Origin of the sequence: Parerythrobacter aestuarii, from assembly GCF_030140925.1 — a bacterium.
In the GTDB taxonomy this organism is placed as follows: domain Bacteria; phylum Pseudomonadota; class Alphaproteobacteria; order Sphingomonadales; family Sphingomonadaceae; genus Parerythrobacter; species Parerythrobacter aestuarii.
Map to the genome: position 1 here is coordinate 54,880 of NZ_JARBWD010000001.1, position 113,796 is coordinate 168,675.

Consider the following 113,796-nt stretch of genomic DNA (forward strand, 5'->3'; position numbering starts at 1 on the left):
CGCCTGAGCCGGCAGCTATCACAGGCACCGCATGGCTGCCCCGATGGCAACGGATCGTAGCATGACCAGCTCCAGGCTGAATCCAGTCCTAACCGATTCGCTTCACACGCGATATCTGCCTTGCTCATATGCTGCAGCGGGGCATGGATACGGAACGGCGCGCCTTCCTCCACTCCGGCCTTGGTGGCGAGATTGGCGGTGGCCGCAAAGCTCTCGATGAATTCCGGCCGGCAATCGGGATAGCCCGAATAGTCGAGCGCATTGACCCCGATGAAAATGTCACGCGCCCCCGAAGCCTCGGCAAAGGCCGTCGTCAGCGACAGGAACACGAGGTTGCGCGCCGGCACATAGGTCACCGGGATATCCGTCCCAACGCCGCCCTTGGGCACGTCGATATCGTCAGTCAGCGCAGAACCGCCCAGCGCGCGCAAGTCGGCTGCAATCTGGACATGGCGGGCGACCCCGAGCTCTTCCGCTATGGTTTGTGCCGCTTCCAGTTCGATCCGATGCCGCTGGCCATAGTCGATCGTCAGCGCGTGCACGGCATAGCCCTGCTCCTGCGCGATAGCGGCGGTGACCATGGAGTCGAGGCCACCGGACAAAAGGATCGCGGCGGCCTTGGGCGAAGCAGACGTCATAGCTTCGGGCTAGCGCATGTACCCTTGCACCCCAAGCCCAAATTCGCCTGGCGTGGTTTCAGGGGCAGGCCCCGACGCGGCGGCCTTCCGCAGTGAAGGAAAAGGGCAAGCCTCCCTCAATCCCCTGCGATTCGAGCTGCACCAGCGTGCTACTCTCGCGCCTGATGCTGGTGCGGCCATAGCCATTGCCTTTGCAGGTGTACTGTACGGTCACCTCGCTTGCCGCATCTTCCACTACGAACCGGTTGCAGCCGGCCTGCTTGTGCCGCAGCTGGATCAGGTCCCGCCCATTCTTCACGCACAGGCGTGTGGAGGGCTGGTCATCGCGATAGCGAATCTCCCACTGCCCGGGCTGGAGCTTGTCCAGCATGGCGAGCGATGGCGATTGCGCCGCAGTCGGCACAGTCAGCGCGATCATAGCAATGCCCATCGCGACCACAGTGGATCGCAGCCGGGCGAGGGAAACTTTCGTCATTCCTGTCCTCCGCCTGGCGACCTTATGTCTGCGCAATAGGCATACATGCTTTGATGGAAAGTGAACAGGAAGGTGCCCTCGCTAGAGCGCAATGGCGAATTGCCGCGAACAGAAGGCGCAATCGACGAGAATATTCCCGCTCTCGTCGCGCATTTCGGCGCGTTCGGCTTCCGGGAATCGACCGAGAACGGATTCGTAATGCTCTACGGAGCAGCGACAACCGCGCGTCAATTGCGCACCTTGCTCTATTCGGACCTCATCTTCCTCATGGAACAGCCGCCATACCAGCGCCTCCATAGTTAGCGCTTCGTCGAGCAGTTCTTCGTGGCGGATGCTGCCCGCCATGACTGCCACATGTTCCCACTCGGGATGGTCAAGCCGGACATGCAAGCGCTCACGCCCTTCCTCGCCATCGGGCAAGTGCTGGACCAGCAGACCCGCCGCAGAGCAGCCTTCGGCCCCGGAACGCACAGCCACCCGTATAAGAGTCGGCACCTGTTCCGACTGCGCGAAGTAGCTCTCGCACGCTTGCGCAAGGTTCTCGCCTTCCAGTGGGACTACGCCCTGGTAGCGCCCGTCCTTGCCCTTCATGTCAAAGGTCACCGCGAGATAGCCTTCCCCGAACAGCGTCGTGAGCCCGGGATTGGCCCCTACATCGGCCAACCGCTCGCGATCGAAATCGACATAGCCGCGCACCGCGCCCGCCTTGTAGTCGCAGACCAGAAGCTTGATGATGCCACCCTTCGTCTGCGCCTGCATGGTCAACTGGCCGTCGTCTTGCTTGAGCAATCCACCGACCAGCGTTGCCACCACCAAGGCTTCAGCCAGCAAGTGCGTGATCGCCGGCGGATAGTCGTGCGCCGACAGGACTTCGTCAAGCACACGATCGAGGCGAACCACGCGCCCACGCGCATGCCGGCCGGGGATGGAAAATGTGAACAGGCGATCCTCGTGGGTTTCGCCGTCATCGATCAGATAGTCGCTCATCGCGGGCAATATGGGCCGAATGCGCCCGAAAGGAAGAGGCAGCGCCGGATCAGAGTTTGCCGAAAGCCCACAGCAGCACCGATTTCTGCCCGTGGATGCGGTTCTCGGCTTCGTCGAACACCACCGATTGCGGCCCTTCGATCACGCTTTCCGTCACTTCCTCGCCAACATGCGCGGGCAGGCAGTGGAGGAAGATTGCATCGGGCTTCGCCAGTGCCATCAGCGCATCATTCACCTGGAACGGTGCCATGGCCGCCAGCTTGTTGTGCGCATGCTCCTGCCCCATCGAGACCCAGGTATCGGTGACGATGACATCGGCCCCGCGGGCAGCCTCGGCAGCGTCTTGCGTAAGGGTCACGGTCGCACCCCCTGCACGCGCCATATCAACAAAGCGCTGCTCGGGCTCATAACCCTGTGGCACTCCGACCCGGACGTTGAACTTCATTAGCCCGGCGGCCTCGAGGATCGAGTGGAGCACATTGTTGCCATCGCCGAGCCATGCGACTTCGAGCCCCGGCAGCGCCTTGCCGTGATCGATCACGGTAAGGAGGTCAGCCACGATCTGGCACGGATGCGAAGCATCGGTGAGACCGTTGATGACCGGCACTGTTGCGTGGCGCGCCATTTCCTCGATCTTGGCATGGTCGTCGGTGCGGATCATGATCGCATCGACCATACGGCTGAGCACGCGCGCTGTGTCGGCGATGCTCTCACCGCGCCCCAGCTGCATCGAACCCGCTTCCATCACCATTGCGCTTCCTCCGAGCTGGCGGATGGCGATGTCGAAGCTGGCGCGGGTGCGGGTCGAGCTCTTTTCGAAGATCATTGCCAGCACATGGTCCTTGAGCGGCACATCGGCATCGGCCTGGCCCTTGGGCCAGCCAGCACGCGCCGTCTTGCGGTCCTGCGCATCGTTGATCATCGCCGCGATGGCATCGCCCCCGGCGTCCGAGAGATCGAGGAAATGCCGGATAGCCATGGTCAGCCCTCCGGCACTTCGTAGTCGGCAGCACCGGCCGAAAGCTTGTCGAAGAATTCGTCGATCTCGGCATCACCGATCACCAGCGGCGGCAGCACGCGCAGCGTATTGTCGCCGGCCGCCACGGTCAGCAGCTGGTGGTTGTCGCGCAGGTGGACGAAGAACGGCCGGCTTTCGACCTTCATCTTGAGACCCAGCATCAGCCCCTTGCCCCGAACCAGTTCGAACAGGTCGGGATAGTTGCCGATGAACTGTTCGAGCCGGGTGCGGATGCGCTCACCCTTCTCGCGCACGCTGGCGAGAAATTCGTCATTGGCGACCGCTTCCATCACTGCGCTGCCTGCCGCCATCGCCAGCGGGTTGCCGCCATAGGTCGAGCCATGGGTGCCGAACACCATGCCGCGCGCGGCCTTCTCCGTCGCCAGGCAGGCACCAAGCGGGAAGCCGCCACCGATGCCCTTGGCGGTGGCAAGGATGTCGGGCTCGATGCCGTATTGCTCATATGCATAGAGCGTACCGGTGCGAGCAACGCCGCACTGCACTTCATCGAGCACCAGCATCAAATCGTGCTCATCGCAGATTGCGCGCAGACCTTGCAGGAATTCGTCCGACGCCGGGCGGATGCCGCCCTCGCCCTGGATCGGTTCGACCAGGAAACCGGCGGTATTCCGGCCGACCATGCTGCGGGCCATCTCGAGGTTGTCGAACTCGCAATATTTGAAACCTTCGAGCAGCGGCAGGAAGCCCTTGTGCATCTTTTCCTGATTGGAGGCGCTGATGGTGGCCATGGTGCGGCCATGAAAGGCGTTCTTGAAAGTGATCAGCTCGGTCCGATTCGCATCGCCGCCTTCGCTCTGGTGATAGGCACGCGCAGTTTTGATGGCGGCCTCGACCGCTTCCGCGCCTGAATTGGTGAAGAACACCGTATCGGCGAAAGTCTTGTCGACCAGCTCCTGCGCCAGCTTCTCGCCCTGCGGGCTGCCATAGAGGTTGGAGACATGCATCAGCGTTGCCGCCTGCCGCTGGATCGCCCCGATCAGCCCTTTGTGGCTATGGCCCAGCAGGTTGACCGCGATACCGCTGGCGAAATCGAGGTAGCGGGTGCCGTCCTCGTCGATCAGGTGGCAGTGCTCGCCGCGCACCGGACGCACGCCGCAACGCGGATAGACGGGCATAAGGGCGGAAATGGTCATCGCTGGGTTCCTCGAAAATTCGGCATCAATGCAATTTCAAACGAGAAATGGCGACCCCATGGGAGCCGCCATTCCGTAGTGTCTATTCGCTCTCGCAGGGAGGGTCAAACCACTCCCGCTAGTGCGCCGGGGTCATTCGCTTACGGGAACGAGATTGACCGCCGAATACTTGCCTCGTCGGTCGACCTCAAGATCGAACTCGTAGCGTTCGCCTTCGTTGAGTTCGCGTAGGCCCGAGCGCTCGACTGCACTGATGTGAACGAATGCATCCGGCTGGCCATCGTCACGCACAAGGAAGCCGAAACCCTTCATAGAATTGAAGAATTTAACCGTCCCGGTGGCCTTGTCGCCGGTCAGTTCGCGCTTCGGCGGGCCCGCATCTCGCGACTGGACCGCGATTACATCGCCAACGATCTGCAGATCCTGCGCGGAGACCTTGCCGCCGCGATCGACCAGGTTGAATTCGAGCTCCTGTCCTTCAGCAAGGCCTTCCAGCCCAGCCCGCTCGACAGCGCTGATGTGAACGAACACATCTTCGCCGCCGCTTTCTTGCTGGATGAAACCGAACCCTTTCTGGCCGTTGAAGAATTTCACGGTCCCCTTACCGGTGCCGACGACCTGTGCGGGCATGCGGTTGAAACCGCCCCCGCCGCCGCCGCCACCGCCGCGAGGGCCACCGCCCCCGCCGCCGCCAAATCCGCCGCGACCACCGCCGCCGCGATTATTGTCGAAACCACCGCCGCGATTGTCATCAAAGCCGCCGCCGAACCGGTCCGGCGGGGGTCCGCCGAAATCGCCGCCGCCCTGGAAGGGATCGAAACCTTCTTCTCCGAACCCGTCCCGCTTGTCGCGACCGCGACCGCGACGCCCTCTATCGTAACCCATAGTCTAGTCAGTACCTTGTATCGCTCGCCCCGTCATACTCGGGACAGGAAAACCGGACGGCGAGGCGTTCCTGTCCATCAAGATGCGAGCCGCCTGGGCCGCTGGCCCGGAAGATCCCACCCTCATCTTTGCACTGCATAGCGAACAAAGCGCCGCTATGCGAATGATTTAACATTGCAGGCAGTATCACAGGGCTTTGTGACAATTCCATAAACAGCCGCCGATCGGTGCAATGCTTGCGTCAGGGCCTATGCTTCGGCAAGGGTGGCGGTCCAGCATGGGGACAAGGATTGCCTGAATGAGCGACTTTCGGAAACTATCGGACACGATGCTCGCCAGCCCACAGATTGCGCCGGCAGACGTGGCTGCGGCGCGCGCGCAGGGCGTAACCATGATCATCAACAACCGCCCGGACGGCGAATCCGACGACCAGCCCAGCGGGGCGGAAATTGAAGCGGCTGCCCGCAATGCCGGCATGGAGTACGTCGCTATTCCCATCACCCAGAGCGGGTTCAGTCAGCCGCAGGTCGATGCGATGGCAGAAGCGCTGGCCAGAGCCGAGGGGCCGGTGTTAGGCTATTGCCGCTCGGGCACGCGCTCTACGTTGCTATGGTCCCTGGCTCAGGCCCGGCAGGGTATGGACCCGGATGATATCGCCGCCGCTGCCGAAGCAGCGGGTTACGATGTCGCCCCCGTGCGGATGATGATCGACATGCTGGCCGCAGAGGCGAAAGGCTGACGCCGCGCTATTCGCCCCAACTATTCGCGGTAGTCGAGCGGCGGATCGCGATCGCCCAACAGCGAGACATATTCATAGTCCTCACCGCGTGAAGCATCGAATTCAGCCTTGGCGGCGGCTCGAAGCTCGGGATCGGTGAACAGTTCGATCGCCATCAGCGTCATGGCCTTGGCGGCCACTTGCGCGCCCTTGGCGCCAATGGAATTGCCACTCGCCGCAACCGCCTGCCAGCTGTGCGCACTTGTTCCCGGGACCCAGGTCGCCGTGCGAACGCCCACCGTCGGCGTCGCCCATGAGACATCGCCAACATCGGTCGAGCCATAGCCAAGCATTGTGTTGTACGGTTGGATTTGCGCTGCTGATTCGAGTGGCAATGCGCCATCGCCCAATGTCTTGCTGATATCCTCCGCCCAGGCGCGTTCTTCTGGCGTGTATTCGACCCCACCGACCTGACGCAGCTTGGCATCCATCACCCGCGCCAGAGTTTCATTGACGAGCAACGGGTTGTTGCCGTGGATGATCTCCCACTCGACTTGTGTCCCTGTACCCAATGCCGCGCCGTGTGCGGTGTCCTCCAGCCGGGCCCACAGCGCCCGCACTTCGTCGGCGCTGGAATGGCGGACATAGTAAAACACTTCGGCAAAGTCGGGGATCACGTTGGGTGCCTTGCCCCCCTCTGTAATCACATAGTGGATGCGCGTGTCCATGCTGGTGTGCTCGCGCATCATATTGACCATCATGTTCATCGCTTCGACCCCGTCGAGCGCGCTGCGACCGCGCTCAGGCGCACCGGCGGCATGCGCAGAGACACCCTTGAAACGGAACTTGGCCGAACGGTTGGCCAGGCTGGTGCGGGCCGCCGCGCTGTTGCGATCGGCGGCGTGCCAGTGGATCGCAACATCGACATCGTCGAACAGCCCTGCCCGGGTCATGTAAACCTTGCCCGATCCGCCTTCCTCGGCAGGCGTGCCATAGAGCCGGATGCGACCGGGCGTCCCGGTCGCCTGCAACCAGTTCTTGATCGCAATCGCCGCTGTCAGCGAACCCGCCGCGAAGAGATTGTGCCCGCAAGCGTGGCCTGCTCCCTTGTCGGCGAGGACATCGCGGTTGGCGGAAGTCGACTGGCTGATACCCGGCAGGGCATCATATTCTGCCAGCACAGCAATAACCGGCCCTTCTGCGCCCCATTCCGCAACGAAGGCCGTGGGAATGCCTGCGACACCTTCCGTCACCGTGAAACCTTCGCTACGCAGTTCGGATTGCAACAAATTGCTGGATCGCAACTCGAGATACCCCAGCTCGGCCCAGTCCCAAATCTGCTTGGCAACCCGTTCGGTCCGGTCCGCCTCGGCGTCGACAACGGCGACGGGGTCAGGTGCATCCTGCGCCATGGTCGGAGCGGCAAGGCCAAGCATCAGCGTTGAAGCAAGCAGGTACGATTTCATCGGGCAGTCTCCTCAGCAGCGCGTTCTGCCGCGCACTGAGCCAAATGAAAAGGCGCGCTCGACACAATCCCAAGAGCGTGGCAATCGCGCCACCCATGAACTTCATTGTCCTGATCGGCTCGCTGGTTGCGATCCTCGCATTGGCTGGGCTTGCGCAGTGGCTGGGCCTCGGTCGAACCCCTCAGCTGGCAAACGAAGCAGATGCCTGCCGTGCGGCCAATGAAGCGGTGGAAGGATTCCAACCGGTTCGGTTCGGCCTCGACCGGAGCGGGCGCGGCGGGCTGCTGGAAGATGCACAAGGCCGCATCCTGCTGTTGAAGCCGCATGGCAATTTCTTCGCCGGTCGCTTGCTCGCGCCGGGCAGTACTGTTCTTGCCCGGGACGAGACGTTGACGATCGATTGCGGCGAGCGACGCTATGGCACCGTTATTCTCCAGCTCGACGATCCGGCCTATTGGGCCGAAGCCATCGATCGGCTACAGGCGGCGGCCTGATGCCCGATTTTTCGCCCACCGAATATGCTGTCCCGGCTTTCGTCCTGCTGGTCCTGATCGAAATGGTCTGGGCGAAGTTTCGCCGGCCCGATGCCTACGAACCGCGCGACACGCTGGTTAGCCTTGCCTTCGGGTTGGGCAGCACCGTTGCAGGCGCATTGCTGGGCGGGTTCGCCCTGTGGGTGTTCCTCGCTGCCTATGAATACCGCGTGTTTGACTTCGGTCCTGAATGGTGGGGCGTCTGGTGGGCCTGGCCGCTTTGCTTCGTGCTCGACGACATGCGCTATTACTGGGTGCATCGCGCCGGGCACCGTATCCGCTGGTTTTGGGCAAGCCATGTGAACCACCATTCGAGCCAGCACTACAATCTCAGCACGGCTCTGCGGCAAAGCTGGACCGGGGCCTTCACGCTGGGCTTTGCCTTTGCCTTGCCGCTGGTCCTGCTGGGCTTCCACCCGGGGATGATCGCCATCTGCTTCGGGTTCAACCTGATCTACCAGTTCTGGATCCACACCGAAGCAATCGACCGCATGCCGCGCTGGTTCGAGGCGGTGATGAACACGCCGAGCCACCACCGTGTCCACCATGCCACCAACCCACGCTACCTCGACCGCAACTACGCCGGGGTTTTTATCGTGTGGGACAAGATGTTTGGCACATTCGAGCCGGAAACGGACGAAGAGAAGATCCGCTACGGCATCGTCAAGCAGCTCGGCAGCTTCAACCTGCTGTGGGCGGTGTTCCATGAATGGATCGGGATTGCCCAGGACATGTGGGACAGCCCATGGAAGCACAAGCTCGGCTACCTCTTGCGCGAACCTGGCTGGACTCACGACGGTAGCCGCGACACTTCGGACACGATCCGGGCCCGGTGGCTGGAGCGGCAGGGTGGCGAAAATCCGGTTGCTGAACAAAACTCGATTGAAGCGAGCGGCAAGCCTGCGTAACGCTTTCCGCAAGAGGAGAGCATAATGAACCAGTACGACTACATCGTTATCGGCGGCGGCAGTGCAGGCAGCGCGGTGGCCGGGCGACTGGCGGTGGACGGCACGCGGCAGGTCTGCCTGGTCGAAGCCGGTGGTCGCAATAACAACATGCTGGTCAAGACACCGGGCTTCATGCCGTTCCTGCTCAAGAACTCCAACTACCGTTACGAGACCGTACCGCAGAAGGGCCTCAACGGTCGCATCGGTTACCAGCCGCGTGGCAAGGGTCTGGGCGGATCGAGCGCCATCAACGCGATGGTCTATATCCGCGGCAATCGCTGGGACTATGATAATTGGGCGGCGATGGGCTGCGACGGCTGGGCCTATGACGATGTCTTGCCCTACTTCAAGAAAGCCGAGGCCAACGAACGCGGTGCCGATGACTACCACGGTGCCGGCGGGCCGCTGTTCGTCTCCGACCAGACCGCTGCCAACGCCACCAGTCAGGCTTTTGTCGACGCCGCCGCGCAGCTGCAGCTGCCCCACAATGCCGACTTCAACGGCGAACGGCAGGAAGGCTTTGGCATCTACCAGGTCACCCAGCGCAAGGGGGAACGCTGGTCCGCAGCGCGCGCCTTTGTCGAGCCGATCCGCAACGCACCCAATTTCGATATCCGCACCAAGACGCAGGTGCAGCGCCTGATTATCGACGGAGGCAGGGTTACCGGCGTCGCGGTGCTGACTGGCGGCTGGGGCGGCAAGCACGAGATCCTGACCGCGCGACGCGGGGTGATACTGTCAGCCGGCGCTTTCAATTCCCCGCAGATCCTCATGCTCTCCGGCATTGGCCCGGCCGAGCACCTTAAGGAGCATGGCATCGGGGTGAAGCTCGACAAGCCCGCCGTCGGCAGCGAGCTGCAGGACCATATCGACTATGTCTCCGGCTGGGAAACGGAGAGCAAGGTACCAATCGGCGATTCGCTCGAAGGTACTACTCGCATGGCCAAGGCCATTATCGAGCACCGGCGCAAGCGGACCGGCATCATGACCACGCCCTATGCCGAGGCCGGGGGCTTCTGGAAGGTCATGCCTGATGCGCCCGCACCCGACGTGCAATGGCACTTCGTGCCGGCGGTGCTGGAAGACCACGGACGCGAGAAAGTGAAGGGCCATGGCTTCTCGCTCCATGCCTGTGTCTTGCGGCCGGAAAGTCGCGGCAGCTTGCGGCTCAATTCGAGCGACCCGGCGGATGCCCCGCGGATCGATCCCAATTTCCTCGATGACGACCGCGATGTGGCCGTGCTGCGCGAAGGCGTGCGGCTGTCGCACCGTATCGTCGACGGCCCTGCCTTGGCTGAGTTCAAGCCGACCGATCGCCATCCGATTGATCTTGCAGACGATGCCCAGCTCGACGAGCTTATCCGCAACCGCGCGGACACAGTCTATCACCCGGTCGGCACTTGCCGGATGGGCGCGGATGACAAGTCAGTTGTCGATACCAAGCTCAAGGCGCGAGGGGTCGAAGGACTGTGGATCGCCGATGCTTCAATCATGCCCAAGATCGTCAGCGGCAACACCAACGCCCCAACCATCATGATCGGCGAACGCTGCGCCGATTTCATCCTCGAGGCCGAACGAACCCAGTAGCGTGATCGCAGAGCACGGTCGCGCAGCGACCGCAAGGCCGGAGGCCAAGCCGACGGATGTGGGCGTCGGCGCTTGAGGCAAAACAGAAAGGGCCGGAGGTAGTACCCCGGCCCTTCTCTTGTTTCAGCGTCCGATCAGAACGTCTTGCGTGCCGTAAAGCCGATCGTGCGCGGCTGGCCGATGCGGTAGCCCAGGCGGGCGCGACCGCCACGTTCGCGGTCGAAGCTCAGCAGCGCGTTCTCGTCCAGCACGTTGTTGGCATAGATCACGAAGCTGTAGCCGTTCTCGAAATCGATCCCGGCGCTGATGTTCACCAGCTGATAGCTGTCGAGCAGCAGGTCGACCGTGGTCGAAGCATTGGCAGGTGCACCACTGAAGGGCAGGCCATGCACGAAAGTGCGCGGATTGCCTTCCTGGTCAGCCGGCTGGGTGTAGCGCGAACCGACATGCGTCACCGAAGCGGCGATATAGGCATCGGCGCTGTCGGAGATCGGCCATTCGTAGCTGCCGCTGGCGGCGAGCTGGAACTTCGGCACCGACGGCAGTCGGTTGCCTTCGCGGATGCCCGTGGCACCAGCCAGAGCACCCGGCAGCGTGGTATCGAACTCAGCCTCGATATAGCTGCCCGACAGGTTGAAATTGAGGCCCGGTGCCGGGTTGAGGCCCAGCTCCGCTTCAATCCCGGCCGAGTGTGCGTCTGGCACGTTGAAGACGATACGCGAAGAGCAACTGCCTGCATCCAGCGTCACCTGCAGGTTGCTGATGTCGTTGTAGAAACCGGCAGCGTTAAACGTGAAGCCATTGCCCTGCGTCTTCACGCCAAGCTCGTAGTTCCACAGCTTCTCGTCGTCATAGTCCTGGAAGCCGCCGAACAGCGCCAGGTCCTGTGCGTTACACAGCGGCACGTTGAGCGGATCGTTGACCCCGCCGAGACGGAAGCCCTGCGAAGCCTGCGCGTTGATGGTGACGTTGGGCGTCACTTCATAGCTGAGCAGGATGCGTGGGGTGAAACCGTCGGACGAGGTTTCGTCGATGACGCCGACATCGCCATTGGCGAACAGGCCGCCGGTGGTTATGGTGCGGGTTTCCTCGAAGTCATAATAGCGACCGCCTGCCGTCAAGGTCAGCGCGTCGGTGATATCGAAGCTCGCTTCACCGAAGATCGCAAACTGCGTGATGTCGTATGGCAGGTCGGAGTTGAACGGCGAATCCGCAGGGAAGCCGTTCGCCACTGCCGCAGACACGCCAGCGCCAAGTACGGCATCGGTGAAGAAGTCATACCCGGGCGTCGGCAGGCGCTGGGCATAGACACGATCGACTTCCGAATAGAACGCACCGATCAGCCACTGCAGGCGGCCTTCGCTGTTCGAAGCCAGCCGGACTTCCTGCGTAATCGTTTCCAGCTCGGTGGTGTCGCGCAGGTTGGATGGCAACAGGACAGCGACATTCGGATAGCCAAGGTCAACCGAGACCGAGCCCGTCAGCGCACTGGCATCGCGGCTGACGAGGATGTCGCGGTTGATGTAGGAGCTGACCGAAGTCAGCGTGACCGGGCCCAGGTCCACTTCAGCGGTGAGGTCGAACAGGAAGGTCTCGTCCTCGAATTCTTCCCGCAGGCGCAGATATTGCTCGCGCTCACCCAGCTGGACCGGATTGGACTTGTCCGGGTTCGCGTAGAGGTTCCAGATTTCCTGGCGGTTGAACCCATTGGCCTTGACCTTCTGGTAGACAATCCGGGGCGTGATGCTGAGCCCTTCGCCGGTGTCCATCTTGATGGCAATGCGGCCACCATAACGCTCGCCACCATTGACGTCTTCGCCGCCGCCCGGACCGAAGGCATCGATAAAGCCGGCGTATTTCGTGTAATAGCCAACCACGCGCGCAGCGAGCTGGTCATTGAGCGGAACGTTGATTGCACCTTTCAGGTGAGCGCCCAGATCATCGCCATCGACGAGGTTCATATTGGCTTCGAACGAGCCTTCGGTAACGCCGATCTCAGGCTGGTTGGTAATGTAGCGGATGGTGCCGCCGACCGAGCCCGAACCGAACAGCGTCCCCTGCGGGCCGCGCAGGGTCTCGACGCGATTGAGGTCGAACAGGTCAAGGTCGGGTGTAAAAAGCGAAAGCGAGATCACGCTTTCGTCGAGATAGACGCCGACCTGTTCCTTCACGCCTGGCTGGTCACGCACGACCTGACCGGCAGAAACGCCGCGCACCGACACCTGGCTCTGCCCCGGCCCGAGGTTCTGCACCGAGAGGCCAGCGACGTTGCGCGAAAGGTCTTCCAGCGTCACTGCACCGGATCTTTGGATGTCTTCCTGAGTCTGCGCGTTGATCGAGAAAGGAATGTCCTGGATCGTCGAATCCCGCTTGGTCGCGGTGACAACGATCACATTGCCCGAACCACCGCTGCTCGATGCGGCGGGCTGTTCGGTGTCCTGTGCGAAAGCGGGGGTCGCGGTGGCGGCAAAGGCGCAGCTGGCCATCAACAGATGCCGCGCGCGCAGCCTACCGCAAAACATGGAAGTGCGCATTATATCTCTCCTGCAAACTGGGTTCTGCTGCCCATGGGAGCGAAGCTGAATCCGGCAGGCGAAGATTACAAGGTTTGTCAGGAGCTTGGGGGAGCGAATTTTTACAACTGTGTCGCTGCCGTCACAGCGCCTTGCCCCAAGAAAAAGGGGCCGGAGCGCTTGGCTCCGGCCCATAGAGTCGATGTTCGCAGGAGGAACAACGGTAGGCGGGGGTGACTGGGAGAGGAATTGTCCCCCCCGCCAATTCGGTTGGATTAGTTGTAAGCGCGCTCTCCATGCTCGCCGATGTCGAGGCCATCGCTTTCGACTTCGGGCGTGACGCGGAGACCGATGGCGACCTTGGTAATGAAGGCGGCGATGGCCGAACCCACGGCTGCCCATACAATCGCCACAACCACGGCCTTGATCTGGATCCAGACCTGGGCGCTCATGACGAACTCAGCTGCATCACCGGGCCCACCAAGAGCTGGCGAGTAAACGATGCCGGTGCCGATCGCGCCGACGATGCCGGCCACGCCGTGGATTCCGAAGACATCCAGAGCGTCGTCATAGCCGAGTTTGGCCTTGAGCTTGGCAACCGCGAGGTAAGCCACGACCGAAGCGACGATGCCGAGCACGATCGCGCCGAACGGGCCGCTGTTGCCAGCCGCCGGGGTCACGGCGACGAGACCGGCAATGATGCCCGATGCGAAGCCGAGGGCCGATCCCTTGTGACCTGCGAGGCGCTCCATCAGCATCCATGCCAGCGCACCGGCCGCAGTAGCGACGAAGGTGTTGATCATGGCGAGGCCGGCGGTGCCGTCGGCTTCAAGCTCGGAGCCGGCGTTGAAGCCGAACCAGCCCACCCACAGCAGGCCTGCGCCCACCAGTGTCAGCGTCAGGCTGTGCGGTGGCATCGGCTCGGTCGGGTAGCCCTTGCGGCCGCCGAGGAAGTAAGCCAGCACCAGCGCCGAAACACCGGCATTGATATGCACCACCGTGCCGCCGGCGAAGTCGAGCGCGCCCCATTCGAAGATCAGGCCGCCGCCCGCCCACACCATGTGCGCGATCGGGAAATAGACGATGGTCAGCCAGATGGCGGTAAACAGCATCGCGGCCGAGAACTTGAGGCGCTCTACAGTTGCGCCCAGAACCAGTGCAGCGGTGATCGCGGCAAAGGTCATCTGGAAGCTGACGAAGACGTATTCGCTGATCACTTCATCGCTGAATGTTGCAGCCGTGCTGTCCGTCGTCACCGAGGAAAGGAAATACGCCCCGGTGCTGAAAAACGGGCTGAGCGCGCCGGTCGTTTCCGGACCGAAGGCGAGCGAGTAGCCCCACATCACCCAGATCAGCATGGCAAGGCAGGCTGCCCCGCCGACCTGCGTCATGGTCGAAAGCATGTTCTTGCTGCGAGTGAGACCGCCATAGAACAGCGCGAGGCCCGGCAGGATCATCAGCAGGACAAGGATTGTTGCCGTCATCATCCAGGCGTTGTTGCCGGGATTGGCGACTGCAGGCGCGGCTTCAGCCGCTTCCTGCGCGAATGCAGCGGTGCTGGCGAGGCCGGTCAAGGCCAGAGCGCCGGCGCTGCGAATAAGCGTGCGGATCATGGTCGTTTCCCCCCGGATCACAATGCGGTCTCGCCCGTCTCACCGGTGCGAATGCGGGTCGCAGTGGCAAGATCGAGCACGAAAATCTTGCCGTCGCCGATGGCATCGGTAGCGGCAGTGGTTTGGATGGTTTCGACGATCTGCGGTGCGAGGTCATCGCTGGCAGCGATCTCCAGCTTCACCTTGGGCAGCATGTTGGTCGAATACTCGGCCCCGCGATAAATCTCGGTCTGGCCCTTCTGGCGGCCGAAGCCCTTGACCTCGGTCACGGTCATGCCGGCGACGCCGATCCCGCCGAGCGCTTCGCGCACCTCGTCGAGCTTGAATGGTTTGATGACGGCGATGATGAACTTCATCGGGTCCCCCTTGCTTGGATCCGGGCCCTTCCCGGACTTCGCAACTGCAGCAAGAGGTGTGCCAGAATCGATTCCCACCGGAATCAGGTACCTGCAGCAAGATTTGCGCAGGATTGTTGCTTAAAATTTAGTCGGTGCCTACTTTTTACTCATTTGGACCGTGGCCCAGACCGGCAAGTGATCCGATGCCTGCGCACTGAGAGAGCTGTGATGGACCCCATGAGACACAACTTTCCATTGTGGGGAAAGCGCAATTCGGTCGAGCCGGGCGATCGGGCGTGAAGCTGGAAAGCTCGGCCCCGGGGAAAGCACCAGCCAACGTCCGTCGAACACGCGCATGGCGCCGCTACGCGCCGTCCACTGGTTGAAATCACCCAGCAGGATTTCGGGCATCGGCGGATGCGCCCCGTTCAGGTGCCCAAGGATCGAACGGATCTGGTCGCTTCGCCTGAGGCCCGACAGGTCGAGATGCGCGCCCACCACACGAAACGCGCCATCGCCATTGGCAAGGTCCACGCTGGCCGCTCCGCGCGGTTCCAGCATCGGCAAATCGAGCGGTTCGCTCGCCAGCACTTGCATGTCGCGGCGGACCAGGATGGCATTGCCGTGCCAGCCGATGCTGCGCGCCCGCTTCGCTACCGGCACGGCCTTCCACGGCGTGTCGTCAAGCGCCGCCCGGGGAAGCACGCTGGCTCTCTGGCCGAAACGCAAGTCGGCCTCCTGCAAGGCGATCACATCGGCATCCAGCTCGCGCAAGACAGAGATGATGCGCCCGGGATCGCGCCGTCGGTCGGTGCCGACAGCCTTGTGGATGTTGTAGCTGGCGACGGTGAGCTGCACGCGCGGCGCGGCCTAGTTGGAGTGCGCGCCCGGCCCACCCGCGATATAGCGATCGGTAGCCCGCGTCGGCAGCCCATCGATGCTGGAGATACGGGTCGAGACCTTGGCTGCCCACGCCTCCGGATCGGCATTGGCGTGATACTTGGTCAGCGTGTTGCGCTCGCTTTCCAGAGTCATCAGCGGCACGCCCCAGCCGCAGCTGGTCTGGACACTATCAACATCGATGACGAAGATCTGCCGCGTGCCCGGAAGCAGGGTGAACTGCGCCGCCAGTGCCTCCCACTCCTCGTCTTGCGGCAACACAGCTCGTCCGCGACCGTAGATGCGCAGGATCAGCGCCGGCTGCTGGAAATTGCAAAACATGATGGTGATACGCCCGTCGGCGGCAAGGTGCGCGTGGGTCTCGTTGCCCGACCCGCCAAGGTCGAGATAAGCGACCACCGTCGGGGTCAGCACCCGGAAGGCGTCATAGCCCTTGGGGCTGAGATTGATCCGCCCGTCTTGCGCTGCAGTCGCAACGAAGAACACGGGCTGCTGCTCGATCATGGCAATATGCTTGCCGTCGAGCCTGTCGAAGAAATCGGCCATGAGTGGATGCTACGCTCGAGCGGCGCGCTTGTCACCGCTCCTTGGTGGCGGAAAACGTCAGCTCAGGGTTCTTCTCAGCCTGATAGTTCACATCCCATGGGCTCTTGGCCATGAAAACCAGATCGCCATCGCGGTCGCGCGCAAGGTTGGATCGGTTGAAGCTCTCGAATTCATTCAGGGCCTTGCCTTCGCCCCTGACCCAGCGCGCCGTTGCGAAAGGAGAAGGTTCGAGGAAAGCGTCGACCTTGTATTCCGCCTCCAGCCGCGAAACGAGCACTTCCAGCTGGAGCTGGCCGACAACACCGATGATCCACTGCGCGCCTATCTCCGGGTAGAAAACCTGGATGACTCCCTCTTCGGAAAGGTCGTCGAGCGCCTTGCGCAACTGCTTGGTCTTGGTCGGATCCTTCAGCACCACGCGGCGCAGGATTTCCGGTGCGAAATTGGGCAGGCCCGTGAAGCGCACCTCGTTCTTCTCGCTCAGCGTATCGCCCACACGCAGCGTGCCGTGGTTGGGGATGCCGATGATATCGCCGGCCTCAGCGGTATCGGCGATCTCGCGATCCTGCGCGAAAAACATGATCGGCGAATGGATCGCGATCGGCTTGCCCAGGCCGCTCGGCGTCAGCTTCATGCCACGTTTGAAGGTGCCCGAAACTTGCCGCATGAAGGCGATGCGGTCGCGGTGGTTGGGATCCATATTGGCCTGCACCTTGAAGATGAAGCCGGTCACTTCGCTGCGATCCGGCGCAATCTCGCCGCCGTCGGCAGGCTGCGGGCGCGGCGGCGGGGCGTATTTGGCGATGGCATCGATCAGCTCGGACACGCCGAAGTTCTTGAGCGCCGAGCCGAAGAACACCGGGGTCAGGTCGCCATTGCGATACGCCTCGAGATCAAACTCGGGATAGCCAGCCTGCGCCAGCTCGGCTTCTTCGGCGAACTCTTCAGGAATTTCGGGATTTTCATCCCGCTTGCCAAGGAACTCCTTCGAACCGCCTTCAGGCCGCGCCACCGAACCACTGGAATAGTCGAGGATCCCCTGGAACTGTCCGCCCATGCCGATGGGCCAGCTTTGCGGACTTACATCGAGCGCCAGTTGGTCCGCAACTTCGTCGAGCAGCTCGAACCCCTCGCGCCCTTCACGGTCGACCTTGTTGACAAAGGTGATAATCGGCACCGAGCGCAGGCGGCAGACTTCGAACAGCTTCAATGTCTGCGGTTCGATCCCCTTGGCCGCATCAATCACCATGATAGCCGAATCGACGGCGGTCAGCGTGCGGTAGGTATCTTCGGAGAAGTCTTCGTGGCCCGGCGTGTCGAGCAGGTTGAAGGTGATCGTTTCACCGTCATATTCCTTCTCGAAGGTCATCACGCTGGAGGTGACCGAAATCCCGCGCTGCTGCTCGATCTTCATCCAGTCGCTGCGCGCGCGCCGTGCTTCGCCACGCGCCTTGACTTGCCCGGCCTGGTGGATCGCTCCACCCTGCAAGAGCAGCTTCTCGGTCAGCGTGGTCTTACCGGCGTCAGGGTGCGAGATGATCGCAAACGTGCGACGGGGGTTGGTGGATTGCGAGCTCATAAGTCGCGCGCCCATAGCGCCGGGGCGGACCCGCGTCCACCAGCCCGGAACCGATTGTTCCTTCAGCCTCGCGGCTCGAACAGAACCGCGCCGTTTTACTTCGATTTAATGCCGCTTCTTGTAGGGGTTGATCGCGTGCTTGATCGGAGGGGGCAGAAGTGGGCTCGGCATTTCTCAAACTACGGCTCATCATGATGTTCGCGCCATTCCTCGCGGGTGTAATGTGGCTAGGCGCGAGCGGTGGTGGTACGCATTACGACAAGACACCCGCCGAAGTGCGCTCCGCACTGCAGTCGGCCCTTGTACCGCTCCACGTATTGGGCGGGCAGGTCACAGGCAGCCGAGTGACCAGGCTCGACGATGAAACAATGGTCACGTCTCTGCTCGACGAGGGCGAGAATGAGCTGATGCGTTTCGTCACCACCGTGAGCGCCGACGGGGAAGGCTCCAGGGTCGAGACAATCGTCGAAGCCCCCAAGGGTGTACATGCCAAGCGCGCTGAAGAGACCATGAAGAAACAGGCGATTGCCGTTTCCCTGCTGGAACTGGTGGCCCAGGAGCATGTTGCCTCCGCCATCGAAGGGCGACCGTTCAACATGCTGGCGCTTAATCCGGCAGCCAACGCCATGGTGAACGCCATGCCGGAGACAACCTCCAGCGTCGACGACAGCAATGCTGCAACCGCTGAGTGGTCACGCCTGCAACAGCAAGGCTATGGCGAAACCCGAGACAACGGCTGGGGCAGCCCGAACGGCGACTATGGTGGCGATTGGGGATCGCAAGACTAGCGACGCAGGCGTTACGCCCTAGCCACGCAACTCTGCTCCCAGCTTGCCAGCCGCCGCCACGATACGGTCGGAGATCGCCTTGATCTCCTCGTCCTTGAACGATTTCTCGCCCGGCTGCAGTATCACTTCGACTGCTACGGACTTCTTGCCATCGGGCACACCCTGCCCTGCAAAAACGTCGAAGATCCGAGCTTCAGTGATGGCCTGTTTGTCTGCACCCTTCACCGCCCGGACGAGATCGCCTGCTACCAACTCGAACGGCACCAGGAAGGCAAAATCGCGCGTGATCGATTGCAGCGCCGGCGGGGCATAAGCCTCGCGGGCGAACCCGGCGTTCTTCCGGGCCGGGATTGCGTCAAGGAAGAGCTCGACCGCCACCACCGGACCATCGATGTCGAAGGCCTTGAGCGTAAGCGGGTGCAGCGCACCGAAGCGCGCCAGCACGTTCTTCGGTCCCAGCCGCAAGGTGCCGGACTGGCCCGGGTGGAACTGGCCTCCCGCCTCACCCATCACCATCAGTTTGTCTACCGGCGCGCCCGCGGCTTTCAGCAGGGACTCGGCCACACCCTTGGCATCATAGGCATCGAAGCGCTGCGACTTGCCAACGGACCACCCTCGCGGTGTCTTTTCGCCAGCCAGCACTACGCCCAGCGTCGGCTTCTCGTCGCTGGCACCATCCCTGCCCCGGAAATAGCGCCGCCCGATCTCGAACAAGCGGCTGCTTGCTGCACCACGATCGGCGTTGTTCTTGGCCGCCATCAGCAGGCCCGGAAGCATCGACGGGCGCATCGCCTTCATGTCTTCGCTGATCGGGTTTTCGAGAACCCATAGCTCTGCGCCGTCAGCGAAATGCTCGGCCTCCGCGGCTGGCAGGAAGGCCCATGTCACAGCTTCATGCAGGCCACTTGCAGCAGCCGCGCGGCGCAGCTTGCGCTCCAGCATTTGCAGCGGCGAAGCCGTCGGGCGCGCAACGCCATCGACCCGCGGCAGCGGCGTGCTGGCGACATTGTCGAGCCCGATATTGCGGACGATCTCTTCCACGAGGTCCGCCTGACCTTCGATATCGTGCCGACGGCGTGGCACTTCCATGACCCAGGTCTTGGCACCCGGACCTATCCGTTCCTGTGTCACCACAAAGCCTAGCGACTGCAGAATATCGAGCTGTTTGCCTTCGTCGACCTCGATCCCGCCCAGCTTTTGGACTTGCAGCGGTTCGAACTCGACGACCAGCTTGCCCTGCGGCGGAGTGCCAGCTCGCACCATCTCGCTAGCGCCCCCGCCAGCAAGCTCCACGATAAGACCCGTGAGAAGGTCGAGCCCGGTCTCGAGGAAATCGGGATCGACCCCGCGCTCGAACCGCGTTCGTGCGTCGGAGGCCAGGCCCAGTTTGCGCCCCGTTACGCCGATCCGTTCGGGATTGAAGTAGGCGATCTCCAGCAGAACGTCGGTGGTGCTCTCGGTAACACCGGAATCCTCGCCGCCCATGATGCCGGCAATATCGTGCACACCGGCATCGTCGGCGATCACCGTCATGGTGTCGTCAAGCGTGTAGGTCTTCTCGTTGAGCGCCAGCACCTGCTCGCCGGTCTTGGCGCGGCGCGCAACGACCGCACCGGTCAGCTTGGCGAGATCGTAGGCATGCGCCGGGCGGCCATAGGCCAACATCAAATAGTTGGTGAGATCGACCAGCAGCGAGATCGGGCGCTGACCTGCGCTGATCAGTCGCTGCTGCAGCCAGTCAGGCGAAGCGCCATTGGTCACGCCCTTCACCACTCGGCCATAGAACGCCGGGCAGCCTTCAGGATCGTCGGTCCGGATTTCGATCGGGCAGGGGTCCATCGCCTCGAAGCTCGGGATCGCAACCGGCTTCAGTGTGCCAAGACCCGCCGCCGCGAGGTCTCGGGCAATGCCGTAGACACCCATGCAATCGGGGCGGTTGGGCGTGATGGCAACGTCGATCACTGGCGAAGAACCATGATAATCGGCAAAGCTGGTGCCGACCGGCGCATCGGCAGGCAGCTCGATGATGCCATCGTGCTCGTCGCCAAGCTCCAGCTCGCGCACCGAGCACATCATGCCGTTCGATTCGACCCCGCGGATCGCGCTCTTGCGCAGTTCCATGCCGTTGGCGGGGACGACCGCCCCGGGCAGGCCCAGTACGCCCTTCATCCCGGCGCGCGCATTGGGCGCACCGCAGACCACCTGCAGCGGATCGCCTTCCCCGGTGTTGACGGTGAGCACCTGCAGCTTGTCGGCATCGGGATGCGGTGCAGCAGTGAGCACTTCGGCAACGCGGAAGCCTGCCAACCGCTCGGCCGGGTCCTCGACATCCTCGACTTCGTGCCCGATGCAGTTGAGTGTGGCGACGATCTCGTCGAGGCTTGCCTCGGTTTCGAGATGGTCCTTGAGCCATGTAATGGAGAATTTCATGCGCATGCTCCCACCCCGGCCGACAGGGTCGGCTGGTCGAACGGGCTGAAGCCATAGTGGCCCAGCCAGCGCGGGTCGCCATCGAAGAAGGCGCGCAGATCGTCCATCCCGTATTTGAGCATGGCGAGCCGGTCGACGCCGAGGCCCCAGGCAAACCCCTGCCATTCATCGGGATCGAGCCCGGCCATTTCGATCACGCGGCGGTTGACCATGCCGGACCCGAGCAATTCCATCCAGGCGTGTCCGTCGGCATTGCCGTCGCCACCGACGACGCGGCGACCACCTTCGCGCGAATAGCCGACATCAACCTCAACCGAAGGTTCGGTGAAAGGGAAGTAGCTGGGGCGCAGGCGCAGCACGATATCCTCACGCTCGAAGAAGGCCTTTAGGAAGGTTTCCAGCGTCCACTTGAGATGGCCCAGGTGGATATCGCGATCGATTACCAGTCCCTCGACCTGATGGAACATCGGCGTGTGGGTGGCGTCGCTGTCGGAGCGATAGACCTTGCCCGGGGCGATGATGCGCAGCGGGGCACCCTGTTCGACCATGGTGCGGATCTGCACCGGCGAGGTATGCGTCCTCAAGAGCATGCGGTTCCCGTCGGCATCGCTGTCGGGGAAATAGAACGTGTCATGCATGGCGCGCGCGGGGTGCGTCTCGGCCATGTTGAGCGCGGTGAAGTTGTGCCAGTCGTCTTCGATCTCCGGACCGGTGGCGACGGCAAAACCAAGGTCGACGAAAATCTCGGCCAGCTCGTCCATGACCTGGCTGACCGGGTGGACCGAACCCATCGGCGCGTCAGGCGCAGGCAGCGTGAGGTCGAGCGTTTCCGTGGCCAGCTTCGCTTCCAGCTCGGCCCGTTCGAACTCGTCCTTGCGCGCCGTGATCGCATCGGCGGCAGCGGCCCGCGCGCCCTGGATCCTCGGCCCTTCGGCCTGCCGTTCCTCAGGGCTCATCTTGCCGAGCGTCTTGAGAAGCGCAGAAATCGTTCCCTGCTTCCCAAGATATTCCACCCGCAGCGCTTCCAGCGCATCGGCATCTGCTGCCGCGGCAATGCGCTCTAGCGCCTCGTTCTTCAGTTCTTCAGCCGTACTCATGGTCTCATCCGCCCCTTCCGGAAGGGGCCTCATTTCTCTTGAAGGGGTGGCCTCTAGCCGAGGGGCGGGCGGTTCCCAACCCCCAATTGCGCATCAGGCCTTTGCCGGTTCGTGCAACACCTGCATGGCTTGGCCTGCGGCCTCCATCCGACCGCGCATCGCCGCCATCAGGATCGGGTGCTCCAGCTTGGCGTAAGCACTCGGGCTCATGGTCATGAAGCGGTGGAAGTCGCGTACAAAATGGGCCTGGTCATGATAGGCGCAATCGAGGCTGTCGATCCAGCTCATGCTGTGATCGAGCATATACCGCGCCAGGCTGCGTAGGAAGCGCTGGCGGCGCAACAGCAGCTTGGGCGGAAATCCGAAGACCTTGCGACACAGCCGCTCCAGCGTGCGCGGCGACATCGCCGCGTGTTCGGCAAACTCGGCCACGCTGTTCACCTCCGGGTCGACCAGCGCCGCATTGACCCTGGCGATCCGCTCCTCGCCGCTGACCTGGCGATCGAGCAGCCGTCGCAGCCCCAGCTGCAAATGCAGCGCTTCGCCCACGACGTCCATGGGTCCGTTGAAAAGGCCAACGCCAATACCCGCAAGATCGGTCAATCCATCATCGACCGTCGCATCGCAGAACCGGTCCCGATATTCGGATGCGTCGGCACGGCAGAACGTGGCCCATCCCAGCGGCAGCAGGCCGACGCCCCAGAACCGGCCCTGCCGGATGCGGAAGCGGGTGCACATGCTGGTCGGGCCAGTCATCACTGTCGAGGGCACCGGTGCCAGCGGATCGGGCCCGATTCCGGCTTCAAGCTCGGAGCCCTGGCGAAAGCGCAAGTTGGCCCACTCAGGATGCAGCCAATCTTCGAGGAACCCGCCGCCAATGTTGCCGACCTCCATATGATAGAGCGTTGTAACGAAGGGGGCCAGGTCCGGTCCGGGCATCACGAAACGGATGCGGATCGCCGGCGCGTCAGCCGAGTTGCTGCGCATGAATGTACCCCCATTGCATCAATCGTTTGCCATGCCTCTTAGCCAAGGTGGAAACCCACGGTCCAGCGCATCATACCGAGGTCAGACCCCAGTCGATGCGGCGTTGACATCGGTCACGCGGACCGGGGTGCCCCATACTTTCTGGCGGTTGGCCATGAAGGCCCGCATGATCGGGTGGTCCTGCGCTGCGTACTCGGTCGGGCTCATGCCCATGAAGTGGTGAAACTCACGCACGAAATGCGGCTGGTCATGATAATGACGATCAATCGTTTCGCTCCACCGGGCTTCATCTTCGACCATGAAGGAAGCGAGACTGCGAACCAGCCGTTGACGCCTGAGCACGACATTGGGACTGAAGCCAAACGATTTGAGGCAAACCCGCTCCAGCGTCCGCACACTCACCCCCGCCCGTTCAGCGAAGTCGGGGATCTGGAGCAGGTAAGGGTCGACCATGGCAACCTGGACGGCCCGGATCCGCTCTTCGTCACGGGGCGGGCGGAACTGCTCGGACAGTCCATCGCAGAGGAGGCGATATTCGCTCCAGTCATCGATGGCAGCTTCTTCCAATGCCGCGGCAATTGGCGCAAAATGCCGGAAGGCGGGGTGCGTCGAGCCGTCGGTTGCGAGATTGACCAGCGTGCTCGCCGGCGCCCGAACAAAACTCGCCCACCCCAGTGGCAACAGTCCGAAACCCCAAAGGCGGGACTTGCCGATGGAAAAACTGATCGGGCGATTGGTCGGGCCGGTAGCAAAGAAACCGCCTTCTCCTAGCGGTTGACCGTCAAGATGGCCCTGTCGTCGTGCACTATGGCTGAGAAATCGAAGGTTGCTCCATTCAGGCAGGAGCAAATCGGTCAGGACATCGTCGCTTGGGAGGTCTACTTCGAGCCGATAGATCGTCGTGATGCAATCCACGAACTGATCGGGCACCGGGAAGAACTTGAGGTCTAGGGCTGGCTGGTCGCTCATGGGCTCTCTTGGCAAGACCCTATCGTGTCGGATTCATACAAGCAACCACGGGGTCGCCCATAGGAAACGGGGCGCCGCGACCGTGTCGCGACGCCCCGCGTCATTTTCAACTTCAAATGACCGTTCAGGCCGGCAGGGCAGCCTTGGCCTGCGCTATGACGGTCTTGAATGCTGCTTCCTCGTTCATGGCCAGGTCGGCCATGACCTTGCGGTCGAGTTCGATGCCGGCGAGCTTCGCGCCGTGCATGAACTGCGAATAGGTCAGGCCTTCTGCGCGAACGGCAGCATTGATGCGCTGGATCCACAGGGCGCGGAAGTTGCGCTTCTTCACCTTGCGGTCGCGATAGGCGTACTGGCCGGCCTTCTCGACGGCCTGACGGGCGATACGAATGGTGTTCTTGCGGCGACCGCGATAGCCCTTGGCCTGGTCCAAAATCCGCTTGTGCTTGGCGCGGGTGGTTACACCGCGTTTGATGCGAGGCATGTCATCTGCTCCTTAAAATCGAACCGGGCTCAGTCGAGGCCGTAGGGGGCCCACTTCTTCACCGTCTTGGTGTCGGCTTCCGACAGGACAGTGGTGCCGCGGTTGGTGCGGATGTACTTCGCATTGTGGCTGATCAGGCGGTGGCGCTTGCCGGCCACACCGTGCTTGATCTTGCCAGTGGCGGTGATCTTGAAGCGTTTCTTCACACCGCTCTTGGTCTTCAGCTTGGGCATTTTCATCTCCTATTGCAGAGACACGTCCGAACCGGCCCTGGCAGCCCTTGTCGCCAGGCAGGCAGATAATCACGTGTCAGTGAAGGGCGCGCACATAGCGCCTCAGGCGCAGAATGCAAGCGATTCGGACCGACGCCGTCGTGCGCCTAGCCCTTGAGCACCGGCCGTCCGGTTTCTGCCAGCCAGCGGGCAAAATCGCCATGCTCGATCGGCTCGAGGCCAGTGATTGGTCGCTTCCAGCAATAGGCCTGCGCAGTGGTCCAGTGACCGCCCTCGGGCTGGACGGCAACTTCGCGGCGATCGTAGTCGATCCCTTCCAGCTCGAACGCGTCGAGCGCTGCGAGATCGACGCCGGCACCGTCGAACATCTGTCCATGCACCAGACCGCCGGCGGCATCGGGCACCATGGCCGGATGCCATCCGCCGCGTTCCTCGATGGCATAGAGATGGCCGGTGGTGACCGCCGGCATGCCCGCTCCAAGCCCGGCCACGAGCTCCACCACGGCACCTTCGGCAAGGTTGGGCTGCAGGACGCCGTAGAAGAACAGTGCCAGGCTCAGCCCATCGCCTCCAGCACGTCTTCCAGCCGCGCGGGATCGCCCAAAGCGATGACGCGGCCGTCGCTGCCAGCATCAAGCGGGTTGCCTTGCCAGTCGCTCATCAGGCCACCTGCACCTTCGACTACAGGGACCAGTGCGGCATAATCGTGCAACTTCAAGCCGGCCTCAATCACCACGTCGACATGGCCGCTCGCAACCAGCCCGTAGTTGTAGCAATCGCCGCCGTAGATGATCTTGCGCTCGGCGACCGACTTGGCGACGCCCATGAAAGCATCGACATCCGCGCCGGAGAATTGGTGCGGGGTCGTAGTGCCGAGAACGGCATGCGCCAGGTCCTTGCAGGCTGCGGCCTGCACCAGCTTGCCGTTGAAAGTCGTGCCTTCGCCAATCCGGCCAACCCAGCGTTCCTGCGCGATCGGCTGGTCAATCACGCCCAGCACCGGCCAGCCGTCCTGCAGCAAAGCAATCAGCGTGCCGAAGATCGGACGACCAGCGATGAAGCTGGTGGTACCGTCGATCGGGTCGAGCACCCATTGCCGACCTGCGCCTTCGTTGCGGGTGCCAAATTCCTCGCCAACGATGCCGTCATCGGCACGCTCGGCCTCGATAATCGCCCGCATCGCCGCCTCGGCAGCCTGGTCAGCTTCGGTCACGAAGCTGCGGTCGGCCTTCTGCTCTAGGTTCCATTGCCCCCGGAACAGAGGGCGGATCGCGGCGCCGGCAGCATCGGCGAGGCGATTGGCGAGAGCAAGGTCGTTCGTGATTGTCATCACGCGCGGCGATGCGCGCCCGGCAGCATCGGGTCAAGCCAAGTTTGCCTAATTGCTACATGCAGCGTAGTCGGCACCGTTGAGGGCAGAAAAACCTATGGGGTTTCAGGAACAACGTCGTCAGTCGCGACTAAAGGGTTCACAATTCGACACGACCAGAGATGGCGCCCGGATTTCGATCAACCGGCAGCCGCGCGAGAGCTTGCGCCCTTGGGTCGCACATGTCTACGGCATGGAGCTGCAGGCTCCAGTATCCTCGGTCATTTCGTGCGGAATCTTCGCAGATTCTGCCATGTTGCGGGTCCTGCTGCATGGTGACTGGCACGCCGATTCGCGTGATGGCTCTTTTCTCTTCAGCGAGGAAGCTCTCTATTTCGGGCCCCAGAGCAAGCGCATGCCGGTGAGCGTGCGCGGCGGCTTTGCCAGTGTCGGCATGGCCTTGCGCCCCGGCTCCAACCGGGTTCTGGGAGGGCCGAGCACACCCGACGTGGTCGATCGGATCATCCCCTACGAGGGGTTGGGCTGGAACCAGCAGGCACTGATGGCACGGTTCGATCCGACTGCCAGCGTGGAAGAATGGATGGTGGAGCTCGAAAACTGCATGGAATTGCTGGTCCGGCAATCCGGTGGAACGGAGCCCGATGCCACGACCGCAGGATTCCACCATCTCGCGCTGAGCGATCCCAACATCACTGTAAGCGATGCTTCCGACCTGCTAGGCGTCGACAAGCGCAAACTGGAACGCGTGGTCAAACGCGACTTTGGCCTGACTCCGAAACAGGTCCTGCGCCGGGCACGGGCACTGGACATGGCCGCTCATCTGCGCGGCGTTGCCGACATTGAAGAGGCGCAGGAGCTGGTGCTGCGCTATTTCGACCAGTCGCACCTGTCGCGCGACTTCACGACCATGTTCGGCATGACCCCGCTGCAATTCGTCCGCACGCCGCAACCGCTGCTCACCATCACGCTGGAATCGCGCCAGGCCCGACGGCTGGAAGAGCTGGAGCGGATTGGCCCAGGCGACCGGAGGCCCTGGCAGTAGTCGGAACCAGCCCGCGCATAAGCGCTTGGGGCCTATTGCCTCTACTGCCGGAGCGTGACAGGCATCGCAACGTGGGTCGCACCACCCCGAATTGCCGGGAAACCAACCGTGTCACGACCGGGTCCATCACCGCAACTGTCGCAGACAGGAGCCACTCCCGACGGGGTGCCGCTTGCGCTCAACCGGGCGCCTGCGGCCGATCTTGAACCGTGGATCGCCCGCGTGATGGTCGCCATGGCCGATGCTCGCGATGACAGCACCCAGACTGGTTATCTGTGCAACGATGCTGCCTATGTTCGCACAGCGATCGGGGCCGACTGGACAGTCGAAACTGCCGACGGAAGGCTGGAGATTCGCGACGAGACTTTCCTTTGCGGCCAGCACAGCAAGGCCTGGAAGTTGCTCTACCGAGGCCCGGTGATCGTCGCAGGCTTCATGCTCAAGCCGGGCGCCATGCGCGCTATTTGGGGAGTCGAGGACGGGACACTCGTCGACCGGATCCGACCGATGGCCCATATCGGCGTGGCCGATAGTGACCTCACCGATATCTATCGCAAAGGCATCGAAGGCGAGGACTGGCTTTGCCAGATCGAGACCTGGCTGCGCGACCAGATCCGCCAGCGCATGGCCCGCCCTCCGGCTCGGCTCTCGCAGAAATTCGAAGAGGCTGCCTTTGCCGACCCCAACATTGCGCCGGGCGAGTTCTGCGGCGCAGAATCTCTGTCGCTGCGCCGGTTGCAACGGGTCTGCAAGCGTGATTTCGGTCTGACGCCGAAACAAGTGCTGAGGCGCGCCCGCGTGCTCGACCTGGCCGCGCGGATGTGCGGGGTCGCCGACGAGGCAGAGGAAACCGAGTTCCTGCTGCGCTATTTCGACCAGTCCCATCAGATCCGCGACTTCTCCGCCTTCTTTGGCAGCAGTCCGCGCCAGTTCATGGACAACCGCCAGCCCTTGCTGACCCTGAGCCTGGAGATCCGGCAGGCACGGCGGCTTGAACTGCTCGACCGGATCGCACCCGATGCCGTGCGCCCGTGGATGCGGCAGCAGCTGGTCCCGGCGGTCAGTCGAACAGCGAGCTGACAGAGCTTTCGTCGGCGATCCGGCGCACCGCCTCGCCGATCAGCGGGGCAATGGTGAGCGTGCGGATCTTCTTGGCGTCGGTCACCGCATCGGTCGCGCCGATGGTGTCGGTGATGACCAGCTCGGTAAGTGCCGAGCCCTCGACCCGCGCCACCGCGCCGCCCGAGAGCACACCGTGGGTAATATAGGCGGCGACCGAACTCGCCCCCTGCTCCAGCAACGCTTCGGCTGCGTTGCAAAGCGTACCGCCGCTATCGACGATATCGTCTATCAGGATGCAGTGGCGGCCCTTCACATCGCCGATGATGTTCATGACTTCGCTTTCGCCCGGGCGATCGCGACGCTTGTCGACGATCGCCAGCGGGGCATTGTCGAGCCGCTTCGCCAGCGCGCGGGCGCGGACCACGCCGCCGACATCGGGGCTGACGACCATCAACTCGCGATCGCCGTAGCGGGCCTGTATATCGGCCGCCATAGTCGGCGCAGCATAGAGGTTGTCGGTAGGGATATCGAAGAAACCCTGGATCTGACCGGCGTGCAGGTCCACCGCCAGCACCCTGTCGGCACCGGCCTCGGTAATCAGGTTGGCGACCAGCTTGGCCGAAATCGGCGTGCGCGGACCGGGTTTGCGGTCCTGTCTCGCATAGCCAAAATAGGGCACCACCGCGGTGATCCGCTTGGCTGAAGCGCGGCGCAGCGCGTCGATACCGATCAGCAGTTCCATAAGGTTGTCATTGGCCGGGAAGCTGGTCGACTGCACCAGGAACACGTCCTCACCGCGAACATTCTCGTGGATTTCGATGAAGATCTCTTCATCGGCAAACCGCCGCACGCTGGCATCACACAGCGGGATCTCGAGATAGGCGGCAATCGCCCGGGCCAGCGGCAGGTTGGAATTGCCGGACATGATTTTCATGAGCGAGGTCCCCATTGGTGCTGCGAATCGCCGGGCGATCCGGATCGCCACCGGATTAGCCGTGCGTCATGGTATTGCAACATGGCGAGGCAGCGCTTTCCCCGCCCCTTGCCAGTCAGATCCGGTGTTCGCCCTTGATCCACCTGACAGTGCCCGAGCTGGCCCGCATGACAACGCTTTCAGTCGTCATCACCCGCTGGCCGCCGACACCGCGCTTGCGCTTGACGCCTTCAAGCAGAGAGCCCGATGTCACGCCGGTGGCAGCAAAGATGCAATCGCCCTTGGCCAGCTCTTCCAGCTTGTAGATGCGGTCGAAATCGGAATCGGGAATGCCCCATTTGCGGGCGCGGGCCTTCTCGTCATCATTGCGGAACACAAGCCGGCCGTTGAACTGGCCGCCCACGCAGCGCAGCGCGGCTGCCGCCAGCACGCCCTCGGGTGCACCGCCCTGGCCCATATACATGTCGATAGTGGTATCTTCGTCGGTCACTGCAATGACCCCGGCAACGTCGCCATCGCCAATCAGCACCACACCGCAGCCGAGGCCACGCAGCTCCGCGATCAGCTCGGCGTGGCGCGGGCGGTCGAGCACGCAGACAATGATGTCCTTGGGTTCGACACCCTTGGCTGCGGCCACAGCCTGGACGTTCTCTGTCGGTGTTTTGGCCAGGTCTATGATCCCGTCGGGATAGCCGGGGCCGATCGCCAGCTTGTCCATATAGGTGTCGGGGGCATTGAGCAGGTTGCCTTCTTCCGCCGCAGCCAGAACCGCCAGCGCGTTGGGGCCGGCCTTGGCAGTGATGGTGGTGCCTTCGAGCGGATCGAGCGCGATGTCGATCTTGGGTCCCTTGCCCGGCGCACCGCCCACCTTCTCGCCGATATAGAGCATCGGCGCTTCATCGCGTTCGCCTTCGCCGATCACCACTGTGCCGTCCATGTAGAGCTCGTCGAAAGCCTGGCGCATGGCTTCGACTGCGGCGGCATCGGCGGCTTTCTCATCACCGCGACCGATCAGCTCGGAGGCGGCGATGGCAGCAGCCTCTGTCACGCGGACCATTTCCAGCACCAGCACCCGGTCGAGGACAGAGCTGGCGGCGGTGGTCTTGGTGGTGTTCATGGCGAATTCAGTCCCTCTCGTAAGATGTGCGGGCCGCCTAGACCGGGAGTATGGCAATGTCGATACAGCGCGTGGGCGTTACCACATGTTGCGCCATGCTGCTGATGGGACAGGCGGCCCCGCCTGCGAATGGACCGCTCGATCCGAAACCTCCGGAACCCGGCACCGCTGAAACAGCCTTTGCCGATGCAGAAAAGGTCTATGGCCCGCCGCCGCCGGAACCCGAAGTTGCCGCCGACTGCGACGATCCCAGCGGTGACGAGATTGTCGTTTGTGCAGCGCTGGAGGAACAAGAACAGTTCCGGGTCCCCTCAAGCCTAGACGAGGGAAAGGAAGACCACCTGGCCTGGACGGGCGATCCACCCGATGTTGCCGGCCCTGGCATTTTCAAGGGTAAGGCAACGGTCAGCGGATGCATCAAGGGTGTGACCTGCCCACCGCCCCCCGCCTACATCTTCGACATCACTGCCCTTCCCGAAGCACCGCCCGGTTCCGATGCCGACAAGATTGCCAAGGGCGAGATGCCCGAGCCCTGAGCAGCTCAGCTGCGCAGGATCGGCATCACCAGCGGTTCGGCGGTCAGGCTCTCGGACCCTTCGAGCATGGTGATAGCTTCGCGCACATTGCGCACTGGCCCCATATGCGTGACCATTGCCACCAGCACGCCGTCATCGCCATCGGGCCCCGAACCGTTGACACCTTCCTGGATAAGGCTCTGGATCGAGACCCCGGCATCGCGCATGGCAGCGGCAATCTCGGCAAGTACGCCGGGCCGATCGGCAACCATGAAACGAATGTAAGAGCGGCTTTCCCGCGCACCGGAATCCGCCTTGGGCATGGGCACGAGATCATGTGCGGGGACCGAGAATGGCGCGCCACTGTCGCCCCGGGCCAGCTCGATCAGGTCCGCCACGACAGCACTGGCCGTCGGACCATCGCCTGCACCAGCCCCCTGGAACAGCAGGCGGCCAACGAAATTGCCTTCCGCGACCACCGCATTGGTCGGGCCATTGATCGGAGCCAGCGGATGGTCCTTCGCGACAAGGCAAGGGCGCACGCGCTGCAGCAGCCTGGATGTGCTACCAGCAGCCTCGACATCGGCCACGCCGATCAGGCGGATGACATAACCGAGGGCATCGGCTTGCGCGATATCGACTGCCCGCACCCGCCGGATGCCTTCGACTTCGACGCTGGCGAAATCGATTTCCGCCCCAAAGGCAAGTGCGGCGAGGATCGCCAGCTTGTGGGCGGCATCGACCCCGTCGATGTCAAACGCCGGGTCGGCTTCGGCAAAACCCAGTCGTTGCGCCTCGGCGAGCGTTTCGCCGAAGTCTGCGCCGCTCGCTTCCATGGTCGTGAGGATGTAATTGCAGGTCCCGTTGAGGATGCCATAGACGCGTTCGATAGCATTGGCTGCAGCGCCTTCGCGCAGACCCTTCAGCACCGGGATACCGCCAGCGACCGCAGCTTCGAACCGCAGCCCTGCACCATTGCTTTCGGCCAGCTGCGCCAGCTCCATCCCATGATGCGCGATCATCGCCTTGTTTGCGGTGACGAACCCCTTGCCCAATCCCAGCGTCTTCCGTGCCAGTGCCAGCGCGGGGCCATCCGAGCCGCCAACCAGTTCCAGTACGACATCGACATCGGGGCGGGCGGCCATGGCGGTCATGTCATCGCACCATGCATAAGGCGCAAGGTCGACGCCGCGATCCCTGGCACGGTCGCGTGCGCTGACAGCCGTCACTTCAATTGGGCGACCGGCGCGCGCTTCGACAAGCGAACGGTTCTCTTCCAGCAAGCGGATCACGCCGGCACCGACAGTGCCCAGCCCGGCGATGGCGATACGAAGGGGTGATACTTCACTCATGCGCGCCGCTCTAGCGAGCGGGAGGCACGCGAGGGAAGCATGAAATCTTGGTTTTGTGCTAGCTGGCCTACATCCGCACAGGCGGCGTCCGGTAGCGCGGACACGGACCCAGCTGCTCCACCACGAAGCGATAGTCCTGTTCAGCCCGTGCGCGGTCTGCCGGATCGCGTGAAAGGTTCGCCGCCCCGGGGAGCCGGGTCGGCAGGAAGCACGCCAAGCGATACCAGCCCAGCGTTTGCGGCTGCGGGGCGCGCACGGCCTGGTCGACAATCTCGGAATAAGACACGCCCCACACTGGCCGCATGCCCGGCCGCCGCACGATGCTGAGTGATAGCGGTTTGCCGCTCAGGGTATCGAGGAATATCTGGGTCTCCGATTCTCCCGCCAGATTGCCGCTGATCGAGAGCGCATCGCGCACACCAGCGATCGCTGGAGGAGCGTCGGGCGCGACCAGCGCGGCAAGGATTGGGCGCAATCTCTGCTCAAGCTCGGTGCTCCAAGGCAATTGCGCATCACGGGCAACCAGCTGGATCTCACCGGGACGCGATGGAACGGGACGAGCAAACAGAATCACTTCGGTTTTCTTGAGCTTGGGCACCTTGCCGCGCGCATCAAGCGGGACATCGACCAGGTAGCGCAGCGATTCGCCAACTGGCACGCTGCCGGATATCAAGGTGACGGTTTCTGCCTCTATGTAGAGTCGGACCGAGCCGGGCGCGACGCCCGCCGCGCGCTCTGCTTCAAGCGCCGCCTGCTTCTTGACCACTGCCCTCACTACCAATTGGGCAGCGTCGGAAAGGTCCGCCAGGTCGGCCCATGATACCTCTGCATTCGCCGCGGATGGTTGCGCCTCCGCTGGCACCGGACGCACCACGAGGAAAAGCGGGAGCGCCGCCAGGAGTGCGGCGGACACAAGAGAGCGAATCGGGTTGCCGTCCATTAGAAACACAGTCTCCGGAAGTGCGCGTGGAACCGTTTCACAGCTTGGTCCGTTCCTAGGCGTGAATCGGCCCTTAACCGATAAAGCGTTTGCGAAGGCTGTGGACAATAGCTAAGGGTCGGACGATCCGGGGCTGGAGAGACTACTTCCCGGATTGAATCCATCTTGGGGGCCAGGCCCGATCGACGCAATGTCGATTCGACTTGCTGCGGCCTTTTTGAGATGGATGAATGGATCGCCGTCCGGTTCAAAGACCGGACATAAGAAGCCGGGATCACCGGCGCAGACGGAGTGATGCGACTGCATGGCCTACGCTGACCAACAGATGAGCGGCAACCGCGTTGTTGCCATTATCATCGTTGCTCTCCTTCATGTGGCTATTGGCTACGTCCTTGTCACCGGTCTTGCCTACGAAGCGGCGAAGAACATCGTCGAACGGGTAACGACAATTGACGTGGAAGAGCCGGAGCCCGAGGAAGAGCCCCCGCCCCCACCTGAAGAGATCCCGGAAACGGCGCCGCCACCAGTGGTTGTGCCGCCCGCGCCGATCCAGTTCGAATCGCCGAATATCATTCGCGATACGACCAGGGAAATCATTGATCGGCCTGCGCAGCCCGAACGGGTTGTGACGCAGACTTGCGCCGACGGACGAACGATCCCTGCTTCCGCTTCCTGCGGTCCGGCTACGAAAACGTGTCCGGGTGGCCAGGTCGTGCCGGTGAACGCACAGTGCCCGGCATTCGTCCAGCCAAAGAACCCGACGCCGCGGGGTAATCCCGGCCGGTGGGTGACGACCAACGACTATCCGTCACGTTCGCTGCGTGAGGAAGAAGAAGGCGTCACAAGTGTGGCTCTCTCCGTTGATGCAAACGGTCGCGTGACCGGCTGCCGCGTCACCGGTTCGAGTGGTCACCCGCGCCTCGACGAAGCGACCTGCAAGAACATGCAACGTCGCGCTCGTTTCAACCCTGCAACCGACAGCAGTGGCCGCGACGTCGCCGGCACCTATACGCAGTCGGTGCGCTGGGAAATTCCGCAATAATCGCAATCTGATTCAGCCTTTTTCGAGAGGAACTCGCAAATGTACATCCAACTTCTTACTGCTGCTGCAGCCGATGCAGCTCCCAAGCAGGCTTTCGGTTTCTGGGAAGCCATGGAACAGGGCGGCGCGATCGCCTGGTTCATTTTCAGCGTGCTCGTGATCATGTCGATCGGCTCGTTCTACATCCTGATCACCAAGCTGCTCGAGCAGAACAAAATCATGCGTCAGTACAAGAGCCAGGTGCGCGGTGCGTTCTGGAAGGCTCCCGCCCTCAAGGACGGCGCTACCAAGCTCGAGAAGAACAGCGCATGGCGCCAGATCGTCGACGATGCCCTCAAGGCTGACGAAGATCACTCCAAGATGGTCGATAGCCGTGAAGCTCATGACTACCTGCACGGTTCGCTGCAGTCGTCGGAAGATTCGATCAATGCCAAGCTGGCAGGCGGTCTGCCGTTCCTCGCGTCGGTCGGTGCAACTGCACCGTTCATCGGCCTGCTCGGCACCGTGATCGGTATCTACCGCGCGCTGATCAACATCGGTCTCGCCGGTTCGGCTTCGATCGACAAGGTCGCCGGCCCGGTTGGTGAAGCGCTCATCATGACCGCCATCGGCCTGCTGGTCGCGGTTCCGGCCGTGCTTGCCTACAACTGGCTGCAGAGCCGCAACCGTCGCATTGCGGAGCTGCTGACCGGCTTCTCGACCGACGTGCTTGCCTACATCAGCTCGGACGGCAAGGTTAAGCCGACCGTCCTGGCAGCTGCTCCCAAGGCAGCTCCGGCCAAGCCTGCGGCTCCCGCTGGCGGTGCACCGGTCAAGAAGTAATCCTGGATCCGGGGACGGCGCCCTGCGTCGTCCCCCCCAGACACGAACGAGACCACAGACGGATAGGATGTAGTCATGGCGATTTCCACGGGAGGCGGCGGCGAGACGCCGATGTCCGACATCAACACCACTCCGCTGGTGGACGTGATGCTGGTTCTCCTAATCATTTTCCTTATCGCGGTCCCGGTCGCGATCCAGACCATCGAAAAGCTCGAAATTCCGGTTATGGAATCGGTCGAATCGAAGGACAAGGTCGAGAACCTGCTCCTGACGATCAGCACGACCGACAGCGCTGGGCGTAGTGCCGGCGATCCGGGCTTCGAAGGCGCAGCCCGCGAAGGCGAGTGCCGGGTCTATTTCAACAATGTCACGCCGGTCAGTTCGGACGAATTGTACGACAAAGCCTTCGAACGGCTTGACGCGATCGTCCAGCGCGCCGGCGGTGCCGAAGCCATCATGCAAGAGCCGGATCTGATTCCGCAGGTGCATATCCGCGGAGACATCAACGCTCCGTGGCGGTGTGTTGCAGGCACGATCTTCAATATCCAGCGTGCGGGTTACCCGACCGTTGGCTTCATCTCCAACCCGGTCGACCCGAACGGTTGATCGGCCAGAGACGAGAAACAGGAGTAATCCACCATGGCAATGTCAGGCGGCAAGGATGATGGCGCCCCGATGATCGACATGAACATGACGCCGTTGATCGACGTCCTGCTCGTGCTGCTCATCATGTTCATCATCACCATCCCGGTGGCGACACACTCTGTCGACATCGACCTTCCGACCCCCGACAACTCGGAACCGCCCCCGGATCAGATCGACCCGATCAAGAACAAGATCGTCCTGACCCAGCAGAACGAGATTCTCTGGAATGGCGAGTCGCTGAATATGGGCGAACTGGTTCGCAATCTGAACCTGACCAAGGAAATCGTCCCTGAGCCCGAACTGCAGTTCGAGCCGGAAGGCCAGGCCAGCTACGAGCTGTCGGCCGATGTTCTCCGCGTCATCAAGGCCTCGGGCGTGACGAAGTTCGGCTTCGTCGGCAACGAACAGTTCCGTTCGTTCGGCAAGGCACCGAATGCAGTGGGCGGCCAGCAGTAAGCCGACTTCCACACATTCAGACATTCGAAAGGGGCGGAGCGATCCGCCCCTTTTCTTTTGAGACTCAACCAGAAAGACCTCATTTCAATGCAGCTTGGCGTTCTCCTATTGTTATGTTATGCTGTTACATGAAGGGAGAGGGAAATGCCAAGATCGCTCAGTGTGCCGAACAAGTACCGCAAGCCACCGTTGGCGCGCACGACAGGCGAAATGAACATGACCCCGTTCATCGACGTCCTGCTCGTGCTGATCGTGATGCTGATTCTTTCCGTTCCGATCCTGCAGCACAATCTCGAGGTGCCGCTACCCGCAGCTGGGCCGACAAACCTGCCGGTGCAGGCCAGCAATACCGTGGCCATTGACCGCCAGGACAGGCTCTACTGGAACGGAATGCCGGTGGATCGGGACACGCTGGGCGCGCAACTGACCGCGACCGCCCGCCACCCTGACAAACCGGCGGTCAGGTTCCAGCCCGATGCCTATGCCAGCTATGATCGCTCGGCCAAGACCATTGCCCTGATAAAGGACTCAGGCGTCACCAAGTTTGCCTTCGTCGGCAATGAACAGCACCGCGAGTTTGGGCGTGCCGATTAGGGCGCGCTCCACCGTGACGGAGCGCCGGTCACCCCGCCGGCGCTTCGACCATGGCAGTATCGCCGCCCACTAGTCCGCGACTCTATCCACCCGCATGGCCGCGCTCGCCAGGCTCTCCGCCTCCAGCAGCAGCTCGTCATCGACCGCCCCCTGCGGCAGGCTTTCACGGCCGATCATCACCATCACTGGCACCGCGAGCGGGCTGACCCGCTCCAGTTCTACATGCTCGAGATTGTCGACCGAACGCTCGAGCAGGTCCTGCAGCCGTCCGATATCGGTCAACCGCTCGCGCGCATCGGCCCAGGCCGCCTCTAGCAAGACGTGATCAGGTTCGTACTTGCGCAGCACATCGTAAATGAGGTCGGTCGAGAAAGTGACCTGCCGCCCACTCTTGCGCTTCCCCGGATGCTGGCGCTCGACCAGCCCCCCGATCACCGCCACTTCGCGGAAACTCCGCTTGAGCAGGTAACTCTCCTGCACCCATCCGATGAATTCATGGGCGAGGATATCGGGCGAGAGCAAAGGCCCCGGATCGATGACCGGCTTCAGCCCCCACACCGCCAGGGAATAGTCGTTGGCGACGAAACCGCCCGGCATCAGGCCACGCGCTTCCATCCGCTGGGTGATCAGCATCCCCAACGACTGGTTCGCGTTCCAACCTGTGAAGGTGTAGTAGACCGTGTAGTGCTTCATGGCGTGCGGGAAGCTTTCAACAAGGAGCTTCTCCGGCCCCGGCATCCGGCTGCGCCAGTCCTGCACTTCCAGCCATTCTCGCACATCGTCTGGAAAGCGCGCCCAGCCCGCGCGGTCCACCAGCATGGCGCGCACGCGGTCGGCCAGGTGCGTCGTCAGCGGCATGCGCGCGCCGCCATAGCTCGGGATCATCGCCGATTTGGCGGTGGCGCGGACAACGATCTCCATGTCGCGCAGCTGCTCCACCTCCAGCGCCTGCCCGGCGAAGGCAAAGGTATCGCCCGGGCGCAACGAGGCCGCGAAGCGTTCCTCGACCTTGCCCAGCGAGCGGCCGTTGCGGAAGCGCACCTCCAGCATCTCGCTATCGATGATGATCCCGGCATTGAAGCGGTGCTTGGCTGCCAGTTCGGGATGCGCCAGCCGCCAGGTCCCGTCCTTGTCGCGCACGATGCGGCGGAACTTGTCATAGGCCTTGAGCGCATAGCCGCCTGTGGCGACGAAGGTCAGCACGCGCTGCCACACCGTCTCGTCGAGCCAGGCATAGGCGAGGCTGGCACGCACCTCTGCCAGCAGTTCAGCCTCGCCAAAGGGTGCCGCGCAGGCGCAGGCCATGACATGCTGCGCCAAAACATCGAGCCCGCCGGGACGGAAGTCTTCGCCGTCACGCTGACCCTCGTCGACAGCGTCCTTGGCCGCCTGCGCCTCCAGGAACTCGAACCGATTGCCAGGAACAAGCACTGCACGACTGGGCTGGTCGAGCCGGTGGTTGGCGCGCCCGACCCGCTGCAGCAGGCGCGAAGAGCCCTTGGGGGCACCCATCTGCACCACGCAATCGATATCGCCCCAATCGACCCCGAGATCCAAGCTCGCCGTCGCCACCAAGGCACGCAACTCGCCACGCGCCATTGCTCCTTCGACCTTGCGTCGCGCTTCCTTGCTGAGCGAGCCATGGTGGATACCGATCGGCAGCGTATCCTCGTTCGCCTCCCATAGCTTCTGGAACAGGAATTCAGCGAGGAAACGCGTATTGGCGAAAACCAACGTGGTTCGGTTCTTGCGGATCAATTCGTAGAGCTGTGGAATCGCCCAGGTCCCCGCGTGTCCGCCCCACGGCACGCGCTCTTCCTCAGGCAGCAGGATCTCGACTTCAGCTGGCGCGCCCTGTTCGCCTTCGACCAGCACGACCGAATCGATATCACCCCATGGCGCGAGCCATTCGCAAAATCCTTCGGGATTGGCGAGCGTCGCCGAAAGCGCCACGCGCTGGAGATCGGGCGCAATGGCCTGTAACCGCGCCAGGCTCAGCGCCAGCAGGTCACCCCGCTTGCCGGTGGCGAAGGCGTGGACTTCATCGATCACGATCCGCTTGAGGCTGGAGAAGAGCTCGAAACTGTCGGGATAGCTGAGCAGCAGCGAGAGCGATTCCGGGGTCGTAAGCAGGACATGCGGCGGTTTGGAGCGCTGGCGTTTCTTGCGATCGGACGGCGTATCGCCGCTGCGGGTCTCGATCCGGATCGGCAACCCCATCTCTTCGACCGGGGTGACGAGATTGCGCTGCACATCGTGCGCCAATGCCTTCAAGGGCGAAACGTAGAGCGTGTGCAGGCCTTCCGGCGGCTTCGCCACGCCCAGACGCGAAGGGCAGAAGTCCGCCAAGGTCGGCAGGAACCCGCCCAATGTCTTGCCTGCCCCGGTATCGGCTACGAGCAGCGCATGTTTCCCACTATCGGCCGCCTCCAGCATTTCGGCCTGGTGCCGCCGCACCCGCCAGCCGCGCCTGGCGAACCAGTCGGTGATTTCAGGTGGGAGGGCGGCAGGCATGCGCGAACCATAGGCCCCTCTCCGGGGCCGGTCACCATGCTCCGTGGGCGGCGGCGCTAATCACCAGGGAGCCGAGCCAGTTCGTCAGGCAACAATTCAAGGCCGAACCCATCCGAGACCACTTCGCGCCATTCGGAATCGCTCGACAGTTCGCGCGCTTCGCGCTGACCTTCAGCGACCAGCGACAGGCTGCGCCCGTTTAGCGCCATGAACCCCTTGGGCAGCGCGAGGCTCAGCCGCGGTGTGCCGACAAAGCGGGACTCATGCCACGTTGCGGTCCAGTGGTTGGCCTGCAGCAGATCATCCGCTGCCACTTCCGCGAGATCGAAAGAATATTGTGCCTGCCAATCCGCGTCAGGCCGCGCACGGCCATCGGTGGCGGAGATATCGCCCGACCGCTCGAGCAGCCAGTCGCCTGCGACAGTCCCGCCATCGATCCGGCGCAGGCGGTGGCGGGCGCAATCATCGGTCTCCTGCTGCGTTCCATCCACCAGCGGCAAGGGCGGGACATAGCTGCCGCCGAACCCGACATCGGCAATCCAGCTTCCCTCGGCCAAGTCCACCAGCAACAAGACATGGCTACGCGGCGGCGTTGCCTCTGCCTCGAGCCCCAACCGGACGCGCGCCAGCAGCGGGCGGCAGGCGAAACCCAGCTCGCCCAGCATGTCAGCATAGAGGCGGTTCTGCTCGAAACAGTAACCGCCCCGCCGACGTGTCACGAGCTTTGCGAACACGCTGGCGCTGTCGATCCGAATGTCGCGCCCGAGCAAGATGTCGAGGTTCTCAAAGGCAATCGCCCGACGGTGTGCCTGTTGCAGGGTCATGAGGCCTGTCGGATCCACAGAGGGCTGGCCAGCCAGCCCGATCCGAGCAAGGTACGCAGCCAGACCCGGCGGGCGCGACATATTCAGTGCCCGGCCTGCTCGCCGCGTTCGAGGCCACTCAACGCCAGTTGCTCGTCGATCTGTGCCATCAGCCGTTCAACGGCTGCCTCGCTGTCGCCTTCAGCGCGGGCGACCAGCACATCCTGGGTATTAGAAGCACGCAGCAGCCACCATCCGTCTTCAGTAGTGACGCGCACGCCGTCAGTAGAGTTGACCTCTACCCCTTCACCCGCATGCGCCAGCCGTTCCTTGACCTCATCGATCGCCGCAAACTTGCGGCTTTCATCGACCTGGAAGCGCATCTCGGGCGTGTTGACCATAGCCGGCATCGCGCCCCGCAATTCAGTCACCGATTTGCCCAGCCGTGCGCTTGCCGCCATCAACCGCAGCGCAGCGTAGAGCGCATCGTCGAACCCGTAGTAAGTGTCGGCAAAGAACACGTGACCACTCATTTCGCCGGCCAGCGGGCTGCCAGTTTCCTTCATTTTGGACTTAATCAGCGAGTGGCCGGTCTTCCACATCAGCGGCTTGCCGCCGTGCTTTTCGACATGTTCGAACAGCGCGCGGCTGGCCTTCACATCGGCGATAATCGTCGCATTAGGTAGTCTTCCGAGGAGGTCCTCGGCATAAATCATGAGTAACTGATCCCCCCAAATGACCCGGCCTTCGCCGTCGATCGCGCCAATCCGGTCGCCATCGCCATCGAAAGCCACTCCGAAGTCGAGATTCTTCTCGGCGACGAGCGCCTTCAGGTCCGCCAGATTGGCTTCAACCGTGGGATCAGGATGATGATTGGGAAAATGACCGTCGACCTCAGTGAACAGCAAGTGATGCTCCCCGGGGAGCCGCGCCGCGAGAGCTTCGAGCAGCGGACCCGCCGCGCCATTCCCGGCATCCCAGCCGATCCGGAGCTGCGCGAGTTTGTCATTGTCGATATCGTCGAGGGCGGTGAGCAAGCGTTCGACATAGGGCTCGGCGATGGCCTTTTCGACGATCTTTCCGGCACCGTCGAGCCAGTCACCCCCGGCCGAGACCGCCCCAAGGTCCTGGATGTCGGATCCAAAGAAGGGTCTTCCCTGGAATACCATCTTGAAGCCGTTGTAATTGGGGGGATTGTGGCTGCCTGTTATCTGAATGCCGCCATCCACCTGTTTGGATGATGCCTCTGCATAATACAGCATAGGCGTTGGCCCGAGGCCGATCCGCACGACATCGCAGCCACTCGCCGAAAGCCCTTCCACCAGCGCATGTTCGAGCACGGGTGAACTGACCCGGCCATCGTATCCGACCGCCACGGTCTTGCCCCCGGCCCTGCGCAGCATGCTGGCGAAGCTGCGCCCGATAGCACGCGCATCTTCGGCCGACAGCGTCTCGCCGATAATGCCGCGAATATCGTACTCGCGCAGCATAGTGGGATCGAAAACATGAGTCATGCTGGGGGGCCTCCGTCGGGCAATTCATCGAGCAGCAGGTCGCGCGCAGCGTTGGCCTCGTGTACCTGCTCGTTAGAGCCGCCGCGATCGGGGTGGACCATGGCGACGAGCCGCTTGTGCGCGGAAATTATTTCAGTTCTGTTGGCATTCTCGCGGACCGCCAGCAAACGGCGGGCTCGAAACACCGCCTGGCTGCGGGTTGACCTGGCGGGGGAGAGGTACTGCCAAGGCCATTTGCCAACTGCCCAGCGACACAGCACGGACAGGACGGCGGCGATTATCAGAAGTCGGATGATCATAGCCGCTCAGGCTACTTCGAGGATCGCCTCGGCGCTAGAGGGTATCGGCAGGTTCAGCCCCATCACCAGCTGGCGCAGCTCCTGCCGCGCGACCAAGTGGCTGGTGCCCAGGTCGCCCAAATGGCCCTTGTCGAGGAGCGTAAGGCCCGAGGGGAACAGCTCGCGGTAGATCACGCGTTCGGAAAGGCCGGCGGTGACCCGGAAACCCACACGCTTGCTGAGCTCCGTCAGCGCGCGCTCGATACGCTGCATGTTGCGCGCTTCGGTATAACCGGTGCGGTTGCGGACCACGACCCAGTCCATTTCGCGCCGCTGCTGCTCGACCGTCGCCTTGCTGCGCTTGATCCGCGCTTCCCAGATCAGCTCGGCATAGAAGCTCAGGCGGCGAACCTTGAAGGTTTCAGCATCGACCTGCCCGATCAGGTCGAAGTCGACAAAACTGTCATTTAGGGGCGTAACCAGCGTATCGGCCTCAGTCGCGGCATGGCGGGCGAGCGGGTCGTCGCGCCCGGGCGTGTCGAAGATCAGGAAGTCTGCTTCGCGACCGAGTTTCTCTGCCAGAACCTCCAGTCGCTGCTCGCTGGTGTCGCTGAACACTTCACAGTGTGCCCCGGGCAACGCGATGCCGCGCCGCTGTTCGGTTTCGACCCGGTTCTCGAAATAGCGATGCATGGTACGCTGGCGATGGTCCAGATCGATCGCCGCCACTCGCGCGCCCTTGTAGGCGAGCGCCACCGCGACATGCACTGCCGTGGTCGACTTGCCCGTGCCACCCTTCTCATTGGCGAAAACGATGCGGTGGGGACGGTGTGCGGTCACGCGAGGGGCCTTTCAGGGCTGGTTGAGGAGCGCTAGGGCTTAGGCAGGAAACATACGGGAGGGCGCAGGACCGTGCAAACCGTCACCGAACTGGACATGTTGAGAAATGTCGTCGCCGCGCTACGCGCAGATCGCGGTACGATCGCGCTGGTGCCGACCATGGGCGCACTCCACGAAGGACACCTGACGCTGATGCGCGAAGCCACGAAGCACGCTGACCATGTCGTCGCGTCGATCTTCGTCAATCCGACCCAGTTCGGCCCCAACGAGGATCTCGATGCCTATCCGCGCCAGCTGGCCAAAGACAGCGCCATGCTGGAAGCAGAGGGGGTGGCGCTGTTGTGGGCGCCCACCGTCGACCAGATGTATCCGCAAGGCTTTGCGACCAGCATTTCCGTAACCGGCGTCAGTGATGGCTTCTGCGGCGCTTCGCGCCCGGGCCATTTCGATGGCGTGGCGACCGTTGTGTGCAAACTGTTCCAGCAGGTCCTGCCGGACGTGGCGTTCTTCGGCGAGAAGGACTTCCAGCAGCTAGCCGTCATTCGCACGATGGCGCGTGATCTCGACCTTATCCAGCCGCATGTGACCGCGATCCACGGCGTGCCGACAGTGCGCGAGGAGGACGGTCTCGCGATGTCGAGCCGCAACCGGTATCTGTCGCCCGAAGACCGCATCAACGCCGCTGTTCTGCCCAGGGCAATGAAAGAAGCCATCGGCGCGATCGAGAATGGGGCCGAAGTCGCACCGACACTCGCTTCGCTGGAAGCGGCGTTGCTCCAAGCCGGGTTTTCCAGCGTCGACTATGCAGCCCTCGCCGATGTCGAAAGCCTGCAAAGGCTTGATGCCCTGAGCAAGCGACCAACGCGCCTGCTCGTCGCCGCCCGCCTCGGCGGGACACGCCTGATTGACAATATGGCGGTTGGTTGAACCTTAGCCCTCAAGTAGCGAAGCGGCAGGGCAAAGAAACACACTGGAGCGGGTAAGGGGAATCGAACCCCTCTAGCCAGCTTGGAAGGCTGGAGCATTACCACTATGCTATACCCGCGTGTCCGTGCGGAGCAGCGCCTTTCCCTCATTGGCGCGGATTCGTCAACATTTCGCGTATCACGATAGTGCCACGATGCTGGCGAGGACCAGACGCACCAGATCGGCCTGCCCGCGGGTGCCGGTCTTGGCGTAGACACGCTTGGAATAGAGTCGCGCGCTTTGAACCGTAAGGCCGAGCTGACCGGCAGCTTCGGCGATCTTCACACCGCGGCTGATCAGCAGCGCCAGTTGAGCCTCCTTGGCGGTCAGGCCGAATAAGTCCTGCAGCTGAGCGTTGCGTTCGCTTCCGGTCGGGCCTTCGCCATGGACATAGGCGGTGACCATCGGGGCCGCACCCGGTCGCCCACCACGGCGCGGTGTCAGTAACATGTCGAGCCATGGCTCGTCCGAGAGATGGATAGCCTTCGATCCAGGATGTCCCTTCGACAATTGGTCGAGATAGCGCCGCATCGCACCCTGGGCTTCGCGCAATTCGGGGACGAGCTTGCCAGCCGGGCTGCGCAGCAGCGCGCGGCGTTCATGCAGCAGTGCCTCGGCCTCTGCGCTGTGGTCTATGATCGTCCCACCGGAATCGAGCAGGAACCAACCAAAGTTGAGACGCTTGATGGCATCTCCGGTGATCCCAGCCCTGAGCCGCTCCTGTTCGAGCGCGCTCCAGGTTCGCAACGCAATCTCCAGGTGATCCGCCAACATGCCAAGGAGCGCCACGTCCGCTGCGCCGAAATCCTCGCCCCGACGCCCGATCACCAACCATAGCCCAGCACCACCCGGCTCACCGACCCGCACCGTGCGCAAGTGCGCAAGACCATAGGTGGCACCCAGCCGGGCCAGCGCTTGCCCCTGCCGCACATCCAGCAGGTCGCCGAGTTCCCTGGCGGCATAGACCCGCTTGGGCCGGAGCGGACTGCCGCGCGTGGCAAGCTCTGCAAGGTCCGGGTCGGCCATGGTGGGGCTACCTTCCTGCATCGGCCCCAGCTGCACTACTCCGCCGCCTGTTGCTCCGCTTTCAGCCAGGAAAAGCACCACCTCGTCAGCTCCGGTCCGGCGTTGCAGGGCGAGCAGGAAATCGCGCCACAAATTACTGCCAAGCGTGCCGCGATGCAGCAACGCAACCAGGTCTTGTGCTTCGAGCAGCGTAACAGCCATTGCGTTGATATCCCATATGGGAACTGCGGAAGCAATATGCCGCTGTCATTGCGCCCGAATTCGCGAATCGTCGCAAAGGGAATTCGATGCGCCGCCTAACCCATCTCGAACGGCTTGAAGCCGAAAGCATCCACATCATGCGCGAAGTGGCGTCTGAGGCGACCAAGCCCGTCATGCTCTATTCGGTCGGCAAGGATTCGGCGGTGATGCTGCACCTGGCGAAAAAGGCGTTCTATCCTTCCCCGCCGCCTTTCCCACTGTTGCATGTCGATACGACGTGGAAATTCAAGGACATGTACGCCCTGCGCGAAAAGAGCGCCAAGGATGCCGGCATGGAACTGCTGGTGTGGCAAAACCCGGAAGCCAGCGAACGTGAGATCAATCCGTTCGACCACGGGCCGCTGCATACCGACATGTGGAAGACCGAAGGGTTGAAGCAGGCGCTCGACCACTACGGCTTCGATGCCGCCTTCGGCGGTGCCCGCCGCGACGAGGAAAAGAGCCGCGCCAAAGAGCGTATCTTCTCCTTCCGCACTGCCAGCCATGGCTGGGACCCAAAGAACCAGCGCCCCGAGCTATGGAACGTCTACAACGCCCGCAAGGCCAAGGGAGAGAGCATTCGCGTGTTCCCGCTCTCCAACTGGACCGAGCTTGATATCTGGCAGTACATCATGGCCGAGAACATCGAGATCGTGCCGCTCTATTTCTCCGCCAGGCGCCCTACTTTCGAATATGAAGGCGGCCTGTTCATGGCCGACGATATCGAGCGGCTGGAAAAGGTCATGGGCAAGCGGCCCGAGATCACCGAGCGTTCGGTGCGGTTCCGCACACTGGGTTGTTTCCCGCTGACCGGTGCAGTCGAGAGCAAAGCGGCGACGCTGGCCGAAGTCGTGCAGGAAATGCTGCTCACCACCACCAGCGAACGCCAGGGCCGCGTCATCGACCAGGATGAAGGCGGTGCCGGGATGGAGAAGAAAAAGCAGGAGGGGTACTTCTGATGACCGAGAACACCGGAACCGAACCCGTCTACGAAGTCGACAGCCTTATCGCCGAGGATATCGACGCCTATCTCGACCAGCACCAGAACAAGGGCCTGCTGCGCTTCATCACCTGCGGCAGCGTGGATGACGGCAAATCGACCCTGATCGGGCGGCTGCTCTACGATTCGAAGATGATCTTCGAAGACCAGCTGGCTTCGCTTGAAGCGGACTCCAAACGGGTCGGCACGCAAGGCGGCGAAATCGATTTCGCATTGCTGGTCGATGGTCTGGCCGCCGAGCGCGAGCAAGGCATTACCATTGACGTCGCCTATCGCTTTTTCGCGACCGAAAAGCGCAAGTTCATCGTCGCCGACACCCCGGGCCACGAGCAGTACACCCGCAACATGGTCACCGGGGCCTCAACCGCCGACCTCGCCGTGATCCTGATCGATGCGCGCAAGGGCGTGCTGGTGCAGACCAAGCGCCACAGCACCATTGCCCACCTGCTGGGAATCAAACACCTGGTCCTCGCGGTGAACAAGATGGACTTGGTCGATTACGACAAGGACACGTTCGACAAGATCGTCAGCGACTATTCCGAATTCGCCAAGGAATGCGGGATCGAGGAGTTCACACCCATCCCGATCTCCGGCTTCAAGGGCGACAACATCACGGCGGCACCCTCTGCCAACACACCGTGGTACGAAGGCCCGAGCCTGATCGATCATCTCGAAACCGTCGAGATCGCCAATGTCGCCGCGCAACAACGCTCGTTCCGCATGCCGGTCCAGTGGGTCAATCGCCCCAACCTCGACTTTCGTGGTTTCTCCGGCCTGATCACCGATGGTGCAGTCAAGGTCGGCGACGCCATCCGCGTAGTTCCCTCGGGCAAGACCAGCGTTGTAAAGTCCATCGTCACCATGAACGGCGAGCTCGATGAAGCCGTGGCCGGCCAGTCGGTTACGCTGACACTGGCAGACGAGATCGACTGCTCGCGCGGAGACACCATTGCCGCCGCCGACAATCCCCCGCAGACCTCCGACCAGTTCGAAGCAACGCTGGTGTGGATGAGCGAGGAAGCCATGAAGCCGGGCCGCGCCTACTGGCTCAAGCTCGGCTCGCAGAATGTTTCGGCGACGGTCCAAGTGCCGAAGTACGAGCTCAACGTGAACACGCTCGAGCACCTTGCCGCCAAGACGCTCGGCCTCAACGGCATCGGCGTTGCCGAGGTGCACACCGACCGTCCGGTCGTATTCGAACCTTATGAGAAGAGCCGCGCGCTGGGTGGTTTTATCCTCGTCGACAAGATCACCAATGCGACCGTTGCTGCCGGCATGCTCAACTTCAGCTTGCGCCGGGCTGACAACGTCCACTGGCAACCGACCACAATTACTCGTGAAGACCATGCGGCGATGAAGAATCAGACTCCGCGGCTGCTCTGGTTCACGGGGTTGAGCGGATCAGGGAAATCGACCATCGCCAACGAAGTCGAACGCAAGCTGGCGCTGATGAACCGCCACACCTTCCTGCTCGACGGTGACAACATCCGCCACGGACTCAACAAGGACCTGGGCTTTACCGAGACCGACCGGATCGAGAACATTCGCCGGATCGGTGAAGTCGCCAAGCTGATGGTCGATGCCGGCCTGATCGTGCTGACCGCCTTTATCAGCCCGTTCCGGGCGGAACGGCGGATGGTTCGCGAGATGCTACCCGAAGGCGAATTCATCGAGATCTACGTCGATACGCCGCTGGAAGTTGCTGAAGAGCGCGACATCAAGGGACTCTACAAGAAAGCCCGTGCTGGTGAGCTCAAGAACTTTACCGGTATCGACAGCCCCTATGAAGAACCGGAACTGGCGGAAATTCGTGTGAACACGGTCGAGATGACGGTAGAAGAGGCGGCTGACTATGTAATCAGCCAGATCATGCCTCTGAAATAGGCGTGGGAGACCGACCCGGATGTTCCTCTTCAATGGGCGCGAAGCGCATAGCCGTTCGTTCGCCAAGGCCGTCAGCTGGCGCGTTCTTGGCAGCATCGACACGTTCCTCCTCAGCTGGTTCTTCACCAGCAGTCCCAAGGCCGCCGGCGCCATCGCCGTCACGGAAGTGCTGACCAAGATGGTGCTCTATTACTTCCACGAACGGGCCTGGGGATCTATCGCCTGGGGGCTCGCAGATCATCCCCCACTCGACCCCATTGATTCCAATCCGGAGACGACTTGATGACAGATGCCGAACTCGCCACAGCCCTTGCCGAAGCGGCAGGCAAGATTCTGATCGACGTGCGCGAGAGTGGCCTCATCGATGGCAAGGCGCTGGGCAAGGCCGGCGACCAGACCGCCAACCAGTTTCTTGTCCATGCACTGCGGCAGCAGCGTCCAGATGACGGCCTGCTGTCCGAGGAAAGCAAGGACACCGACGAGCGTCTCTCCAAGGAACGCGTCTGGATCATCGATCCGGTAGATGGCACGCGCGAGTATGGCGAAGCACGCAGCGATTGGGCGGTGCATGTGGGCATGGCCGTGAATGGTGTGGCCACCATCGGCGCGGTAGCATTGCCGGGCCTCGATGGCGGCACCGTGCTACGGTCCGACCAGCCGGGAGAGCTGCCTCCGATGGCTGAGACGCCGCGGATGCTGGTCAGCCGCACCCGCCCGGCTGCAGAAGCAGTGGCGGTTTCCGAAAAGATCGGCGCCGAGCTGGTCCCAATGGGGTCGGCGGGCGCAAAGGCCATGGCAGTGGTGCGGGGCGAAGCAGAAATCTACCTGCACTCGGGCGGCCAGTATGAGTGGGACAATTGTGCACCCGCCGCGGTCGCTGCTGCCTATGGCTTGCACTGCTCGCGCATCGACGGATCAGAGTTGCAGTACAACCAGGCTGATACCTACCTGCCCGACCTGCTGATCTGCCGCAAGGAATGGGCGGATCGCGTCTTCACGGCGCTGGCGGAGATCTAGTTTTCCGCAGCCTTGGCAAAAGCCGGCTCAGCCCGGATCATCGTACCTGCGGGGACATCTACCGTCACCTCAACCCTGCGGTTGGCTGCCCGCCCCGCTTCATTGGGTGACCCGTTCGGCAGGGCGTTGGGCTCAGCCGGGTTCTGCTCTCCGAATGCGATGACTTTAATGCGGCCCTCGGCAACGCCGTTTTCGACCAACCAATCCCTCACGGATTCAGCCCGTTCCTGCGAGATCCGCAGGTTTACTTCATCGCGTCCGCCGGCATCGCTGTGCCCACGCAAGGTGATACGCCCACCTTCGGTAAGCTGGCGGGCCTCTAGCAGCGTCTCGAGCTGGGCAATGCTGTCGTCAGAAAGTTCCGATCCAGAATCTCGGAAGACAATGGTGGCATTGAGTGCCTCCAGCGGAATCATAACCGCTTCCTCGATATCGGGGCGGATGATGGAAACCGGCTCGGATGCTGCAGGCTCAGGAGCTTCCATCCCGACCGGCTCTTCGCTGTTCGATGCCGGTGTGTCGCTGCAGGCAGAAGCGGCCATCAATACGGGTACGAGGAGGAAGGTGCGATGCATTCTTGGTTCTCCGGATCTTGTCATGCCGGTGCTGTCTCGGGGCCGCGCTTGCCTGACTTGCGGGCGGCGGTCTCTTCTGCAGAACGCGCTTGCGGCGGGGCAAAGGAAATGACTGTATCGCCGGCCCGCGGTTCCGGCCGGGCGGCGTGCGTAAAGAAGCGCATGGTGCCGGTTTCCCGCAGCAACATGAGCAAGTGTGTATCTTCCGGCATGTCGGCCTGGGCGCGATCAAAGGTGTATTCTTCTGTCAGGCGGGTCTTGCGGAATACCCAGCCCTGCTGCTGGCGATCCTGCACATCGGTCACACCGAAGCCGGATTCGAACAGAGCACGGCCGCGGATTGATTCGGGCAAGGCACGATGGTCGCCTTCCGATGATTCACCGAGCTGGTAGACGCTGTCGCGACCCACTTCATGCGCGAATTCGTTGCAGACGAGCGCATTGTACGCCTCGTTATCGGTCGCCGCCACCAGCACCTGGTACGGTGTCAGGTCGAGATTGTGCTCGGTCGCCTCGTTGAGGATCTCGCCGTGATAGTATGGCAGCCCTTCCCGCCGCGCCGGGGCGAGCCGCTGCCAGCTGGGATCGACGACCATGACCGGGGTCTTCAGGCCCTGCATCTGCTTCGCCAGCGCAATGGTCCAAGGATTGCTGCCAACAACCAGCAACCCCGGTCGCGAGGTCCCCTTGATGCCGAGCAGTTTCGCGACGAAATTGACCGAGAAGCCGTGGAAGATGACGGTCGCCACCACGACCGCGAAGCTGAGCCCGATCAGGACATTGCCGTCGGCATAGCCCAGCTCGCTGAGCCGCAGTGCGAACAGGCCGGAAATGGCCACTAGCACAATCCCGCGCGGGGCGATCCAGGCGATAAACAGCCGCTCGCGCCAAGGGACGTTTGTGCCGAGTAGACTGATAAGAACCGTCGCCGGTCGAACAAGGAACAACAGGGCGATAAGGAAGGCGCCGAACCGCCAGTTCACATATTGCAGGTCTTCGGCATGCAGGCTCGATGCGAGCAGAATGAAGATACCCGATACGAGCAAGACCGCGATATTCTCCTTGAACGGATGAATGCTCCGCAGGCTCGACACATTGAGGTTGGCAAGTGCCACGCCCATCACAGTCACCGCGACCAGTCCGGCTTCGTGCTCGATGGTATTGCAGAACACGAATACCCCGATGACAGTGATAAACAGCACCGGGACCTTGAGGTATTCCGGGATTGCGCCGCGTGGAAACAGCCAGGCGATTGCGGCGGCAGCAGCATAGCCGATCAGCCCGGCGATAATGGCGGCGATGATCAGCGGCGGGACAACTTCGAACAGCGATGCACCCGGGCTTTCCTGGATCTTGCGGAAATACTCGTAAGCAATCACCGCACACAGCGCGCCCGTAGGATCGTTGACGATGCCCTCCCACTTGAGGATCGATGCCGGACGCGGCTGGATATTGGCCTGCCTCAATAGCGGGATCACCACTGTCGGCCCGGTCACGATCAGGATACCGCCAAACAGGATCGCGACCGGCCAAACCAGCCCGGCAACGTAGAATCCCGCTGCTGCACCCAGCGCCCAGCCTGCAAGCACGCCAATGGTTGCGAGGCGCCAGACGGCTTGGCCGGAATGGCGCAGCTCGCGCAAGTCGAGGCTCAACCCGCCCTCGAACAGGATGAGCGCAACGCCTAGGCCGATCATGGGCTCCAGCAGGTCACCGAACGCTGCCTCGGGATCCAGTAAGCGCAAATCGAAGGCACCAAGCACCGGCCCGGCGATAAACCCCGCTTGCAGCATGAGCACGATTGCAGGCCAGCCAGTCCGCCACGCCAGCCATTGTGCACCAATGCCCAGCACGCCGATTGTGGCAATGACGAGTGCCTGTGATTCCATGAACTTGTTCTACGCCCCTAGTCGCTTTTCAACAAACCAATGAGCGAGCGGGATTTTCTTTCCCGAAACGCAAGTCAGGGAAAATCTAGTGGCCTTCGAATGCCATCAATGAATCGACCGTGATCCCTGCCTGCCTGAGCCTTTCGACACCCCCGAGTTCCGGCAAGTCGATGACAAACAGTGCCTGTTCGACAACCGCACCGGCCCGCCGCAGCAGTTGCGCCGCAGCAAGCGCCGTTCCACCGGTCGCTATCAGGTCATCGACAATAACGACTTTTTGACCCTGAGGGATCGCGGAAGGATCGATCTCAAGCCGGTCGGTCCCGTACTCCAGATCATAGTCCACACCGATGGTTTCAACCGGCAGCTTGCCGGGCTTGCGAACCGGGACGAAGCCGATTCCCAGCTCGACAGCGACCCCCGCGCCAAAGATGAAACCCCGGGCTTCCATCCCGGCAATCGACTCTGCACCAGCCATCCGAGCTGCTTCTGCAAGGTGCCGCATGGTCGCGGCAAGACCGTCGCCATTGCTGAGTAGGGTGGTGATGTCGCGGAACTGGATCCCCGGCGACGGGAAATCGGGCACTGTTCGAATAAGCGCCTTCAGTTCATCGGTCGTCATCTCTTCCCCCCTGGAAACGAAAGCGCCCCTCGCATCACGGGATGGAGGGGCGCCTTTGCTAGCTCTTGTCCGAACAAGTTTGGTCTTACTTGGCCTTCTTGGGCTTCACTGCTGCCCAGATCTGCTGCTTGGAGAAATAGGCCAGCACGGTGGCGAAGAGCAGGAAGATCATCACTGCCCAGCCGGTCTGCTTGCGCTTCACCATCGAAGGTTCGGCAGTCCAGGTCATGAACGCAGCAACGTCCTGCGCCATCTGGTCGACCGTTGCCTCGGTGCCATCGTCATAGGTCACCTGCCCGTCGGTCAGAGGCTTGGTCATGGCCAGGTTGAGGTTCGGGAAGTACGGGTTGAAATGCAGCCCGGCCGGCGTCTCAAACTCGGGGAACTGAGCCTTCAGCTCTTCCGAGGGCTCGCCATAACCGATGAGCAGCGAATAGACATAATTGGTTCCGTCCTTGCGCGCCTTGGTCATCAGCGAGAGGTCAGGCGGAAGTGCGTTGTTGTTGGCCAGGCGGCCTTCGACGTCGTTGGCGTAAGGCGACGGGAAATAATCCGTTGCCAAGCCCGGACGCAATTCGTTCTCACCCGTGTCGGGATTGATGCCGGGAACCTGCTTGGTGGCGGCAAATGCCTTCACCTGTCCTTCGGTGTAGCCGATCTTCTCAAGGTCACGGAACGGGACATATTTGAGCGAGTGACAGGCTGAGCAGACTTCGTTGTAGACCTTCAGCCCGCGCTGGAGCTGGGCATAGTCCCACTTGCCGAGCGGGCCGTTGAAGGAGAAGCCGCCTGCGGGAGCAATCGGCTTCTCGGCGAAGTAATACGATGCGTCATGCACCGGCTCTTCAGTTGCGGCGGTGTAGGCACCGACCACGAAGGCAAGCATCACTACGAAGGTGAATACCAGGCCGGCGGCGATAGAAAACAGGCGGATCATGGTTGTGTCTTTCCTATTCGCTTCAGGCCGCAGGCGCTTTGTCTTCGCCCAGCACGGCGTCCTTGTCGGAACCCAGCACCGCTTCGGTGATCGAATAAGGCAGCGGTTCCGGCTTCTCGATCGAAGAGACGATCGGGATGATCACGAGGAAGTGGAGGAAGTAGTATGCCGTCGCGATCTGGCTGAGCATGATGTAGGGTTCCTCCGCATGCGCGCCGCCGCAATAGAACAGCACGGCCATGCAGGGGATCAGCCCGAACCAGAAAAACTTGCGGAACAGCGGACGATAGTGGCCGCTGCGAACCGGCGAACGGTCGAGCCAGGGTAGCAAGAACCACAGCAGGATCGAGGCGAACATTGCCAGCACGCCCCACAGCTTCGCCGGCAGGATGAAATCGAAGGTGAAGGCGCGCAGGATCGCGTAGAACGGGTAGAAGTACCACTCAGGTACGATCAGCGCCGGGGTCGAAAGCGGGTTGGCTTCGATGTAGTTCTCCGGGTGGCCCAGCGTGTTGGGCATGAAGAACACGAACAGCGCATAGATCAGCAGGAAGATGCCGAGCCCGTAGCCGTCCTTGGCCGTGTAGTACGGGTGGAACGGCACGGTGTCGCTTTCGCTCTTCACTTCAACGCCGGTCGGGTTCGACGAACCCGTCAGGTGCAGCGCCCAGATGTGCAGGATCACCACGCCGGCGATCACGAAGGGCAGCAGGAAGTGCAGCGAGAAGAAGCGGTTGAGCGCCGAGTTGTCAGGCGCATAGCCGCCCAGCAGCCAGACCTGCAGCGGTTCGCCGACCAGCGGGATCGCGCCGAACAGGCCGGTGATGACCTTGGCACCCCAGAAGCTCATCTGGCCCCACGGCAGGACGTAGCCCATGAAGGCGGTTGCCATGCACAGCAGGAAGATGACCACGCCCAGGAGCCAGATCATTTCGCGCGGAGCCTTGTAAGAACTGTAGAAGAAGCCGCGGAAGATGTGGATGTAAAGCACGAGGAAGAAGAAGCTCGCCCCATTCGCGTGCATGTAGCGCAGCATCCAGCCCCAGTTGACGTCGCGCATGATGTGTTCGGTCGAGGAGAAGGCCACCAGTGCGTTGGGTGCATAATGCATCGCCAGCACCACGCCGGTGACGATCTGCAGCACCAGGCAGAATCCGGCGAGCACGCCGAAGTTCCAGAAATAGCTCAGGTTGCGGGGGACCGGATAGCCGGCACCGACAGCGTTATAGACGAGGCGCGGAAGCGGCAGCTTCTCGTCCATCCACTGCATGAACCCGTTGGTGGGTTGATATTGCTTGGCCCAGGGAAAGCTCATGATTCTGTCTCTTCCAGTCCTTAGCCGACGACGATGGTGGTGTCGGAAGTGAAGCTATATTCAGGCACTTCGAGGTTGGTCGGTGCCGGACCCTTGCGAATGCGGGCGGCGGTGTCGAACACCGAGCCGTGACAAGGGCAGAAATAGCCGCCGAACTCGCCGCGGGTCTCACCCTCGGCAGCACCCAGCGGGACACAGCCAAGGTGCGTGCAGACACCCATGGTCACGAGCACGTCCTGGTGCCCTTCCTTGGTCCGGTCGGCGAGGGTCTGCGGGTCGCGCAACGACGAGACGTCGACTGCGTTGGCAGCATCGATTTCCTGCTGGGTAAGGCGACGCACGAACAGCGGTTGCTTGCGGAAAACCGCCTTGACGGCCTGGCCGGGCTGGATCGCGGAAATGTCGAGCTCGGTCGAGCTTTCTGCCAGAACGTCAGCCGACGGCGCCATCTGGCTGACGAGCGGGTAGACTACGGCGAGACCGCCGACACCCGCTGCGCTGATCGCAGCAATGTTGATGAAGTCGCGGCGATCAATCTCGCCTTCGCCGTGTTCGGTAGCTGCGTCCGCCGTTGAGACGCCCGAAGTGTCAGCCATTAGTCCTGCCTTACCAATAGCCGGACAAACGTGGCCCGGCTCAGTTCACTCAACAAAGCAGGCATACCGCGACAGTTCCGAAATTCGAGCCCCATCGCGCGCCCTTGGTTGGGCGCTACGCCTGTTTGGGCGCGCTACTAGCCCGATTGGCCTGCGATGCCAATGGCCTTTTGGGCAGGATTTGTGCAGATTCATGCAACAGGGTTAGCCAGCCCGATCACAGACGCCTGCCGGCCGTAGTTTGCCTCACCCAGATGCGTGGCGCGGCGGAAGGAATAGAAACGCTCGGGATCGGTGTAGGTATCGCGCCCCAGCCGCTCGATGCGCCGAACGCCAGAGATCATCAATCGCGCCTCAACATAGGCCTCGAGATCGAACTGCCAGTGACCGCTGCGACCAGGCGCGAAAAAGCGCTCGTCTGCGGCGGTGAAATGGGTGCGGAACCGGGCATCGACCTCATAACTCGCCTGCGCGATGCAAGGACCTATTGCAGCGGCGATACGATCGATTTGTGCGCCCAGCGAACGCATGGCCTCGATGGTCGATTCCAGCACGCCCGCCTGTGCACCGCGCCAGCCGGCGTGCGCCGCTGCCACAACCCCGGCCTCATGATCAGCGAGCAATATCGGCGCGCAATCGGCTGTGACGACCCCCAGCAGGAGGCCGGGCCTGTCCGTCACCACCGCGTCAGCTTGCGGGCGGGCATCCTGCGGCCAGGGATCGGTTACGACCACAGCATCGGGCGAATGCACCTGGTGCGGCATGACGAGCGCCGATTCGGGCAGGATCGCCGCGACGGCACGCCGCCGGTTCTCCGCCACGGATGCGGGATCGTCATCCGCGCCGATCCCGAATTGCAGTCCTGCGACTTCTCCGGTCGAGACCCCGCCCTTGCGAGTCAGGAAACCGTGCGGAATGCTACCCAACACTCCCGCCCGCAGGATTTCGAGATCGCCAGCCATAGGCCTTAGCCAAGCGACCGCGTGACTTGCTCGAAGGTGTCGCGCGAAAGCGTTTCCGCAGCAGCGATCCGTTCCAGTTCTGTCCGCATCAAGGCCGCCCGGCCCGGCTCCATCCTGCGCCAGCGGCCCAGCGCCGGAACAAATCGTGCCGCTGTTTGCGGATTGATCGGATCGAGCGCCAGGATCAAATCGGCAAGGACCCGGTAGCCTTCACCGCTTGCGACATGGAATGCATGTGGGTTGCCGGCAAAGGCCATGTAAAGCGAACGCACCCGGTTGGGATTGCGCAGGGTGAAATCCTTGTGCTTGGCCAGCGCCTTTACATGCGCAAGCGCGTCGGGGTGGAGCGACAGCGCCTGCAGCGTGAACCACTTGTCGATCACCAGCTCATTGCCCTGGTAGCGGTTGTAGAAGTCGAGCAGTGCATTGGTGCGATCGACCCCTTCGAGCCCGGCGAGCACCATTAGAGCGCCTTGCCTGTCGGTCATGTTGTCGGCCGCGTTGAACTGGTCCCAAGCGCGCTCTGCCGTAGCTTCGGGAGCGGCCGCAGCCAAGTACACCAGTGCCTGCGTCTTGACCTTGCGGGCCCCGCGCGCGGCGCTTTCCATGCTGTAGGGCACTGCCGACACACGGTCGTGCAAGGCTTCGAGTTGGCTGAGGAAACGATTGCCAAGCCATGCCTTGAGCGACTCGCGCTCCACATGAATCCGGCCCGGGTCGGCGACCAGCATCTGCTCCATCAGATAGGTCTGGCTCGGCAACATCATCAGCTCGCCACGCATCGAGTCGTCTAGCGCCTCGTCAGCGATGATCGCACCGAAGGCACTTGCGATCGCTTCCTGCCCGGCCTCGCGGTCGCTGTCGCTCAACCCGTCGCCCAAGGCTGCAACGAGATGGCCGACAACCAGCTCCTGCATCGCCTCGTAGCGAGCAAAGCTGTCATCATCCTGCGCTGCGAGGAAGACGAGATCTTCGCGCGGGACGTGCCGCTCGATCGCCACGGGGGCGGTATAACCTCGATTTATCGAAAGCACGGGTGCTGCGGCGAAGCCCTCGAAGCTCAGGACTTTTTCAGCCCTGTCGATCACGATCAGCTGCTCGCCTGCATGCGTTCCCTTCTCACGGTCGAACAGTGCGATCCGCAAAGGTATCGGCATCGGCAACTTGGCCGGCTGCCCAGGCGTTGCCGGGACGGTCTGCCTGAGCGTCAATGTCGCAATATCGCCTTCATGGCTCAGCGTCACATCGACCTTGGGCGTGCCGGCTTGCGAGTACCACAAGCGGAACTGGCTAAGATCGAGCCCAGCCCCGTCTTCCATGGCCTTGACGAAATCTTCGCAGGTCGCGGCCTCGCCGTCGTGGCGATCGAAATAAAGGTCGGTTGCCTGCCGGAACGCCTTGGGTCCCGCCATCGAGCGCATCATGCGGATGACTTCGGCACCCTTGTTGTAGACGGTTGCAGTATAGAAGTTGCTGATCTCGCGGTAGCTGTCAGGCCGGATCGGGTGCGCCAACGGGCCGGAATCTTCCGGGAACTGCGCCGAGCGCAGGATCCGCACGTCCTCGATCCGCTTGACCGCTTCGCCCTGCATATCCTGCGAGAACAACTGGTCGCGAAGCACGGTGAAGCCTTCCTTCAGCGAAAGCTGGAACCAGTCGCGGCAGGTCACGCGATTACCTGACCAGTTGTGGAAGTACTCATGCGCGATCACGCCCTCGATGGCGTCGAAATCGGCATCTGTCGCGGTGTCGGGGTCGGCCAGCACATACTTGGTGTTGAAGACGTTGAGCCCCTTGTTCTCCATTGCCCCCATATTGAAGTCGGAAACGGCAACGATGTTGAACAGGTCGAGATCGTATTCGCGCCCGAACACCTCTTCGTCCCATTGCATGCTCTTCTTGAGCGATTCCATCGCATGCTCTGTACGCGGCAAATCGCCTTCACGGACCCAGACGTTGAGTTCGACTTGGCGGCCACTCATCGTGGTGAAGGTCGAGGAATTGGCGACAAGGTCCCCCGCCACCATCGCGAACAGGTAGCTCGGCTTGGGCCAGGGATCGTGCCATTCTGCGAAATGCCGCCCGCCGTCGAGCGCGCCCTCGGTTTCCTTGTTGCCATTACACAGCAGGATCGGGAACTGCTGCGCGTCACCTTCCATCCGCACGCGATAGGTCGAAAGCACATCCGGCCGGTCGGGGTAGAAAGTAATGCGGCGAAAGCCTTCCGCCTCGCACTGGGTGCAGAGCATGCCGTTCGAGGCATAAAGCCCCATCAACTGGCTGTTGGCTGACGGAGCGATCTCCGTCGCGATTTCGATCTCGTGCGCGTCGCCAGAGAGTGGCACGATCAAGTCGTCGCCATCCATGGTCCAGTCGCTGATCGGTTCGCCATCGACCTTGACCGAAGCCAGCTCCGCACCGTCACCATTGAGACGAATTGAGTCGACCCGATGAGCCTTGGCGTTACGCGCAACCGTGAGCTTTGAGACAACACGTGTCGCCTCCAGCCCAAGGTCGAAATGCAGACGCGTTTCCGGCACCAGCCAGGGGAAAGGCGTGTAGTCCTCTCGTCGGATTACAGGCGGTTCGTGCGGGGTCGGGGCCGCGTCGGCCATCTCGGGATTACGTGCTACGTCCATAATGCGCGGGAACCTACTCTTTCTCGGTGTGCTTTCCAAAAGCCATGTAAGAGCTAAGAGGCAGACATGAAGAGATTCTTCATCTTCGGATTGGGTTACACTGCCAAACGCATTGGAACTGCGCTGGAAAATGCGGGTTGGACCGTCGCTTCCACCGGGCGCGACGGTACTGTAGCCTTCGGCAACCATGCAGCGGTGACAGAAGCGCTCCGCGAATCAAGCCACGTCTTGTCCTCAGTGCCGCCTTCCCGTGACAGCGGCACCGACCCGGTACTGGAAACCTATGGCGATGCGCTGGATCATTGCTGGATCGGCTACCTGTCGTCTACCGGAGTCTATGGCGACGCAAACGGCGCCTGGGTCGACGAGAGCACGCCGACGGGCGGCGGCCGGCGTTCGGCCCGCGCCGAATGCGACGCGCTGTGGATGGAGCGCGGGGCGCACGTGTTTCGGCTGCCCGGCATTTATGGCCCGGGCCGCAGCGCGCTCGACCGGGTGCGCGACGGGCGGGCGAACCGCATCGATATCTCGGGCCAGGTTTTCAGCCGGGTGCATGTCGACGATATCGTGAGCGGGGTCATCGCCGGGCTCGACGCTCCGAGCGGTGCGTACAATCTCGGCGACGATTTGCCGTGCAGCCAGAATGAAGTGATCGAACATGCCTGCCGCTTGCTCGGGCAGGAGCCGCCACCGCTCCAGTCGCTGGAGGAAGCCGACCTCTCCCCCATGGCGCTCGGTTTCTATGCCGAAAACCGTCGCGTCGCGAACGGGAAGGCCAAGCGGATGCTGGGCTGGGAGCCGCGCTATCCGACCTACAAGGAGGGGCTTGCCGCACTTCTCAATGGGTGATCCCCTCATCCAAGCTTCGCTAGCTCCGTACGCTCGCAAGCTGCGCTTTCCTTCTCCCGATGGGAGAAGGATACGGAGGCTTGGCGACGCAGGAGCTTAGCCGGAGTCGGATGAGGGTCTCTGCTTTGAGCGGAGCGCCAGCACCATCCCGACCACCGCCAATGCCATCCCGCCAAGCGTCAGCAAGGTCCAGGCATAGTCTTCGAAAAGTGTCGATATGAACATCGCCACCGAGATGGTCAGGATCGAGTTGTAGGCGGTCCGCCCGGCCCCAATCTCGCGCACCAGGTTGTAGTGCAACGGGAATGTGACGACAGATCCGACTAGTGCAAGATAGACGATACCTGACCAGTATTCGATCGCTGTCGGAATCGGCGGTGCCCCCGTAGTCAAGAGCGCAAAACCGAAATCGAACAGCGTGCCATAGAGCATCGCCCACGCCAGCAGGCTGACCATCGGTACTCCGCGACCGACCGGGTTGGCCTGGATCACATTGGCAACCGACGCAGCGAGGATGCCCAGCATGGCCAACACGATGCCAAGCGCGACATTGCCGCCGACCACACCGGCATCGGGGTTGGCGCGCCATTCGTGCAGCAGCAGCAAGGACACCCCGATAATCGCCACAGCGCTGCCCAGCCAGAAGCCGCCTTGCTGGCGCTCGCCCAGGAATATCCTCCCAAGCAACGCATTCGGTACCATCAGCAGCCCGAACATCATCGCGACAATGCCCGAGGTGACGTAGAGTTCGGAGTGATAGACGAACAGGAAGTTACCGCTGAACTGGAACAGGCCGACAATCATCGCCAGTTTCTGCTCCGCCGCGGCAAGCCGCAGCCGCCGCTTCATCAGTAATGCAACGATGAAAAGGGCCGGGGTCGCCAGCGCAAAGCGATAGAACACCGACCACGCAGCGGGCACTCCGTCGATCTGGCCGGTGATGACGAACCAGGTCGAACCCCAGATCGTCCCAGTCAGCAGGAACGGGAGGACAACGCGCCAGTTCAGCATGTTGGCTTCAGTTGCGCTCACAGGCTGGCAATAGCCCGGCCCAGCGCGCGGGCGGCGGACTGGTCGCTGTCCCAAGCGGCGACAAAGCGCGCGGCATCAGCGCCCCAGTCGTAGAACTCGAAGCCCTGCCTGCGCAGTGCCTCACGCTCATCGGCAGTCAGCCGCATGAAGACCTCATTGGCTTCGACCGGGTGCATCAGTCGCTCGCTCGCCTCTGCAACGATAGCCTGGGCTGCCGCATTAGCCGCGCGGGCATTTTCCAGCCACAGGTCATCCTGCAGCATCGCCAGCAATTGCGCGGCGAGGAAGCGGCCCTTGCTCTGCAAATGCCCGGCGCGCTTGCGGCGGTATTGCACCATGTCGGCGAGTGCCGGGTCGAAGAACACGATCGCTTCGGCGTTCATTGCCCCGTTCTTGACGCAACCGAAACTGAGCGCCTTAGCGGGACCAACTGCCTCTGCAGGCGAGCAACCAAGATAGGCCACCGCATTGCCAAACCGTGCGCCATCGACATGCAGACCAAGACCGCGCTCCAGCGCCAATGCACCGATCGCCTGCAGTTCTTCAGGACGGTACGCGCGGCCATATTCGCTAGCCTGAGTGACAGAGATGGCATGCGGCTGGACCTGGTGGACATCGTCGCGGATCGGATCCACCACAGCACGGATGGCGTCGGGCGTCAGCTTTGCGCCCTCGCCTTGTGCCAGCATCAGCTTCGCACCATGCAGGTAGAAACCCGGCGCACCGGCCTCGTCCATCTCGATGTGAGCTTCCTCGTGGCACACTACCCCGCCATGTGGCTGGACCAAACCTGCCAGGGCGAGGCAATTGGCGGCCGTACCGGTCGCAACCCACAGCACTGCAACCTCGCGCCCGAACAGCTCACCAAAAGCCGTATCGAGCCGCTGCGACCACGAATCCCCGTCATAAGGCGTGTCGACTTCGTCGGCCGCCTGCAGTGCATCCCAAACCTTGGGGTGGACGGTGGCGGCATTATCGGACAGAAAACGCATGCAAACGCCCCTAGCGTGCGCACAGCCCAGCGCAAGAAGGAGGATGGCGATGAGCAAAGCGAACGACGGCATCAGCATCCTGCACCATGTGCAGGGTTCGGGCGGAAAATACGTCGCCCATATCCCCGGTGACACCCATACCGCTATGCTGGAATGGGAACAGGGACCCGGCGCAAAGGATGTCCATATCGCGACTTACACAATGGTCCCGCGCGCCTTGCGCGGCCAAGGCATAGCGGCATTGCTGGTCGAGCGGCTGGTGGCCGATGCCCGCGCCCAGGGCTTCAGGATTGAGCCCAAGTGTTCCTATGTCGCTGCGAAATTCGACGAGAACCCGGACTGGGCCGACCTTCGCGCCTGAGCCGCCCTCAGCGGTTGAGTTCTGAGAAATCGGTGCCGGCAATGCTGCCGAGGATGCCATTTCGCAGAGCCCTTGCCCGGTCAAGCGGGATCCCCTCGATGGCATAACTTCCGCCGGCCAGGCCCAGATGCAGCGAGGCGTAGCCGAAACGCCGGGCCAGCGGGCCTTGCTTGATCTCGACCGACTGCAGCTTCACCCGATTGGCAATGGTTGTGGATGGCGCAAGCCAGCCCGCACGGCGAACAACCTGCCGCAGGCTGAGCGCATTGCGCGCATAGCGCCACACGAAGAACTCCCGCAGAACAAGAAAAGTCCCGACCGAAAAGGGGATCAGCGCAAACCACGCCTTTCCACTGAGTGCATCGTTATCCGTGAGCGTGGTCAGGGCAAGCACGAAGGAGGTCATCAGGCCAAGGATAGTGGCGTTCACGAGCATCGACAGGTTGCGATGAGCCGTACACCCGCGCTGCCAGTCGAGATCTTCACCGGCCGGTTCGAAACCGGCTGCACGAATAATCGGGGCAAGCTCATCATCCTGCGCAAATGGGGCGACCACGTGGCTCGAAGAGCCCGAATCCTGAGCGAGGCTTACGAACTTGAGCGCGTTCCAGCCGAAGCGGCGACGCACGATGCCGGTGCTCATAATCAACGCCTGCACGCGGTGGGCCGGCATGACAACATCTGTCCGGGTCAGCAAGCCACGGCGGCGGCGGAAACCCTTGGGTGTCTTCTCCAGCCGGAACCCCCAGTCGCGCAGGAAGGTGCGGATAACGCCAGTCACGATTCCGACGGCGAGCAACGACAGAACGGCCAGTACGCCGCCGATCATCTGAGCGGCCAAGCCCCAGCCGGCAATCTGCGCCGTCGGAACTGCAACAAGCCCGCTCCACTCACGCCAATCCCAGATGTCGAACGGGAGCAGGAAATCGAACTGCTGGGCGAGACCGCCGATAACGGCGACCACAGCCAGCGAGAATTCAAACAGGCCAAAGGTGAACAGACGCCTGGGACCCATGGCGAACAACGTGGCCGCCGGGGTGGTTTCCACCGCATCCTCGGTTTCCTGCACGGGACTGGCGGGCACATCATCGCTATCCTCACGCCGTTCGCGCACCAACTCGCGCAAGGCTTCCCCCTCCTCCTCGGAAAGGTAGGCCAGCGCCAGCTCGTCCTTACCGCCAGCGCCGGTTTCAAATTTTACTTCGACGAGGCCCAGCAGGCGCGGCACCAGTTTCTGTTCCAGGCTGACGTCCTGGATCCGCTCGTATGGTACAGAGCGCGCCGCGCGGGAGAGCAGGCCGCTTTCGACCCGTATATCCGTTTCGCCAATACGATAGGTGAAGCGGCTCCATTGCAGGAAGGACGACAGCAGGATCAGCGCCAGCGCAGCCGCTGCCAGCAGCGCAAGGTATAGTGCCACGCCGCCGAACTCGCCGTCGGCGATGCTGTAGGATGCGAAGCCCAGCGGGATGAGCAGTTGCGGCAGCACTGTCACTGCCTTCACGACAAAGGTCAGCACATCGGTGCGCTGGGGCTCGCCTTCCGCCGTTGCTGCAATGACCGCTTCCCCGTTCACAGCACCTCGCGCTTGATGTGAGCGCGAATTTCCTCGCGCATCGCCAAAGCGGTGTCATGCGCGAGCCCCGGCAGGTGCACCGAGGCATTGTGCGACCCAGCTGTATGCAGGGTCAGCGTCGCCAGTCCGAAATATCGCTCCAGCGGGCCGCGATCGACATCGATATGCTGGACCCGGCCAAACGGGACCACCGTGTCGGAGCGGAACAGCAAGCCCCGCACGACACGCAGCCGGTCATCGTTGATCGAATATCCCCGCGCGATGAAGCGGCGATGCGGCATGCGCCACACCAGCAGGAGCGCGACAATCACGACAGGGATGACAATCGCACCGTTCCAAACCGGCAGTGCCACGTCGGCAACCAGCGCGGCAGTCGAAACGACCAGGGCAGCAATGCTCCCTTCCACGCGCATCTGCGTCTGGTGATTGGGATGCAGGCGTGTCAGGACGCCATCCTCATCCTCGAAAATATCCGCTGCTGGGACAATCGCAGGCGCTGTTGGCGCGGCGTCATCGGCCTCATTCTCATCCATAGTGTATGAATGGGATAAGACAGTGGCGATTTCAAGCGGGAAGAATGCGCTCAACCAGCAAAGCGGTAGTGCGACAAAAATCTGGTGCTGCTGGGGAGGATTGAACTCCCGGCCTCACCCTTACCAAGGGTGCGCTCTACCACTGAGCTACAGCAGCGTACCGGAATGAGGCGCGGCCTATTGTCGCGAGCGCCCCGAATGTCAAGCGGTGCTTGAGGTTGGAATGCAATAACGGCAAGGGATTTCCCATGGGTGAAGAACCGCACAAGAATATGTCGCGCGAAGAGCGCCTGGCAGCCAAATTGCGCGAGAACCTGCGTCGGCGGAAGGCTCAAGCGCGCGAATTGGGCAACGAATCAGGCGAGTCCGGGCTTTCCAAGGGAAGCGAGGGCGGCTAACGCGTGGCGCTCCCGAAGGGATACGGAGCCAACATGCCTACTCTCATCCTCGTCCGCCACGGCCAAAGCCAGTGGAACCTAGAAAACCGCTTCACCGGCTGGTGGGATGTCGACCTGACCGAAAAAGGCGTCAGCGAAGCCAAGGCGGCGGGCGAACTGTTGAAAGAGAAAGGCGTGTTGCCGACCGTCGCCTTCACTTCCTACCAGACCCGCGCGATCAAGACGCTGCATTATGCGCTGGAATATTGCGGGCGGCTGTGGATCCCGGAAACCAAAGACTGGCGACTCAACGAGCGGCACTATGGCGGGCTGACCGGGCTCGACAAGCAGGAAACCCGCGACCGGCATGGCGACGAGCAAGTGCATATCTGGCGCCGCAGCTTCGACGTGCCGCCGCCGGAGATGGAAGCCGGCAGCGACTACGATCTGGGCAAGGACCCGCGCTATGCCGGGATCCCGATCCCGAGCACGGAAAGCCTCAAGCTGACCATTGAGCGCGTGCTGCCTTATTGGGAGAGCGATATCCTCCCCGTTCTCGCCAGCGGCGAGACAGTGATCATTTCCGCCCACGGCAATTCGCTACGCGCACTGGTGAAACATCTGTCCGGCATTTCGGATGAGGACATTACCGGGCTCGAGATTCCCACCGGCCAGCCGATCGTCTACGAATTCGACGACAACATGCAGCCGGGCGAGCGCTACTATTTGAAGGATGCCTGAAATGGCTGACGCCAAAATCGCGATCATCATGGGCAGCCAGTCCGACTGGCCGACCATGGAATGCGCCGCCAGAGTGCTGGACGAGCTCGAAATCGCCTATGATGCGCGGATCGTCTCGGCCCATCGCACGCCCGACCGGATGAGCGACTTTGCCAGAGGCGCTGAGGCCGAAGGCTTCAAGGTCATTATCGCCGGAGCCGGCGGTGCAGCTCACCTGCCGGGCATGGTCGCGGCGATGACCCATTTGCCGGTGCTGGGCGTGCCGGTGCAGTCCAAGGCGCTGAACGGCATGGATAGCCTGCTCTCGATCGTGCAGATGCCCGCCGGGGTTCCTACCGGTACGCTGGCCATTGGCGAAGCGGGTGCAACCAATGCCGGCCTGCTCGCCGCGAGCATTCTCGCTACATCCGACGAAGCCATTGCTGATCGGCTGAAAGCCTGGCGCGCCGCGCGCACCGAGGCAGTAGCGGAGAAGCCCCGGTAAGATGATCACGCCGGGGGGAACGATAGGCATTCTGGGCGGCGGCCAGCTTGGCCGGATGATGGCCATGTCTGCCGCACAAATGGGCTACCGCTGCATCGCCTTCACGCCGGACAAGGATCATGTTGTCGGCGATGTCTGCCACGATGTCTTCGTCAACCGTTGGGACGACCGCCAGGCCATGGCTGCCTTCGCGCAGAAGTGCGACGTGGTGACCTGGGAATTCGAGAACGTGCCGGTGGAGCCGCTTGGCCCGCTGGAGAGCCTTCTCGCCCCGCACCCGCGCGCACTGGAAACGGCCCAAGACCGCCTCAACGAAAAGCGCTTTGTCGAAGGGCTCGGTGGCACCCCGGCACCCTATGCCCCGATCGATTCGCGCGCCGACCTTGTCGATGCGATGGAGCGGATCGGCACGCCGGGCATCCTGAAAACGCGCCGCGACGGCTATGACGGCAAGGGCCAGTGGCGCATCGACGTTGCGCGTGACGCGGAGGGAATCGCCCTTCCCGATGCCCCTTGCATCTACGAAGGCTTTGTCGAGTTCGACGCCGAATTTTCCGTCATCCTCGCCCGCACGGCCAAAGGCGACAAGGTGGTCTGGGACAGCACCGCCAATGTCCATGAGGGCGGCATGCTGCATACCTCCACGCTGCCGGCCGGGGCCTTCGTCGAAGGACAGGTGGAAGAAGCGCGCGACTTGGCGGGGCAAGTCGCCGATGCGCTCAATTACATCGGCGTGCTGACGCTGGAGTTCTTCGCCACAGCGCGCGGCCCGGTGTTCAACGAGATGGCCCCGCGGGTCCACAATTCGGGCCACTGGACCATCGAAGGCGCTGCCACCAGCCAGTTCGAAAACCACATCCGCGCGGTGTGCGGCCTGCCGCTGGGCGATGCCCGCACCGTCGCGCCGGGCATCTGCATGACGAATATCGTCGGCAAGGATGCGCTCGATGCGACCCACTGGCTGGACGATCCGGCCACGCACCTGCATCTCTACGGCAAGGCCAAGGCCCGTGAAGGGCGCAAGATGGGCCACGCGACCCAGCTGATCTGGGAATAGACGCGTGGGCGATTTGCCGCAGCCCTTCATGATCTATGCCCGTGCCGCCAATGGCGTGATCGGCAAGGACGGCGCAATTCCCTGGCACATCCCGGACGACCTCAAGCGGTTCAAGCGGCTGACCATGGGCCATGCCATGATCATGGGCCGCAAGACCTTCGAGAGCTTTCCCTCGCCGCTGCCCGGTCGCCGCCACATCGTGCTGACGCGTGACGAAGGCTGGCAGGCGGATGGCGCGGAAGTCGCCCGTTCGCGCGCCGATGCATTACAGCTGGCCAGTGGCGACCCCGTCGCCATCATTGGCGGGGCAGAGATCTATCGCCTGTTCGAGCGGGAAGCCGAACGGATCGAACTGACCGAAGTCCTGGCCGAGTATGACGGCGACACCTTCATGGACCCACCCGGCAAGGGCTGGACAGAAACCGCACGCGAGGACCATGACGCGAGCGAAGGCCGCCCGGGCTTTTCCTATGTCACCTATGTGAGGGCTCAAGCATGAAGAAGCGTTACTGGATCCCGGCGCTAGTCTTCGCGCTCGTTGCAGTTGCGTTCTTCGCCATCGCGCCCGGCTATCTCGAGCGCAGCATGAACCAGGTCGACGGCAAGCCGCTGCCTGAAGTCAGCGAGGAAGCGAAGGCACTCCATGCCACGCTGGAAATCGTCGACCTGCATTCGGACACGCTGCTGTGGAAGCGTTCGATGGTGGAACCGGCATCGCGCGGGCATGTCGACTTGCCGAGGCTCAAGGCAGGCAATGTCGCGCTGCAGGTTTTCTCGAGCGTGACCAAGACCCCCACAGGGCAGAACTACGACAGCAACAGCGCCGACGGCGACAACATCACTCCGTTGGTGATTGCGCAACTGCAGCCGATCAAGACGTGGGGCTCGCTGCTGGAGCGGACCAAGTGGCACTGGAATAAGCTGGTCGAAGCAGAGACCGATTCTGCCGGGCGGTTCTATCTTGTCGATTCCCCAGCCGGGCTCGATGACTTGTTGGCCATGCGTGAAGGTGGCAACACCGACCAGATCGGCGGGCTGTTCAGTATCGAAGGGCTGCACAATCTCGAAGGCAAGCTCGCCAACCTCGATGTGCTCTACGATTACGATGTGCGCATGGCCGGGCTGACCCACTTCTTCGACAACGAGCTGGGCGGCTCGATGCATGGCGAGAAGAAAGGCGGACTGACTCCGTTCGGGCAACAAGTTGTTGAGCGGATGGAAGAAAAAGGCATGATCGTCGACATCGCCCACCTCTCCCACAAGGGCGTCGCAGACGTGCTGGCGATGGCGCGGCGGCCGGTCGTCTCCAGCCACGGCGGGGTGCAGGCGACCTGCAAGGTCAACCGCAATTTGACCGACGAGGAAATCAGGGGCGTGGCAAAAACGGGCGGAATCATCGGTGTCGGCTATTGGGAAGGCGCGGTGTGCAGCACCGATCCCAAGGCGGTGGCAGCGGCGATGAAGCATATCCGTGACTTGGTCGGGATCGAGCATGTGGCGCTCGGAAGCGACTTCGACGGGGCCGTAACCACCCGTTTCGACACCGCACAATTGGTTCAAGTGACGCAAGCGCTGATGGACGCGGGTTTCACCGAGGACGAAATCCGCGCGGCCATGGGCGGCAATGCGATCAGGGTCATTCGCGAAGGGATGAAGCCGCTTGCGCAAGTGACCAAGCCAGCTACCAGCAACTGATGCGCTGGCTCGACCATCGAAACCCCGTTCCTGAACCGCTGCGAGGTGCCATCATTGCCTTGGGCAATTTCGATGGCTTCCATCGCGGACACCAGGCAGTGGCAGGCGAAGCGATTGAGTGGGCACACAGGGAAGGACGCCCGTCGATCATTGCCACCTTCGATCCGCATCCGGTACGTTTCTTCCGGCCCGACACCCCGCCGTTCCGCCTCACGACGCTGGAGCAGCGGCAGGAGCTTTACCTTGCCGCCGGGGCGACCGCGATGCTGGTGTTCCATTTCGACAAGGAGCTCGCCAGCACCAGCGCCGAGGATTTCATCGCCGATATCCTGATCGACCGCTTCGGCGCGCATGGTGTAGTGACCGGCGGCGACTTTACCTACGGCCAAGGGGCGAAGGGAAATGTCGATCTGCTAGCCGGGTTCGGTGCCGAACGGGGCTTGCGGAGCCGTGTGGTCGGCGTGGTCGAGGAGGACGGCGTGGTTTCCTCCAGCCGTATCCGCGAAGCCCTGCGCCAAGGCGACCCTGAGACTGCCACTCGGCTGCTGACTCGCCCTTTCGCCATTCGCGGCGTGGTCGAGCATGGCGACAAGCGCGGGCGCACCATCGGCTATCCCACTGCCAACCTCACCATCGAGAGCTATTTGCGCCCGCGCTACGGCATCTATGCCGTCACCGGGCGCATCCTTGCCACCGGCGCAGTACTCAAAGGAGCCGCCAACATCGGCGTGCGCCCGCAGTTCGAACCGCCCAAGGAGCTGCTAGAACCCTATTTTTTCGATTTTTCGGGTGACCTCTACGGGCAGGAAATCGAAGTCGCCTTCCACCATTTCCTCCGCCCTGAGGCCAGGTTCGACAGCCTCGACGCGCTGACCGAGCAAATGGAACGCGACTGCGCGAAGGCGCGCGAGCTGCTGGGATGAAACGATGGCTCCTGATCGCGGCAACCCTGCTCGCGGTCGCTTTCCTCACCCTGACAGTCGTCAATGCTAGCTGGCTTGCGCCTGTTCCGGTGGGCAATCCCAAGCTCATCGCCCATCGCGGGCTTTACCAGCTGTACGATCACGAGGGTGTCGGCCGTGATACCTGCACCGCCGACCGGATCGAGCAGCCGCAGCACGACTATCTCGAGAACACCACCCGCTCGATCCGCCGCGCCGCGCGGTTGGGCGCAAGCATGGTCGAAGTCGACATTGCGCCCACGAAAGATGGCGAGATCGCGGTCTTCCACGACTGGACCGTCGATTGCCGCACCAATGGTAGCGGCGATGTCCGCGAGCTGACCATGGAACAGCTCAAGGCGCTTGATGCCGGGCATGGCTACACCGCCGACGGAGGCAAAACCTATCCGTTTCGCGGGCAAGCTGTCGGCGCAATCCCGGCGCTGGCGGAGGCAATCGAAGCGATCGAGCGCAAGAAGCTGATCTACAACTTCAAAAGCGGCGATGCCGGGGAAGCCGACCTGCTGGTGGCGAAACTGCGCAAGGCCGGACGCGATCCGGCGACTTCGGGCGACGGCTTCTACGGCGCGCCCGAACCCGTCGCCCGGATCCGCGAGCTGGTGCCAGAGGCCTGGGCCTTTGCGACTGCGGAAGCGCGTGCCTGCAGCAAGGATTATGTCCTCACCGGCTGGACCGGCCTTCTGCCCGACAGCTGCAAGGGCGGGACGATGATCATCCCGCTCAATTACCAATGGGCGTTCTGGGGCTGGCCCAACCGGCTGATCGCGCGGATGGAAGAGCATGGCGGGCAAGTGATCGTGATGGGGCCCTATGCCGACAATGCCGCCACCGGCCTGACCCTGCCCGAGCAGCTCGGCGAAATCCCGGACAGCTTCAACGGCTGGATCTGGGTCGAGGACGGCTGGAACGTGATCCCGGCACGATTCCCACGGCTCGATGATCGGCAGGACCCACAGCTGCGCGCGGCGCAGGATACGCTTGAGCGGCGGCGGGCGGACCAAGACTAATGCGTCGCCCCTGCGCAGGCAGGGGCCTAGGTTACGCCTGTTGTGCGTGTTGCAGCCGATGACAGGGCGCGTGGCGATCGGCTGCCACCCTCTCGATGAAAGCCACGACATATGGGCCCCTGCCTGCGCAGGGGTGACGGCAAGTTTGTTGTCGAAGTGAAGCGGTCTCCAAGAGAGGCTTTATCGCGGCGCACAATTGCCCTAACGGCGCACTCCTATGTCTGACGCCAATCCTTCCGAACGCGACTACCGCGACACGGTCTTCCTGCCGAAGACCGATTTTCCCATGAAAGCCGGCCTTCCGCAGAAGGAGCCGGCCATCCTGGCGAAGTGGCAGGAAGAAGACCTCTACGGGCAGCTGCGCGCCAACCGTGCGGGCAAAGAGAAGTTCATCTTCCACGACGGCCCGCCCTACGCCAATGGCGAGATCCATATCGGCCACGCGCTCAACAAGGTGCTGAAGGACATGGTCGTGCGCAGCCAGAGCCTGCTCGGCAAGGATGCGCCCTATGTGCCCGGCTGGGACTGCCACGGCCTGCCGATCGAATGGAAGGTCGAGGAACAGTACCGCAAGAAGAAGCTCAACAAGGACGAAGTCCCGGCGAAGGAATTCCGCGCCGAATGCCGCGCCTATGCCCAGCATTGGGTCGATGTGCAGCGCGAGCAGTTCAAGCGGCTCGGCGTGCAGGGCGACTGGGACAATCCCTACCTCACCATGGATTTCGACGCCGAAGCGACCATCGTTTCCGAGCTGATGAAATTCGCCGAAGCGGGCAATCTCTATCGCGGCGCGAAGCCGGTGATGTGGTCCCCGGTCGAAAAGACCGCGCTGGCCGAGGCCGAGGTCGAGTATGAGGATATCACCTCGACGCAGATCGATGTGGCGTTCGAGATCACGGAATCGCCGATCCCCGAACTGGTCGGCGCGCACGCGGTGATCTGGACGACGACACCTTGGACGATCCCGGTGAACCAGGCTTTGGCCTATGGGCCGGAGGTTGAGTATGTCTACCTCAACATCGTCGGCCATCCGAGTGGCAAGACCAGACTTCTTATCGCTTCAGAGCTCTACGATGGCTTCGCAGCGCGACTTGGCCTGCCCGGCATTTCGAAGGGTGCGGATGAAAATGGCGTAAGCGTCGAATATGATGGGGTCTACAAAGGCTCCGACCTCGCCGGAACCGTTGCGCGCCACCCGATGCACCATCTCGGCGGGTTCTACGCTACGCCGCGTCCGCTGTTGCCGGGCGACTTCGTCACCACCGACAGCGGCACCGGCCTCGTCCATATGTCGCCCGACCATGGCGAGGACGATTTCGACCTGTGCAAGGCACATGGCATCAATCCCGTCTTCGCGGTCGATGACGGCGGGGTCTATCGCGAGGACTGGCCGTGGCTGGGTGGGGCGGACGAGCGCCGCCGCGCGGTCATCAACGCCGGTTTCAATGCGCCCGACGGGCCAATCTGCTCCGACCTGCGCGAAGCCGGGGCACTGCTGAGCGCAAGCCAGGATTACCAGCACTCCTACCCGCATTCGTGGCGGTCGAAGGCCAAGGTCATCTATCGCTGCACTCCGCAATGGTTCGTGCCGATGGACAAGCCATTGGACGTGGGCGATTTCGATGTCGCGCCAGGCAATCCGCTTGGCGGTGCAGTCGCGCCCTTCGTGGCGAAGGACCATTCGACCCTGCGCGAACGCGCCATGGCCGAGATCGAGCGGGTGCAGTTCTTCCCCGAGAAGGGCCGCAACCGCATCCGCTCCATGGTCGAAGGCCGCCCCGACTGGGTCCTCTCGCGCCAGCGCGCCTGGGGCGTGCCGATCACGCTGTTCGTGCGGCCCGACGGCAGCTACCTGCAGGACCCGGTGGTCAACGCCCGCGTCGTGGCCGCCGTGCGCGAGGAAGGCGTCGATGCCTGGGATGAAGCGCGCAAGGCCGAGTTCCTCGGGCCGGATCACAACCCCGATGATTATGACATGGTCATGGACATCCTCGATGTGTGGTTCGATTCGGGCTGCACCCATGTCTTCACGCTGGAATCGGACCGCTGGCCGGATCAGCGCTGGCCTGCCGACCTTTATCTCGAAGGCAGCGACCAGCATCGCGGCTGGTTCCAGTCCTCGCTGCTGGAAAGCTGCGCTACCCGCGGACGCGCGCCTTACGACCAGATCCTGACCCACGGCTTCACCATGGATGCGACGGGCCGCAAGCAGTCGAAGTCGCTCGGCAACACGGTCGATCCGCTCAAGGTGATGGACACCTACGGCGCGGACATCATCCGGCTGTGGGCCCTGTCGGTCGACTTCACCGAGGATCACCGCATCGGCGACGAGATCCTGAAGGGCGTGGCCGACCAGTATCGCCGCTTGCGCAACACCTTCCGGTATCTGCTCGGCGCTCTCGACGGCTTTGTCGGTGACATGGGCGATGCCGGCGAGATTCCTGAACTGGAGCGCTACGTGCTGGCGCTGCTGGCCGATCTCGACGGCAAGCTCAAGCATGCGATCGAGACCTACGATTACAACACCTATACGCGGTTGCTGGTCGATTTCTGCAACGAGGACCTTTCGGCCTTCTTCTTCGATATCCGCAAGGACAGCCTCTATTGCGACGGGGCCGACAGTACCAAGCGCAACGCCTATCGCACCGTGCTCGACCTGCTGTTCCATGCGCTGGTGCGCTATGCCTCGCCGGTGCTGGTCTATACTTCGGAGGAGGTGTGGCTGACCCGCTATCCCGATGGCGGCAGCGTCCATCTGCTCGAATGGCCGGCCGTGCCGGGCGTGACCGCTGATGGCGCGCGCTGGGACGCGCTCAGGGCCCTGCGCGAAAAGGTCAACGAAGCGATCGAGCCGCTGCGGCGCGAAAAGACCATCCGCTCCAGCAACGAGGCCGATGTGGTCGTGCCCGCCGCCGAAGTGCCTGAAGGTTTCAGCGACGAAGACCTCGCCGAACTGTTCATCGTTGCGTCAGTCACGCGCGGCGATAGCGATGGGGTGACAGTCACTCGTTCCAGCGAATCCAAATGCGGCCGTTGCTGGCGCCTGCTGCCCGATGTGGCGGAAGATGGCGCGCTTTGCGACCGCTGCGAGGATGTCGTTGCCGGGATGGACGCCGCCTGATGGACAAGCTGTGGAAGCTGCGCCTGTGGGGTCTGGGGTTCGCCGCGCTGATCTGCGCGGTCGACCAGTACATCAAGTGGGTCGTCCGCGTGCAGCTGGAACTGAACCAGCCGCCGGGCGTCTATGAGATCTTGCCGTTTTTCGACCTGCGCTGGACCCGCAACTTCGGCATTTCGCTCGGCATGTTCGAAGCCACAAGCGTGGAGATGCGCTGGGGGCTGGTGCTGGGCACTGCGCTGATCGCTGGCGTCGTATTCGTGTGGATGCTGCGCGAGAAGGCCAAGGGCGATATCTTCGGCCTGTCGCTGATCCTCGGCGGGGCGCTGGGCAATATCTACGATCGCTACACCTGGGGCTATGTGATCGACTATGCCGACCTGCATTTCGGGGAATTTCGCCCCTTCCTGATCTTTAACGTCGCCGATGCTGCGATTACCATCGGCGTGCTGATTATCCTTGCCCGATCCTTCCTGGTGCCCGACAAGGGTGCCAAGAAAGCCGACAAAGACGAGACGCCGGACGAGCTTCCGGCAGAGAGTTGAGAGTGATGAAAAAGACCACCAGCCTGATCCTGCTCGGATGTGCGAGCATGACCCTGACCGCTTGTGGCGGCGGCGGGTTCCTCAACCGCGACCGGCCCGACGAATTCGCAGTTCAGCGCCAGGCCCCGCTGGTGGTGCCGCCCGATTTCAACCTCGAACCGCCGAGCCCCGGCGCCCCGCGTCCGACCGAAGGCACTGCCGCCGAGCAGGCGCTCGACGTACTGTTCGGCGGTCCGGCCCCGCGAAGCTCGGTCGAAAGCGCCGCCATCAGCCGCGCCGGCAGCGCCGAACCGGGCATCCGTTCTAAGATCGGCGATCCCGACACCAACACCGTCGCCAAGGGCCGCGTGACTCGCGACATCATCGCCGCCCCCGAAGGAGACGGGCAGGCGGCGCAGGCGGTCATACCCGGCTGAAAGCCGGGGATGACCTGATTTTGGTGTTTCGCTCGCACATCCGTGCGAGCGTCCTCGGTGCAGTTCCTCCTTACAGTCGGGCACCTGCGGACGGCCAGTCGGCCTTGCGGGGCCTCGGCCGGCCCCGTCCCGACGCGATTATCGCAAGAGTTGTGGCTTGGTGGCGGAGCACGGCTTGCGACTAGCTAGCCGCAAGGGCGACCGCCCGCCCGCAGCGATTGGGCCGTCAGGCCCCTTGAGCAAGGAAATCGCGAGCGCGGATGCGCTTGCGGAAAACAAATACTCGCGGACGCTTGGGGCTGCCTCTCTGCTTAGTCCTTTTCCGCCTGCTCGCTGACCAACAATTTATCGATCTTGCGCCCGTCCATGTCCACAATCTCGAAGCGCCAGCCCTGGTTGTGGAAGTGTTCGCCTTCGCTGGGCAGCTTCTTGAGCACCGCCAGCGCGTAACCCGCGACGGTCGCGAACTCGCGGTCTTCGCCGTAGTCGAGTCCCAACCGGTCAGCGAGTACGTCCGCTGCGAGCGCGCCAGAAACCAGCAGCGAGCCGTCCTCGCGCTCGATCACTTCGGGGATCTCGCCCTGGTCCTGGTCGCTGGCAAAATCGCCGACCATGGCGGTCAGCAGGTCGACCGGGGTCACGATCCCGTCCAAGTGGCCATACTCGTCATGCACCATGGCCATGGCGATCTCGGCCTGTTGCAGCACCCGCAGCGCATCCATTGCGTCGAGCTGGTCAGGGATGACCTCGGCCTTCTTCATCAGCTTTTCCAGCATGACAGGTTCGCCAACCACCTGCGCTGCCAGCACTTCACGCACCTTGACCACGCCCATTACCTTGTCGGGCGAGCCATCGGCCACCGGCAGCAGCGAATGCGGGCTGGCGGCGATGGCCGCGGAAATCTCTTCCTGTGTCGCGCCAAGATCAACCCAGTCCATGTCGGTGCGCGGAGTCATGACCTCGCGCACCGGCCGCTCGGCAAGCCGCACGACGCCGGTAAGGATCGCGCTTTGCTCTTCTTCGATCACACCGGAATGGGTGGCATCTGCAAACAGCATCTGCAGCTCTTCCGCGGTGACCGAGGAATGCCCGCCGGGGCGCACGCCGAACAGTCGCACGATCGCGCCCGAGGAGGTATCGAGCACCCACACCACCGGCGCGGCGACCCGCGCCAGCCATTGCATCGGACGCGACATCACCACGGCGATCGGCCCCGCTGCACGCAAGGCCAGCTGCTTGGGCACGAGTTCCCCGACCACCAAGCTGAAATAGGTCGTCAGTGCGATGACCACGCCGAAGCCGAGCTGCCCGGCGAGCTGGGGCGAAAGCTCGAACAGCGCCTGCAATCGCTCACCCACTGGCCCGCCAAGGCTGGCACCCGAATAGGCCCCGGCAATAATGCCGACGAGCGTGATACCGATCTGGACCGTTGACAGGAATTTACCCGGATGCGCAGCGAGCTCCAGCGCCGCCTTGGCACCGCCGCTGCCTTTTTCCGCCTTGGCTTTCAGCCGCGCCGGCTTGGCCGAGACGATGGCGAGTTCAGACATCGCGAAAACTCCGTTCAAGAGTATTAACGCGGCGATTATGAGCAAGTCAGGCCAGGGAAAGGGTGTCACAGCCATTCCGCGCTAGCACAAATTGGCACCTGTGCCAGCCTTGTGCCGTGGCCGACCACAGTTTCGGAACGTGCTGCGACGGCAAGGGTTTATTAGCCATGAAAGCGCCTCTTTCAGCGCTTACGTATCCCACGCGGGGGCTGCCGCGAGAATAGAGAGGGATTACAATGAAGAATTCACGCATTTTCCTGTCATCGGTAGCAGCGGTATCGCTGGTGAGCATGTCAGCCTGTGTGACCGACCCCAACACCGGCGAACGCAAGGTTTCGCGCACCGGCATCGGTGCAGTCCTTGGCGGCACGCTAGGCTACCTGCTCGGCGATGTCGTGGGCGGCCGCACTGCCCGCATTATCGGTGCCGGTGTCGGCGGCACGGCTGGTGCAGTGATCGGCAAGCAGTTCGACAACCAGATCAAGGAACTCGACGAGCAGACCGCCGGTAGCGGCGTCGATGTCGAGGAAGTGGGCGACCAGGACGCGATTCTCGTCCGCCTGCCCGATGGTGTGACCTTTGCCAGCGGTTCGGCCAGTATCAACCCGGGTTTCTATCCTACGCTTGATGCAGTGGCAGAGAGCTTGATCAAATACCCCAACAGCTTGGTCGACGTCTATGGCTTCACGGATACCACCGGTTCTGCCGAGTTGAACCAGCGGCTGTCGGAGCAGCGCGCCCAGGCCGTGGCCGACTATCTTGCAGCCCGCGGTGTCGCCCGCTCGCGCCTTGCCACGCAAGGCTTTGGCGAACGCTATGAGTACCTGCGGGTGAAGACCGGCGACAACGTGGCCGAGCCGCTCAACCGCCGCGTCGAAATCAAGATCATCCCGATCAGCCAGGAAGATGTACAGGCTGCACAGGGGCAATGATTGACTAGGCGAGCTTGCTGTCAGGACAGCATGCGAGAGGTCGGCAGCAATGCCGGCCTCTTTGCGTTTCAGCTTACTTCGCGCCGCTGTCCGGCGGTGATCGAAGCCGCACGTGCGGCAAGGTGATTGACTGCGTCACCATGGATGGCAGGGGCTGAAACCAGCAGGCCGAAGGCGCGCGGATCGCGCTTGTTATAGGCCAACGGCTTGCCAAAGGCGTCACTGATCGCCGCTCCTGCCTCGCGCGCGATCAGCGCGGCGGCACCGATGTCCCATTCATAGCCCCAGCGCAGCGTGGCGACGAGATCGGCCTCGTCGGCAGCCACCATGGCGACCCGCAAGGCGATACCGTTGGGCTTGTCGACTGTCTGCAGCACCCGGTCCTCCTTCATCAGCGAATCGGCCGGCACACGCGCGCCGGGAAACTCGGCCCGCCGCGAGGCCTTGAGCACCACGCCGTTTCGTTCGGCTCCCTGCCCGGCAATGCCGACCCATTCCTCTCCCCGCGCAGGGGCGCTAAGCAAGCCGATCAGCGGTCGCCCTTCGCTGATGAGCGCGACCGAGACCGCCCAGCCGGTGCGCCCGCGAATGAAATCGCGGGTCCCGTCGATCGGATCGACCAGCCAGATCAGGCGGTTGTCGAGCCGCCCGGGCGCATCGGCAGTTTCTTCCGACAACCAGCCAGCCGACGGCAACAGCGCCAACAGTTCGCGCTTGAGAAAACTATCGACTGCCATATCGGCGGCGCTGACCGGATCGCCCGGTTTCTTCTCCCAACTCTCCAGCGCATGCCCCGCCCCCGGCCATGCAGCGTGTGCAATGGCACCGGCTTCGCGGACGATTTCCTGGAGGCGGGCATGGTCGATCATTTGCTAGTGAGGAGCATTGCTATCGGAATGGCCACTTTTCAAGCGCGCCGATCCATGCTTAGGCGCGCGGGCACATATTCCTCAGATTCACGATCCACAGGACGCATCTTCCATGAACATCCACGAATACCAGGCTAAGGAACTGCTGGCGAAGTACGGCATCGGCGTTCCCGCCGGCCACGCCGCGCTGACTGTCGAAGAAGCCGTCGAAGGCGCAAAGAAGCTGCCCGGCCCGCTTTACGTCGTGAAAGCGCAGATCCACGCCGGTGGTCGCGGCAAGGGCAAGTTCAAGGAACTCGGCCCCGACGGCAAGGGCGGTGTGCGCCTGTCGAAGAGCATTGAGGAAGTGGAAGCCAATGCTCGCGAGATGCTCGGCAACACGCTGGTGACGATCCAGACCGGCGAGGAAGGCAAGCAGGTCAACCGCCTCTATGTCACCGACGGGGTCGACATCGCCAAGGAATACTACCTGTCGATGCTGGTCGATCGTGCCTCGGGCCGCGTCGCCATGATCGTCTCGACCGAAGGCGGGATGGATATCGAGGAAGTTGCGCATTCCACGCCTGAGAAGATCACGACCATCACCATCGATCCGGCGCAGGGCTTCATGCCGCACCATGGTCGTGCCGCTGCCTTCGCCCTTAAGCTGACCGGCGATCTCAACAAGCAGGCACAGAAGCTGGCGAAGCAGCTCTACACCGCCTTCATGGATCTCGATTGCGAGATGCTGGAGATCAACCCGCTGGTCGAGACCGAGGACGGCAATTTGCTGGTGCTCGACACCAAGATGAGCTTCGATGGCAACGCGATGTTCCGTCACAAGGACGTGGAAGCGCTGCGTGACATCACCGAGGAAGACCCGGCCGAAGTCGAAGCCAGCGAATACGACCTCGCGTACATCAAGCTCGACGGCAACATCGGCTGCATGGTCAATGGTGCGGGCCTCGCCATGGCGACGATGGATATCATCAAGCTCAATGGCGCCTTCCCGGCGAACTTCCTCGACGTCGGCGGCGGTGCCACCACCGAGAAGGTGACGGCGGCGTTCAAGATCATCCTCAAGGATCCGGCGGTCGAGGGGATCCTCGTCAATATCTTCGGCGGGATCATGCGCTGCGACACGATTGCGGAAGGCATTGTGATTGCCGCCAGGGAAGTCGACCTCAGCGTGCCGCTGGTCGTCCGCCTCGAAGGCACCAATGTCGAAAAGGGCAAGGAAATCCTCGCCAATTCGGGCCTGCCGATCGTCCCCGCCGACGATCTCGGCGACGCCGCGCGCAAGATCGTTGCCGAGGTCAAGCAGGCGGCCTGATTGCGCTGCGCATCGGCGGTCAGGCCCGGACGATTCTTCGAACGTCTATTGGGCCGGGTCAGGCTTGGGTAAGCCCGAGTCAAAGGCAGGCGTAGGAATGAGCCAGTTGCCCCAGATCACCCGGATTCTTTCCTGCGTCATCTGGATGCGACAGGCTGTCTCTATCATTGCCCCCAACGATCCTCGACCGAACCGGGCAGACTGAGCCGCACATTCCGCAGTGCGGTAGGTAACGAATTGCTTTTCGCCGAGCGCGATCGATTGCAACAATTCGGGATTGTCCGCGTATCGGCTAATCGCCGCATCGAGGTACGTCTGCCGAAGGTCATCGATACTGGAAAATCGTTGCGCCATGCACGAATCGATGGCGCGATCTCCAACTGCATCCGCGCAAGGCTTGTCAGCAAGTCGACGTGAGCGGGCGGAATAGAAATTGAAGCGCAACTCTTCTCCTGATTTCATCCTAACGGCGACGATCAGCCCGCTGGCAGGGCCCGCCCCTGGATCGACACAGCGATAGGTCAGCGCCTGGAAATAGAGCGCGCAGGGCTCGACCGCGAGCAGGCGGAAGGTGACCACGCCTTCCTTGTCTTCCCAGCCGGTCAAGTCAGGATTGAAATGCTTGAGCTTCACCGCGAGGCTGCCGTCGAGCTCCATCAGGTACATATGCTCGGTGAACATGATGCCGCCGTCTTCGGTCTCCTGCACGAAGGTGCCGACCATGGTATCGCCGGATGGTGCCAGCCAGCTTTCGTGCGCTTCGGCCCCGCCGATGCCTTCGCCGCTCCATTGCCCAACCAGCCATTCGGCGTCGGCAATGGTCGCAGGCGGCGATTCGAAGCCTTCTTCACCCACGCGGGTTTCCTGCGCTGCAAGCGGGAATGCCAGAAACGCGGAAAGATAAAGCAAGCGATGCAGCTTATGCATGGTGAGACCCTCTGTCAGACGTCTCACCCGAAGATGCAGCACACTCACCAAAAAAGCGAGTCTTGACCTCGGCGCGACGCAGGTGAAGGGGGAAGGAAACGGTTCGAGTACTGGTCCCGGCTCGCTTGACGTTTACGTAAACGCAAGCTAGGGCGACACCAAGATTGCCGTTCGTGATTCTTTGAGAGGAAGGAACTCCCATGAAAATCCTCGTGCCCGTCAAACGGGTGATCGACTACAACGTGAAGCCGCGCGTCAAGGCGGATGGCTCAGGCGTGGACCTGGCCAACGTCAAGATGAGCATGAACCCGTTTGACGAGATCGCGGTCGAAGAAGCGATCCGCATCAAGGAAGCGGGCAAGGCGGAAGAAATCATCGCCGTGTCGGTCGGCCCGGCCAAGGCGCAGGAAACGCTGCGCACTGCGCTGGCCATGGGTGCCGACCGCGCGATCCTCGTCGAAGTCGAAGACGGCGTCGATGTAGAGCCGCTCGCCGTCGCCAAGATCCTCAAGGCCATCGCCGATGAAGAAGGCCCGGGCATTGTAATGCTCGGCAAGCAGTCGATTTCGGACGACAGCAACCAGACCGGCCAGATGCTCGCCGCCCTGATGGGCCGCCCGCAAGGCACCTTCGCCAACACCGTCGAAGTCGACGGCGACAGCGTGGTCGTGAAGCGCGAAATCGATGGCGGTCTCGAAACCGTCAAGCTCTCGCTGCCGGCCATCATCACCACCGACCTGCGCTTGAACGAGCCGCGCTACGCTTCGCTGCCCAACATCATGAAGGCGAAGAAGAAGCCGCTCGATACCAAGACGCCGGGTGACTACGGCGTGGATATCACCCCGCGCCTCACCACCACCAATGTCTCCGAACCGCCTGTGCGCCAGGCCGGTGAGAAGGTGGAAGACGTCGATGCGCTCGTCGCCAAGATCAAGGCCCTCGGCATCGCGTAAGCGGGCCGACAGGACAAAAGGATTTCAGATATGAAAACTCTCGTTTGGGTCGAACACGATAACGCTTCCGTCAAGGATGCGACCCTCGCCGCCGTGACTGCCGCTTCGAAGCTGGGTGAAGTCCACCTGCTTGTCGCTGGCTCGGGCTGCGCCGGTGTGGCTGACGCCGCCGCCAAGATCGCCGGCGTGGGCAAGGTCCACCTGGCCGACGACGCTGCCTACGAGCACGCGCTCGCCGAAAACGTCGCGCCTCTGGTGGCGGGCCTGATGGACAGCCACGATGCTTTCGTCGCGCCCGCCACCACCACCGGCAAGAACGTCGCTCCGCGTGTCGCTGCGCTGCTCGATGTGATGCAGATTTCGGACATTCTCTCAGTCGAAGGCGAGAAGACCTTCACCCGTCCGATCTACGCCGGTAACGCCATAGCCACCGTCGAAAGCTCGGATGCCAAGCTCGTCATCACTGTGCGTGGCACAGCCTTCGACAAGGCCGCGGCTGAAGGCGGTTCTGGCACGGTCGAAGCCGTTGCCAGCACTGGCGACGCCGGTCTGTCGACCTTTGTCAGCAGCGAAATCGCCAAGAGCGAGCGCCCGGAACTGACCAGCGCCAAGGTCATCGTTTCCGGCGGGCGGGCGCTGAAGGACAGCGAAACCTTCGAAGCCACCATCACCCCGCTCGCCGACAAGCTCGGCGCGGGCATCGGTGCGTCGCGTGCTGCAGTCGATGCGGGTTACGTGCCGAACGACTACCAGGTCGGCCAGACTGGCAAGATCGTCGCCCCGGAAGTCTACATCGCCATCGGTATCTCGGGCGCGATCCAGCACCTTGCCGGCATGAAGGATTCGAAGACCATCATCGCCATCAACAAGGACGAAGACGCCCCGATCTTCCAGGTCGCGGACATCGGCCTGGTTGCGGACCTGTTCAAGGCCGTGCCGGAGCTGACCGGCAAGCTTTGATCCAGGTGGCAAGTTGAACAAAGAGGCCCGGGAGCAATTCCGGGCCTTCTTGCGTTCAGCTCAGCTCCACCACCGCGTGAATCGCCAGACCTACCAGCCCACCCACTAGCGTCCCATTGATGCGGATGAACTGGAGGTCGCGGCCGACCGCGCCTTCGATACGGTCGGTAACGGTGGTGGCATCCCAGCGCTTGACCGTTTCCGACACCAGCCGGACGATCTCGTCGCCATAGCGGGTGGCAATGCCGACGGCGGTGCGGCGGGCGAAGCGGTTGATCTGGTGCTGCAGCCGCTCGTCCTGCTGCAGCGCCTTGCCCAGTTCGGCGAGGCCCTTGCGCATTTCTTCGCCCAGCACATTGTCGGGCTCGCGCGCACGGCGGATCAGCGAGCGGCGGATGCGTTCCCACACACCCATCCACCATTCCGCCACCGCCGGGTTCTCCAGCAGGTCGCGTTTGATCTCTTCCACCTTTTCGCGCGTGGCCGGGTCGTTCTTGAGATCGCTGGCGAGCTTCTCCAGACCTTCCTCGATCTTGCTGCGCAGCGGGTGCTCGGGATCGACCAGCACTTCGGCCAGCAAGCGATAGAGCCCGTCGAGCACCGAGGATGAAATGCGCTCGTCCAGCCCGGTCCAGCGCAGCACGGCATTGGCGCGATCATGGATTATCTCACGGACGGTTTCTTCATTGTCCTCCAGCGTCAGCCCCGCCCAGCGGATGAAGCCATCCATCAGCGGCATGTGGCGCTTGTCGGCAATCGCGCCTTCGAGCATCCGCCCCGCCAGCGGCGAGACATCGATCTTGGCGAACTGGCCCGCCAGCCCTTGGCGAACCTGGTTACCCAGTCGGTCGGGATCGAGCGATTCAAGCACTTCGGCCATCAGCTCGGCCGCGCCGCCGGTGATGCGCGAGCGATTGTCGTCGCTGGGAGCGACAAGGTAATCGCCAACGCCGCGGGCGACATTCATGCCCTGCATACGACGCGCGACAACAGCGGGCGTCAGGAAATTGCTGCGCAGGAACTGCGCCATCGTGTCCGCAATCCGATCCTTGTTCGAAGGAATGATCGCGGTGTGCGGGATGGGAATGCCGAGCGGATGGCGGAATAGTGCGGTGACTGCGAACCAGTCAGCCAGCCCGCCCACCATGGCCGCTTCTGCGAACGCATTAAGGTAGCCCCACGCCGGATGAAGATCGAGCAGGCGGTGGCTGGCAATGAAGACGCCCGCCATGACCACCAGCATCAGCGTGGCGGTAATCCGCATAGTGCGCGCACGATCAACCAGCAGGTCATGGCCTGCTGCAGCTTGGGGCTGGCTGGTAAGCGGCTTCACTCGGCTGGGGCCGGCTCCGGCTCGCCATGCGGGCGCGTGTCATCACGCTTCTCATCCCCGGGCCGGTAAGTGAGGAAACGTTGGCGCATCCACGGACCCATGCGTTTCTCGAGACCGTCCGCCAAGCTGAAGCCCGCCGGCACGATCAGCAAGGTCAGTACCGTCGACATGATCAACCCGCCAATCACCATCGTGCCCATCGGGGCCCGCCAGGCGCCATCGCCGGAACCGAGCAGTCCGGAAAACGCGATCGGCACCATCCCGGCGGTCATTGCGACCGTGGTCATCACGATCGGCTGGGCTCGCTTGTGCCCGGCGTCGACAATGGCTTCGAACTTGCGGGTACCCTTGCCCATTTCCTCAATCGCGAAGTCGATCAGCAGGATCGAGTTCTTCGAGACAATGCCAAGTAGCAGCAAGACCCCGATATAGACCGGCATCGACTGCGGCTGGCCCACCAGCCAGACAAGGAAAATCCCGCCCAGCGGAGCCAGCGCCAGTGACGTCATGTTGACCAGCGGACTCATCAGGCGCTTGTAGAGCAGTACCAGCACTGCAAACACGAGTAGAACGCCAGCGATGACCGCGATCAGCAGGCTGCGGACAAGCTCCTGTTGCCATTGGTCTTCGCCCACGACATCGCGAATAACGCCTTGGGGCAAGTTCTGGAGGATCGGCAACTGGTCGATTTCGGCCTGCGCTTCGCCCTTGACCACACCTTGCCCGAGGTCGGCCCCGACCAGCACGCGGCGATTCTGGTTATAGCGCTGGATCGCCGTCGGACCTGATCCAAAGCTGATATCGGCAACGCGCGACAACGGCACGGAACCGCCGGTGCGAGTCTGGACCGGCAGGTTGGCAATTGTCGACAGGTCCTCGCGCGAGGATTCGGGCAGCTTGACGGTGATCGGGATCTGCCGATCGGACAGCGAGAACTTGGCTGCGTTCTGCTCGATCTCGCCCAGCGTCGCGATGCGGATGGTCTGGCTCAACGCCGCCGTTGTCACACCCAGCTCTGCCGCCAGTTCCGGGCGCGGGGTAATGATGATCTCAGGCCGATTGATGTCGGCACTGATCCTTGGGGCGACCAACTTGTCGATGCCCTTCATCTGTTCGACCAGGGTCGCTGCGGTGTCTTCCAGCAACTCTGGATCGGACCCGGCCAGCATGACCGTGATGTCGCGCCCGCTGCCGAAGCCACCCGACTGCGACTGGAAGCGCACCCTCGCATCGGGAATCTGCGCCAGCGTCGGGGCAAGGTCGCGCTCGAACTGGATCGAAGTCCGCTCCCGATCGGGCTTGAGGGCGATATAGAGTGTGGCATTGCCTTGCCGAACGCGCTGCAGCGCGCGTTCGACTTCCTGCTGCTCATACAGCAGGTCGGCCACCCGGTCGGCCACCGCCATGGTGGTCTCGATCGTAGTGCCGGGCACCATCTCGATTTCGACCCGGCTGTTTTCATCGTCGACCGTGGGCTGGAACTGCGCCGGGACACTCATGAACAGCAACAAAGTCAGCAGCAGCGCAAAATAGCCAACCATCAGCATCCACACGCGGTGGTCATAGAACCGCGCTTCGAGCCATCTCCAGCTGTTGCGCATCCCGTCGCCAAAGAACCGCACGAGACCGAAGACCTTGAGCAAGAGCCAGCCGACCCCGAAACCGACAGCGAGCGACAGCGACAGCAGCACGAAGTTGACCAGGCGGCCGGCGAGTTGCGCGGCTTCGGCCTGCGGGTCGCTGGAGATGGCACGGGTCACAGCATCGGACAGGCCGAAACCGCCGAGAATGCCATTGGTAGTGAATACCGCCATGCCCGGGACTATCATCATGAGCAGGATGACGAGGATGAAGCTCAGCACATAGAGCCACCGGTGGCGCGGCGGCGCCAGGCCCTCGCGGCGGGCGTAGAGCTTGCCACGGTCGAGCGACCAGCGCAGGATCCCCATGTAACGGTCCATCATCGGGCCTTCGCCATGCGCGGCGTGGCCCTTGGCCTTGAGGAAATAGGCCGCCAGCATCGGCGTGATCATGCGCGCCACTGCCAGCGACATCAGCACGGCAATGACCACCGTTATGCCGAAGTTCTTGAAGAACTGGCCGGAGATACCGGGCATCAGGCCAACCGGCAGGAAAACGGCGACGATACAGAAGCTGGTTGCCACCACCGGCAAGCCGATTTCGTCGGCTGCGTCGATACTCGCCTGGTAGGCGCTCTTGCCCATGCGCATGTGTCTGACGATGTTCTCGATCTCAACGATCGCGTCATCGACCAAGACCCCGGCCACCAGCCCCAGCGCGAGCAATGACAGCTGGTTGAGGTTGAACCCGAGCAGGTCCATGAACCAGAAGGTCGGGATCGCGGAGAGCGGGATCGCGATGGCCGAAATGATCGTCGCGCGCCAGTCACGCAGGAAGAAGAACACCACGACGACAGCGAGAATTGCACCCTCGATCATCGCCGCCATCGAACTCTTGTATTGCTCCTCGGTATATTTGACCGAGTTGAGCAGCTGGGTGAACCTTACGTCGGGGTTCTCTTTCTGGATCTCGGCGATGACCTCCTTGGCCTCGTAATAGACCGTAACGTCGGATGCGCCCTTGGCGCGCGACATCACGAACGGCACCACTTCCTTGCCGCGCAGCTTGGAGATCGAGGAGCGCTCGCTGTAACCGTCACGCACCCTCGCCACTTCAGCGAGCTTGATGGTCCGCCCGTTGCCCAGCTGGATTTGTCGTTGCGACAGGTCATAGGCGCTATCGGTGTTGCCCAGCACGCGGACCGACTGACGGGTGCCGCCGACTTCCGTCGCACCGCCTGCGGCATCGATGTTGGTCTGCCGCAACACGTTGTTGATCTGGCTGGCGGTAACACCGAAAGCCTGCATCTTGGGCAGGTCGAGGATGACTTCGATTTCGCGATCGACCCCGCCGATGCGGCGGACTTCCGCCATGCCCTGGATCCCGAGCAGGCGCTTGCTGACAGAATCGTCGATGAACCAGCTAAGCTGCTCGATGGTCATGTCTTCGGCTTCGACGGCAAAGATGCCGAGAAAGCCGCCGGAGATTTCGATCTTGCTGATGCGGGGCTCCAGGATCCCGTCGGGCAGGCTGCCGCGGATCGAATCAATCGCATTCTTGACTTCAATCGTCGCATCGTTGGGATCGGTGCCGACTTCGAATTCGATCATCGTGCTGGAGCTGCCCTCGCTGGCAGTCGAGTTGATCGAATTGACCCCGTTGATCGACCGGACCGCAGATTCGACCCGTTGCGTGATCTGGTTCTCGATCTCTGTCGGGGCGGCGCCCGGCTGCGAAATGGAGACACTGACCGCCGGGAATTCGATATCCGGGTTGTTCACCACATCCATGCGCGCGAAACTGAGCAAGCCGGCCAGCAGAACCGCGGTGAAGAACACCAGCGGAATGACCGGGTTGCGTATCGACCAGGCAGAGATGTTGCGAAAATTCATGTCGGACTAGCCTTTGCTCTGGGTCTTCGCAGCGGTTTGAGCCTTATCGCCACCTTCCAGCTGGGGCGAAATCGTTTCGCCTTCGGTCAGGAACCCGCCCGCGCGCAGGACGACTTTCTCACTGCCATCGAGGCCGTCGGTCACAGCAATGCCTTCGCGCGTGACGAGGCCGGTCTTGACTCCGCGGCGGCGTACCTTGTTCTCTTTGTCGACGATATAGACGAAGCTGCCTTTGTCGTCGGACAGGATCGCGGATTCAGGCAGCATGGGTGCGACCAGCGTACCGCTGCTGATGGTCGCTGTCGCAAAACCACCGGGTCGCAACTCAGGCGCATAGGGCAAGGCGACGCGAGCCGTACCCTGCCGGGTCTGCTGGTCGATTGTTGGCTCGAGCTGCCAGATCTGTCCGCTGAATGCTTTGGTTGTACCAGCCGGGGTAACGGTGGCGGACACGCCTGAAGTCAACTTTGCCAGGTCCGTTTCGCCGACCTGCGCCAGCAATTCCATTTCGCCGCCTTTTGCGATGCGGAACAGCACGCCCGATCCGGCGCTGACAGTCGCGCCCGGTTCGACGTTCCGCTCAAGCAGGAGGCCGGACGCCGGTGCGACGATGTTGAGCCGGGCATTGCGAGCGAGCAGCTCGTTATACTGGGCCTCGGCGACATTGACGCGCGCCCGCGCAGCATCGCGGGTGGCTGTGAGCCGGTCGATCTCGGCCTTGGAAATGAAGCCACGTTCAACCAGTTGCAAAGCACGATCGAGATTGGCCTGTGCCAGGCTCGCGTCGGACTTGGCAACTTCGATCTGGGCACGCTGCGCGCTGGCCTGCTGGTTCTGAACCGAGCGGTCGATCGATGCCAGAACCTGGCCCGCACGGACCCATTGGCCCTGCTCCACCGGGACCGAAACCACGCGCCCACCTTCGCCAACGACGCCGACGGGCATTTCACGCCTTGCGGCCAGGGTACCGGTCGCGTTGATCGCTCCCTCGATAGTCCCTCGCCCTGGCGCGATAACCGTGATGCGCGGGGCCTGTTCTTCATTATCAGCGGCTGGCACTGCAGTGCCAGAACCGCTGCTCAGCAGCATCCAGGTCGCGACAAGAGCGCCGACAATAATGATCCCCAGGATGATCCAGCGCCACGGCAGGCTGCGCTGTTCGCCCCATTCCACCGTACTCAGCGACTCGCCACTCACAGTGGTCGGGGTATCGCTGCGAATTTCGCTATGCGGGTAGTTCATCTTTTTCCCATCACCGGCAGGGTTATTTTCGCCGCTGTATTATCCAACTAAGTCACCGAGCGCAAGCAGCGGACACACACAGGGCGTGAATTGCATGGCTTGGCCCTAGGCTTCGTTGGATTGAGGCGCAATGCAGCGCTCTACCAACGGCCCAGCCTGCCGGACGAAAGCCAAATCCGGCCTTTGGTTCCCCGTTCACGCAAAACGGGGCCACCAAAAAGGCGGCCCCGCTTGATTTTGGCGAAAGATAGCGCCGCTTAACGGACGCGACCGCGCTGGATCAGGTTGACGATACCGAGCAGCACCACCGCGCCTACGACAGCGATGACAAGGCCCGTCAGAGAAAATTCCTGCACGCTGCCGGTGATCCCCAGCATCGGGCCGGCAATCCAGTTGCCGACGACCGAGCCGACGCAGCCGACCACGATGTTCCAGAAAATCCCCATTGAAGCGTCGCGGTTCATGACCAGGCTTGCAAGCCAGCCAGCGATGCCACCAACGACAAGAGCGATAATCCAACCCATTTCAATTCCTCCTATTGCGAAGCGTCTCACAACTTCAAACGGTTGTAATTACGCGACGTTCCCCGAGAGCCGGGGCTCGCGGGGAAAGAGGCTAAGGGTTTTCTGTCGGTTTGACCAGCTAGGTCAGTATTTGAGTTGGCGCTCGTAGAGGTCGCGATAGTGCTGGATGCGAGTTACACGCAGGCCTTGCATGCCCGACCGATCGACAGCGCGCTGCCAGGATGCGAATTCCTCGAGCGTCAGGTTATAGCGCTCGAGCACATCATCGATCGTCAACATGCCGCCATTGACGGCAGCAACCACTTCCGCCTTGCGACGCACCACCCACCGCTTGGTGTTGGGGCTCGGCAAGTCATCCATGGTCAGCGGCTCGCCAAGCGGGCCGATTACCTGGGCCGGTCGAATTTTCTGGTTCTCGATCATGTTGTCTCTCGGTCGCCTTCCGCCGCCCCAGATGCGGCGTCGACTTGATTGGCCCACGGATATTTTCCATGGCTTAAAGCATCACGGTTAATATTGGGTTTGCTATCCCCGCGACCTGTCAACATGGCAGCGGCACAGGGATTGAAGCTGGCACGTCCATCGCTGTCACGCGATAGCAAAACGCTGCGCAGATCGCGTTGCGCCGCCAGCCGGGCGACCAATTCGGGCCATGCAATCGCACGCAATTCGCCAGTTTCCTGACCATCGGTGCGACCCGGGATTTCCAGAGTGTTTTCGTACATGACGCTTCCCTTACCCCCGCGAGCGTCAAGATCGGGTAAAGCCGGAGTTTACCTTGGGTTAGGATTGTAAAATGGGAAGTAAACGCGAACTCGGTGCTTCTACTTTCCCCATCGCCCGCGCCCGTGTATGGGCGCGCGCACAATGAACGCTCCTGCACTCCTCCCCCCTGCCGACAGGGCAGCGGACATGTTCGACCTGCCACGCACGGCGACCGAATGCCGCATCGTGGTGGCGATGTCGGGTGGTGTGGATTCCTCGGTCGTCGCCGCGCTCGCACATGCCACCGGGGCAGAAGTCATCGGGATCACGCTGCAGTTGTATGACTATGGCGCCGCGACCGGTCGCAAGGGCGCATGCTGCGCTGGCGACGATATCCGCGATGCCCGGGCAGTCGCTGACCGGCTAGGCATTGCGCACTATGTCTTCGACCATGAGAGCGCTTTCCGCGAAAATGTGGTTGAGCAGTTCGCCGACGACTACCTCGCCGGCCGGACTCCCGTCCCCTGCATCCGCTGCAACATGGGACCCAAGTTCACCGACCTCTTGCGCATGGCGCGCGAGTTGGGCGCGGATTGCCTCGCCACCGGGCATTATGTCCGCCGGGTGATGGGGCCTGCCGGGCCGGAACTCCACCGCGCGCTCGATCCGGCACGCGACCAGTCCTACTTCCTCTATGGCACTACCGAAGCGCAGCTCGATTTCCTGCGCTTCCCGCTGGGCGACTTGCCTAAGTCCCAGGTGCGCGAGCTGGCCGAGGCCGCCGGTTTGCGCAATGCCGCAAAGCCTGACAGCCAGGATATCTGCTTCGTGCCAGACGGCGACTACGCCAAGATTGTCAGGAAAATGCGGCCGGAAGGCGGGACTCCCGGCAATTTTGTCCATGCCCAGACCGGTGAAGTGCTGGGCGAACACAAGGGCATCATTCACTATACCGTCGGCCAGCGGCGCGGGCTTGAGATCGGCGGCCAGCCGGAACCGCTCTATGTCGTCGAACTCGATGCCGAAGCGGGGGAAGTGAAAGTTGGGCCCAAGGCCATGCTCGCCGTGACCTCGGCCTCGATCATCGAGACCAATCGGATCGGCCCGCTACCCGACGCACCGCTGACCGCCAAGGTCCGCTCGCTGGCGAAGCCGGTCCCCATCACGCTGACAGGCGTGCCGGGCGATGGCGCAACCGCCACAATCCGCTTCACTGTGCCCGAATATGGCGTCGCTCCCGGGCAGGCGGCAGTGATCTATGCCGGAGGCAGGGTCGTCGGTGGCGGCTGGATTGCCGCCACTCAAAAAGCGGCCTGAGCGATGCGCACGCTCCCCATACAATCGCTTGAGAAGTGGGCTGGCTAGTCGTCCCAAGGCTCCAGCACACAACCGTATCCCTCACGCAACCGGGCCTTGTCGCTGGACACGAGCAGGAAACTCGCTGTGACGCTTTTCTCTTCCTCATCATCGCTGAGGGAGACGAGCTCCATGCCCGCCAACTTGTCCCTCGCGCAATCCTCCATCGTCCGCCCCGCCACAAAGCGGCACGAGCAGGCCACCCGCGCAGAATAGGCAGAGGTAGCCTGAGCATAGCCGGTGATAGGTCGGTTAAACCATACGAACAGTCCGACCGCGACGACCAGTACGGTGAGCACGGCCCACGGCCAGTGACGTGAGCTGTGAGTCGAGCGCGCACGAGATCTTGCGGTCGGGCGTTTAGCCATTGCCAAGCGATTCCCCATCATGCGAGAGGCAGCTCCATGCCGCGTCGCTCCGCCTCCCTTATCGCCATGCTGGCCTGCGTCTCAACCCTTGTTGCATGCGGCAAGCCTGAACCCGTCCAACAAGAATTGACGGAAACGGCGCTGGCGGCAGTGAGCGACGACCCAGGTGCCCCGACCAAGCAGCTGGCGCGTCAATTCGATGATCTTTTCGCCGATGAAGCGCTCGGCGAAACGCGTGCAGCCGTGGTGCTCTACAACGGCAAGGTCGCGGCTGAACGCTATGCGCCGGGGTACGACGCCGACACGCGTTTCGTCAGCTGGTCGATGGCTAAGACCGTCACTGCAGTGATGATTGGCATGTTGGTGGCCGATGGCCAGCTGCGGCTCGACGAGAGCCCACCGATCCCAGAATGGCAGCGCCCCGGCGATCCGCGCGGCGAAATCACCCTTCGCCAACTGCTGCAGATGCGCAGCGGGCTGCGCCACACCGAGGCCGGCGATCCACCTTACGAATCGTCGGAAGTGCAGATGCTGTTCCTCGAAGGGCGCGACGACATGGCGCGCTGGGCCGAAGAGCAGCCGCTCGAAGCGGAGCCTGGTGCCAAGTTCGAATATTCAAGCAGCACCACCGTCATCCTGGCCGACATCGCAGCCCGCGTGATTGCCAAGGGCAGCGATGATCCCGACATACGTCGGCAAGCGGTGACCGATTTTCTCCAGGCGCGGCTGTTCGGACCGCTGGAGATGTCCTCGGTAGTGCCCGAATTCGATGCCAGCGGCACGCTGATCGGCGGCAGCCTGATCCACGCTAACGCCCGCGACTGGGCCAGGTTCGGCGAGTTCCTGCGCGAAGGCGGATCGGTCGGCGGGGCGCAGCTGGTGCCGCGCAAATGGATCGATTTCATGACCACGCCCAGCCCAAGGGCGGACTTTTACGGTGCACAGACCTGGCTCAACACCAGCGCCAGCGTTGAAAGTGATTCGCTGTATCCCATCGACCAGCCAGCCGGTGTGTTCGCCGCCATCGGCCACATGGGGCAATATGTCATCGTATCGCCGCGGCAGCGACTGACGATCGTCCGGCTCGGCCATTCGGATGCCGAGCAGCGCAAGGTGCTGCTGGCGCAACTGCGCGATATCGTCGACCTCTACCCGGAGAGGTAGAACGTCCCTTCCACCACCGTGACGCAAGGCCCGCCGAGCCAGGCCCGGTCGCCTTCCAGGCGGCAGGTTGCATGTCCGCCACGCTGTGAGGCCTGGAAGGCTGTAAAGTTGTCGCGGCCGAGCCGGTTGGCCCAGAAATGCGTCAACGCGGCATGGGCCGAGCCGGTAAAGCTGTCTTCATCGACCCCGCCACCTGGGACGAACACCCTGCTGACGATATCGGTTTCGGTCCCGGACGCGGTGCAGATGAACTGGTCATCACCCAACGCGCCGAGGCCGCGCAGGTCAGGATCGAGCGCCCGCACCTGCTCTTCGGATTTGAACAGGTAGATGCCGTAGCCGTCGGGATTGAGCCAGACTTCGGCCGGCGGCCTTCCCAGAAGCGAAACCGCCTCTGGCCAGTCGCTGCGCTCGGTCGGGATTGCCGGTAATGCCAGCTCGTAACCAGCCTCGCTGCGGCGGACCTCGAGTATCCCGGCTTTGCGGGTACGGAAAGTGACGCGGTCACCCCCGTCCCGCTCCAGCACCACATGCCCGCTGGCGAGTGTCGCGTGGCCGCACAGGCGAATTTCGCAGGCCGGCGTGAACCAGCGCAACTCATAGTCGGCCTCGCCGCTGGCATCGGGTATGATGAACGCCGTCTCCGCGAAGTTGTTTTCCTCGCCAATCGCCTGCAGCACATCGTCTTCCAGCCAGGCATCGAGCGGCATGACCGCCGCCTGGTTCCCGGCGAAGGGCCGGTCGGCGAAGGCATCGACATGCCAATAGGGTATCTTCATGGGGTCACTCCCTCGGCGGTTTCGGGCAGGAGCTCGGCACCCTCCTGGCGTGGCAGGCCGACCGGGTCAGGGTGGATGAGCACTTCCACACCGGGAAAATCCTGCGCGATGCGGGCCTCGACGTCGTCCATCAGGTCATGCACCGTCACGATGCTGAGACCGGGATCGACCGCCATGTGGAACTGCACGAAATCGTCATTCCCGCTGGTCCTGGTGCGCAAATCATGCACCCCGCGAATGTCCGGGTGTTTGGCAAGCACCGCGAGGAAGGCATCGCGGCGTTCCTCTGGCCATTCCTTGTCCATGAGGTGATCGATCGCTTCCCCCGCAGCGTTCCACGCACCCCACAAGAGCCAGGCGGCGATGGCGAGCCCGAACAAGGGGTCAGCCTGGGCAAAGCCGACATACTGGTCGAGCGCCAGCGCTGCGATAACCGCAAGGTTGAGCAGCAGGTCCGACTGGTAATGCACGTGATCGGCCCGGATCGCGACGGAGCGGGTGCGCGCCATGACATACCGCTGCCACCCAAGCAGCAACAAGGTAGCGACAATGGCGATGGCGGATACTGCCATCCCCTCTGGTGCCGCTTCGACCCGACCACCCCCGATCAGCTTCGTCACTGCACGATAGGCAATACCTGAAGCCGACAGCGCGATCAGCATGACCTGGAACATCGCCGCCAGAGCTTCGGCCTTGCCGTGGCCGAACCGGTGGTTGTCGTCGGCCGGCATCGAGGCGATCCATACCCCCACCAGCGTGGCAATACTGGCAACGAGGTCGAGGCCGCTGTCCGCCAGGCTGCCGAGCATGGCGGTTGAGCCGGTCTTCCATGTGGCCCAGGTCTTGAGCGCAATCAGGAACACCGCAACAGTGATCGAGGCGAGCGCGGCACTCCGCGCGAGGAAGGATTTTTTGTCGGTCATGGATAGAGCAACGTATTGGCCCAGCCGTGGCCGGTGCGGGTAAAAAGACGGCGATCATGTAGCCGGTTGGGCCGGTCTCGCCAGAACTCCATCCGCTGTGGCTCAAGCGTGAACCCCGTCCAATGCGCGGGGCGCTCGATTTCCCCGTTGGCGAATCGCGCCTTAGCCTCGGCAAAGCGATCCACGAACACCCGCCGATCCGGCAAAGGGCGTGACTGGTCGGATGCTACCGCGCCCAACTGCGAATCCCGGGCACGCGAGTGGAAATAGTCGTCCGCGACTTGCGGGTCGACTTCATTCAGCGGGCCTTCGATGCGGATCTGGCGGCGCAGGCTCTTCCAGTGGAACAGCAGCGCCGCCTGCGCATTGGCGCGGATCTCCTCGCCTTTGCGGCTTTCGGCATTGGTATAGAAAGTGAACCCTTGCGGCCCGTGATCCTTCAATAGCACCATCCGCACCGATGGAGCCCCGCTTGGCGTTGCTGTAGCCAGTGCCATGGCGTTGGAATCGTTGAGTTCGCTCGCGCGCGCCTCCGCCATCCACTCCGCGAAGAGGGCAAAAGGATCGGTGACAGGGACTTCACTGCTTGCGAGCGGTTCTGGCATGGCACGTTCTCGGATCGGATGGGTGCCTGCTCGCTAGAGAATTCCCGCGATTCAAGCAATTTCACTTCAAAATGACATATGCCGCCGTTTATAGCGACCCGCCATGAGCAGTTTGATTCATCCGGTTATTCTTTGCGGCGGCGGAGGCACGCGCCTGTGGCCCCGCAGCCGCCAGCAAGCGCCCAAGCCCTTCCTTCGCTTGCTTGGCGAGCGGACCCTGTTCCAGCAAACACTGGATCGCGTGTCCGACAGGTCGGTCTTTGCCGCCCCCATCGTGGTAGCAGGCGTCGCGCACATCCCGTTGATCGTCGAACAGGCTGCAGGGCAGGATATTGCTATCATTGCCGAGCCGATGGGCAAGAACACCGCACCGGCAATTGCGCTGGCGGCCCATCGCATGCCGGCGGGCGAAGTCATGCTGGTATGCCCAAGCGATCACTACATCGGCGATACCGCTGCATTTGTGGGCGCAGCACAATCGGCCCGGCAACTCGCCCTTGACGGCAGGCTGGTGTCGTTCGGGATTACGCCAAACGCTCCTGAGACGGGGTATGGCTACATCAAGCGTGGCGTGTCCTTGCCCGAAGGGTACGAAATCGAGCGCTTTGTCGAGAAACCCGACCTCGAAACCGCACAGCAATTCCTCGCCGAAGGCGGTTACAGCTGGAACGGCGGGATCTTTGCCTTCGCTTCTGATCGATACCTGAGCGAGCTCGCACAGCACAGGCCCGACATGGCAGCAAAGGTCCAAGCGGCCGTGAGCGATGGTGCCAGCGATGGCATCACCTTCACGCCCGAAGAGGCCTCGTTCGCGACCATCGATGGCGACTCGATCGACTATGCAGTGATGGAAGCGACAACATCGGCCGCCGTCGTGCCGGTTTCGATGGGCTGGTCCGACATCGGCAACTGGCAAGCCTTGCGCGATGCCCGCGAGGGGCAATCCAGCGGCCCGCATGAGCTGGTCGATTGCGTCGATGTCATGGTCTTGTCGGATGGCCCGCGCGTGTCGGCTGTTGGCCTGGAGGATGTCATCATCGTGGTCGATGGCGATGAAGTGCTGGTGACCAGCGGAGCCGGAGCGCAGAAAGTCGGCAAGCTGACCGGGGCGAGCGGTCGATGAATGCGATCCTGACCACGCACACCGTGGAGAAGGTCTGGGGCCGGGACATACTGCCACCACCATTCTCGAACGAAGGCGCGGCCCGCATCGGAGAAATCTGGTTCGATCCCCCGGCGCAATTGCCCGAACTGCTGGTCAAATACCTGTTCACGAGCGAGAGGCTGTCGGTGCAAGTGCACCCTGACGATGAACAAGCCCCGGCTGGCTCGCGCGGCAAGGAAGAGTGCTGGTATATCCTCGATGCCGAGCCTGGCGCGCAGCTCGCGATCGGCCTCAAGAACGCTTTGAGCGAAGGCGAACTGAAGGCCGCCGCGCTGGATGGTTCGATCGAGGACCTGCTTGATTACCACACGGTCAAACCAGGCGACTTTTTCTATCTCCCGGCAGGGACGATCCATGCCATCGGCCCGGGTATCTCCTTGATAGAGATCCAGCAGAACTGCGATATCACCTATCGGCTTTATGATTATGGCCGCCCCAGAGAATTGCATCTCGATGCTGCGATGGAAGTCGCCAAATGCGAGCCCTACGGCCACCAATGGCACCGCTCGCTGGGGGAGACAGGTGCCGTCTCCATAGTGGAAGGGCCGCACTTCCGGCTCGACCGCGTCGAGGGGCGACCAGGCGACGAGCTACGCAGCAAGTATGCCGGCAAGTGCCTGCTAATTCCGCTGGCCGGACACTTCGCAATTGGGACAGTGGAGGTGGAGCCGGGCGGTTGCGCGCTGGTCGAAGACATCGATATGGTCGATTGCGCGGAAGACAGCCGAGCGCTCATCACCCAGCCCTGCTAACGGCCGTTCGGCTTTGCCAGGCCGCCTGTGCAGGCCCGGCTTGATCAACAATCCTTAACCATGTTCGCTTAGTGCCCAGGCAGCTAACGTCACGCACCAAGGCGAACTCGATGGTAAAGGAACTGGCAAGAACTCAGGGCGCGCCTCTCGTGGTCGCCTTGCTGCTCGGCATCATCATGCCGGTCATCACCGCGATCGCCTTTCCGACCTATATGCATCAGATGCCCACTCCATCGTGGGAATGGGCGCGCTTGCTCGAACTGCCTTTCGTCTTTTGCGAAATCGGAGTGGTGATGTGGGCTTCACATCAGAAATGCGACCGCGCCAAACTGTGGTTCGCCCTGCCGCGCGACGTGCGTGTGGCGGCGGTGATTTTCCTGTTTGCGATCGTGATCAGCAGCACGATCATGTCGACCCGCATGGCGGCAACGCTGACGATGGGTTTGATGACAGTGATCCATGGCCTGTTCGCCCTGGCAGTCTATCACCTGTTCATGCAAACCCGATCCCGCAGTCCGGACCTCTTCCTCAGCCTGCATGGTCTCGGCCTCGCAGTCCTGGCGCTTTATACTGCGTGGTGGTTTGCCACGCCGCCACCCGCCAGCGAAGTGATGGGCGGAGTGATCGAATGGCGATCCGCCGTTCCCAGTTTCATCAGCGTCCGACATCTGGGATCGTGGACCGGCGCGATCGCGGCTGGCTTCGCGATCCAGATTCTTTTTTGCCATCGGGACGAAGAGCTGGGCTGGGAGCATTTCTTCTATTTCCTCGCCGCTGCAATCACGATCTGGTCGGGCACTCGAGCTGCGATCCTGGCGATTGTCGCTGTGGTGATAATCATGACCATCGCTCTGCGTCGCCTTCCCGCGATGCGCAATGTCGGTCGCGCCGCCCTGCTCACCGGGCTGGCCTTGCTGGCGGCGTGGCTGTTCCTGTGGGAGCAGGATAGCGCCTTCTACCTTTGGTATCCCGGCGACATGGACGGAATGGTCGAGGCGACTTCGGGCCGGACCAACCTGTGGCTGCGTGGCATCGCCCTGTGGGTCGAATCGCCGTGGTTCGGGTGGGGGACAGGGGCCTATTTCTGGGAAGCCGAACCCGGCAACCAGACCCAGCCGCACAATTTCCTGATCCAGTTCCTGGTGTCTTGGGGACTTGTAGGCGCTCTTGCTGCAACCTGGCTTGTCGGGCGAGGAATTGTTGCGGTGCACAAGGCAGCGCTGGCAGCACCCGCCTATCTGGGAGTGCTGGGCATGATGTATGGTTTGTTGTTCCAGAGCTTGCTGGAAGGGATGCTGCACTACCCGCGCTTTATCGTGTCGATCATCGCGCTGGGAGCATTGGTGTTGGCGCAAGCCCACTCCGGTCGTATCGCACCTCAGCATCACTGATTCCCGCGACACCTTGCACCAAACCACTGTTCCACCTAGCTAACACGCTATGGCAGATCCGTATGCAACTCTGGGCGTTTCGCGCACCGCAACTGAGGCGGAGATCAAGAGCGCCTATCGCAAGCTCGCCAAGGAGCTGCATCCGGACCGCAACAAGGACAATCCCAAGGCTGCAGAAAAGTTCTCTGTGGTCACGCAGGCCTACGATCTCTTGTCGGACAAGGATCAGCGCGCCCGTTTCGATCGCGGAGAGATCGATGCCGAGGGCAATCCCACCAACCCCTTCGCCGGGATGGGAGGTGGCGGCTTTCGCGGCGGAGGCGGCCAGCGCCAGTACCGACCTGAAGACTTTCAGGGGTTCGGAACCGACGACATCGATCTGGGCGATATTTTCGAAGGGCTGTTCGGCGGCGGTGGCGGACGCGCGCGCCAGAGCGGTTCGCCGTTCGGCCGACGCGGACCGCAACCCCCTCCTCGCAAGGGCGCGGACATTGCTTACCGGCTGAAGGTCCCTTTCGTCGACGCTGCGACGCGGCGTGACCAGCGGATCACGCTCGCCGATGGCAAGACCATTGACGTGAAGCTGCCCGCCGGGGTCGAAGACGGGACCAAGATCCGGCTCAAAGGCAAGGGCGAGCAAGGCCCCGGGGGAGCCGGCGACGGTATTGTGACCCTTGCCGTCGATTCGCACACGTTTTTCGAACGCGATGGCGACAATGTCCGGCTCGACTTGCCCCTGACACTCGACGAAGCCGTGCATGGCGCGAAAGTGAAGGTCCCGACAGTCGACGGGCCGGTCATGCTGACGATCAAGCCCGGAATGTCGGGCGGAACGGTCATGCGGCTGACAGGCAAGGGCTTCAGCGGAAGAAGCGGCAAGCGCGGTGACCAGTTGGTCAAACTCCAGATTGCCCTGCCCGAGGATATTGCCGAGCTCTCGGAGCGCTTGAAAGACTGGCAAGACGAAGGCAACCCTAGGGGCAAACTGGGCGTCTGAGGGTCGGCAGCACGTGTCCAAGCAGCAGGAGAGCAGGACCATCCCAACACCTGAGCTGCCCAATGCGAGCGAGCGGATCGTTCATTCACCCACACCAGAAGAGCGGCGCAGGCAGGCCAGTCTCGCAAGTGCCATAGCGGCCCGCGTAGGCCCCGGTTCACGCGCTTTCCAGATCATCAAGCGGGTCGCCATCGGCACGTTCAATGATGGCTTTATCCATGCCGGCAACCTCGCCTACCTTTCCATGCTGGCGATCTTTCCCTTCTTCATCACCGCTGCTGCCATCTTCACTGTCGTAGGCGAGCAGTCGGAGCAGTTGCGCACCATCAATGCCGTGCTCGCAGCCATGCCGCCGTTGGTAGGCGATGTAATCGGCCCTGCGGCCCGCAATGCTGTCGAGGCTCGTTCCGGCTGGCTGCTTTGGGTCGGGGGGGCCGTGGGCCTGTGGACTGTGGGGAGCCTGATCGAGACCCTGCGCGATATCCTGCGCCGGGCCTATGGAACCGAGCCGGTGCATGCCTTCTGGCAATATCGCCTGCTCTCAACCGGGATGATCGTCATCGCGGTAGTGCTGCTGCTGCTGTCGCTGATCGCGCAGGTCGCGATTTCCACTGCGCAAGAGGTCATTGCATCCTCATTCCCGTGGCTGACAGAAGTGGCAACCCAGCTTTCGCTTTCGCAGATCATTCCGGCCATCGGCGTGTTCGGCTCAGTGTACCTGCTGTTCCTGACGCTGACCCCGTTTGCCTATCGCGGCAAGGCCTATCCCAAATGGCCCGGCGCTCTGCTGGTGACGCTGTGGTGGCTGGGTGTAACCGTCGCCCTGCCCACTATCTTGCGGCGCTTCTTCACCTATGACCTGACCTATGGCTCGCTGGCCGGGATCATGATCGCGATGCTCTTTTTCTGGCTTGTAGGGCTGGGGATGGTCGTAGGGGCGGAGCTCAATGCAGCCCTGGCCGAACCAGGCGGCGAAGACCGGGTTGGAGCGGGCGACGAAGCGGACTAAGGAAAGGCCAGACTTGATGGAGGAAATCGAATGACCGGTCTCATGGCAGGCAAGCGTGGGCTCATCATGGGGCTCGCCAATGACAAGTCGCTGGCCTGGGGTATTGCCAAGCAATTGGCCGAACAAGGGGCTGAACTGGCCTTTTCCTACCAGGGTGAAGCGCTGGCAAAGCGCGTTGTCCCGCTGGCAGCACAACTGGGATCCGACTTCTGCTTCGATTGCGACGTTTCGGATATGGAGGCGCTCGACCGCGCTTTCGACACCTTGAAGTCCCGCTGGCAGACGATCGATTTTGTCGTCCACGCGATCGGTTTTTCCGACAAGAACGAACTGCGCGGGAAATATGTCGATACCAGTCTCGACAATTTCCTCATGACCATGAACATCTCTGCCTACAGCCTGGTCGCAGTAGCAAGACGGGCCGCAGGGATGATGCCCGAAGGCGGATCGATCCTCACGCTAACCTATTACGGTGCGGAGAAAGTCATTCCGCATTACAATGTCATGGGTGTGGCCAAGGCAGCACTCGAGACCAGCGTAAAGTATCTCGCCAACGACCTCGGCCCGCAAAATATCCGCGTCAATGCGATCAGCGCCGGGCCGGTGAAGACGCTCGCGGCCAGCGGCATCGGCGATTTCCGCTACATCCTGAAATGGAACGAGTACAACGCACCGCTGCGCCGCAATATCACTATCGAGGATGTCGGCGGTTCCGGCCTCTATTTCCTGTCCGACCTGTCAGCCGGCGTGACGGGCGAAACGCATCATGTCGATGCCGGATATCACGTGGTGGGGATGAAGCAGGAAGATGCGCCCGATATTGCAGTAAGCTGATCAAGCTCCGGTCAGGCTCACGCTCTCGATGGCACCATCGATAGGCGTCCCAGTCGATCCGGGCCGGGCGTAGATCGTCATGCGCACGAATTCACATTGCGCCGGGCGATCCGCTATCGAAATGACACTCTCGCTGGCCGGGAACTCGACCGAACGAAACGGCTGGGTGTTATTACCGCAAAGAAAGTTCACCCGCATCATGGGCAAGGCGGAGCGATCCAGCGAATGCTTGATCGTGAGTTTCATACCGGCGCCAGATCCAGCTACCGGAACAATTCTTTCAGCCAGCACGCCGGCCTGACCCGGTCGTACGAAGACATCGAGTGAGTTCCCCGTGCGCGAAATCTGGGCCCGGAAGCCGGAGCGATTGGCCAGTCGCCAGTCAAACGGCTGGTACTGATTCCTCCAAAGGCCGCTTGCCTCGGGCTGGTCCTGCGCCGATTGATCCCTGATGCTTGAGTAGGTCTCGTACGCAGTCTTCAGATCTCCGACAGCAACCAGCCTGGCGATCAGCCGCGCATCGAAATACTTGTAGTCCATGCTTGAGCCCCGGCGCAGATCCGCGAGGGTTTCGACAGCAGCATCATTCTCGACCGCGAACATGGCAAAGTCCTCAAGCCACTGAGGCGGGTCGCGCAAGAGCCCGGCAAGTTGCTCCTTGCCCTGTTCGTCGCCCAGCGCCTGAACGAGGATAGGAAAGAATTGCTCGGACAGGTCGGGGTTGACGCGAAGGATGCGGTCCACCGTCTCGAACACGCCGGCATAGTCTGCTGCGGAGACCCGGTTTTGCAGCAGCACGCCCTGGAGCGACACATCGCGCCGGTTGAGATTGGTGGCCAGTTCCAGAAATTCGGCCTGCGCCCCCTGGTCCTGCATCTCGAGCGCCAGTACCGCGTGCGCCTTGGGCAGCAAGGGCTCGTCGGCGATCGCCTCGCGCGCGGTCGGGGCGGCCGAAATGGCGGACTGGATTACCGAAGCCATATCGGTCGGATCGGTTGCGCCAGCACCGAATTCCGCAAAGGCAAGCCTTTCGCGAGCCAGCCCGTTCATCGGCATGAGCGTGGTCGCCAGCTGCGGTGCCTGCCTGTAAGTGATCCCGCTCATTGCTTGGAGCAGCATCACTACGGCCAAACCCAGACCCAGCAGCGTGGCCCCGACAAGTCTTTGCGGACGGTTGATCTTCATCGTGAGCTGGTTCCGAGGGCTCGATCAGGCCTTGTTTTCGGCATCGGCGCCATAGCCGTAACCGTATCCATAGCCATATCCGTAGCCATAGCCGTAGGCGGCGTCACCTTCCTTGAGCTTCGTCACGATCCCGCCCAGCAGGACTGCGTTGGCGCTGCGCAGGCGATCGATTGCATTCTCGATACCGCGCACCTTGATGCGATCGGCTTCGATAACATAGACCACGCCATCGACGGCCTTCGACAGCTCGATACCATCGGCCAGGGCCAGCATCGGCGCGCTGTCTATGATGATCTGGTCGTATTGACCGCGGGCTTCGGCAATGACTTCCTTCAAGCGGTCGCCGGCAAGGAGTTCGACCGGGTTGGGCGGCGGATGCCCGACCGGAACGAAGTCGAAGCCGAAGCGGTCGAGGTGCAGGCTGGCGGATTCCAGCGACAAGTTGCGGTTGGACAACAGCGCGCTGAGGCCGTTCTCGACCCGCTGGTTGATGTCCAGCACTTCCATCATGCGGGTGTTGCGCAAATCGGCATCGATCAACAGCGTCTTCTTGCCGAGCTGCGCAAAACTGGTGGCGAGCGCTGTCGCAGAGACACTCTTGCCCTCGCCTGGCACGGACGATGTGACCATCATCACCTCCGGCGCGCCATTGGCGGTCAGGAAGCCCAGGTTGGTCCGGATCGAAGCATAGGCTTCGTTCGTCTCCGATGCCCGCGAGACGATTTCGTTGGTGATGTCGGTGGTCTGGGCCTCCGGCACGCTGCCCAGCAGCGGCAGGCCCAGGCGGCGTTTCACATCTTGCGGATCGCGCAAGGTCTGGCTGAGCGTTACGCGAAGATAGACGAGCGCCGCAGATCCAAAGAGGCCGAGAAGCAGGGCGATCAGCACGTTTTGTACCAGCGACGGGGCATAAGGCTCCTGCGGTGGAGTGGCGCGATCGATCAGCTTGATGTTGTTCTGGCCCGCACCGGCAGCCTCGAGCTCCTTGTAGCGCTGCAACAGCGCTTCGTAGAGTTCGCGGTTGGTGTCCGCTTCGCGCTTCAGGATGCCGTACTGAATGCCCTGGTCCTGTTGGCCAAGGAAACGGCCCTTGGTCGCGTTGAGTTGTGCTCGAAGCTCATTCTCGCGCAGCACTGCAGCATTGAAAGCTGCGCGCAGGTCACCGGCTTCCGATGATTGCTGCTCGGCAATCGCCTTGCGCAAGGACTCGACTTCGGCTTCCTTCTGGATGAGCGCGGGATACCCCGGTCCAAAATTGGCGCGAAGCGATGCCAGTTCGGATTCGGCATCGGCCAACCGCGTCCGCAGTGCATCCTGCGTCATCCGGGTGGGCGTCGCCCCTGCCCGCAGCGCCGCTTCAGCCGCGATCCGGTCGGTGGTCGCCTGCGCCAGGGCGGAATTGATGGCTGACAGGTCCGAGGCGATCAGCGACTGGCTTGCAGTTTCCGTCCCGTTGCCGTCGGTGCGGTTGGTTTCCAGCACGAGAATTCCGTTGGCGTTGGCGTAGTCGACCAGCTCCTTCTCGGACTCCGCCAGGCGGATGCGCAACTCCTCGATCTGCTGCTCGAGGAATTTGCGAGCCTCGATATTGGTACCAAAGCGCTTCTCGTAGTTTGCAGCGATGAACTCTTCGACCCACAGATTGGTGATGTCTGCGGAGAGCTGCGGATCCGAGCTTGAGAAACCGACATCGACCAGGCTCGAATTCGTGATCGGGCGAATCGTCAAATTCTCGAGCAGAACTTCCTCGAGATCGAGATCAGTCGGGCTCTCTTCGCCAAGCTGGCCAAATGCAGCGAGGAACTCGTCGTTGCGAACCAAATTACCTGCTTCGATAACCCGCTCTGCCATGAAGCGCGATTCCAGCAGCTCGAACTGAGTGTTGAGATACTGCAATTCCGATACAGTGCTGTCGGCTTCCAGCGTATCGATATCAGTCACATTGGCAGCGACCTGGTTGATCTCCAGCCGGGCCTCGGCGCGGAACAGCTCGGTTGCGAGCAGTGTGACGAGCAGGCCGGCGATGATCGAGAACGCTACAATCCCGGCCAACCAGAACCGCAGCGACCGCGCTTCGATTAGGTAGCGCTCAAGATTGATGTGAAAGCCGTCATCGCCCGGGTAATTGGCGTCGGCGGAATTCAGCATTCCGCCGGAAGCAGGAACTTGGCTAGCCATGGTCTTGTGCATTACCTCGTTGTGCGGTCGATGATGATCGACGCGGCAGTTGCAAGCGGCACCAGGCCGAGAATGGTCTCAAGCCGCCGCTTGGCAGGTGAATCCCCCACCATCACTATGTCGTTGGGAAACAGGGCTGGATCGCTGTAGTTGCCGCGCTGGATAGCTTCGAGGTTATAGAGGCCGATATAGTCCTGATTGTCGACGGTGCGCATCACCAGCACGTCATCGAGCTGGGCATATTCGCTCACTCCGCCAGCGGCGGTGACCGCCCTGAGCAGGGTCTGCTTGCCAGCCGCAGGATAGGTCCCGGGCCGATTGACCTGTCCGCCCACTGAAATTGTCGGGACCGGGAATTCTTCCGGGACAATGCGCACTTGCGGATTGACCACATACTCGCCGCGCAGCGCATCGGCGATTTTTCCGGCACCTTCATTGGGTGTCTGGTCTTTTAGCTGGACGGCACCCAGCAGCGGGAAAGCAATCGTACCCTGGTCGTCGGTGAAGTACTTGCCGCTCAACAACTCGGCCCCGACCACTTCGATCTGCAGTGCCTCTTGCGGTCCGATCCGATAGCTGAAGTCGCCACGCGGCTCAGGCAGCGTATCGAGCTGAGTGACCTCGATTCCGGCGGCAGCCCCAAAGGTGCGGTCGGTGGCGCAAGCGCTCAGCAGCACAGCTAGCCCGAGGGCGAAAACAGGGCGGATATTCAATATCATCGTGAAGTTCCCAAATCTCCTTGCCGACATAGCGGACTATGCGCCCAAGCCAAGCGCTGCGTTCTTGTTTCCGCTCGGCGCAGCGTCCGTACGGCCATTCTCGAACGCAAGGGCCAGAAGCAGCCAGATGGCCGTGAGTTGGAAAACAGGTGCCCGAAGCGGATAGTCAAACACCGATGCGAAGGCAATGATGGCAAACACAGCCACCCAGAAGATCCGCGCCGGGAAGGCCTCCTGTCGGCTGCCCCCGATCCGCCAGATCGAACGCCCGACCCAGCCCAGCAACGCCAGCAGGATGGCTGCAGCAGGGATGCCGCCTTCGAAAACCAGCTGCGCCCAGTCGTTATGCGCCATGTTGATGTATTTCGGGCCAAGCAGCGCTGTCGGCTCGAAGATATGATAAACTTCCTCGAACGAGCCGAAACCAGCGCCTACAGTCCAGTACGTTACCACCATATCGCTAATTGTGGGCCAGATGGCCCAGCGCAAATCCTGGAATGCATCGCGCGCCAGGAGGTCGGAGAAACCGGGCATCCTGTCGAAGGCAAAAAAGGCTGCGGGAACCGCCAGCGCCAGCGCAAAGCCGATCCCGACGAGCAGACGCGGGCCCGGACGGAAACGGAATTGCGCGGCGCGCGAACGCGATGGTTTTCGTGCAGGGTCCAGCGAAGTCCAGACCATTAGCCCGGACCCAGCCATGGCAATGAAAGCAGCGATGAATCCGGCCCGCGACCCGCTGACGAGGGCGGCGACCACAACGAGCAGGAACGCCCCCATATAGGCCATCCGCATCAAACCGGCCTCCTGGTTGCGTGCAGTGTCGAGGCCGAGCCGGGTCAGCACCAGCAGCGTGCAGGCGGAAAAGACCGCAGAATGGTTCTCGTTGGCAAATATCCCTACCGGCGCGCCGCGGCTGCTAAACGCATAAAAGTAGAGCGGGCTGGTTGGCCCCGACGCGACTTGCAGCAGCCCGAGCAGCGCATCGAGCGTGCCGAGTGCCGCTACGGCCAGCAATAGAGTGCGCCAATTGCTTCCGGCTGCCATGGCCAGCAGCAGACCGGCAAGCGGAAGCACAAGGCTTGCCAGAGCGTTCCAGCCGCGGACCGGGCTCATCGCTATGGGGCGCCACAGGTCCTGCAATCCGAGCGCGGCATCCATCGCCACGATCGGTTCGCGTCCCGGCAAGGAATGCCAGATGCCCGGCGGCAGCGGGATGAGCTGGATCAGCATCCAAACGGCCAGCGCCGCAAACAGAATGACCAGAAACCGCGCCTGCTGCAGCTGGACCCGGTAGAGAGCGTAGACGGCCGGGATCAGGAACAAGGCTGACAGAGGGCGCAAAGCCGCAAGCTGGACCGGGTCGGGGCGCGAGCTACCCCCGAGGAGTGCGGCCACGAGTGCCAGCAGCCCGAGCAGTATCAGGTCGGCTTTTCGCGATGTTACACGCTTTTCAGAATTGCCCAACACGCCACTCTTTCATTTTCAAGATTCGAATCGTTGAATGCCATGCGCATTTCACGCCAATGGGCATTCGGGCAGGCGACAGCGCAATTCAATTCGCATAAGCTGATGTAATAAGACCCTGCGTGTACCAATGTTTTGCGCGGCAATAATCGGAAGATGGAAGGCCTGCAAGCGAACTGGAGAACCAATTTCTTCATGCCGGCCGCATTGTGAGGCGCTTGCGCAGTCCTGGCAGAGGCACCCGACTGACAGCGATCAACAACCCGCCAGCCAACAGTGGCCTTTCGATCCCGGCTTGCGTAATACGCGCGAGCTTCCGCCTGTTCAGTTCGGCGGCGCAGTGTGTCACCCGCATTTCATCGGGACAAACCCAGGCTTCTCACTTGCGAAAGAAACGAAAAGGCAAGGAACCCAATGATCGCACCCCAGCAGATGGATGACGTATCCGGCGGGCCTTTGCGCATCCTCCAGGTCCACAACTACTATGGCAGCTCCGCACCCTCTGGCGAGAACGGGGTTGTAGACCTCGAACGGGCAGTCCTGCTGGAAGCGGGGCACGACGTACGGCTGTTTTCCCGCCACAGCGATACAATTCGCGCTCAGGGCGCCCTGGGCTTGCTGAAAGGTGCCGTTTCGACTCCGTGGAACAAGGCGGCGGCTGACGACCTGTGCCAACAGGTAGCAGGGTTCCAGCCCGCCATCGTGCATACCCACAACACGTTCCCGCTGATCTCGCCGGCCATATTCAAGGCCTTGCGCGGCAAGGCTGCCCGCGTGCTCACCCTGCATAACTACAGGCTCTTCTGCCCCGCAGGGATTCCGATGCGGGAGGAAAAAGTCTGCACGCTTTGCCTTGACCGGCACAGCGCCTGGCCGGCCCTGCGCCATGGCTGCTACAGAAACAGTCGCCTGGCGACAGCCCCCCTGGCGCTGACGGTGGAGCTCCACCGGCGTATCGGCACCTGGGCCAATGAGGTCGATGCCTTCATCGTGCTGTCGGAGTTCCAGAAGGAGCTGATGGCCGAGGCTGGGCTTCCGGCAGACAAGCTCCACGTCAAACCCAACTTCTACACCGGGAACCCCTCAGTGACGGACTGGGGCGACCGCAGCGGAGAAATTGTCTTCGTGGGCCGCCTTTCCCGCGAAAAGGGCGTGCACACCTTGCTCGAAGCGTGGCGCCACTGGGGTGCCGACGCGCCCCGGTTGAAACTGTTCGGCGATGGTGACGATCGCGAGGAGCTAATGCGCCAGTCGGTAGGGCTCCCGATCGAATTCGCCGGGCAGGTTTCCCCCAAGGAAGCTGTGGCCGCGATCGCCAATGCCAGGCTGATGGTCCTCCCTTCCGAATGGTTCGAAGGCTTTCCGATGGTCATTGCCGAGGCCTTTGCGCATGGGACCCCCATAGCCGCATCGGAGATTGGCCCGCTGGACACCATCGTGCGGACGGCAGGCGCAGGAACGTCATTCCCTGCGGCCAATGCCCGGGTCATGCAGGCGAGAATCGCCGAACTCTGGAGTGATCAGGCGGCACTTGCGCGTTGCTCAAGCAACGCCCGCACTGCGTTCGAGCAACATTTTACAGCCGAAGCCACAGTCAGCCGGCTCCGGGAAATCTATGCCGCAGCGCAGGAAGAGAGCCGGAAGTGCAGCAGCTCCTGAACCAGCGCCTTGCCCGCTGGATGCACATCCTTCGCGGACCGGCGATCCCGCTGTTGTTCGGTCAGGGCCTGATATCGCTTGTAAGCCTGATCGTCGCAGTGGCGGTGTCATCGGTCTTCGGAGCAGCCATCTTCGGGGCCTTTTCGCTAATCGCGATCTTCGCCAACCTGCTGCTGAATGTGCTTCGTGCCGCCTTGGTCGAGCCAGCCACCCGCATCGCTGCGATGGCCGACGAGAGTGCGCGGGCCGATTACCTGAGCGGCCTGGCGAGAGTTATTCTTGCCGGGTTCGTAGTGCTCGCCGTTCCCCTGCATTTCGCCTGCGCGGCCCTTGTTGCATTCTTCCTCAAGGACGAGAACCTTGTCACACCCGCCATTGCCACCGCGTATGTCGTAACATTTGCCGGTGCCGAGATCTTGCGGGCTTTCTTCCAGGCATTCGCCGCCAGGACGCAGACAGTCCGGTTCGACATCGTCAGGGCCACGCTCACTCTCGCGTTGCTGAGCGCAGTCCTGCTGCAGCACAGCGGGTTGGGGGATATCGCTCCGACCGATGCGGTGCTTGGCAGCCAGGCCATCGCGCTCATGGCGGCGCTCGGCATCTTCGGACTGCTCAATGCGCGCCATCTACTGGCCCGTCGCACAGTACCCTGGCCGCTCCTGGCCCAGCATTTCCGCGCCGCCGGAATGGCATCTTCGATTGCCTTCATTCGTACCTTGCAGAACACGGCACCGTTGCTCATCGGGCAACTCATTTTGGGTGAAGCCGTGCTTGGTGTCGTGCGGCTGTGGCAAAGCGTCGCCAACGTTGTCACCTTGCCTGCCAATGCGATGCGCCTGAACATCATGGCCAAGGGTGCCGCCCACTTGCGCGACGGCGATCATGGGGTACTCGCTGCTTACGTCCGCAACATCTCCGTCAAGATGGTCCTGCTGACAGTCGCCATGGCAGCGCCCATGGCTGCAATCATCCTGCTGTTTCCCGGCAAATACGACCTCGCCCGAGATGGGTTCGCCTACATGGTTTTGTTCGTGCTCTACAATATTTGCGCGAATACCAATGCATCACTCTCAAGCGCCTTCTACGCGGCTGGACTTCTCAGGCCGCTGCTTTTACGGGTCACACTGGCCTTGGTCGTGGTGTTGGCGATCTCTTATCCTGTGATCACCGCGCTGGGTCCTTACGGAATACCCGCAGTTCTGGCACTCGTTGCGTTCGTACTTGTGGGAGTCAACCTGCAGATGCTCAAGCATATGGAGCGGACATAGTCAGATGCAAATGCGCACCTGTCGCGTGTCGAAGGAAGCCTGATGCCCAAGTATATCTTTCACCTTGGCTACCCCAAGACCGGAACGACTTACCTGCAGCGGAGGATATTCTCGCAGCTGGCAGGGCAACAGGTGGTGATCACGCCTGAATCCGAAAACATCGGGATGAGCATCCAGGCGCTCAAGTCCCAGATCCAACGGGACGAAGTATCCGAGAAGTTCTTCGACAATCTGGGCGACAGGAACCTGCTGCTATCGATCGAAGGCATGTTGTTCGACCCCATCCAGCAATTTCATCGCCCCGAACAGCGGCGACCCAAGTTTCCTGCTGCACTGCGCGGCATAAGATCCATCATCAGCCGCAACCCCGGCACTGACGCCGCCCTGGTTGTTACGCTCAGAGCGCAGCCCAGCCTCCTGCATTCGCTTTACGCCGAAAGCGCCACTTACCATTTCAACCCGATCGGCCTCGATACCATCGAGGCCTACGCGCAGGCGGTGATGGATTCGAGCGAGGGTCCGCACCAGGCTGGCTGGTATTACAACTTCGACAATACGCTCGCCGAGATCCGGGCAGAGTTGCCCGATATTCCGCTCCATGTGCGATATTACGAGGAGCTGGGGAATAACCCGGCCGGAGAGATCGCCTTCTGGTCCGAGCTCACCGGGCGAACACTCGAACATGTCCAAGGGCGGGATAACACCAGGGCGCAAGGTGAGGGCATCAAGCGCGCCGACCCACGCAGCCTGCATGTCCCGATCATCAATCTGAAGACCAAGCTCGCTCCCGGCCTCAAGCTCCCCAACAAGATGCGGTTCTTCGTGCGCGATACGCTCAAGAAGATCGGGCGCGGGGAAAGCTATGACATTACGCTCAGCGACGAATTGGAAGGCCGGCTGTTTGCCCATTTCAGCAAGCTCAACGCCGACCTGTCGGCGCTGGGCGTCAATCCGCCGGAGAGCATCGCGCATCTCTATCTGGACAGCCTGGTGACTGCCTCGTGACCTTCCTGGGAAAACTGCAGAAGATCAGTCACTTCGTCGGTCGCCCTGGCTGCGACGGGCCGCCGGTGTTCGTCAATTCCATGCCCAAGGCAGGCACCAACCTGTTCGAATCGTGGCTGATCCAGTCCGGCTACAAGCGCCATCCGACGAAATGCATCGACGAGCATAATGTGGATTCTGCCAAGGTCCGCCCTGTGGCAGGGAAGTTCTATGTCAGCCATCTGGCCCAGGACGACATAATGCACGGGCAAGGCTTCAAGACCTTCCTGGTCACGAGGCCGCTGTGGCAGTGCCTGCGTTCATATGTGAACTACATGCACATCGATACCAAGCATCCGGTCAGCGTGTTTGCCCGCGAGACTCCTTTTGAAGAAATGCTCGAGAGGCTGTTCTTCTCGGACAACAATCCGAACGGCAGGCCGCTGGTCGATGAGTACCTGCGCTTTAGCACCCTCGACCGATCCCGTTATGACCTCGTGCTGACGTTTCGCGAACTCATCGACTTGGATGACAAGATGGTGGCGACCACCGCCGACGTCCTCGGCTTGCCGACAGTGGACATGGCGGCCAGCCTGAAGTCCGCGCTCGAGCGCGAATCCTACACCAAGAACCTTGGCAGGATAGACCTGTTTGCCGAGCTTGAACCGGATCGCCTCGCAGCCCTGGTGAAACGCGTCGAAGAGCTGGAAGCAGCGGCCGGAGAGGTGGGCTAGTGAGACTGTCGCGCTCCGAGCTCAATGGTTTCGTCATCCATGTGCTGGTTCCGGCGTGCGTGCTGCTGGACGCAGGTTTCATCGCCTACGGCATCCTTGCGGCCTACATCCTTCGGCTGGCAAAACCGGTGACCTGGCTCCTGCTGCTCGGCCTCGTGGCAGCGGCATGGTGGCTAAGCCAGCTTGCTCCCGGTTATGCCGCGATGTCGCAACAGACCCAGTTCAATGCGCTCAACACCACCGTAGGGCTCTTGTTGCTGCTTTCGGGCCATTGGCTGAAGTTCGGCTTTCGCGTCGCTCCCTCAACGATGACCGATATCGGGATCGTTGTCCTTCTCGTGTTTGCCGTCATCGACACAATGGTGCTTGGTGCTCCTGCTGCGCTGCTCCAGGTGGCGAGCTTTTCCGTCATCCTCTACATGCTGGTGGCCGATACCAAGCTGCGCAAATCCATTGCCGTCGCAGGTGCCTTCGTGGCGGGCGCCCGAGTGCTGATCCTGGCGATCGTCGCCAGCTGGACCTTCTTCCGCTGGCGCAGCTTTGCCCTTGCGCTGACCATCCCGGCCCTGTGCATCGCGGTCTATCTGGCCGTGCAACCGGAATCCTATCAGGAGGCCAGCCTGTTCCTGACGGAACTTCGCAACGACCGGATCTTGTTGAAGGGGCGGACCAATTTCTGGCTGGCGCTGGTTTCCAGCCAGATGACCTTCTTCGGCAACGGCGCTGGCAGTGCGGTCATGCTGATCGAGCAGACGATCGGATTCTACCAACTGCCGCACAATGAATATCTTCGCATCATGTTCGATTATGGCGTGGTCACCCTGGTGGCCACCCTGATCGTGCTCGGGTGGCAAGTGTCCAGCCAGAGCAACCACCGCCGGGTCGCCACTCTGTTTCTCGCTTTCTACATGCTGACGGGCAACGTCCTGAGCTTCCCTACGGTTATTGTTTCCTACCTGCTGATCATGCACAGTGAGATTCGGGTGCCGTTGAAAAGAAAGACAACAGGCCCGGCAACCGCCAATGGGAGTCTGGAGCTAGGCCAAGTTCGAGCCTGAAAGCATAGTGAAGAGCTGGTCCAGCAAGGGATTTTTTAGAAAATGAACGGCGTTAAGCCAGGATTTGAGTTTCGAGAATACACTGTGTTCTCAGGCGAACCGAGCGAATGCGCGGACGCAATCGTGACCGCAGCACTCGACGGAAACCGTAGCTGCGCCATGATGGCCTGCCTCAATCCGCATTCATTCGTTGTTGCCGAACAGGATGAACAGTTTCGCGCTGCGCTCAAAAGCGCCGAATGGCTGTTGCCCGATGGTGCGGGCATTGTGTGGGCAGCCAGGAGGTTGGGCGACAAGACTGTCTCGCGCATTACCGGGCCGGATACCTTCCTCGCGGTCATGGAGCGCCTCGACGCCAAGTCCGGCTCAGTGTTCTTCCTCGGTTCTTCCGAGGCTGTCCTGGCCAAGGTGCGGGATCAAGTCGCGCTCCATTATCCCAATGTGACCGTTGCCGGTACCTACTCACCCCCGTTCAAGGCCGAGTTCACCCAAGACGACAATCAGGCGATGATCGATGCCATCAACGCTGCGAAGCCGGATGTGCTTTGGGTCGGGATGACTGCGCCAAAGCAAGAGAAATGGCTGGCCCGGCATTCGCATGACCTCAACGTGGGAGCTGCCGGAGCCATTGGTGCCGCATTCGATTTCTTTGCCGGTACGGTAAAGCGATCCCCGCCGATATTCCGTTCGCTTGGGCTGGAATGGTTGCCCCGTTTGGTACAGCAACCGAGACGGCTCTGGCGCAGGATCTTTGTTTCTGGTCCGATATTTGCCGCAGCAGTCTATCGCGAACGCCAGACGAGAAGAAAAACATAACAAGCCGTCGCAGACGCCCTACAGGCCCAGTGCCTCCACCACTTTAGTGAAACAGAGAGAACAATGACCAAGCGCGCTTTGATTACCGGAGTAACCGGCCAGGATGGATCGTATCTGGCCGAATTTCTCCTTGAGAAAGGCTATGAGGTGCATGGCATCAAGCGGCGGGCCTCGCTCTTCAATACGCAGAGAATCGATCACATCTACCAGGACCCGCACGTCGACCATGCCCGCTTCAAGCTGCATTATGGCGATTTGACGGATACTTCGAACCTGACCCGTATCATTCGTGAAGTCGAACCGGACGAGGTCTACAACCTGGGCGCGCAAAGCCATGTCGCGGTGAGCTTCGAAGCGCCTGAGTATACCGCCGATGTCGACGCTATCGGCACGCTGAGGATGCTGGAAGCGATCCGGTTCCTGGAGCTCGAGAAGAAGACCCGGTTCTACCAGGCTTCGACTTCGGAGCTCTACGGCTTGGTACAGGAAGTGCCGCAACGGGAAACGACGCCATTCTACCCGCGCAGCCCCTATGCAGTCGCCAAGCTCTATTCTTATTGGATCACCGTCAATTATCGCGAGGCGTACGGCCTGTTCGCGTGCAACGGAATCCTGTTCAACCATGAAAGCCCGCGCCGCGGCGAAACCTTTGTCACCCGCAAGATCACGCGCGGGATGGCCAATATTTCGCAAGGGCTCGAGAAGTGCCTGTACATGGGGAACATCGACAGCCTGCGCGACTGGGGCCACGCCAAGGATTATGTCCGCATGCAGTGGCTGATGCTGCAACAGGACAATCCCGATGACTTCGTGATAGCAACGGGCGAGCAATTCTCGGTCCGCGAGTTCATCCGCTGGTCGGCGGCCGATGTCGGCATCGGCATCCGCTTCGAAGGTGAAGGCCTGGAGGAAAAGGGTATCGTCGATTCCGTCGAAGGGGACAACGCTCCGGGCGTCAAACCCGGGGACGTCATTGTTCGCATTGACGAGCGTTATTTCCGACCGGCCGAAGTGGATACGCTGCTTGGCGATCCGGCCAAGGCCAAGGAAAAGCTCGGGTGGGTGCCGGAGATTTCTGCGCGCGAGATGTGCAAGGAAATGGTTGCATCAGACCTGGCGGCGGCAAAGCGTCACGCCCTGCTCAAGGCCCACGGCCTCGAGCAGCCGGTGCCGTTGGAAAACTAGGGGGCACAGAACGTGAAGATCTTTGTCGCCGGCCATCGTGGCATGGTCGGAAGTGCCATCACTCGCAAACTAGAGGCCCGCGGCGACGAAATTGTCGCCCGGAGCCGCAACGAACTCGACTTGTGCAACCAGCGCGCGGTGCGCGAGTTCATGCAGGCGGAAAAACCCGACCGGGTGATCCTGGCGGCGGCCAAGGTCGGCGGGATCCATGCCAACAACACTCGTCCCGGCGAGTTCATCTATGACAACCTGATGATCGAGGCCAACATCGTCCACCAGGCCTACGAGGCCGGGGTCCAGAGCCTTTTGTTCCTTGGCTCGTCGT

At 62.2% G+C, this 113,796-nt stretch carries 111 protein-coding genes and 2 tRNA genes (2 of these 113 cut by a window edge); 51 read left to right on the plus strand and 62 right to left on the minus strand.

Annotated elements, in window-relative coordinates; genetic code table 11:
- The 6 genes from queC to QPW08_RS00335 form a co-directional block, all read right to left on the minus strand.
- On the minus strand, positions 1-638 hold the 5' portion of the coding sequence (queC, locus tag QPW08_RS00310; RefSeq protein ID WP_284123734.1) for a 7-cyano-7-deazaguanine synthase QueC. It extends 67 nt beyond the left edge of the window; 638 of the gene's 705 nt are visible here — the first part of the coding sequence; its start codon is at positions 636-638; its stop codon lies beyond the left edge, outside the window.
- 58 nt (positions 639-696) lie between these two features.
- Positions 697-1,113: a DUF3617 domain-containing protein gene (locus tag QPW08_RS00315; protein ID WP_284123735.1), complete on the minus strand. Its 417-nt coding sequence runs from the start codon at positions 1,111-1,113 to the stop codon at positions 697-699.
- Positions 1,114-1,194: 81 nt separating this feature from the next.
- Positions 1,195-2,100, minus strand: coding sequence for an Hsp33 family molecular chaperone HslO (gene hslO / locus QPW08_RS00320; protein WP_284123736.1), 906 nt, complete (start codon positions 2,098-2,100; stop codon positions 1,195-1,197).
- Between the two features lie 49 nt (positions 2,101-2,149).
- Positions 2,150-3,079 (minus strand): ornithine carbamoyltransferase, encoded by a 930-nt coding sequence (gene argF, locus QPW08_RS00325; RefSeq protein WP_284123737.1) that lies wholly within the window; start codon positions 3,077-3,079, stop codon positions 2,150-2,152.
- A 2-nt stretch (positions 3,080-3,081) separates the two neighbouring features.
- On the minus strand, positions 3,082-4,272 hold the full coding sequence (locus QPW08_RS00330) for an aspartate aminotransferase family protein (RefSeq protein ID WP_284123738.1): 1,191 nt from the start codon (positions 4,270-4,272) through the stop codon (positions 3,082-3,084).
- A gap of 132 nt (positions 4,273-4,404) precedes the next feature.
- Positions 4,405-5,157, minus strand: coding sequence for a cold-shock protein (locus tag QPW08_RS00335; RefSeq protein ID WP_284123739.1), 753 nt, complete (start codon positions 5,155-5,157; stop codon positions 4,405-4,407).
- A 298-nt stretch (positions 5,158-5,455) separates the two neighbouring features.
- Between QPW08_RS00335 and QPW08_RS00340 the strand changes: the two genes are divergently transcribed.
- Positions 5,456-5,896 carry a TIGR01244 family sulfur transferase gene (locus tag QPW08_RS00340; protein WP_284123740.1) on the plus strand — a complete coding sequence of 147 codons (441 nt, stop codon included), beginning with the start codon at positions 5,456-5,458 and terminating at the stop codon, positions 5,894-5,896.
- Between the two features lie 20 nt (positions 5,897-5,916).
- Here QPW08_RS00340 and QPW08_RS00345 read toward each other — a convergent pair whose 3' ends face one another.
- A complete protein-coding gene (locus QPW08_RS00345; protein WP_284123741.1) occupies positions 5,917-7,341 on the minus strand; it encodes an amidohydrolase in 1,425 nt (474 codons plus the stop codon).
- Between the two features lie 95 nt (positions 7,342-7,436).
- Here QPW08_RS00345 and QPW08_RS00350 point away from each other — a divergent pair, with 95 nt between their 5' ends.
- The 3 genes from QPW08_RS00350 to QPW08_RS00360 are packed head-to-tail and all read left to right on the plus strand — an operon-like array spanning position 7,437 to position 10,408.
- Entirely contained in the window at positions 7,437-7,835 is a 399-nt protein-coding gene (locus tag QPW08_RS00350) for a hypothetical protein (protein WP_284123742.1), read from the plus strand.
- Positions 7,835-8,782, plus strand: a complete 948-nt coding sequence (locus tag QPW08_RS00355) for a sterol desaturase family protein (RefSeq protein ID WP_284123743.1) — start codon at positions 7,835-7,837, stop codon at positions 8,780-8,782. The genes QPW08_RS00350 and QPW08_RS00355 overlap by 1 nt, the downstream gene beginning before the upstream one ends.
- A 24-nt stretch (positions 8,783-8,806) precedes the next feature.
- A complete protein-coding gene (locus QPW08_RS00360) occupies positions 8,807-10,408 on the plus strand; it encodes a GMC family oxidoreductase (RefSeq protein WP_284123744.1) in 1,602 nt (533 codons plus the stop codon).
- A 134-nt stretch (positions 10,409-10,542) separates the two neighbouring features.
- Here QPW08_RS00360 and QPW08_RS00365 read toward each other — a convergent pair whose 3' ends face one another.
- From QPW08_RS00365 to QPW08_RS00390, 6 genes are all read right to left on the minus strand, one after another.
- Positions 10,543-12,942 (minus strand): TonB-dependent receptor, encoded by a 2,400-nt coding sequence (locus QPW08_RS00365; protein ID WP_284123745.1) that lies wholly within the window; start codon positions 12,940-12,942, stop codon positions 10,543-10,545.
- A 254-nt stretch (positions 12,943-13,196) separates the two neighbouring features.
- Positions 13,197-14,534: an ammonium transporter gene (locus QPW08_RS00370; RefSeq protein WP_284123746.1), complete on the minus strand. Its 1,338-nt coding sequence runs from the start codon at positions 14,532-14,534 to the stop codon at positions 13,197-13,199.
- A 17-nt stretch (positions 14,535-14,551) separates the two neighbouring features.
- A complete protein-coding gene (locus QPW08_RS00375) occupies positions 14,552-14,890 on the minus strand; it encodes a P-II family nitrogen regulator (protein WP_284123747.1) in 339 nt (112 codons plus the stop codon).
- Between the two features lie 138 nt (positions 14,891-15,028).
- A complete protein-coding gene (locus QPW08_RS00380) occupies positions 15,029-15,730 on the minus strand; it encodes an endonuclease/exonuclease/phosphatase family protein (RefSeq protein ID WP_284123748.1) in 702 nt (233 codons plus the stop codon).
- A gap of 12 nt (positions 15,731-15,742) precedes the next feature.
- Positions 15,743-16,318, minus strand: a complete 576-nt coding sequence (locus QPW08_RS00385; RefSeq protein WP_284123749.1) for a pyridoxamine 5'-phosphate oxidase family protein — start codon at positions 16,316-16,318, stop codon at positions 15,743-15,745.
- Positions 16,319-16,349: 31 nt separating this feature from the next.
- Positions 16,350-17,897, minus strand: a complete 1,548-nt coding sequence (locus QPW08_RS00390) for a peptide chain release factor 3 (RefSeq protein ID WP_284123750.1) — start codon at positions 17,895-17,897, stop codon at positions 16,350-16,352.
- Positions 17,898-18,088: 191 nt separating this feature from the next.
- Between QPW08_RS00390 and QPW08_RS00395 the strand changes: the two genes are divergently transcribed.
- Complete coding sequence (locus QPW08_RS00395) at positions 18,089-18,685, plus strand: hypothetical protein (RefSeq protein WP_284123751.1); 597 nt, start codon at positions 18,089-18,091, stop codon at positions 18,683-18,685.
- An 18-nt stretch (positions 18,686-18,703) separates the two neighbouring features.
- Here the strand turns inward: QPW08_RS00395 and pheT are convergent, their stop codons facing one another.
- From pheT to QPW08_RS00435, 8 genes are all read right to left on the minus strand, one after another.
- Positions 18,704-21,115: a phenylalanine--tRNA ligase subunit beta gene (gene pheT / locus QPW08_RS00400; protein ID WP_284123752.1), complete on the minus strand. Its 2,412-nt coding sequence runs from the start codon at positions 21,113-21,115 to the stop codon at positions 18,704-18,706.
- Entirely contained in the window at positions 21,112-22,212 is a 1,101-nt protein-coding gene (gene pheS, locus QPW08_RS00405) for a phenylalanine--tRNA ligase subunit alpha (RefSeq protein ID WP_284123753.1), read from the minus strand. Before pheS ends, pheT begins: the two co-directional genes overlap by 4 nt.
- A gap of 93 nt (positions 22,213-22,305) precedes the next feature.
- Entirely contained in the window at positions 22,306-23,199 is an 894-nt protein-coding gene (locus tag QPW08_RS00410) for a helix-turn-helix domain-containing protein (protein ID WP_284123754.1), read from the minus strand.
- A gap of 81 nt (positions 23,200-23,280) precedes the next feature.
- Positions 23,281-24,168, minus strand: coding sequence for a helix-turn-helix domain-containing protein (locus tag QPW08_RS00415; protein ID WP_284123755.1), 888 nt, complete (start codon positions 24,166-24,168; stop codon positions 23,281-23,283).
- Positions 24,169-24,292: 124 nt separating this feature from the next.
- A complete protein-coding gene (gene rplT, locus QPW08_RS00420; protein WP_284123756.1) occupies positions 24,293-24,652 on the minus strand; it encodes a 50S ribosomal protein L20 in 360 nt (119 codons plus the stop codon).
- A 29-nt stretch (positions 24,653-24,681) separates the two neighbouring features.
- Positions 24,682-24,885 (minus strand): 50S ribosomal protein L35, encoded by a 204-nt coding sequence (gene rpmI / locus QPW08_RS00425; protein WP_165195972.1) that lies wholly within the window; start codon positions 24,883-24,885, stop codon positions 24,682-24,684.
- A gap of 146 nt (positions 24,886-25,031) precedes the next feature.
- Positions 25,032-25,445, minus strand: coding sequence for a gamma-glutamylcyclotransferase family protein (locus QPW08_RS00430; protein WP_326521310.1), 414 nt, complete (start codon positions 25,443-25,445; stop codon positions 25,032-25,034).
- On the minus strand, positions 25,442-26,215 hold the full coding sequence (locus tag QPW08_RS00435; protein ID WP_284123757.1) for an inositol monophosphatase family protein: 774 nt from the start codon (positions 26,213-26,215) through the stop codon (positions 25,442-25,444). Before QPW08_RS00435 ends, QPW08_RS00430 begins: the two co-directional genes overlap by 4 nt.
- 232 nt (positions 26,216-26,447) lie before the next feature.
- Here QPW08_RS00435 and QPW08_RS00440 point away from each other — a divergent pair, with 232 nt between their 5' ends.
- On the plus strand, positions 26,448-27,257 hold the full coding sequence (locus QPW08_RS00440) for a helix-turn-helix domain-containing protein (protein ID WP_284123758.1): 810 nt from the start codon (positions 26,448-26,450) through the stop codon (positions 27,255-27,257).
- Between the two features lie 108 nt (positions 27,258-27,365).
- Positions 27,366-28,337, plus strand: coding sequence for a helix-turn-helix domain-containing protein (locus tag QPW08_RS00445; protein ID WP_284123759.1), 972 nt, complete (start codon positions 27,366-27,368; stop codon positions 28,335-28,337).
- Here the strand turns inward: QPW08_RS00445 and QPW08_RS00450 are convergent.
- Positions 28,318-29,253: a ribose-phosphate pyrophosphokinase gene (locus QPW08_RS00450; protein WP_284123760.1), complete on the minus strand. Its 936-nt coding sequence runs from the start codon at positions 29,251-29,253 to the stop codon at positions 28,318-28,320. The genes QPW08_RS00445 and QPW08_RS00450 overlap by 20 nt on opposite strands.
- A 115-nt stretch (positions 29,254-29,368) precedes the next feature.
- A complete protein-coding gene (gene glpX, locus QPW08_RS00455) occupies positions 29,369-30,370 on the minus strand; it encodes a class II fructose-bisphosphatase (RefSeq protein ID WP_284123761.1) in 1,002 nt (333 codons plus the stop codon).
- Positions 30,371-30,426: 56 nt separating this feature from the next.
- Here glpX and QPW08_RS00460 point away from each other — a divergent pair, with 56 nt between their 5' ends.
- On the plus strand, positions 30,427-30,906 hold the full coding sequence (locus tag QPW08_RS00460; RefSeq protein ID WP_284123762.1) for a hypothetical protein: 480 nt from the start codon (positions 30,427-30,429) through the stop codon (positions 30,904-30,906).
- 5 nt (positions 30,907-30,911) lie between these two features.
- Here the strand turns inward: QPW08_RS00460 and QPW08_RS00465 are convergent, their stop codons facing one another.
- Positions 30,912-32,237, minus strand: coding sequence for a homoserine dehydrogenase (locus QPW08_RS00465; RefSeq protein ID WP_284123763.1), 1,326 nt, complete (start codon positions 32,235-32,237; stop codon positions 30,912-30,914).
- A 67-nt stretch (positions 32,238-32,304) separates the two neighbouring features.
- Entirely contained in the window at positions 32,305-33,150 is an 846-nt protein-coding gene (locus tag QPW08_RS00470) for a hypothetical protein (protein ID WP_284123764.1), read from the minus strand.
- 331 nt (positions 33,151-33,481) lie between these two features.
- On the opposite strand from QPW08_RS00470, the gene QPW08_RS00475 reads away from it, so the two are divergent.
- The 5 genes from QPW08_RS00475 to QPW08_RS00495 all read left to right on the plus strand — a co-directional run bounded on the left by QPW08_RS00475 (position 33,482) and on the right by QPW08_RS00495 (position 36,736).
- Positions 33,482-34,219, plus strand: coding sequence for an energy transducer TonB (locus QPW08_RS00475; protein ID WP_284123765.1), 738 nt, complete (start codon positions 33,482-33,484; stop codon positions 34,217-34,219).
- Between the two features lie 39 nt (positions 34,220-34,258).
- Positions 34,259-35,041 (plus strand): MotA/TolQ/ExbB proton channel family protein, encoded by a 783-nt coding sequence (locus QPW08_RS00480; protein ID WP_284123766.1) that lies wholly within the window; start codon positions 34,259-34,261, stop codon positions 35,039-35,041.
- A gap of 75 nt (positions 35,042-35,116) precedes the next feature.
- Positions 35,117-35,647 carry an ExbD/TolR family protein gene (locus QPW08_RS00485; RefSeq protein WP_284123767.1) on the plus strand — a complete coding sequence of 177 codons (531 nt, stop codon included), beginning with the start codon at positions 35,117-35,119 and terminating at the stop codon, positions 35,645-35,647.
- A 33-nt stretch (positions 35,648-35,680) separates the two neighbouring features.
- Complete coding sequence (locus tag QPW08_RS00490) at positions 35,681-36,142, plus strand: ExbD/TolR family protein (RefSeq protein WP_284123768.1); 462 nt, start codon at positions 35,681-35,683, stop codon at positions 36,140-36,142.
- 144 nt (positions 36,143-36,286) lie between these two features.
- Positions 36,287-36,736 (plus strand): ExbD/TolR family protein, encoded by a 450-nt coding sequence (locus QPW08_RS00495; protein WP_284123769.1) that lies wholly within the window; start codon positions 36,287-36,289, stop codon positions 36,734-36,736.
- Positions 36,737-36,805: 69 nt separating this feature from the next.
- On the opposite strand, the gene QPW08_RS00500 is transcribed toward QPW08_RS00495, so the two are convergent.
- The 5 genes from QPW08_RS00500 to QPW08_RS00520 all read right to left on the minus strand — a co-directional run bounded on the left by QPW08_RS00500 (position 36,806) and on the right by QPW08_RS00520 (position 42,685).
- Positions 36,806-39,250 carry a ligase-associated DNA damage response DEXH box helicase gene (locus QPW08_RS00500; protein WP_284123770.1) on the minus strand — a complete coding sequence of 815 codons (2,445 nt, stop codon included), beginning with the start codon at positions 39,248-39,250 and terminating at the stop codon, positions 36,806-36,808.
- Between the two features lie 56 nt (positions 39,251-39,306).
- Positions 39,307-40,074, minus strand: a complete 768-nt coding sequence (locus tag QPW08_RS00505; RefSeq protein ID WP_284123771.1) for an arylamine N-acetyltransferase family protein — start codon at positions 40,072-40,074, stop codon at positions 39,307-39,309.
- A gap of 83 nt (positions 40,075-40,157) precedes the next feature.
- Positions 40,158-41,567: a phosphoglucomutase/phosphomannomutase PgmG gene (gene pgmG, locus QPW08_RS00510; RefSeq protein ID WP_284123772.1), complete on the minus strand. Its 1,410-nt coding sequence runs from the start codon at positions 41,565-41,567 to the stop codon at positions 40,158-40,160.
- Entirely contained in the window at positions 41,564-41,863 is a 300-nt protein-coding gene (locus QPW08_RS00515) for a J domain-containing protein (protein WP_284126259.1), read from the minus strand. The genes pgmG and QPW08_RS00515 overlap by 4 nt, the downstream gene beginning before the upstream one ends.
- 9 nt (positions 41,864-41,872) lie before the next feature.
- Positions 41,873-42,685, minus strand: coding sequence for a division plane positioning ATPase MipZ (locus QPW08_RS00520; RefSeq protein WP_284123773.1), 813 nt, complete (start codon positions 42,683-42,685; stop codon positions 41,873-41,875).
- Between the two features lie 72 nt (positions 42,686-42,757).
- On the opposite strand from QPW08_RS00520, the gene panC reads away from it, so the two are divergent.
- Complete coding sequence (panC, locus tag QPW08_RS00525; RefSeq protein WP_284123774.1) at positions 42,758-43,612, plus strand: pantoate--beta-alanine ligase; 855 nt, start codon at positions 42,758-42,760, stop codon at positions 43,610-43,612.
- 44 nt (positions 43,613-43,656) lie between these two features.
- Here the strand turns inward: panC and QPW08_RS00530 are convergent.
- Positions 43,657-43,730 (minus strand) — tRNA-Gly (locus QPW08_RS00530).
- A 59-nt stretch (positions 43,731-43,789) separates the two neighbouring features.
- Positions 43,790-44,878, minus strand: coding sequence for a helix-turn-helix transcriptional regulator (locus QPW08_RS00535; protein WP_284123775.1), 1,089 nt, complete (start codon positions 44,876-44,878; stop codon positions 43,790-43,792).
- 47 nt (positions 44,879-44,925) lie between these two features.
- On the opposite strand from QPW08_RS00535, the gene cysD reads away from it, so the two are divergent.
- The 4 genes from cysD to QPW08_RS00555 are packed head-to-tail and all read left to right on the plus strand — an operon-like array spanning position 44,926 to position 48,818.
- On the plus strand, positions 44,926-45,876 hold the full coding sequence (cysD, locus tag QPW08_RS00540) for a sulfate adenylyltransferase subunit CysD (protein WP_284126260.1): 951 nt from the start codon (positions 44,926-44,928) through the stop codon (positions 45,874-45,876).
- Positions 45,876-47,801: a sulfate adenylyltransferase subunit CysN gene (gene cysN, locus QPW08_RS00545; protein WP_284123776.1), complete on the plus strand. Its 1,926-nt coding sequence runs from the start codon at positions 45,876-45,878 to the stop codon at positions 47,799-47,801. Before cysD ends, cysN begins: the two co-directional genes overlap by 1 nt.
- A gap of 19 nt (positions 47,802-47,820) precedes the next feature.
- On the plus strand, positions 47,821-48,084 hold the full coding sequence (locus tag QPW08_RS00550; protein WP_284123777.1) for a DUF2061 domain-containing protein: 264 nt from the start codon (positions 47,821-47,823) through the stop codon (positions 48,082-48,084).
- Entirely contained in the window at positions 48,084-48,818 is a 735-nt protein-coding gene (locus QPW08_RS00555; protein ID WP_284123778.1) for a 3'(2'),5'-bisphosphate nucleotidase CysQ, read from the plus strand. Before QPW08_RS00550 ends, QPW08_RS00555 begins: the two co-directional genes overlap by 1 nt.
- On the opposite strand, the gene QPW08_RS00560 is transcribed toward QPW08_RS00555, so the two are convergent.
- The 8 genes from QPW08_RS00560 to pepN all read right to left on the minus strand — a co-directional run bounded on the left by QPW08_RS00560 (position 48,815) and on the right by pepN (position 58,353).
- Positions 48,815-49,393 carry an OmpA family protein gene (locus QPW08_RS00560; RefSeq protein ID WP_284123779.1) on the minus strand — a complete coding sequence of 193 codons (579 nt, stop codon included), beginning with the start codon at positions 49,391-49,393 and terminating at the stop codon, positions 48,815-48,817. The genes QPW08_RS00555 and QPW08_RS00560 overlap by 4 nt on opposite strands.
- Positions 49,394-49,413: 20 nt before the next feature.
- The gene (locus tag QPW08_RS00565) at positions 49,414-51,282 is read right to left on the minus strand and encodes a cation:proton antiporter (protein ID WP_284123780.1); all 1,869 of its coding nucleotides are present in this window, start codon (positions 51,280-51,282) and stop codon (positions 49,414-49,416) included.
- An 85-nt stretch (positions 51,283-51,367) separates the two neighbouring features.
- Positions 51,368-51,904, minus strand: coding sequence for an adenine phosphoribosyltransferase (locus QPW08_RS00570; RefSeq protein ID WP_284123781.1), 537 nt, complete (start codon positions 51,902-51,904; stop codon positions 51,368-51,370).
- An 85-nt stretch (positions 51,905-51,989) separates the two neighbouring features.
- On the minus strand, positions 51,990-52,841 hold the full coding sequence (locus QPW08_RS00575) for a cytochrome c1 (protein ID WP_284123782.1): 852 nt from the start codon (positions 52,839-52,841) through the stop codon (positions 51,990-51,992).
- 22 nt (positions 52,842-52,863) lie between these two features.
- Positions 52,864-54,156: a cytochrome b gene (locus tag QPW08_RS00580; RefSeq protein WP_284123783.1), complete on the minus strand. Its 1,293-nt coding sequence runs from the start codon at positions 54,154-54,156 to the stop codon at positions 52,864-52,866.
- Positions 54,157-54,176: 20 nt separating this feature from the next.
- A complete protein-coding gene (petA, locus tag QPW08_RS00585) occupies positions 54,177-54,752 on the minus strand; it encodes a ubiquinol-cytochrome c reductase iron-sulfur subunit (RefSeq protein ID WP_284123784.1) in 576 nt (191 codons plus the stop codon).
- A 191-nt stretch (positions 54,753-54,943) separates the two neighbouring features.
- Positions 54,944-55,714 (minus strand): peptidoglycan editing factor PgeF, encoded by a 771-nt coding sequence (pgeF, locus tag QPW08_RS00590; RefSeq protein WP_284123785.1) that lies wholly within the window; start codon positions 55,712-55,714, stop codon positions 54,944-54,946.
- A 5-nt stretch (positions 55,715-55,719) separates the two neighbouring features.
- Complete coding sequence (gene pepN, locus QPW08_RS00595; protein ID WP_284123786.1) at positions 55,720-58,353, minus strand: aminopeptidase N; 2,634 nt, start codon at positions 58,351-58,353, stop codon at positions 55,720-55,722.
- 66 nt (positions 58,354-58,419) lie between these two features.
- On the opposite strand from pepN, the gene QPW08_RS00600 reads away from it, so the two are divergent.
- Entirely contained in the window at positions 58,420-59,202 is a 783-nt protein-coding gene (locus QPW08_RS00600) for a Rossmann-fold NAD(P)-binding domain-containing protein (RefSeq protein WP_284123787.1), read from the plus strand.
- A gap of 96 nt (positions 59,203-59,298) precedes the next feature.
- Here the strand turns inward: QPW08_RS00600 and QPW08_RS00605 are convergent, their stop codons facing one another.
- Both QPW08_RS00605 and QPW08_RS00610 read right to left on the minus strand, forming a co-directional pair.
- Complete coding sequence (locus QPW08_RS00605) at positions 59,299-60,213, minus strand: DMT family transporter (protein WP_407674561.1); 915 nt, start codon at positions 60,211-60,213, stop codon at positions 59,299-59,301.
- A gap of 17 nt (positions 60,214-60,230) precedes the next feature.
- Positions 60,231-61,226, minus strand: a complete 996-nt coding sequence (locus tag QPW08_RS00610) for a threonine aldolase family protein (RefSeq protein WP_284123789.1) — start codon at positions 61,224-61,226, stop codon at positions 60,231-60,233.
- Positions 61,227-61,275: 49 nt separating this feature from the next.
- Here QPW08_RS00610 and QPW08_RS00615 point away from each other — a divergent pair, with 49 nt between their 5' ends.
- Positions 61,276-61,587 (plus strand): GNAT family N-acetyltransferase, encoded by a 312-nt coding sequence (locus QPW08_RS00615; protein ID WP_284123790.1) that lies wholly within the window; start codon positions 61,276-61,278, stop codon positions 61,585-61,587.
- A gap of 7 nt (positions 61,588-61,594) precedes the next feature.
- On the opposite strand, the gene QPW08_RS00620 is transcribed toward QPW08_RS00615, so the two are convergent.
- From QPW08_RS00620 to QPW08_RS00630, 3 genes are all read right to left on the minus strand, one after another.
- The gene (locus QPW08_RS00620; RefSeq protein WP_284123791.1) at positions 61,595-63,163 is read right to left on the minus strand and encodes a PH domain-containing protein; all 1,569 of its coding nucleotides are present in this window, start codon (positions 63,161-63,163) and stop codon (positions 61,595-61,597) included.
- Positions 63,160-63,696: a PH domain-containing protein gene (locus QPW08_RS00625; RefSeq protein ID WP_284123792.1), complete on the minus strand. Its 537-nt coding sequence runs from the start codon at positions 63,694-63,696 to the stop codon at positions 63,160-63,162. Before QPW08_RS00625 ends, QPW08_RS00620 begins: the two co-directional genes overlap by 4 nt.
- Before the next feature lie 82 nt (positions 63,697-63,778).
- Positions 63,779-63,853 (minus strand) — tRNA-Thr (locus QPW08_RS00630).
- A gap of 91 nt (positions 63,854-63,944) precedes the next feature.
- Here QPW08_RS00630 and QPW08_RS00635 point away from each other — a divergent pair.
- The 11 genes from QPW08_RS00635 to QPW08_RS00685 all read left to right on the plus strand — a co-directional run bounded on the left by QPW08_RS00635 (position 63,945) and on the right by QPW08_RS00685 (position 74,098).
- Entirely contained in the window at positions 63,945-64,094 is a 150-nt protein-coding gene (locus QPW08_RS00635) for a hypothetical protein (protein ID WP_284123793.1), read from the plus strand.
- A gap of 33 nt (positions 64,095-64,127) precedes the next feature.
- A complete protein-coding gene (gene gpmA / locus QPW08_RS00640) occupies positions 64,128-64,814 on the plus strand; it encodes a 2,3-diphosphoglycerate-dependent phosphoglycerate mutase (protein WP_284123794.1) in 687 nt (228 codons plus the stop codon).
- Between the two features lies 1 nt (position 64,815).
- Positions 64,816-65,298 carry a 5-(carboxyamino)imidazole ribonucleotide mutase gene (gene purE, locus QPW08_RS00645; RefSeq protein WP_284123795.1) on the plus strand — a complete coding sequence of 161 codons (483 nt, stop codon included), beginning with the start codon at positions 64,816-64,818 and terminating at the stop codon, positions 65,296-65,298.
- 1 nt (position 65,299) lies between these two features.
- On the plus strand, positions 65,300-66,355 hold the full coding sequence (locus QPW08_RS00650) for a 5-(carboxyamino)imidazole ribonucleotide synthase (protein WP_284123796.1): 1,056 nt from the start codon (positions 65,300-65,302) through the stop codon (positions 66,353-66,355).
- A 28-nt stretch (positions 66,356-66,383) separates the two neighbouring features.
- Positions 66,384-66,854 carry a dihydrofolate reductase gene (locus tag QPW08_RS00655; protein ID WP_284126261.1) on the plus strand — a complete coding sequence of 157 codons (471 nt, stop codon included), beginning with the start codon at positions 66,384-66,386 and terminating at the stop codon, positions 66,852-66,854.
- Complete coding sequence (locus QPW08_RS00660) at positions 66,851-68,050, plus strand: dipeptidase (RefSeq protein ID WP_284123797.1); 1,200 nt, start codon at positions 66,851-66,853, stop codon at positions 68,048-68,050. The genes QPW08_RS00655 and QPW08_RS00660 overlap by 4 nt, the downstream gene beginning before the upstream one ends.
- Positions 68,050-68,973 carry a bifunctional riboflavin kinase/FAD synthetase gene (locus tag QPW08_RS00665; protein ID WP_284123798.1) on the plus strand — a complete coding sequence of 308 codons (924 nt, stop codon included), beginning with the start codon at positions 68,050-68,052 and terminating at the stop codon, positions 68,971-68,973. The genes QPW08_RS00660 and QPW08_RS00665 overlap by 1 nt, the downstream gene beginning before the upstream one ends.
- On the plus strand, positions 68,970-70,019 hold the full coding sequence (locus QPW08_RS00670) for a glycerophosphodiester phosphodiesterase family protein (protein ID WP_284123799.1): 1,050 nt from the start codon (positions 68,970-68,972) through the stop codon (positions 70,017-70,019). Before QPW08_RS00665 ends, QPW08_RS00670 begins: the two co-directional genes overlap by 4 nt.
- A gap of 217 nt (positions 70,020-70,236) precedes the next feature.
- Positions 70,237-73,140: an isoleucine--tRNA ligase gene (gene ileS / locus QPW08_RS00675; RefSeq protein WP_284123800.1), complete on the plus strand. Its 2,904-nt coding sequence runs from the start codon at positions 70,237-70,239 to the stop codon at positions 73,138-73,140.
- Positions 73,140-73,682, plus strand: a complete 543-nt coding sequence (gene lspA / locus QPW08_RS00680; protein ID WP_284123801.1) for a signal peptidase II — start codon at positions 73,140-73,142, stop codon at positions 73,680-73,682. The genes ileS and lspA overlap by 1 nt, the downstream gene beginning before the upstream one ends.
- A gap of 5 nt (positions 73,683-73,687) precedes the next feature.
- On the plus strand, positions 73,688-74,098 hold the full coding sequence (locus QPW08_RS00685) for a DUF3035 domain-containing protein (RefSeq protein ID WP_284123802.1): 411 nt from the start codon (positions 73,688-73,690) through the stop codon (positions 74,096-74,098).
- A gap of 311 nt (positions 74,099-74,409) precedes the next feature.
- On the opposite strand, the gene QPW08_RS00690 is transcribed toward QPW08_RS00685, so the two are convergent.
- Complete coding sequence (locus QPW08_RS00690) at positions 74,410-75,717, minus strand: hemolysin family protein (protein ID WP_284126262.1); 1,308 nt, start codon at positions 75,715-75,717, stop codon at positions 74,410-74,412.
- A 167-nt stretch (positions 75,718-75,884) separates the two neighbouring features.
- Here QPW08_RS00690 and QPW08_RS00695 point away from each other — a divergent pair, with 167 nt between their 5' ends.
- Positions 75,885-76,580 carry an OmpA family protein gene (locus QPW08_RS00695; protein ID WP_284123803.1) on the plus strand — a complete coding sequence of 232 codons (696 nt, stop codon included), beginning with the start codon at positions 75,885-75,887 and terminating at the stop codon, positions 76,578-76,580.
- A gap of 68 nt (positions 76,581-76,648) precedes the next feature.
- Here the strand turns inward: QPW08_RS00695 and QPW08_RS00700 are convergent, their stop codons facing one another.
- Positions 76,649-77,449, minus strand: coding sequence for a 3'(2'),5'-bisphosphate nucleotidase CysQ (locus tag QPW08_RS00700; RefSeq protein ID WP_284123804.1), 801 nt, complete (start codon positions 77,447-77,449; stop codon positions 76,649-76,651).
- A 112-nt stretch (positions 77,450-77,561) separates the two neighbouring features.
- Here QPW08_RS00700 and sucC point away from each other — a divergent pair, with 112 nt between their 5' ends.
- On the plus strand, positions 77,562-78,761 hold the full coding sequence (sucC, locus tag QPW08_RS00705) for an ADP-forming succinate--CoA ligase subunit beta (RefSeq protein WP_284123805.1): 1,200 nt from the start codon (positions 77,562-77,564) through the stop codon (positions 78,759-78,761).
- Positions 78,762-78,806: 45 nt separating this feature from the next.
- Here sucC and QPW08_RS00710 read toward each other — a convergent pair whose 3' ends face one another.
- Positions 78,807-79,688: a DUF6265 family protein gene (locus tag QPW08_RS00710; RefSeq protein ID WP_284123806.1), complete on the minus strand. Its 882-nt coding sequence runs from the start codon at positions 79,686-79,688 to the stop codon at positions 78,807-78,809.
- A gap of 200 nt (positions 79,689-79,888) precedes the next feature.
- Here QPW08_RS00710 and QPW08_RS00715 point away from each other — a divergent pair, with 200 nt between their 5' ends.
- Positions 79,889-80,641: an electron transfer flavoprotein subunit beta/FixA family protein gene (locus QPW08_RS00715; RefSeq protein ID WP_284123807.1), complete on the plus strand. Its 753-nt coding sequence runs from the start codon at positions 79,889-79,891 to the stop codon at positions 80,639-80,641.
- A gap of 30 nt (positions 80,642-80,671) precedes the next feature.
- Complete coding sequence (locus QPW08_RS00720; RefSeq protein ID WP_284123808.1) at positions 80,672-81,601, plus strand: electron transfer flavoprotein subunit alpha/FixB family protein; 930 nt, start codon at positions 80,672-80,674, stop codon at positions 81,599-81,601.
- 55 nt (positions 81,602-81,656) lie between these two features.
- Here QPW08_RS00720 and QPW08_RS00725 read toward each other — a convergent pair whose 3' ends face one another.
- The 6 genes from QPW08_RS00725 to QPW08_RS00750 all read right to left on the minus strand — a co-directional run bounded on the left by QPW08_RS00725 (position 81,657) and on the right by QPW08_RS00750 (position 88,898).
- Positions 81,657-82,865 (minus strand): DUF445 domain-containing protein, encoded by a 1,209-nt coding sequence (locus tag QPW08_RS00725; RefSeq protein WP_284126263.1) that lies wholly within the window; start codon positions 82,863-82,865, stop codon positions 81,657-81,659.
- Positions 82,866-82,930: 65 nt separating this feature from the next.
- Positions 82,931-86,407, minus strand: coding sequence for an efflux RND transporter permease subunit (locus QPW08_RS00730; RefSeq protein WP_284123809.1), 3,477 nt, complete (start codon positions 86,405-86,407; stop codon positions 82,931-82,933).
- A gap of 6 nt (positions 86,408-86,413) precedes the next feature.
- Entirely contained in the window at positions 86,414-87,649 is a 1,236-nt protein-coding gene (locus tag QPW08_RS00735) for an efflux RND transporter periplasmic adaptor subunit (protein WP_284123810.1), read from the minus strand.
- Between the two features lie 257 nt (positions 87,650-87,906).
- A complete protein-coding gene (locus QPW08_RS00740) occupies positions 87,907-88,173 on the minus strand; it encodes a GlsB/YeaQ/YmgE family stress response membrane protein (RefSeq protein WP_284123811.1) in 267 nt (88 codons plus the stop codon).
- A 123-nt stretch (positions 88,174-88,296) separates the two neighbouring features.
- Positions 88,297-88,596, minus strand: coding sequence for a CtrA inhibitor SciP (gene sciP / locus QPW08_RS00745; protein WP_284123812.1), 300 nt, complete (start codon positions 88,594-88,596; stop codon positions 88,297-88,299).
- A complete protein-coding gene (locus tag QPW08_RS00750; protein ID WP_284123813.1) occupies positions 88,593-88,898 on the minus strand; it encodes a hypothetical protein in 306 nt (101 codons plus the stop codon). Before QPW08_RS00750 ends, sciP begins: the two co-directional genes overlap by 4 nt.
- A 142-nt stretch (positions 88,899-89,040) precedes the next feature.
- Between QPW08_RS00750 and mnmA the strand changes: the two genes are divergently transcribed.
- Positions 89,041-90,195: a tRNA 2-thiouridine(34) synthase MnmA gene (gene mnmA, locus QPW08_RS00755; RefSeq protein WP_284123814.1), complete on the plus strand. Its 1,155-nt coding sequence runs from the start codon at positions 89,041-89,043 to the stop codon at positions 90,193-90,195.
- A 44-nt stretch (positions 90,196-90,239) separates the two neighbouring features.
- Here mnmA and QPW08_RS00760 read toward each other — a convergent pair whose 3' ends face one another.
- Positions 90,240-90,602, minus strand: coding sequence for a hypothetical protein (locus QPW08_RS00760; protein WP_284123815.1), 363 nt, complete (start codon positions 90,600-90,602; stop codon positions 90,240-90,242).
- Positions 90,603-90,638: 36 nt separating this feature from the next.
- Here QPW08_RS00760 and QPW08_RS00765 point away from each other — a divergent pair, with 36 nt between their 5' ends.
- Positions 90,639-91,766 (plus strand): serine hydrolase domain-containing protein, encoded by a 1,128-nt coding sequence (locus QPW08_RS00765; RefSeq protein WP_284123816.1) that lies wholly within the window; start codon positions 90,639-90,641, stop codon positions 91,764-91,766.
- Here the strand turns inward: QPW08_RS00765 and QPW08_RS00770 are convergent.
- Genes QPW08_RS00770 through pdxH form a run of 3 tightly spaced genes read right to left on the minus strand, consistent with a single transcriptional unit; the run spans position 91,751 to position 94,073 of the window.
- Positions 91,751-92,545, minus strand: coding sequence for a PhzF family phenazine biosynthesis protein (locus QPW08_RS00770; protein ID WP_284123817.1), 795 nt, complete (start codon positions 92,543-92,545; stop codon positions 91,751-91,753). The two genes, QPW08_RS00765 and QPW08_RS00770, sit on opposite strands and share 16 nt — an antisense overlap.
- Positions 92,542-93,468 carry a cation diffusion facilitator family transporter gene (locus tag QPW08_RS00775; protein ID WP_284123818.1) on the minus strand — a complete coding sequence of 309 codons (927 nt, stop codon included), beginning with the start codon at positions 93,466-93,468 and terminating at the stop codon, positions 92,542-92,544. Before QPW08_RS00775 ends, QPW08_RS00770 begins: the two co-directional genes overlap by 4 nt.
- Positions 93,465-94,073, minus strand: coding sequence for a pyridoxamine 5'-phosphate oxidase (gene pdxH, locus QPW08_RS00780; protein WP_284123819.1), 609 nt, complete (start codon positions 94,071-94,073; stop codon positions 93,465-93,467). The genes QPW08_RS00775 and pdxH overlap by 4 nt, the downstream gene beginning before the upstream one ends.
- A gap of 103 nt (positions 94,074-94,176) precedes the next feature.
- Between pdxH and QPW08_RS00785 the strand changes: the two genes are divergently transcribed.
- From QPW08_RS00785 to fabI, 6 genes are all read left to right on the plus strand, one after another.
- Positions 94,177-95,196 carry a mannose-1-phosphate guanylyltransferase gene (locus tag QPW08_RS00785; RefSeq protein ID WP_284123820.1) on the plus strand — a complete coding sequence of 340 codons (1,020 nt, stop codon included), beginning with the start codon at positions 94,177-94,179 and terminating at the stop codon, positions 95,194-95,196.
- A complete protein-coding gene (locus QPW08_RS00790; RefSeq protein WP_284123821.1) occupies positions 95,193-95,990 on the plus strand; it encodes a class I mannose-6-phosphate isomerase in 798 nt (265 codons plus the stop codon). Before QPW08_RS00785 ends, QPW08_RS00790 begins: the two co-directional genes overlap by 4 nt.
- A 110-nt stretch (positions 95,991-96,100) precedes the next feature.
- Complete coding sequence (locus QPW08_RS00795; RefSeq protein ID WP_284123822.1) at positions 96,101-97,381, plus strand: O-antigen ligase family protein; 1,281 nt, start codon at positions 96,101-96,103, stop codon at positions 97,379-97,381.
- Positions 97,382-97,430: 49 nt separating this feature from the next.
- Positions 97,431-98,378 (plus strand): J domain-containing protein, encoded by a 948-nt coding sequence (locus QPW08_RS00800; RefSeq protein ID WP_284123823.1) that lies wholly within the window; start codon positions 97,431-97,433, stop codon positions 98,376-98,378.
- A gap of 13 nt (positions 98,379-98,391) precedes the next feature.
- Complete coding sequence (locus tag QPW08_RS00805) at positions 98,392-99,387, plus strand: YihY/virulence factor BrkB family protein (RefSeq protein ID WP_284123824.1); 996 nt, start codon at positions 98,392-98,394, stop codon at positions 99,385-99,387.
- Positions 99,388-99,417: 30 nt separating this feature from the next.
- Positions 99,418-100,221, plus strand: a complete 804-nt coding sequence (gene fabI, locus QPW08_RS00810; RefSeq protein WP_284123825.1) for an enoyl-ACP reductase FabI — start codon at positions 99,418-99,420, stop codon at positions 100,219-100,221.
- On the opposite strand, the gene QPW08_RS00815 is transcribed toward fabI, so the two are convergent.
- From QPW08_RS00815 to QPW08_RS00830, 4 genes are read right to left on the minus strand one after another with little or no spacing between them, the layout of a single operon-like run.
- Complete coding sequence (locus QPW08_RS00815) at positions 100,222-101,406, minus strand: hypothetical protein (protein ID WP_284123826.1); 1,185 nt, start codon at positions 101,404-101,406, stop codon at positions 100,222-100,224. It lies immediately after the preceding gene.
- 24 nt (positions 101,407-101,430) lie between these two features.
- Positions 101,431-103,554, minus strand: coding sequence for a GumC family protein (locus QPW08_RS00820; protein WP_284123827.1), 2,124 nt, complete (start codon positions 103,552-103,554; stop codon positions 101,431-101,433).
- 41 nt (positions 103,555-103,595) lie between these two features.
- A complete protein-coding gene (locus tag QPW08_RS00825) occupies positions 103,596-104,303 on the minus strand; it encodes a polysaccharide biosynthesis/export family protein (RefSeq protein WP_284123828.1) in 708 nt (235 codons plus the stop codon).
- 36 nt (positions 104,304-104,339) lie between these two features.
- A complete protein-coding gene (locus tag QPW08_RS00830) occupies positions 104,340-105,767 on the minus strand; it encodes an O-antigen ligase family protein (protein ID WP_284123829.1) in 1,428 nt (475 codons plus the stop codon).
- Positions 105,768-106,181: 414 nt separating this feature from the next.
- Here QPW08_RS00830 and QPW08_RS00835 point away from each other — a divergent pair, with 414 nt between their 5' ends.
- The 8 genes from QPW08_RS00835 to fcl form a co-directional block, all read left to right on the plus strand.
- Positions 106,182-107,426, plus strand: a complete 1,245-nt coding sequence (locus QPW08_RS00835) for a glycosyltransferase family 4 protein (RefSeq protein ID WP_284123830.1) — start codon at positions 106,182-106,184, stop codon at positions 107,424-107,426.
- Positions 107,411-108,694, plus strand: a complete 1,284-nt coding sequence (locus QPW08_RS00840) for a lipopolysaccharide biosynthesis protein (RefSeq protein WP_284123831.1) — start codon at positions 107,411-107,413, stop codon at positions 108,692-108,694. The genes QPW08_RS00835 and QPW08_RS00840 overlap by 16 nt, the downstream gene beginning before the upstream one ends.
- Positions 108,695-108,736: 42 nt before the next feature.
- On the plus strand, positions 108,737-109,699 hold the full coding sequence (locus QPW08_RS00845; RefSeq protein ID WP_284123832.1) for a hypothetical protein: 963 nt from the start codon (positions 108,737-108,739) through the stop codon (positions 109,697-109,699).
- Positions 109,696-110,412 carry a hypothetical protein gene (locus QPW08_RS00850; RefSeq protein WP_284123833.1) on the plus strand — a complete coding sequence of 239 codons (717 nt, stop codon included), beginning with the start codon at positions 109,696-109,698 and terminating at the stop codon, positions 110,410-110,412. The genes QPW08_RS00845 and QPW08_RS00850 overlap by 4 nt, the downstream gene beginning before the upstream one ends.
- Entirely contained in the window at positions 110,412-111,470 is a 1,059-nt protein-coding gene (locus QPW08_RS00855; RefSeq protein WP_284123834.1) for a hypothetical protein, read from the plus strand. The genes QPW08_RS00850 and QPW08_RS00855 overlap by 1 nt, the downstream gene beginning before the upstream one ends.
- Before the next feature lie 123 nt (positions 111,471-111,593).
- Positions 111,594-112,286, plus strand: a complete 693-nt coding sequence (locus QPW08_RS00860) for a WecB/TagA/CpsF family glycosyltransferase (protein ID WP_284123835.1) — start codon at positions 111,594-111,596, stop codon at positions 112,284-112,286.
- A gap of 63 nt (positions 112,287-112,349) precedes the next feature.
- A complete protein-coding gene (gene gmd / locus QPW08_RS00865) occupies positions 112,350-113,471 on the plus strand; it encodes a GDP-mannose 4,6-dehydratase (RefSeq protein ID WP_284123836.1) in 1,122 nt (373 codons plus the stop codon).
- Between the two features lie 12 nt (positions 113,472-113,483).
- Positions 113,484-113,796, plus strand: the beginning of a protein-coding gene (fcl, locus tag QPW08_RS00870) for a GDP-L-fucose synthase (protein ID WP_284123837.1). The gene runs 647 nt beyond the window's last position; only the first 313 of its 960 coding nucleotides appear in the window; the start codon lies at positions 113,484-113,486; its stop codon lies off the right edge, out of view.

Coding starts and splice junctions, on each gene's coding strand:
- QPW08_RS00565 (WP_284123780.1), bottom strand. CDS start 51,282: ATGGAATCACAGGCACTCGTCATTGCCACAATCGGCGTGCTGGGCATT.
- QPW08_RS00365 (WP_284123745.1), bottom strand. CDS start 12,942: ATGCGCACTTCCATGTTTTGCGGTAGGCTGCGCGCGCGGCATCTGTTG.
- QPW08_RS00730 (WP_284123809.1), bottom strand. CDS start 86,407: ATGAATTTTCGCAACATCTCTGCCTGGTCGATACGCAACCCGGTCATT.
- ileS (WP_284123800.1), top strand. CDS start 70,237: ATGTCTGACGCCAATCCTTCCGAACGCGACTACCGCGACACGGTCTTC.
- QPW08_RS00360 (WP_284123744.1), top strand. CDS start 8,807: ATGAACCAGTACGACTACATCGTTATCGGCGGCGGCAGTGCAGGCAGC.
- lspA (WP_284123801.1), top strand. CDS start 73,140: ATGGACAAGCTGTGGAAGCTGCGCCTGTGGGGTCTGGGGTTCGCCGCG.
- QPW08_RS00375 (WP_284123747.1), bottom strand. CDS start 14,890: ATGAAGTTCATCATCGCCGTCATCAAACCATTCAAGCTCGACGAGGTG.
- pheT (WP_284123752.1), bottom strand. CDS start 21,115: ATGAAATTCTCCATTACATGGCTCAAGGACCATCTCGAAACCGAGGCA.
- QPW08_RS00350 (WP_284123742.1), top strand. CDS start 7,437: ATGAACTTCATTGTCCTGATCGGCTCGCTGGTTGCGATCCTCGCATTG.
- gmd (WP_284123836.1), top strand. CDS start 112,350: ATGACCAAGCGCGCTTTGATTACCGGAGTAACCGGCCAGGATGGATCG.
- QPW08_RS00605 (WP_407674561.1), bottom strand. CDS start 60,213: ATGCTGAACTGGCGCGTTGTCCTCCCGTTCCTGCTGACTGGGACGATC.
- QPW08_RS00700 (WP_284123804.1), bottom strand. CDS start 77,449: ATGATCGACCATGCCCGCCTCCAGGAAATCGTCCGCGAAGCCGGTGCC.
- QPW08_RS00835 (WP_284123830.1), top strand. CDS start 106,182: ATGATCGCACCCCAGCAGATGGATGACGTATCCGGCGGGCCTTTGCGC.
- fabI (WP_284123825.1), top strand. CDS start 99,418: ATGACCGGTCTCATGGCAGGCAAGCGTGGGCTCATCATGGGGCTCGCC.
- QPW08_RS00600 (WP_284123787.1), top strand. CDS start 58,420: ATGAAGAGATTCTTCATCTTCGGATTGGGTTACACTGCCAAACGCATT.
- pgeF (WP_284123785.1), bottom strand. CDS start 55,714: ATGGCTGGCGATCTCGAAATCCTGCGGGCGGGAGTGTTGGGTAGCATT.
- QPW08_RS00820 (WP_284123827.1), bottom strand. CDS start 103,554: ATGCTGAATTCCGCCGACGCCAATTACCCGGGCGATGACGGCTTTCAC.
- mnmA (WP_284123814.1), top strand. CDS start 89,041: ATGAACGCTCCTGCACTCCTCCCCCCTGCCGACAGGGCAGCGGACATG.
- QPW08_RS00385 (WP_284123749.1), bottom strand. CDS start 16,318: ATGGCCGATTTCTTCGACAGGCTCGACGGCAAGCATATTGCCATGATC.
- QPW08_RS00475 (WP_284123765.1), top strand. CDS start 33,482: ATGGCCTACGCTGACCAACAGATGAGCGGCAACCGCGTTGTTGCCATT.
- pgmG (WP_284123772.1), bottom strand. CDS start 41,567: ATGACTCATGTTTTCGATCCCACTATGCTGCGCGAGTACGATATTCGC.
- QPW08_RS00575 (WP_284123782.1), bottom strand. CDS start 52,841: ATGATCCGCCTGTTTTCTATCGCCGCCGGCCTGGTATTCACCTTCGTA.
- QPW08_RS00440 (WP_284123758.1), top strand. CDS start 26,448: ATGGAGCTGCAGGCTCCAGTATCCTCGGTCATTTCGTGCGGAATCTTC.
- QPW08_RS00655 (WP_284126261.1), top strand. CDS start 66,384: ATGATCTATGCCCGTGCCGCCAATGGCGTGATCGGCAAGGACGGCGCA.
- argF (WP_284123737.1), bottom strand. CDS start 3,079: ATGGCTATCCGGCATTTCCTCGATCTCTCGGACGCCGGGGGCGATGCC.
- QPW08_RS00715 (WP_284123807.1), top strand. CDS start 79,889: ATGAAAATCCTCGTGCCCGTCAAACGGGTGATCGACTACAACGTGAAG.
- pheS (WP_284123753.1), bottom strand. CDS start 22,212: ATGAGTACGGCTGAAGAACTGAAGAACGAGGCGCTAGAGCGCATTGCC.
- QPW08_RS00760 (WP_284123815.1), bottom strand. CDS start 90,602: ATGGCTAAACGCCCGACCGCAAGATCTCGTGCGCGCTCGACTCACAGC.
- QPW08_RS00740 (WP_284123811.1), bottom strand. CDS start 88,173: ATGGGTTGGATTATCGCTCTTGTCGTTGGTGGCATCGCTGGCTGGCTT.
- QPW08_RS00720 (WP_284123808.1), top strand. CDS start 80,672: ATGAAAACTCTCGTTTGGGTCGAACACGATAACGCTTCCGTCAAGGAT.
- QPW08_RS00785 (WP_284123820.1), top strand. CDS start 94,177: ATGAGCAGTTTGATTCATCCGGTTATTCTTTGCGGCGGCGGAGGCACG.
- QPW08_RS00570 (WP_284123781.1), bottom strand. CDS start 51,904: ATGACGACCGATGAACTGAAGGCGCTTATTCGAACAGTGCCCGATTTC.
- QPW08_RS00390 (WP_284123750.1), bottom strand. CDS start 17,897: ATGAGCTCGCAATCCACCAACCCCCGTCGCACGTTTGCGATCATCTCG.
- QPW08_RS00450 (WP_284123760.1), bottom strand. CDS start 29,253: ATGAAAATCATGTCCGGCAATTCCAACCTGCCGCTGGCCCGGGCGATT.
- QPW08_RS00550 (WP_284123777.1), top strand. CDS start 47,821: ATGTTCCTCTTCAATGGGCGCGAAGCGCATAGCCGTTCGTTCGCCAAG.
- QPW08_RS00370 (WP_284123746.1), bottom strand. CDS start 14,534: ATGATCCGCACGCTTATTCGCAGCGCCGGCGCTCTGGCCTTGACCGGC.
- QPW08_RS00315 (WP_284123735.1), bottom strand. CDS start 1,113: ATGACGAAAGTTTCCCTCGCCCGGCTGCGATCCACTGTGGTCGCGATG.
- QPW08_RS00765 (WP_284123816.1), top strand. CDS start 90,639: ATGCCGCGTCGCTCCGCCTCCCTTATCGCCATGCTGGCCTGCGTCTCA.
- QPW08_RS00340 (WP_284123740.1), top strand. CDS start 5,456: ATGAGCGACTTTCGGAAACTATCGGACACGATGCTCGCCAGCCCACAG.
- QPW08_RS00410 (WP_284123754.1), bottom strand. CDS start 23,199: ATGCGCAGCAACTCGGCTGACGCGCCGGCGATCCGCATCCGTTTCGTG.
- rpmI (WP_165195972.1), bottom strand. CDS start 24,885: ATGCCCAAGCTGAAGACCAAGAGCGGTGTGAAGAAACGCTTCAAGATC.
- QPW08_RS00555 (WP_284123778.1), top strand. CDS start 48,084: ATGACAGATGCCGAACTCGCCACAGCCCTTGCCGAAGCGGCAGGCAAG.
- QPW08_RS00480 (WP_284123766.1), top strand. CDS start 34,259: ATGTACATCCAACTTCTTACTGCTGCTGCAGCCGATGCAGCTCCCAAG.
- QPW08_RS00615 (WP_284123790.1), top strand. CDS start 61,276: ATGAGCAAAGCGAACGACGGCATCAGCATCCTGCACCATGTGCAGGGT.
- QPW08_RS00635 (WP_284123793.1), top strand. CDS start 63,945: ATGGGTGAAGAACCGCACAAGAATATGTCGCGCGAAGAGCGCCTGGCA.
- QPW08_RS00355 (WP_284123743.1), top strand. CDS start 7,835: ATGCCCGATTTTTCGCCCACCGAATATGCTGTCCCGGCTTTCGTCCTG.
- QPW08_RS00500 (WP_284123770.1), bottom strand. CDS start 39,250: ATGCCTGCCGCCCTCCCACCTGAAATCACCGACTGGTTCGCCAGGCGC.
- QPW08_RS00490 (WP_284123768.1), top strand. CDS start 35,681: ATGGCAATGTCAGGCGGCAAGGATGATGGCGCCCCGATGATCGACATG.
- QPW08_RS00790 (WP_284123821.1), top strand. CDS start 95,193: ATGAATGCGATCCTGACCACGCACACCGTGGAGAAGGTCTGGGGCCGG.
- QPW08_RS00845 (WP_284123832.1), top strand. CDS start 108,737: ATGCCCAAGTATATCTTTCACCTTGGCTACCCCAAGACCGGAACGACT.
- pepN (WP_284123786.1), bottom strand. CDS start 58,353: ATGGACGTAGCACGTAATCCCGAGATGGCCGACGCGGCCCCGACCCCG.
- QPW08_RS00725 (WP_284126263.1), bottom strand. CDS start 82,865: ATGCGGATTACCGCCACGCTGATGCTGGTGGTCATGGCGGGCGTCTTC.
- QPW08_RS00505 (WP_284123771.1), bottom strand. CDS start 40,074: ATGACCCTGCAACAGGCACACCGTCGGGCGATTGCCTTTGAGAACCTC.
- gpmA (WP_284123794.1), top strand. CDS start 64,128: ATGCCTACTCTCATCCTCGTCCGCCACGGCCAAAGCCAGTGGAACCTA.
- QPW08_RS00610 (WP_284123789.1), bottom strand. CDS start 61,226: ATGCGTTTTCTGTCCGATAATGCCGCCACCGTCCACCCCAAGGTTTGG.
- cysN (WP_284123776.1), top strand. CDS start 45,876: ATGACCGAGAACACCGGAACCGAACCCGTCTACGAAGTCGACAGCCTT.
- QPW08_RS00335 (WP_284123739.1), bottom strand. CDS start 5,157: ATGGGTTACGATAGAGGGCGTCGCGGTCGCGGTCGCGACAAGCGGGAC.
- QPW08_RS00685 (WP_284123802.1), top strand. CDS start 73,688: ATGAAAAAGACCACCAGCCTGATCCTGCTCGGATGTGCGAGCATGACC.
- sciP (WP_284123812.1), bottom strand. CDS start 88,596: ATGATCGAGAACCAGAAAATTCGACCGGCCCAGGTAATCGGCCCGCTT.
- QPW08_RS00795 (WP_284123822.1), top strand. CDS start 96,101: ATGGTAAAGGAACTGGCAAGAACTCAGGGCGCGCCTCTCGTGGTCGCC.
- QPW08_RS00435 (WP_284123757.1), bottom strand. CDS start 26,215: ATGACAATCACGAACGACCTTGCTCTCGCCAATCGCCTCGCCGATGCT.
- QPW08_RS00650 (WP_284123796.1), top strand. CDS start 65,300: ATGATCACGCCGGGGGGAACGATAGGCATTCTGGGCGGCGGCCAGCTT.
- QPW08_RS00775 (WP_284123818.1), bottom strand. CDS start 93,468: ATGACCGACAAAAAATCCTTCCTCGCGCGGAGTGCCGCGCTCGCCTCG.
- QPW08_RS00495 (WP_284123769.1), top strand. CDS start 36,287: ATGCCAAGATCGCTCAGTGTGCCGAACAAGTACCGCAAGCCACCGTTG.
- QPW08_RS00665 (WP_284123798.1), top strand. CDS start 68,050: ATGCGCTGGCTCGACCATCGAAACCCCGTTCCTGAACCGCTGCGAGGT.
- pdxH (WP_284123819.1), bottom strand. CDS start 94,073: ATGCCAGAACCGCTCGCAAGCAGTGAAGTCCCTGTCACCGATCCTTTT.
- glpX (WP_284123761.1), bottom strand. CDS start 30,370: ATGAACACCACCAAGACCACCGCCGCCAGCTCTGTCCTCGACCGGGTG.
- hslO (WP_284123736.1), bottom strand. CDS start 2,100: ATGAGCGACTATCTGATCGATGACGGCGAAACCCACGAGGATCGCCTG.
- QPW08_RS00815 (WP_284123826.1), bottom strand. CDS start 101,406: ATGAAGATCAACCGTCCGCAAAGACTTGTCGGGGCCACGCTGCTGGGT.
- QPW08_RS00330 (WP_284123738.1), bottom strand. CDS start 4,272: ATGACCATTTCCGCCCTTATGCCCGTCTATCCGCGTTGCGGCGTGCGT.
- QPW08_RS00735 (WP_284123810.1), bottom strand. CDS start 87,649: ATGAACTACCCGCATAGCGAAATTCGCAGCGATACCCCGACCACTGTG.
- QPW08_RS00485 (WP_284123767.1), top strand. CDS start 35,117: ATGGCGATTTCCACGGGAGGCGGCGGCGAGACGCCGATGTCCGACATC.
- purE (WP_284123795.1), top strand. CDS start 64,816: ATGGCTGACGCCAAAATCGCGATCATCATGGGCAGCCAGTCCGACTGG.
- QPW08_RS00560 (WP_284123779.1), bottom strand. CDS start 49,393: ATGCATCGCACCTTCCTCCTCGTACCCGTATTGATGGCCGCTTCTGCC.
- QPW08_RS00535 (WP_284123775.1), bottom strand. CDS start 44,878: ATGGCTGTTACGCTGCTCGAAGCACAAGACCTGGTTGCGTTGCTGCAT.
- QPW08_RS00695 (WP_284123803.1), top strand. CDS start 75,885: ATGAAGAATTCACGCATTTTCCTGTCATCGGTAGCAGCGGTATCGCTG.
- sucC (WP_284123805.1), top strand. CDS start 77,562: ATGAACATCCACGAATACCAGGCTAAGGAACTGCTGGCGAAGTACGGC.
- QPW08_RS00770 (WP_284123817.1), bottom strand. CDS start 92,545: ATGAAGATACCCTATTGGCATGTCGATGCCTTCGCCGACCGGCCCTTC.
- QPW08_RS00415 (WP_284123755.1), bottom strand. CDS start 24,168: ATGAGCGACCAGCCAGCCCTAGACCTCAAGTTCTTCCCGGTGCCCGAT.
- QPW08_RS00660 (WP_284123797.1), top strand. CDS start 66,851: ATGAAGAAGCGTTACTGGATCCCGGCGCTAGTCTTCGCGCTCGTTGCA.
- QPW08_RS00465 (WP_284123763.1), bottom strand. CDS start 32,237: ATGAGTGAAGTATCACCCCTTCGTATCGCCATCGCCGGGCTGGGCACT.
- petA (WP_284123784.1), bottom strand. CDS start 54,752: ATGGCTGACACTTCGGGCGTCTCAACGGCGGACGCAGCTACCGAACAC.
- rplT (WP_284123756.1), bottom strand. CDS start 24,652: ATGCCTCGCATCAAACGCGGTGTAACCACCCGCGCCAAGCACAAGCGG.
- QPW08_RS00625 (WP_284123792.1), bottom strand. CDS start 63,696: ATGGATGAGAATGAGGCCGATGACGCCGCGCCAACAGCGCCTGCGATT.
- QPW08_RS00750 (WP_284123813.1), bottom strand. CDS start 88,898: ATGTACGAAAACACTCTGGAAATCCCGGGTCGCACCGATGGTCAGGAA.
- QPW08_RS00710 (WP_284123806.1), bottom strand. CDS start 79,688: ATGCATAAGCTGCATCGCTTGCTTTATCTTTCCGCGTTTCTGGCATTC.
- QPW08_RS00460 (WP_284123762.1), top strand. CDS start 30,427: ATGTCGATACAGCGCGTGGGCGTTACCACATGTTGCGCCATGCTGCTG.
- QPW08_RS00825 (WP_284123828.1), bottom strand. CDS start 104,303: ATGATATTGAATATCCGCCCTGTTTTCGCCCTCGGGCTAGCTGTGCTG.
- QPW08_RS00395 (WP_284123751.1), top strand. CDS start 18,089: ATGATGTTCGCGCCATTCCTCGCGGGTGTAATGTGGCTAGGCGCGAGC.
- QPW08_RS00670 (WP_284123799.1), top strand. CDS start 68,970: ATGAAACGATGGCTCCTGATCGCGGCAACCCTGCTCGCGGTCGCTTTC.
- QPW08_RS00345 (WP_284123741.1), bottom strand. CDS start 7,341: ATGAAATCGTACCTGCTTGCTTCAACGCTGATGCTTGGCCTTGCCGCT.
- QPW08_RS00800 (WP_284123823.1), top strand. CDS start 97,431: ATGGCAGATCCGTATGCAACTCTGGGCGTTTCGCGCACCGCAACTGAG.
- QPW08_RS00580 (WP_284123783.1), bottom strand. CDS start 54,156: ATGAGCTTTCCCTGGGCCAAGCAATATCAACCCACCAACGGGTTCATG.